Raw genomic sequence first — 109,499 nt, 5'->3', positions numbered from 1 at the left:
TCGCTGGACAACAAGGCCGGCGATGGCTCCAGCAGCCCGAAGCCGTGAGCGGATGCGAACCGGGCCTCAACACGTTGCCTTGATGTCCACCGGCCCTAGTTAATGCGCATGACCAATTCCGGGGGGACTTTGCGACAGAATGCGGATGCCGACGCGCGCCTCGCCGCGATCGTCGATTCGTCTTATGACGCCATCATCGGCAAGGATCTGAACAGCATCATCACCGATTGGAATCACGCGGCCGAGCGCATGTTCGGCTGCAGCGCCGAGGAGGCCATCGGCCAGTCGATCCTGATGCTGATCCCGGAGCACATGCAGGACGAGGAAGTCGAGATCATCGCCCGGATCCGTCGGGGCGAGCGCATCCCGAGCTTCGAGACCACCCGAAGGCGCAAGGACGGATCGCTGATCGCCGTTTCGCTGACCATATCGCCGATCAAGAACAGTGCCGGCGAGACTGTCGGCGCGTCCACGATCGCCCGCGACATCAGCGCCGCCAAGGAAAGCGAGCGCCGCATCCGGCTCTTGATGCGCGAGGTCAACCATCGGGTGAAGAACCAGTTCGCGGTGATCCTGTCGATGGTCAGGGAAACCAGCAAGCGCTCGACCGACTCCGGCGAGTTCGAGCAGATGATCCGTTCGCGCATCATGGCGCTGTCGCGCTCGCACGACCTTCTGGTCACCTCGGAATGGGCCGGTGCCAGCCTGTTCGACCTCGTCCAGGAGCATTTGAAGCCTTTCGGCCATGAGGAGCGCATCTCGCTTTCCGGGCCGCTCCTGACGCTGCAGTCGAATGCTGTGCAGAACCTCGGCATGGCTTTTCACGAGCTCGGCACCAACTCGTCCAAATATGGCGCGCTGGCGGCCGAGGGTGGCCATGTCGAAATCACCTGGAAGGTCGAGACCGGCCCGCAGGCGCAGCGGCGCTTCCATCTGCTCTGGCACGAGACATCCAGCGCGACAGCCGTCGAGGCCGCGCCGAAGGCGGCCGAGCGCAAGGATTTCGGCGACCGCAAGGGTTTTGGCACGGTGGTGCTGCAACGGGTGGCGCCGCAGTCGCTGAGCGGTTCCTCCAGCCTCGAACGTTCGCCCGGCAGCGTGAAATGGGCGCTCGACGCGCCGCTCGAGGCAATCGTCATGCCGCAGCTTGGCGCCGAGGACGCAAGCGATTTCAACGGGTAAAGCGCCTGCACAGCCGACTCCTCCCCTTGCAGGTCCGTAAAAGTGTATTACATCATGTAACAGAGCGTGCCCAATTGCACGCCAATGTAGTTGGTCAGGCTTCATCGATGGAGGTTGTCATGCCAAGCAAACTGATGGAAGAAAGGAAGAGCAAGGACTGGATCACTCTGGTTCTCGCAATCTGCCTGTTCATCTCCCCGTGGGTCATCGGATTCGCCGCGGCAATGGTGCCCGCGTGGAACGCCTGGATTGTCGGCGTCCTGCTCGGCGCTCTGGCTTTGGCGACGCTTTCGATGTTCGCCGAATGGGAGGAATGGGTAAATCTCGTCCTCGGACTTTGGCTGATCGTGTCGCCCTGGCTGCTGCACTTCGCGGCTGACAGGAATGTAATGATCACGCATGTCGTCCTCGGCGTGCTCGTGATCGTGGCGTCGGCCTGGGCCGTCTGGGACGTTCGCCACCCGCACGCGCATGCGTAAGCGGTGAAAGACCGGGAGCTCGCCGCGCAAGCGGCGGGCTCTTTTTGACATCGGGGCATCGGGCTGAACGGCGGTTGCGGCGCCTTCAATTGCTGCAATCGGAAACGTTTTCGTGCATTCTTGGGAATGGCCTCGATGCTCAACCCCGACACACCCGCCAAATGCTGTTCCTATTGCGGCGGCCGCGACCATGATTTCGAGGAATGCCCGAAGCGCAAGGCCGATGCCGAGAAGGAAAAGGTGGCGCGGGGCCCCGAGTCGGCTGCTCGCGGGGAGCCTGGCCTGAACTGATTTCCGAACGCCGGCCGCAGGTCCCTTCGCACCCTTGCCCTGCTCATCCGAGACCTGACTTTTTCTGGGATGGTCGAAGAACGGCGTTGAACCGGTCTATAATCGCCACGGGGGTGCGCGGATGGCGGATGTCGTCTCAATCGGAACGGGTGCGGAGGCTGTCGGGCGGTTGTCGGCGGGACGCTTACAGTTTTTCGCGTTCATGGCGATCGCCGCGTTCATGATCGCCGGACCGGCCGCCGAGCAGGTCTTCGGGGTCCAATCGCCATTGCTGCGCTCCTGGACCATGTTCAGTGCGATCGGGCTCGACGTGATCGACGCTTCCTTCGAAATTCGCCGACCCGATGGCGCGCTTGTCCCGCTCGACCGGTTCGAGATCCTCGGCGCTCCGCGCGACGGCAGGCTGAAGCGGATGGAAAGCCGCGAGGAACTGGCTTCCGTCATCCAGCGGCTCTGTACGGCCGCCGGGCAAGGCGCCGATATCCGTGTCCGCGCGCGGCAGGGCGCGCGTAGCGGCTGGCGGATCATCCGTACCGATACCGAAAATGCCTGCGCCGACTGACTCCATCGCTGACTGGACCGGCTGGCGTCCGATTCAGGCCATGACGGCACGGTTCGCCGACTGGGCGGTCGGTTCGGAAGGCTCGTCGCGTTCGTCCGCGCTGGTCCGCATCGGCCTGGCGATGCTGTTCTGGTCGCGTTGGGCGGGCGAATTGCTGCTCTACAGGGACCAGTCGCCGATCGGCCTGTTCCTGGCGGCCAACTTCTTCGTCGCGACAGTGCTGCTCTTCATCGGCTATCACAGCCGCGCTGCCGCTGTCTGGACGGGCTCGGTCGCGATGGCGATGTACTACTATTTCGGCCACCAGCTCGGTCGCGAGCCCTGGACCCACCATCATATCTATCTGCTTGCCGTCGCCGCGCTGCTGATCGCGCTCACCCCCTGCGGCCGCTCCTATTCGCTGGACCGCTACCTGGCGGTGATGCGCGCCGAGCGCACGGGCCTTCCGCCGCCGGCGGAGCGCGGCAATCTGTGGGGGCTGCGGCTGATCGTGGTGCAGCTCTCGGTGCTCTATTTCTTTACCGCCTTCGACAAATCGAACCACGCCTTTCTCAGCGGCGCGCGGATCGAGCAGATATTCCTCTGGTATTACGCGGGGTCGGACTATCCGGCCGGCCTTGCGTGGCCCGCCACGATCGTATCCGTTGCCGTGGTCGGGCTCGAATATTGCCTGGCCTTTGGCCTGCCGTTTCGTCGCACAAGGCGCTATCTGGTCCTGCCGGGCCTGGCCTTTCACGCCATCATCTATGTGACGCTGCCGGTCTATACGTTCAGCGCCACCGTGGCGTTGCTCTATCTTGCCTATTTCGATGCGAATGCCGTCGACAAGGTCATCGTGCGACTCCAGGGGATCGGATCCGCCGGGACAGAGGGAGTGTCGTGAAGCGCTGTTTGTTGTTTTCGGGCGCCCTCGTCGTCGCGCCGGCAATCGGTTTGGCCATGTTCTGCGGCGCGGCGCGTGCCGGCAGTGCGAAGGACTATTATCCCAAGCGCACATGGGATTCCTTCAACGGTGGTCAGATGAACACCTCGATCCTCGTGTTCCGCGACCTCAACAGGAATGGGATCTATGATCTCGGCGACCGGCCGATGCCGCATGTGGCCGTCGAGCTCGGCAAGCCGAGCGGCGATACCATCATGAGATGGACTAATGTCAGCGGCTTTGCCAATTTCGCGATGTCTGTTCTCCAGCGCAATCTCGAGGTTGTCGATCCCGGGCATTACGCGTTCCGGGTCGTGCCTCCGCCAGGCTGGTCCGTCACCACCGGGAACGCATCGCAGGAAAGCGATTATGTTGCTTCCCCTGGCTCGCCCGGCGACATGATCGCGACGCGCACGACGCATCCGGTCGGGCTTGCGGCGGATCTGACGATCGGCGGCGCGGCCGCCGCCGGCTCGCGCGTTTCCCTCACAGGGCCGGACGGATCCACTGCCGCCGCCAAAGTCGATCCGGATGGGCGGTTCAGCGTAGCCGTGACACCAGGCGAATGGCTGGTCGATTTTTCGACCGACGGCGCGACGCAGCGGCGCAAAATTGTGGTCGGCAAGGCGCCGGTCGTGCTCTCGGCCCTTTCGGGCAAGGGCGGACCAGCGGTGCAGCCGCTGCCCAATCGGCATGTCGTCGGCTTCGACGACCTGCTGACGACGTCGGGCGTGTTCGAAATTCCGTCCGGCTATGGCGGGCTCGACTGGTACAATCTGGTTGCCATGCACCAGCGCTTCACCGACGGCCCTGGCTACATCAACACGACCATGTCGGGGGAATTCATCGCCTACAACAGCTCAGGCCATCCTGGGCAGGTGTCCAGCGACAAGCCGTTCGATTTTACGGGTGCCTATTTCGGCGCCGGCTGGAACGACGCGGAGGGCGAGACGCTTATGATCGAGGCCTGGCGGGGCGATCAGCCTGCATATGAGGATCAGCTTATGCTGTCCGCGAGCGGCCCGGTCTACTTCGCGGCCGACTACATGCGCATCACGCGGCTCGAGATCCGGACACAGCATCACTGGCAGGCCGCGATCGACGATTTTGCCTACCGCACCGGCCCGTAGCGCGGTCCAGAGAGCGATCTGGCGCCGGCATGCCGGCCCCCCGTCGCCGGAGGCTCCGAGGTCGCCTCATGCTTGTCGCAAAACAGCGCGCGGCGGTTCTGGGCTGACAAACAAGAGCTCGAAGCGCGTCATCTGAATCCGCTTCAGCGCGACGCGCTTGAAGGTCAAGCAGCGTCAGCAAGACGATCGCGGGGAGGTTCCGCAGGAACGGGGGCCGCCGTCCGAACGGCCGAAGCTGCTGTTGTGATGGCCGCCGCCGCCATGGCCCCCTGAGTTGCCATTCCCGCCGGAACTGCCATTGCCGCCGGAACCACCATTTCCAGCGGAGCCGCCGTTGCCACCGGCGCCACCGTTTCCGCCGCCATTTCCAGCGGAGCCGCCATTGCCACCGTTGCCACCGGCGCCACCGTTGCCGCCATTTCCAGCGGTGCCACCATTGCCGCCGTTTCCACCAGCGCCACCGTTGCCGCCGGAACCACCGTTTCCGCCGCCATTTCCAGCGGAGCCGCCGTTGCCACCGTTGCCACCAGCGCCACCGTTTCCGCCGGAACCACCGTTTCCGCCGCCGTTTCCAGCGGAGCCGCCGTTGCCGCCGTTGCCACCGGCGCCACCATTTCCGCCGCCGTTTCCAGCGGAGCCGCCATTGCCGCCGTTTCCACCAGCGCCACCGTTTCCGCCGGAACCACCGTTTCCGCCGCCGTTTCCAGCGGAGCCGCCGTTGCCGCCGTTTCCACCGGCGCCACCGTTACCGCCATTGCCGCCTGCGGCCTGTGCCAGAAGAGCGCGCTTGGCCTCCTGCATTTGGGCTACCGGATCCATCGACCGGTCGAATCCGTTTCGCTGCTCCGGCAACACCGACGCCGCGCGAGTTGCCGCGGCCGTCGGCAGCAGTATGGTCGATGCGAGCAGCGCCGCCGCCAGAATACTCTTCAATTGCGGGAAGGAACGGAGCGCGATATCGGCATTCGCCATGAAGGCGAACAACTGTAGGCGTCCTGCCGATAGCCGCCCGGCAGGCTCCGCACCCGTTCTGATCGAGATGATTTCAGCCACCCGCGTACCCCCGTCGCGAGTATAGACCGGTTCGACATCCGGTCTTCGACCATCCCAGAAAAAGTCAGGGCTCGACGCCCCCTGCGCGGCCGGCGTCCACGGCTCATTTGGTGTGCGCGGCTCTCGCCACACGTCCCGCCGCCTCGGCGAACGAGATGTCGCCCTTGATCTCGCGCATCGCCATCGACGTCACCGTGCGGCGCACGCCGGGCAGGCGGCTGAGCTCCTCGCGCAGCATCCGGTCGAGCGCCATCATGTCGACGGTGACGATCTGCAAGAGGTAGTCGGCCTCGCCGGTGGTGGCGTAGCAGCGGCGGATCAGCGGATGTTTTTGCACCGCCGCCTCGAAGGCGTCCGACACTTCGAAATCGATCGACACCTGGATGAAGGCCTCGATGCCGAAGCCGATCCTGGCCGGATCGATGCGGGTCGAATATCCACGGATGATACCGGCCTCTTCCAGCGCCTTCACCCGTTTCCAGCACGGCGTCTTGCTCAAGCCGACGTCCTCGGCCAGCTCGCCGAAGGAAATCCGCGCGTCGCGCTCGAGCGCGGCCACTATTCTGCGGTCGAGAGCGTCCAGCATCGTTCGTTCTCCAATATAGCAATAAAATGCGATAATCGTCCTTCATTTCCTGTTATTTGAATAACAGAAAGGAACAATGTTCAAGCCAAAAGCGCTATGCTTGTCGCAAGGTCGCAAACCATGCCCGCGCGAGGAGATGAGCCATGGACAAGAAGGACTATCACGCCCGCATCGAGACGCCCGAGATGCGCGACTACGGCGTCTACCTGCAGTGCGACAAGCTGCTGACCTGCCAGAAGCCGCTCGCCGATATGGTCAATGCCGACGAATTGCAGTTCCAGATCGTGCATCAGGTCGAGGAACTATGGATGAAGCTCATCGCCTACACGCTGGTCGACGTTCTCGATTATCTGGAAAGAGAGGACACGCACCGCGTCGTCACGCTGATGGGCCGGGTGCACCGGCTGATGCGCATGATGACGGCGCAGCTCGATCTCCTGGAAACCATGTCGCCCAAGGAGTACCAGCAGATCCGGCTGCAGCTCGGCAATGGCAGCGGCCAGGAATCGCCGGGTTTCAAGTTCTTGCTGCGCCTGCCGCCGGATCTTTGGCGGGCCTTCAAGCATGCCTACCTCGACGGCCGCAAGCTGAGCATCGAGGACATCTATGATGCCCGCTACGACCACGGCGATTCCTACGTCGTGGCCGAGGCGCTGATCGAGTTCGACGAGTTGTTCCAGAAATTCCGCGCCAACCACCTCTATCTGATCCACCGTTCGATCGGCCTCGGCGCGAAGTCGCTGAAAGGCAGGCCGGTGGAGATCCTCGAAGGCGGCGCCCGCCAGCGCTTCTTTCCCGAGCTCTGGGACATTCGCTGCGACATGACGGACCGCTGGGGCGCCGAATACGGCACCGTGCGCGAGTCGATCAGCCATCCGCCGCAGGCCCAGGCGGGGTAGGGGGGCAAACCTTCTTCTCCCCTTGTAGGGAGAAGGTGGATCGGCGCGCAGCGCCGAGACGGACAAGGGGTGCTCCAGCGGAGTGAGACGCTGGTTTTCCCTGGAACACCCCTCATCCGGCCGCTGCGCGGCCACCTTCTCCACAAGGGGAGAAGGCAAGGCCCGCCAACAATTTCCCACCCCTTGTCGGAACCATCGCGCCTCGTCCGTCCTTGGAGCACATCAACCGCTTCAACAATCCGGAGGGATAATCGTGGAAACGCAATCGACCTGGCAGACCGTTGCCATTCTCCTCGCGCGCCTGGTCTTCGCCGCCATGTTCGCCATGGGCGTGGCTTTCAAGTTCATGGACATGGGCGCCACCGCCGGCTACATCGCCGCCGCCGGCTTCCCGTTGCCATTGTTTCTGGCCTGGTGCGCTGCGATCCTCGAAACGCTGCTGGTGATCGCCTTCTTGACCGGCGCCTTCCTGACCCCGGCGGCGCTGATCGGCGCGGTGTATGTCGTCTTCCTCGGCTTCGCCTTCCATGGCCCGTCGCATTGGGCCTCCAACCAGGCCGAGTTCGGCGCCTTCATGTCGCATTTCCCGTTTGCCGCCGGGCTGCTCGTCGCCGCGGTGCACGGCCCGGGCAGCGTGCTCGCGCTGCGCCAGGGCTGGCCGGGCCGGGCGTGAGCTTTTTCCTTCTCCCCGTTTTACGGCAGGGCAATCGCATATGATTCTTGCGAAGAAGGACCCCCACCCTAACCCTCCCCACAAGGGGGAGGGAACGCTGCCGCCTGCCTTTATTGACCATATCAGCATTGACGGTATCAGCGTCGAACCTTGGTAATTTGCCGAGATCAGCGTCCGCGAGGTCCCCTCCGCCTTGTGGGGAGGGGTTAGGGGTGGGGGTATTCGTAGGGCGAAAGCCTCGGCCTTCCATATGCGATTGCCCTGCCGTTTTACGGGGAGAAGGGGCGGATGAGGGGCAGCGCGGGAGCCCGCGACCCGGGGCGTAGGCGCGAGCTTGGCGATAGGGAATAGAACGCTTCATTAGAATGGACTAATGCGACCTAAGGGCGCAAGATGCCCCTTTGAGGACCCCATGCCCCATCGCGCGATTTTGGTCGTCGAAGATGTATTTCTGATCCGCATGGATCTTGAATCCAGCTTGGAGGAAGCGGGTTTCAAGGTCGTCAGCGCGCCAAATGCGCAGCTTGCGATCGAGATTTTCGACGCGGGCCCGTCTAAAATCCGGGGGCTGGTTACTGACATTCGACTCGGCCCTGGAAAGCTAGGATGGGAAATCGCCAGATATATGCGCCGCAGCGATCCTGCGATGCCGGTCGTCTATGTCAGTGGGGACGGTGCCGCCAGTTGGGCCGAACAGGGCGTTCCAAACAGTGTCATGATCGCAAAGCCATTTGCCATGACGCAGATCACAATGGCGCTGGCCAACCTTCTTAATCAGCAATCGCCAATTCATCCGGGTAATGTGAGCTAGTCTAGGCTTGAGGGTGCCGGTGCTGCCCCTCGACGCTTCAAAACATCGGAGCGTATCGTAATCCGACAGGCCCACACACCGACGCCACATAGGCCTCGCGCGGCTATTCGGCCGCCCTACGTTGGGCATCGCCTGTGCCGCCCTTACGCCCATCACATCTGGTCGTTATACGGCTCCTTCATCTGCCCGACCATGCGCGCCAGTTTCGAGAAGGACGGGATGTCCGCCTCGGGCTGGCACTGGTTGGCGAGTTCCAACAGCCGGATCGGAAAATTGACGGCGTCGCGGCTCGACGCCGACATGCCGCCCGAGCGCTCCTCGTTGGTTTCGCTGGCCTCGGCCTTGCGCAGCGCGATGTCGATCTCCTCGACGCTCAGCACGCCTTTCTTGACGAGCACATGGTTGATTGCGGCGACGGCCATCAGCAGGCCTTCGAGCTGAAGATTGGCGACGTTCATGGCGTTCCTCCCATTGACCTCGCCTCAAGAACGCATGAGCAGCGTTTCCGATCCGGTCGGGGAAGCCTAGTGCGGCTACGCCTCCATCCACCGCTGGCCATACTCGCTCCACAACTGCCTGACCTCGCTGTTGCCGAGCGGTGGCGTCTGGCGGTCGCCAAAGGCGATTGCCGCGGCGCTGAGGTCGTACTGGCCCTCGGCCTGGGCGATGAAGCGGATCGCCTCGCCGAGCGGCCTCGAATGGAAGATCGGATCGGCCTGGCCTCGGCCAAGGCTGCGAACGCCCGAAATGCTTGCAGGCACATGCCGCATCCGAAAGACGGATGCCATGGCAGGTCTGTCCATGCCGCTCTCCGCGATTCCCCTGCGGAATGATCCCATAAGCTCCGGCTAATGACCAGCCCGGGACAACCGCCCACAGCAACGGGGCAGGACGGCACTACCTTGAAAAGAAAAGGCATGGACTCGAAAAGGGAGGCCGGGCGTAACGGCCCGGCCTTTCCTTCCGCTCGGCCGCCGCAAGGCAGCCTCCGCTTACTATTGTGGAGCACCCGGCTGGTGCGGCCGGGACCGAAATCTTACCGGTGCCAGCGGCGGAACCAATCGGGTTCGGGTTCGGAAGCACGGCTGATCGCCATGCCGGCCAGCACGCCGACCAGGCCGCCGATCAGCATGGCCGTCGAGAAGGTGCCTGGGTTCTGCTGCACGGTTTCCGACACACTGTGCGCCTGGGTGCGCAACTGCCTGGTCGCCCGGGAAGTGCGATCGGACGCGCCGCTGTAGAGATTTGAAGCGCGTTCGGCCGCATTCTGATACCAGCCATGCACCGCTTCGGCTGCCTCCTCGGCCCGTTCGGACAAGGCGCGATTGAGCCGGCTGACCTCACGCTTCAATTCCGCGATCTGCTTCTTCATGGCATCTTCGGATGCCTTGCGTGCGCTGCCGCGCGGCGAGCCGCTGGTACGCGACGGAGCTTTGCTGCGCGCCGCCGCGCTACGAGCGCGGGCCGCGCTGGCTGTCGACTTTCCGGTCCCATTTGCCACATTGTTGGTAGTGCTTTCGTTGTCTGCCATGGGTTTCTCCTTTTTGTCCCTTGAACGGCCGGGACGCTGCATGGTTCCCGCGGCAAATGCCTGAGTGGCCGGGTCGGTTTGAGGCCGGATCACCGGCGTGTTCACAAGACAACGGCCGCGGGAAACCCGCGGCCGTTGCGCGACGATACGATCGGCCAGTTACAACCTACTTGCCGCAATTCTTGTCATTGACGTTCGGCTGCACCGTGCTGGCCGCGGTGTTGTTGGCATCGCCCTGCGCGCCCTGCGGGTTGTTCGGGCAGTTCTTGTCGGCGTTCGAATTCATGTCGCCGCCGGTGATGCTGCCGGTCGTGCCGGTATCCGGCGGCGCCTGGTCAGGTGACGGGGTGGCCGGCGTCTTCGGGTCGACCGTGATGGTCTGGCCGCTACCGCCCGCGCCGTCGTTCAAGTGCGCGGTTTGAGCCATCGCCGCCGTGGCAAGGCCGATGGTCAGGGCGGAAGCTGCAAGAATCCTCGTAAACATGATTCTTCTCCTCTGTTTCGAGACAATGTGTCTGTTGCAGGGTCTGTCGCGTTGCGTGGAACCCATCGCACCACGGTTGGTTCCGACAAAAATTTCGCCCGGCTTTTGGCCGGCGGTTCAATCTATGGCTGTAGCGCGCGGAGCGTCTCGCCGACGTTGCGGCCAGAAAGATAGAGGAATTTTTTCTTATAAGCGATTGCCCCATGAGGGCAGCTATGCTACTATTTTGTCCATGGTGCTGATTTGCGCCACGACCCGCCGCCCGGCGGGTTTTGTTTTTCCGCGCCGTCCATTCTGTCGAAGCGCTGCCGGGGCGCGCGAAGGAGCGCCGCCTCGCCATTCTCCCTGCAACTCCAGGGCAATCGCATATGGAAGGCCGAGGCTTTCGCCCTACGAATACCCCACCCCTAACCCCTCCCCACAAGGGGGAGGGGGACCTCGCGGACGCTGATCTCGGCAAATTACCAAGGTTCGACGCTGATATGGTCAATGCTGATATGGTCAATAAAGGCATGCGGCAGCGTTCCCTCCCCCTTGTGGGGAGGGTTAGGGGGGCCTTCTTCACAAGAATCATATGCGATCGCCTTGCCTGCAACCCCGAGGCCCAGATGCCACGCTACGCCACCATCATCACCGCCGATGACGGCGCCGAGATCGTCAGCGCCATCGGCGAGTTCGAGGGCGCGAGCCTGCCGCGTCGCAATGGCCGCGTCGAGCAAGTCGCGCCGGGCGTGCGCATCGGCATGGTGCGTGGCGGACCGGTCGATACGGTCGCCGGCTTCGGCTTCCCGCGACAGGGCCCCGGTCCGTCGGCGGTCCGCGCCGTCACGGCCAAGCTGCAGGCGATGGTCGCGCCGGCCGCCGTTGCCAAGCCCGCCAAGCCGGCCCGCGCCAGGCCGCGCAGGAAACCGGCGCACAAGGTCCGCAAGGCGAAGGCGGCAAAGGCCGCAGCATCCGATGCGGCGGTCCATGGCTGACGAAAGCAGGACCGTGCGCCGCAAGCCAGTCGGCACGAAGCGGGCAAAGCCGGGGCGCAAATCCGAACCCGTTCGGGCTGCCGGGGCCGCGCACCCGAAGCGCCCGCGAAAAACACTCGTCGACGACTTCGCCGCCGCCCTTCGCGCCGACTTCCGCGTCCATGGCGCCGGCGTCATCGCCGCGGTCAGGGCGGAAAAGCCCGAGCAGTATCTGAAGGTCGTGCTGACGCTGCTGCCGAAGGATTTTTCACGAGATCTCGATGCCGATAGAAACAATCTGGACCGGTTGAGCGATGAGGAGATCCGCAGCCGCATCCGCGGTCTCGAAGCGAGCCTCCGGCCGTTCCTCGATGATCCGGGCTTATCTGGCCCTGCTCGAGGAGATGGACAGGAGACGCCGCTGTAATCAACTGACTGCCTACAGGCCCTACGAACGGCAGACCGAGTTCCACGCCGCAGGTGCGACCAACCGCGAGCGCCTGTTCATGGCCGGCAACCAGCTCGGCAAGACCAGGGCAGGGGGCGCCGAATGGGCCATGCACCTCACCGGCCGCTATCCGGACTGGTGGGCAGGCAAGGTGTTCGATCGACCTGTCCGGCTATGGGCCGCCGGCGTCACCGGCGAAGGCACGCGCGACAATCCGCAGCGCGTGCTGGTCGGCCCGCCGCAACAGCAAAGCGAATGGGGTACCGGCATGATCCCCGCCGACGCCATCGCCGGCACAGTGATGGGCCGCGGCGCGCCGGGTGCGTTGGACAGCGTCGTCGTGCGCTGGGGCGGTGGCGGCGACGTGCAGGCGGGCGAAAGCGTGCTCTCTTTCAAGTCCTACGAAAAGGGCCGCGAGAAATGGCAGGGCGAGACGCTGCACGGCGTCTGGTTTGACGAGGAGCCGCCGCTCGACATTTATTCCGAGGGGCTGACGCGCACCAACGCGACAGAGGGGATAACGATCGTCACTTTCACGCCGTTGCTCGGGATGAGCGATGTGGTGCTCAGGTTTTTGACGGCTGAGGCGGTTGAGAGGATTGGGAAGCCCTGACCTCTGTTCCCATGGCAGGCGCTAGACAGTCAGTTCCCAAGCTAAACGCGGGTTCAATTCTCTACCCACTCCACCTTGCGGCTTAGGTTTGAGCCCGATTTCGCCGACGGTCAAACTGAGGCAATTTTACACCAAGCTCTACAACCTAGGCTGCTAAGCGTTTGGCACTGCCCTTGCTACGCTCACCGAAACGTGTTTCCAGTTGGTCGGGCGGGTATTGTCAGTGCGTGGATGGCGCGTCAATTTTTCCTACTGCCCCAAGCTTTTTAACGGCTTGTCAACGGATTTTTGTTGACATATATGGCAACAGTCGAACAGCTTAGGCGGCAGGGAGTATTGAGGTTAGTGCAAGTTCGCCTGGATCGGCGAGAGTTTCCGAACCGGCTGATATACGCATCACCTCAGTTTTGGGCGTGGCTAATGGGTCCCGTGAAGACGGCCAAGCCGTTCTACGACGATAGCGTCTCGCCTGCGCTGCAGGCGTGGGCTTTGCTCAAGCGTTTCATCGCGGGTCAAGCCTTCGAGCACCCCAGGCTCTTCAAGCGAATGAGCCCACTTGGCGACGACGTTTGGGAACTACGGACGGACGACCTCCGTTTCTTTGGCTGGTTCCCTCATAAGGATTGCTTCATAGCCAACTCAGGCGATCTCTTTGGAAACCTGAAGGCTGATAAAGCTCTGTATGAAAAACATCGTATAGCCGTGATTGAATTTCGGACGCAGATTGATCTCGACGCGCCAAAGTATGCCAAAGGGGCAAAGCACCATGATGTCGTTTCCTGAACATACTGAGGACGACCTGTTTACACTTCATGAGAAAGATGAAGCGGTGGCTGATTTCGTGGCCCTGGTTGGCCATCAGCTTCAGGAAGCCTTTTTGAACCGGAAGGCCAGCGACAAAATCACTATGCAATCTATTGCGGAGGCTTTGGATTTGGATCGTTCTCGCATCCATCGATGCTTGTCAGGATCCAGCAATCTTACCCTTGCTTCGGTTGCTGAACTCATTTGGGCACTTCGCGGCAAGCCGAGGTTTGAAATTGATCTTGATGAAGACGATGGCCACGGGCGCAATTTTGTGAAACCTGCGATTAAGAGTCTGCAACCGGCTGCTCAGACGCAGGTGGGCGGTCGCATATTCCGTCAGTCTGAGCAGAATTGGTCCAACGCGCCGGAGTCGGCGAAGTAATGGCGCCTCGGTTCGACGCCCTCTTTTGCGACGACATCCGTCAGGAGATTACTGGAAAGCACATCCTTATAGGGGTCTATGGGGGCGACATTGTCCCTTCTGTGCCTTTCCCCCACGTTACGCCAGTGTCGATTTGGACAAAGATCGTCGGCCTCCCACTCGGCGAGCACACCTTTCGTTTCAAAATAATTGGCCCCGACGCGCAGCTGGCGGCCGAGATTGTAGATACGTTCCTCGTCGAGCCAAATAATTCTGAATCTGTGGCGCTTGGTTTTGCAGGCATCCCGATAACGTTTCCTAAAAGCGGATCAGTTCGCGCGTTGATATCAATTGATGACCAACCTGAGTTTGAGCTGGCGGCTATTAAGGTCACTGAGCCGCGAGTCCATCCCGATTTTGCTGCCGCCGCCAAGGAAGCAGCCGGCGATCCGCCCGCTTGATCTTCACCCGCGTTATTTGATCGTTGCCGTCGCGCTCTTTGCGGCCCTGGCTGTCAAAACGCGTTCGGCCCCTTATGGTGCGCCTGATTTGCATGCCGTGAGGGATTTCAGGAATGTATGTAGGCCGTTCGTATAGGTTGCTGGACTTCGCGCTCTGGTCGCGGCGCAGCGTCATCTACATGGTCGTGGTGAGCGGGTTGGCGATTGCCGCCTACCGCCTTCCGGCGACCGCGGGGTTCGCTGTGCCATGGTCGGTCGTGCTGGTGCTCGGCACCACGGTGTCGCTCGTCGCCGGCTTCAAGAATTCGCAGGTCTTCACCCGCGCCAACGAGGCGCTGCAGGCCTTTTCGCAGATCACCGCGAGCAGCCGGATGCTGTCCGGCTTCTGCCGGGATTTTGTGGATGCCGCCACCGCCCGGCAGATCATCCACCGCCACCTTGCCTGGCTGACAGCGCTGCGCTTTTCGCTGCGCCGGCCGATGCCGTGGGAATCACTGGCGAAAGCGGTCAACATCGAGTTCCGGCGGCGGCGCTATCACATCCAGGAGGACAAGACGTCGCTTGGCGAGGAACTGCGCGGGCTGCTCGGCGACGAAGCCGAAAGCGCGCTGAAATCGCCCCAGCCGGCGACAGCTCTTCTCGACAGGCAACTGGCCGAGATCAACGGGTTGCTGAAGAACGCCGCCGTTCCGACGCAGGTTTATTCGGAATTGGCGAAGCTGATGCGCGACTTCCACGACCAGCAGGCGCGTTGCGATCGCATCAAGAACAATCCCTATCCGAGGCAATACGCGATCGTCAGCTCGATGTTCATGATCATCTTCTGCACCTTGCTTCCGTTCGGCGTCGTACCGGTCTTTGCCGACATGGCCAAGCTGGGCGGCGTGCTCGGCTGGATCGCGATCTGGCTGACGATCCCGTTCAGCGCGCTGCTGGGTTGGGTCTACATGTCGCTGGACCTGGTTGGCGAAAGCAGCGCCAATCCGTTCGAGGGCAATGCCAACGACGTGCCGATCTCGCAGATCTGCCGCGACATCGAGATCGAGCTGCGCAGTGGGCTTGGCGAGAGCAAACTCCCGGCACCGCTGGCGCCGGTGAACGATATCGCGACGTGAAGCTCTTGCCTTCTCCCCTTGTGGGAGAAGGTGGCCGCGAAGCGGCCGGATGAGGGGTGTTCCAGGGAATGCCAACGTCTCACTCCGCTGGAACACCCCTCATCCGTCTCGGCGCTGAAGCGCCGATCCGCCTTCTCCCACATGGGGAGAAGGGAAAGGTTGCCATGTCCCGCCACGTCACTTTTATGACCATCGACGATGCGGAACACTACTCTCCAGAGCAGCGCGCCGAGATCATCGCCGCCTCTCCGACATCCTCTTTGAATTCGTTGTGAGAAGATTCCGGCAGAGCAGTGAAGAATGATCTCGGCAGGGTTGAGATCGGAAGGGTCAACTGATTATTTCAGAAAATTGATTTGAAGGGGACATTTTTTTAACCTATTGAAGCCAAAAAATCACAACGAAGAAATCATAGCCCTTGAAAATAAAGGCTTATAGGAGGAGATAGGGTGCTGACAAAACGGACATATGTGCAGACACACCCGTGGATAAAATTCGAACTCGATACCCGCAACTACACTCATGAGATGTGGATGATGTTGGGCGAGGCGGCATCAAAAGCCAACCACATAGGCGGCGTTCCTTTAGCGCCCGAAGCTGCAAAAAAACTCTACGACGTCTTCTTAGCCAAAGGCGCGTTGGCGACGACAGCTATTGAAGGGAATACGCTTACGGAAGATCAAGTTGTGAGGCAGGTCCAGGGAACATTGAAGCTCCCGCCGTCTCAGCAATATCTTCAACAGGAAGTGCAAAACATTATAGATGCTTGCAACACCCTTGTCGCAGATCTCCAAAAGAGCGGCCCTGTGCCAATCACCACAGAGTTTTGCTGCCATCTTAACGCAATGGTTCTTAAAGACCTGAAGCTTGATGACGACGCTGGAAAAGCAGGCGAAATTCGTCGTCATTCTGTAGTGGTTGGTAGTGTGTACCGCGGAGCACCCCCGGAGGATTGCAAATTCCTTTTGGACGAGACGTGCCGGAACATTGAAGAGATGCCTTATGGAAAAGAAAATAACGAGTACTTGGCTATATTGGCGGCGCTGTTCGCTCACATATACATGGCGTTGATTCATCCTTTTGGCGATGGAAACGGACGAACCGCGCGCCTGCTCGAGTTCTACATATTGCTTAGTGCGGGATTCCCGATGCCGACGGGCCAGCTGCTTAGCAACCACTACAATAAGACGAGAACTGTATATTATCGCGAATTGGATAAGATTAGCAAGTCAGGCGGTGAAACCAAGTCCTTCGTCCGGTACGCCCTTGAGGGTTTCATAGACGGGCTTAAGGAGCAAATCGGTCATATTCGGAAGGAGCAATTTGCAGTTGCTTGGGTGAATTACGTACATGACCAATTTCAAGGTAGGAAGACAGCAGCTGATCAAAGGAAACGCGAGCTAGTTCTCTCGCTGGGACGAATCAACCGATCGGCTAGGATCAATGAGATCATGGATCTGACGCCAACGCTGGCGAGAGAATATTCCGGAAAGACAGACAAAACTCTCACGCGCGATCTAAACGCATTGATACAAATGGGGTTGGTTGAAAGAAAGCCGGGTCGAAGAGTGAAAGCTTCAACTGGCAAGCTAAGAGCCTTCCTCCCTTGGAAAAATAAGCGTCCACTCGAATCGACCGAGAGCGAGACGTAGGTCGTTCGATCTGTTCAAGGCCGGCGCCACACCAGTCGCGTCGACCGACTCAAAGTCGGCCCACCCAAGGCTAAGCCATTGCATGTGCTTCAAGAGACTTGGAATTCCGCGCTGGTCCCAGCATTCCGTCCGCCATGGCAAAGGCGGCAGGCGCGCGGGATCAGCAGAGGCAGGACGAGACCCTTCGCGAGAGGGCCTGAAGTGGCTTGGGCGCGTCGAAGCGGCCAGCAAGCTCGAAAAGCGCTGGATGGACGACGCCGAGAGGGCGGTGAGGGCTTACACGGGCAAAACTAAGTCGGGCGATCTGACCTACGACTTCAACATCCTGCATTCCAATAGCGGTCATTCGCGGCGGGATCTGCAGAGGCTAGGCAGCAGCCGCCCGAGCCGCTGGAAGAAGCTGGCCACAACTCCTACATATGGAGCAATCCAAAGGAGGTTTGACATGGCTTCTTCCACCCAACGCGCAGTCCTGGCCGGCGGCTGCTTCTGGGGCATGCAGGATCTGATCCGACGCTTGCCCGGCGTGGTTTCAACGCGGGTCGGCTATAGCGGCGGCGATGTCCCAAACGCCACCTACCGCAACCACGGCACCCACGCCGAGGCAATCGAGATCGTCTTTGACCCGGCCATGACCGATTTTCGCACGCTGCTCGAATTCTTCTTCCAGATCCACGATCCGACGACGAAGAATCGCCAGGGCAACGATATCGGCATGAGCTATCGCTCGGCGATTTTCTACACTGACGATGAGCAGAAACAGATCGCCGAGGACACGATCGCCGACGTCGACGCGTCCGGCCTGTGGCCCGGCAAGGTCGTCACCGAGCTCGCTCCGGCCGGCCCGTTCTGGCAGGCGGAGCCCGAGCACCAGGATTACCTCGAGCGCTATCCCAACGGCTACACCTGCCATTTCGCGCGGCCGGGGTGGAAGCTGCCGGTCCGCCAGAAGGCCGCTGCGTCGTAGACCGGCGGCGGGCTATTGGACATAGCCGCTATCACTTGAGATCCAGCCCGCCATGCCGGAAGGCATGGCGGGTTTTTTGCGTTCCTGGAGGCTTTCCCGGTGGTCAGATCGGTCATCGCCTCACGGAAACGAAGAAGCTGCTCTATCTATTTGTTTCTGGCGCGATTCCGGACGGAAAACCGCGACGCGCTTTTCCCGGAATTACTCTAGGGACCTCAGCCCTTGGCGCGGCGGCCTTCGTGCTCGTGGCTGCCGATCCAGTGCGCGCGGACACGGTCGCTGGCTTCGAGATAGGCCATGTCGATAAGATATGTCAGGAGCTTCTCGCCATCGGCTTCCGCCTTCTGGCGAAGCTCCCGCAGGATCCCCTGCGCAAACTGCAGGTTTTCCATTTTGCTAGGCTGGTCCATGGGTGCCCCAAATGTCTGCGCGGTAAGTTTGGCTCACTATGCTTGTTTGAAGATTGTGGCCCCACTCGCGGTGAAGCTGTACTCGGTTGCACTGACGCCCGATCAACGAACCTGTTGGACATCGCGCGGAAATGTCGATATTTTACGCGCCCAATCGGATAGTGACCATGCACGAAGACGAGGGCAGCACTTCTGACAAATTTCAAGCCATGCTTGACGTGATTGCCAGGAGCGAGCCCTCGATCGCGAGCGGGCAGGCCGATTTCGACCGGTTGAGGGTCGATGCCGCCAAGGCCGCCGGTGTGCTGATTGAGTTTTATGGCGATGCGGCCCTGGAGCGGGCCAAGCTCATCGAGCGCCGGTCGCCCCAGTCGCATTTTGCGCGCTTGGTCACGGCTGAAGTCGACAGGCGCGGCAAGCGGCGGCCTGGAGATTAATCCGGAAACGATCGGTTTCAGGACGATCTTCGCCTCCCCAGTCTTCCGCCAAGCCGCTGCTCGACCTCTTCCTCGATGTTGTCCAGGAGATAGGACAGCATGTCGTGTCCGATCGATTGCGCTATGTCCTTGGCCTGCCCGACGTGGCTGTGGATTTCGCGCAGCGACTGTTCCTCGCAGGCGGCATCCTCCGTCAGGTCGACGAACCAGCCGGGATAGAGCGCCGCCTCGCCCACATCGTCGACGTAACACTGGCCGACGGCCAGCATCTTGCGCAGCCCCATCTTTTCCGAGCGGACCTTGTAGATCTCCCTGAAGCCGGACCTGCGCTCTATAGCATTGCGGATAGCCAATCGAACCCTTGGACGATCGTCGTGGTCGATGCTTTGCATCCATCGTTCCAGCGGTGCGCCGTGCGAGAATTCGTCGAGTGTCAGACCGAAATAGTCTGAAAGGTTGGCGTCGCCATAGACACGGTCACGCTTGATGTCCCAGGTCCAGAACCCGTCGATCGGCGGATACCGCATATGCATGTTTCGGCCGTGTTCAGGCGCCGGCGTCATGAAAACGCCCCGTTCGGTTTCAAGATTCGGCAAAAACTATGTAGCAAAAATCGAAAGAAACAAAGGTAGCCTTTGTACAAGGCCTAAAGTCATAAGGCTCGCTGCTTGTCGCAATTTGGGGCGTCATATTCGATATAACCAGAAAGAAAACGGTTTAAAAAAATTCTTGAGCCGAAATAATTTTCACTTTGGTATTGCAACTGCAGCTTGATATTTCACGTGATAAGCACAGGGAATGACGGGAGGAATAATCCCGGAGGTTGTATTGACGCAAGGAGCGTGGCTGAAAACTCTTATATTTTGAAAGGTGGATAAAGCTCTATGCGTACTGTCATCTGAAACCGTGTCAGCCGACGACCTCATGTTTTGCCGCATTGCAAATGTTAGCGGCGGCCGATTGGCCGGCAAACCGACCGGTGGTTGAAAAATCCGAAACTTCGAGGAAAGTCCGCGCGGATCATTCGACATCCAGCTATTTCCCGGACGTGCCGGGAAGCTTCGCTCGACTGAAGGTTATTGTCGTTGCGACTTAAGTCCGGCAAGAATCTCGACCCAGGCCGATTCTTGCTGCGGCTCCTCGCCGGCAGCCGAATCATCGGCTATCCGATCGTGCTCAAACTGCTGTGCTTCGGGCAGGGCCTGCAACCAGGACTCGCGGCGCCCGATCCAGAGCTCGTAGCGCGGCACCAGCCCTTCGGTTGGCGCAACGTCCAGGCTGCCGATCGTGACCTCTGCCTCGTCCTCGCCGATGAACGGAACACGACTTCCACAGGTGGGGCAAAAACTGCGAGTGCCATAGCTGTTGGTGATGCCGGTGGTTTCGAACGCTCGAAGCGGCCACACCGCATAGGCATGAAAGGTCGATCCGCTTGTCTTGCGGCAGTCCTTGCAGTGGCAAAGGCCGACCCGCAGCGGCTCGCCGGCCACCTGGAACCGGACGCCGCCACACAGGCAACTGCCGCTGCGCGTGATCTCGTTGGACATGGCCGTTCCTCCTGCAGTCCGATCCGGCGCGGCCATGCCGCTGCCCGTTACAATTCGCCCCGGGTCGGAACGGTTCCGCGCCAGGCGTGCCTGGCGTTGTTCAATCCGGGAAATTGAAGGGCGGCTCCTCGCATCGATAGAGGCGGCATTCGCCATCGCGGGCAGGAACCGAGATCGATACAGGCACTTCGGGCCAGTCGCATTCATTGCCAAACTGGCGCACGAAACGGTCATAGGTGTTGGGTCCGGTTGTAAGCACCGCGGCGTGATGGCTTTGGATGAGCGCCCGCGCCTGGGCGCAGGTCATGACGCGCGTATCCTGCCGGGCGTGGGCAGTGCTCGCAGCGCAAGCAATCATGCCGGTAATGAGTGTGATCGACAGGGTTGTCATGAGACACCAGGCTTCGGAGTTTCCGGCGTCGAATATGGAGCGCGGCTAGAACACCGCAAGATATTTCAGCAACGAGATGATCCCGATGATGATGACGATGATCTGCGCGATCTGTCGCGCGCGGGCGTCGAGCGGCAGGCGTTGCACGAGGTAGAGCACCAGGATCACCACCAGGAAGGTGATCAGGATACCGATAAGAACGGATGCGCCCATATGCTGCCTCCTTGCCAAGGATTGCCCGGATGGGCAGGCTCCAACGTTGCCGGCTGGGAAATGGTTCCACGCCGGCCGAGCCCCACTGATCGTGCCTCTGAAACAGAAGCCGGCTGCCGACGCCGGGCGGAACATGCGCGCGGCTTGTGAGTTCATCTCCTCAATAACAAAGCGCGGGATCGCACCGTCAGGAAGAGGAAGAAACCATGGGCCTCGGCACAATTCTCATCATCATTCTTATTCTTGCCCTGCTTGGCGGCTTCAGCGGCTTTGGCGGCGGACCTTTCTACGGCACCGGCTATTATGGCGGCGGCGGCCTCGGGCTTGTCCTGGTCATCGTGATCATCCTGGTGCTGATCGGTCGCATCTGACAGCCCCCAGGCTAGAGCAATTCCAGGAGAAGTGCATAGCGGTTTTCCGCCCGGAACTGCGCAAAAACAAAGACTTAGAGCGGCTTGATGATTCCGTGAAACACCGAGCCTCTCGAGCGGACCACGGGGTGTCGCCAGCGCGTCCCGCAGTTTCGCCGCCGGTTGCTCCCGGCTTCTCGAATCCCGCTAGCTGCCGCGCCCGCTGCATTCGAGGCAGACGATGCTGTGTCCGGGGCAAGTCAGCCGATGCGTGCCTCCCGGGCAGCAATGGCCGTTCGAGCTCAGCCAGCGCGCGCAAACGAAAACTTTTTTGGCCCCGTGACAGCGGGAGCATTCCTGCGGACGCATCAATTCCTCCCGTGATGGGATGCGATGTTCCGCTTCAACGACCGTGTTCATCCGTTTAGTCCCCAACGCCTGGATAGCCGGTCACATACGTTATTCACTATTCTTTACATTAGGGTTTATGAATGTGAAAGCGGCGAAAGCGGCATACGGCTTTCACGCGCTTGCGCGCTTTCCCTTTGCGCTGGCCTTGCTAAATGTGATGCCGCCGTCGTCGGCAGATTCTGCCGGGCAAGGCAGGCAACGGGAAGCTTCTTGCAATGACATGGACCGCCGCGGGCGCGCTTTTCATCCTCGTGCTCACCTATGCCGGCGTCGCCCTCGGCCGCATTCCGGGCCTGCGCCTCGATCGCGCCGGCATCGCGCTTTTGGGCGGCGCCGCCATGATCGCCATCGGCGCGATCGGCATCGAGGATGCCTACAAAGCCATCAATTTCGACACCATCACGCTGCTGCTCGGCATGATGATCGTGGTCGCGCATCTGAAGGTTTCGGGCGCGTTTCGCGCGCTCGGCGGCTTCGCCATCGAGCATGCCCATGCGCCCTTCATGCTTTTGGTCATGGTGACGCTGTTGACCGGCGTGCTCTCGGCCTTCCTGGTCAATGACGCGATCTGCCTGGTTATGGCGCCGATCGTCGTCCATGTCACCCGCGTCATCAACCGCAACCCGGTACCTTACCTCATCGCCACCTGCACCGCCTCGAACTGCGGCAGCGTCGCCACCATCACCGGCAACCCCCAGAACATGGTGATCGGCGCGCTGTCCGGCATTTCCTATCCGGCCTTCACGCTGGCGCTCGCGCCGGTGGCGCTGTTCGGCCTGCTCTGCGTCATCGTCGTCGTGCGCATCGTCTACCGCGCCGAATTCTCCCGCGCCGCCGAACTCAGCCCGGAAGTCTATCGCGGCCGCATGCTGCCCGGACAGGTGCTGAAGGCCACCATCGTCTGCGTGCTGCTGGCGCTGGCCTTCTTCGCCGGCGTTCCCGTCGCCAAGGCGGCGCTGATCGCCGGCGCTTTCCTGCTGGTCACCCGGGCAATCAAGCCGCGGCGCATCTACCGCGAGATCGACGGGCCGCTGCTCTTCATGTTCGCCGGCCTGTTCGTGGTGGTGGCGGGTGCCGAGCGCACGCTGCTCACGCCCGACATGATCGCCTGGGCGAAGACCGTCGGCCTCGGCGATGTCTGGCGGCTCTCCGGCTTCACCGCCGTGCTTTCCAACATCATGAGCAATGTACCGGCAGTGCTGGCGCTTCGCCCCTTTATTCCCGGCTTGGAAAACCCGGAGCGCGCCTGGCTGGTCGTGGCGATGAGCTCGACGCTTGCCGGCAATTTCACGCTGCTCGGCTCCGTCGCCAATCTGATCGTCGCCGAGCAGGCAAAGGCGGCCGGCAAGGAGCTGTCCTTCTCCGCTTTCTTCAAGGTCGGCCTGCCGCTGACGCTGGTGACGCTTCTCGCCGGCACAGCCTGGCTGGCTTTCACTTCCTGATCGTCGACTTTTCGCCCGCGATAAAAATCTGTCGCGCTCCGTCATCGAATCGATTGCGCAAACGTTTCGATGACTCTATGGTTTGGCCAAATCCGACGAAGAGCGGACGGGAAACGCGAGATAGGGAGGAGCGCTTGCGGGCACTCCGTGAGAGTCGTCATGCCGACAATGGCTGAGGTCGCGCGCCGCGCCGGCGTCTCGGTTTCGACCGTTTCGCATGTCGTCAACCGTACCCGTTTCGTCTCGCCCGAGAAGGCGCAGCTCATCAACGACGCCATCGCGGCCATGGGCTACCAGCCCAACGAATTGGCGCGCTCGCTCAAAGTCGCCACGACCAACAGCGTCGGGCTCGCCATCTCCGCGATTTCCAACCCCTACTTCACCGACATCATCTGCGCCGTCGAAGCCGAGTGCGCACGGCTCGGGCTGATGGTGTTTTTGTCCGACACCCAGGAAGACCCGGATCGCGAATTGCAGGTTGTGCGCGCCTTCCATCAGCGGCGCGTCGACGGCGTCATCCTGGCGCCGTCGGGCACGCCGCAGCGGGCGATCGAGTATCTCGCCGGCAAACAAGTCCCGTGTGTGCTGATAGACCGCTTCGCCGACGACCGCTTCGACCAGATCGGCGTCGAGAACGAGACGGCAATGCGCGCGCTGATCGACCATGTCGCTTCCTTTGGTCACAGACGCATCGGCTACCTTGCCGGCCAGCCAGGACTCGCCACAACGCGCGAGCGCATCGAGGCCTTTCGCGCCTCGCTCGCCGCCAATGGACTTGAATGCCTGCCGCACTATGTCTCGCCGGAGAATGTCGACACGGCGGGCGCCACGGCATCGACGCATGCGATCCTTTCGCTGCCCGCGCCGCCCACCGCACTTGTCACCGGCAACAACATGACGACGATCGGGGCAGTCCGCGCCATCCGCGAAAAGGGTCTTTCGATCCCGAGCGACCTATCGCTGGTCGGCTTCGACGATTTCGAATGGGCCGACTGCTTCGAGCCGCGTCTGACGTTGGTCGGGCAGCCCTGCACCGAGATCGGGCGCCAGGCCGCCGCGCTGCTCAGCGCCCGCATCGCTTCCAGCGATGCGGCACCCCAGGCCGTACGGCTGCGGGCGACGCTGCGGGCGCGTGAATCCTGCGCGAAGCCGGCCCACACGAGGCAGACATGAGCGCGCCGCTGCTTTCCGTAACCGGCGCGGTCAAACGCTTCGGCGGCGTGCAAGCGCTGCGCCACGTCGATTTCGACCTCAAGGCGGGCGAGATCCACGCGCTGCTCGGTGAGAACGGTGCCGGCAAGTCGACGCTGATGAACCTGCTGTCGGGCGTGTACACGCCGGACGAGGGCGAAATCCGGGTCGACGGCAAACAGGTGGTCTTCAACAACCCGCGCGAGGCCCAAGCCGCCGGCATAGCCACCATCTTCCAGGAACTCGACCTTGTGCCTTCGCTCGACGTCGCGGCGAACCTCTTCCTCGGCCGCGAGTTGATGCGGCCGGGCGGCATGCTCGACGTGCCGGCGATGCGCCGCGAGGCGAAGAAGCGACTGGAAGCGATCGAGCTCGCCATCGATCCGGCGCGGCTCGTGGCCGACCTCTCGATCGGCCAGCGCCAGGTGGTGGCGATCGTCAAGGCGCTGTCTTATGCCTCGCGCGTGCTGATCATGGATGAGCCGACCGCGGCGCTCACCGTCGGCGAGGTCGAGCGCCTGTTCGACATCATGCGCAAGCTGGCCGCGACCGGCGTCGGCATTGTCTACATCTCGCATCGGCTGGAGGAAGTGCCTGACATCGCCGATCGCGTGACGGTGATGCGCGACGGCCGCGTCGCCGGCATTAGCGATCCGCACGCGCCGCAGGCCGAGTTGGTGCGTCTGCTGGTCGGGCGGCCGCTGGACGAGCTTTATCCCGGTCGCGCGAAGAGCGCCGGCAAGACGCTGCTCAGCCTCAAGGACGCCAGCTTCACGCTTGCGCGCGAAAGCGCCGGCTGGCAGCCGCCGAGCGGCATCTCGCTCGAGGTGAGGGAAGGCGAGATCGTAGGCCTCGCCGGCATCATGGGGGCAGGGCGCACAGAGCTGCTTTCCGCGCTCTACGGCACCGGCCTTGCCGGCCGCTGGCAGGGCGAGGTGGCGGTCGACGGCCGGCCGGTGAAACTCGAATCCATCATCGCCGCCCGCAAGGCAGGCATTGCCTTCGTCACCGACGACCGGCGCGGCAGCGGCCTGATGCTCCGGATGGCGGTTGGCCTCAATCTGGTCATGTCGGTCATCCGCCGCATCTCGCCGGCAGGCCTGATGTCGCCACGCCGCCAGGCGGAGGCCGTGAGGCAATCCTTCAGCCAGTTCGACATCCGCCCGAAGAACCCGGATATCGCGGTCGGCGCGCTTTCCGGCGGCAACCAGCAGAAGGTGGTGCTGGCCAAGGAGATCCTCGGCAATCCACGCCTGCTCCTGCTCGACGAGCCAACGCGCGGCGTCGATGTCGGGGCCAAGGGCGAGATCTACGCCAGGCTGCGGGCGCTCGCGGCGCAGGGGCTGGGCATATTGGTCGCCTCCAGCGAGATGCCGGAGCTGATCGGTCTCTGCGACCGGATCGTGGTGCTGCGCCAGGGGCGCAATGTGGCGGAATTCAATGGCGGCGTCGACGAGCACACCGTGCTTGCCGCGGCAAATGGCAGGGAGGCCTGATGTCGGAGCAGAAGATTTCGGTGGCGGCCAACCCGGCGGCCTCAAGCCCGGCGCCAGCTGCGGCGCAAAAGCATCGCGTCGACCCGCTGGCCATCATCGTGCGCTTCCAGAGCCTGATCGGCCTGGTGCTGGTGGCGATCGGCGGCGTCATCTTTTCGCCGCGGCGCCATGGCGAGATCCTGTTCCTCAATCCCGACAACATCGCCAACATCGTGCGGGCCGTATCGGAGACCGGCATCATCGCCATTGGCATGACCTTCGTCATCATCACCGCCGGCATCGATCTCTCGGTCGGCGCAGTGCTCGGTCTCTCCGCCGTGGTCACCGCCACCATGATGATCTCCGGTGGCTTCGGGCTGATCCCGACCATTTTGGCGGTGCTCGCCATGGGCGTCGTCTTCGGCATCGTCCAGGGCGCGATCTCCACCCGCTTCCGGCTGGAGCCGTTCATCGTGACCCTGGCCGGCCTGCAGGCGGCGCGAGGTCTGGCGCTGATCGTCTCCGGCAACCAGTACATCAACATCTCCTATGGCGACGGGCCGGGCCTGGCGCCGCCTGTCTTCGCGGTGCTGGGCGAGCGCCTGTTCGACAACACCGTGCCGGTGGCGACTATTGTCTTCATCATTTTCGCCGCGATCGCCACGCTGGTGCTCAACACCACCCGCTTCGGCCGCTACGTCTATGCCGTCGGCGGCAACGAGCGCGCCGCGCGCATTTCCGGCGTCCCGGTGTCGATGGTGAAGATTTCGGTCTACGCCATCACCGGTTTTGCTTCGGCGCTTGCCGGCATCGTCCATGCCGGTCAGTTCAACTTCGGCAGCGCCAATGACGGCATGGGCTATGAGCTCACCGCGATCGCCGCCGTGGTCATCGGCGGCACCAGCCTGTTCGGCGGCGCGGGTTCCATGGTCGGCACCGTCGCCGGCACGATCATGCTCGGCGCCTTGGCCAACATCCTTCAGCTCAACAACATCACCCCCGCCACGCAGCTGCTCGCGACCGCCGCGATCATCGTGCTGGCGGCAGTGCTTCAATCCCTCGTTCGCCGCCGCGAAGGATTGGGTCGATAGGAGGCCGGCGGCAGCATAGCTGAGACTGCAACCAAAGGTCCGGCACCCCGGCCGGACGAGGAGGAGAGTGAGTATGAGAACCACGTTGAGAGGACCGCGCGCCCTTCGGGCCGCGTTGCTGGCGGGCGCCGGCCTGTGCATCGCAGGGAGTGCTCAGGCAGCCGACCCGCTGGTGAAGGCATGCGCCAAGGACGGCCAGTTCGTCATCGGCTTTTCGCAGGCAAACAACGCAGAACCCTATCGCCAGCACGTCAATGACGAACTGACGGCGGCGGCCAAGGAAGCGCCGGGCTTCACCCTGCAGATCGCCGACGGCGCCGGCAACGTCAACACGCAGACCTCGCAGGTCGACAACTTCATTACCCAGAAGGTCGATATCCTGTTGATCTCGCCCTTCGAGGCAGCGCCCCTGACGCCTGCCGTGAAGCGCGCCATGGATGCCGGCATTCCGGTGATCGAGCTCGACCGCAAGACCGTCGGCGACCCCGGCAAGGACTACACCGCCTTCATCGGCGGCGATAATTTCAAGATCGCCGAGGAAGCTGGCAAGTACACGGCGTCGAAGCTGCTGCCAGACGGCGGCGAAGCGGCGGTGCTGGAAGGCCTGCCGAGCTCGACGCCAGCGGTGGAGCGCTTGAACGGCTTCAAGGAAGGTGTGAAGGGGAATGCCAAGATCCAGATCGTCGCCGAACAGGCGGCCGACTGGGTTCCGGATAAAGCCCAGACCGCCTTTGCCGCCATGCTGCAGGCGCACCCCGACATCAAGGTGCTCTATGCCTCGAACGACATGATGGCGGCGGGCGCGCTGCTGGCCGCCAAGGGCGCCGGCAAGGACGTCAAGATCATCGGCACCGACGGCCTGCCTGGCCCGGCCGGCGGTATCGAGGCGGTGGCCAAGGGCGACTGGGCGGCGACCTTCACCTATCCGACCGGCGCCAAGGAAGCGATCGAGATGTCGAAGAAGATCCTGCTCGACTGCGCGACGTCGGTGGAACCGACTGTGACGGTGGACACCACCGCGATCACGGCGGAGAACGCCAAGTCGATGATGGGGAAGTAGGCGGCGCCTTAACTTCGGAGATTGAGATGGCAAGGCCCCGGGGAGGGGCCTTGCTCGTTTTGGTGAAGACCCACTGGACGTGGTCGGCAGTGAAGAAGAGCGATTTCCGGCATTGGCGTCGAAAGGCAGCCGCGGTTGAGAGGTTCTGCTGGTTGATTTTCCGGAGGTCAGGCTGATTGCGGCTGGACCGGTGACGCTGGAGCTGTAGCGAGCAGCGCCAGGAAGCAGGCAAACAAAAGCCTCAGCCAGTTGAGCAGGAGGCTGAAGTTGTAGCCGACGGCGGCGAGCACGGCGTTGTTGGCGTCGCCGTCAGAGAAGGCCAGGAAGTTGCGGCCCATGCGGTGGTCCTGCTTGAGGTGGCCGATGACCGGTTCGACGGCGGCCCGGCGTCGCAGCGCCCGCTTGATGGCCTTTGTGAGGCCGCGTTTGTAGCCGGCGACATGGACCTTGAACATCTTGTCCTTCGGCGCGTTGTGGCCTCGATAGCCGGCATCGGCGACGATCCTGCCGAGATTGGCGCCGATCGCGGTCTCGATGGCGGGAATGACGGTGGCCAGGGTGTGGCCGTCGTAAGGGTTGCCGGGCAGCGCCTTGACATGGGCGACGAACTGGCCGCCGCGGCTGCGCTCGAGCGTGGTGGCGACCGAGACCTTGACGCCGAACTCATAGGGCTTGTGGGCCTTGCCCTTGCCGATGCATTCCACCTCGGGAGCGTGCAGGGAATAGACCTTCTTGCCGCGCTCGCGCTGCCGCTGGTCCCTGACGCGCCGGGCAAGCGACAGCGGCAGGGCGAAGACCTGGGCCAGTTCGGGCTGCCCGGTGAGCTTGCGGGTGATGTCGCGGATCACCGCCCCCAGCATGGTGCGCAGCCGCTTGAGCGCCCGGTTGGCGCGCTTGAACTGCTTGGCATGGGCATAACGCTGATGCTTGATCAGCGCGAACTTGCCGACCCGCGCATAGGACTGGCGCAGGCCGATGCCGTGTTTTTTGGCCAGCTTCACCAGCCGCTCGCGGGCCCGATGCATCAGCTTGGCGTCGGTCGGGAAAGTGATGGCCTTCTCCTGCACCGTGGTGTCGACGATCACCGCGCGGAAGTCGGCCGGTTTGGCCGCGCCCAACCGCGTCGCTGCCGCAAGGCTCTCCTGGAGCAGCGCCATCAGCCGCTCCTCACCCATGCGCAGACGCCAGCGCGTCAGCGAGCTGCGGTCGAAGGGCAGGCGATGCTGGAAGAACTCCTCGCCGCATAACAGCTGGGTAATAGGGGTTCTCGAGGCAGCGCTCGCACAGCACTTCGTCGGACAGGTTGTGCATCGACTTGAGGATGGCCAGGCCCGCCATCAGCCGGGTCGGCAGCGGCGGCCGGCCGGGATCGTCGTCATAGACCGCGCCTAGCCGTTGTTCGAGGAAACGCCAGTCGATCGACCGGGCCAGTTTCACCAGCGCATGATCCATATTGAGGATCTGGTCGAGCCGGGATCGCAACAGGTCGGCCTGTCCGCTTTCGCGTCGTTCCTTCGGCCGCATCGCTCGCTCCATCGCTGCTTCACAAGAACAGTCGAATCACGCGTACAGACACGCTTTCAATTTGCCGGAAATCGCCGCTCAAAGCCACGATTTTCGGCAAAATCAAACGCAAAGTTGGAGCAGAATCCTAAATCGAATCAAAGCCTTCCGAGTTCTTCACGGACGACGACGTGGAGTCCCAACAGCTAGGTATTGTTTTTACGCAATTCCGGATGAGGGCTACGGCGATGTCGCCGAGCCTAACCGTTAAGCACTTTTCCGCGAATTGCTCCGGGCACCCGCGTTCGCCATCCGTGCCCGCACCAGCGTTGCGGCGGCATGGCCGGCAGCGGCGACGTAGTCTGGATTGTGATGGATCAGCATGCTGGAAAAGGCACCGTCCATCAAAAGCACGATCTCGCGCGCCAGCATCTTCGCCTCGTCGACATCGTGGTCTGAAAGCGCGCCAGCCAGCCATCTTTCGAACTTGGTCTTGTGGCGCGCTCCAGCCTTCACCGCCGGATGTCCGGGCATCGCGGCGAGTTCGGCCGCTGTGCGCAGGAAGCCGCAGCCCTTCCATCCGGGATGTCGGGCCGCCCGCGCCAGGTTGGTGAAGATCGCCTCGACCTTTTTGTCCGCGCCGCCGCCCGCCGCGTTGAACCATCCGGCCATCTGCTCGAGGTTAGGCTGGTCGCGGCCGTCGAGATAGGCCGCGATCAGATCGTCCTTGCTCTTGAAATGGTAGTAGAGCGTGCGCTTGGTGAGCCCCGCTTTCTCGGCCACGGCGTCGACGCTGACGCGGCTGATGCCTTCGGCATAAAAGAGCTCAGTCGCCGCCTCGACGAGGCGTTTTCGCGTGGGATTGGGCTTTTCGCTCATCATACAAGTATACCGCCTAGTGAATATACAAGCAATCGGAGCCTGCTCCTTATCCCGCCGAAGCGCGCATGGCCCCACGGCCGATCTGCGCGAAGGGCTCCATGCCTGGATCAAGCGGCGCCGGCCGGCCTACAACGGCTCATCGGCAGCACCGGCCGCTGAAGACGCGGCTGTAACGGACGGAGCGATGAACCTCGCGAAGGCAAGAGCCAGATCGCTCGCGTCTTCCAAGCTGCAGCCTATGCCGCCGATTTCAGGTTCGTCCCGTCTGTTGGCCGCACGCGCGCGGTCGCGGCCAGCATGTCGGTCTGGGTGATCAGCCCGAGGATATGCCGGCCGTTATCGACGATCACCACGGCATGGCTGCGCCCGTCTGTCAGCGCCGGCAGCAGGCTCATCGCCGGCGTGTCGGGCGAGGCCGTGCCGGCTTTCGACATCACCCCTTTCACAGTGTCGGTCACAGTGTCGGTCGCTCTTGTCAGCTCGCGCAGACCGACCGCGCCGGTCAGCCGACCGTCCGCGTCGACCACCGGCAAAGTGCGGATATTGTGGTCGATCAGTTGTTTGCGCGCTTCGTCTGCGGAGGCCGCTTCGGTCACCGAGACCACATCGCGGGACATGATGTCTCGGCAAAGCAGCGTGCGCTGCGAGCGCACCATCGCCTGCAACTCGACCTGGCGCAGCAGGCGCTCCAGATCGTCACGATCGATGTCGAAGGTCTCGTCGAGCGCGGAGAGCGCCGCATCGACATCCTCGGGCCGGAAGCCGACGCGCTCGGCCGGCGGCCGGTCCGCCGTGCCGTGGCCACCGGCTGCAGGCACGTGCACATGAGGATAGTTGCGCCGCGACAGCTTGTGGAAAAGCAAGCCGAGTGCAACCAGGATGATCGAGTTCAGCGCCACCGGCACGAAGGGAAACAGGAAGCCGGCAGCGGTTACGGCCGGCCCGCCGAGCACGCCGGTGAGCGCCGCGGCGCCGCCCGGCGGATGCAGCGATCGCGTGAACGACATGGCGCCGATCGCCAGCGCTACCGCAAGGCCGGAGGCGATTACCGGATCGTGCACGAAGTGCGCCACCGTCACGCCGACAAGCGCCGAGATCGAATTGCCGCCGATGATCGACCAAGGCTGCGCCAGCGGGCTCGAGGGTACCGCGAAGAGCAGCACCGCGGAAGCGCCCATCGGCGCCACCAGCATCGCCACATCCGCACCTTTGCCCATTGCCAGCCCGCTGATCACACCGGTCAGCGCGATGCCGATCACGGCGCCGATGCAGGCAAGCAGCCGTTCGCGAAGCGTCGCGCCGGCAAGGATCGGAACGAAAAGGCGAAACGCCATGGCAGGCCCTGGATCGAAGGGGTGAAATTTGTGCTGCTCGCAATGCCGCCGAAGCCACGGATTTGGAAGCCAAACCAATCCGCATATTCGCGACTGGAGGGAATATTATTGCGCAGCGGGCCGTGTGCGTCGTGCCGCCAGCGGCCTCGGCTTTCTCAATCGCGTCAAGATGTTATGGCCGTTTGCGGAATCGGGCCGGCAACTCACGGATAAGCGAGGCGCGGGCGCGCCTCGCTTTCCCGATAGCGGATTAAGGCGTCACCTCGACATGGCCCTTCATGTTGGGGTGGAAGCGGCAGAAATAGTCGACCGCTCCCGCCGCTTTCAGCGTGACCTTGCCCTTCGACTTTGCCGGGATCGTCACGTCCCAGCCGCCTTTCACCGTCGCGGTGTGGGCAATCACATCCTTGTTCGTCCATTCGATCGTGTCGCCGACCTTGGCCTGAAGGCTTGCCGGCGAAAAGACCAGCTTGTCGATCGTCACCTCGACCGTCGCCGCGAGTGCCGGCGACGTGATGAGCGCCGGCACCAGTGCCAGCGCAAGAAGCAGCGGCCTCATTTCAGCATGCCGGCGACATGTTCGGCGTGCTGCTCATGCCCCTGGAAGATCTTCAGGCCCGTCTCCAGCAGGCTCTTCAGCTCGGCATTGCTGGCCGACGGGATGAGCAGGGTTTCGAGCGCGTCGTCGACCTGCTTGTGATAGGCCACTTCGTTCTCGATATAGGCCTTGTCGAAGTCAGCCCCCTTGAGCTTCGCCAGCTTGGCGCGCTCCTCCTTGGCGGCCTTGGCCAGCGCCTTGCTGGTGTCGTTGTCCTTGGGCGTGACTTTCAGCTTCTTCACCAGGTCGAGCGCCTGCTTGTTCACCGCAGCATGGTCGCGCTCCATGTCCTTGGCGAAGGCGACGATCTCCTTGTTTTTCGATTTCTTGATCGCTTGCTTGGCAGCCTCGATGTCGAGCGTGCCGGCCGTATAGGCGATGTGGGCGATCTGGGGGTCGGTGGGCTTTTCGGCGGCTTGCGCCAGCGGCGCGGTGCTCATGAAGAAAAGGGCGGCGAGGGCGGCGGTTGGTCGCATGAACATGGCATCTCCTTCGCCCGGCCCATTGGCCTCGGGCTTCATCTGAGGTTGACGCCGATTGGATGCCGCAAGCGGCGAAATGTTCCCGGGAAAAGTTAGCCCTCGAAACCCAGACGCTTCATCACCGCCTGGGTCAGCCGCTCGCAGCGCCGGCCGGCGAAGGGGAAGGCGTCGAGCAGCACCGGGCCGATCTCGTCGTCGAGCGCCTTTCGCACCAGCGTCCGCGCCCGGTGCAGTCTCGTCTTCACGGTTTCAGGCCGTATGCTCAGAAGGCTGGCGGTTTCCTCGATGCTCAGCCCCTCGATCACCCGGGCGACGAAAACCGTGCGATAGACATCGGGAAGGCTGTCGGTCGCCCGTTCGACAAGCCCCAGAATCTGCCGCTGCGCCATCGTCCGCTCCGGATCGTCGCTCGGGTTTAGGGGAAACCGGATGATCTGCGCCTCCGGATTTTCGGGCATCGCCACGATGCGCTTGCGCTTGCGCAGCCGGCCGAGCGCCTCGTTGATGACGATGCGCGATAGCCAGGTGGAAAGCGACGCCTCGCCGCGAAAGACGCCGAGATTGGCGAAGGCGCGCATATAGGCCTCCTGCACGATGTCCTCGGCCTCGGCGTCGTTGCGCACCACGCCGCGCGCGATGCGGTAGAGCCGTTGGTTGTGCGTCTTGATGATGGCGCGGAACGCATCCGGATCGCGCGCAACTGCCCGGCGCACCAGCGCCATGTCGCCGGCCTCGGCCGCACCGGTCCCGGCGGCTTCAATAGCGGGCTTTCTCATCTCGCTCCGATCTCCCGGCAGCTGTTACATCCGCGATTGGATGCGCCTGCCGAAAAAAGGTTCCCGGTTGCATGACCATGCTACCGCTTCAGCCGATGCCTGTCTGCCGCTGCACGCGGCCGTCTGCCGATCGGCCTGTCACCCGGCCGCCGCCGCGGCGAGCCCGCGCAGAATGTCGGCCTTGAGATCCTCGACATCCTCCAGCCCGATCTGCAGGCGGATCAACGGGCCGGCATACGAACCTTTGGCAAAGGTGCGGTCGCCGAGGAAAACCGGAACGGCGAGGCTCTCATAGCCACCCCAGGAATAGCCGAGGCCGAAGATCTTGAGCGCGTCGAGGAAGGCATGCTGCACTTTCTGCCCGCCGCCGTTGAGCACGATCGAGAAGATGCCGGTCGAGCCGCAGAAATCGCGTGTCCAGAGCGCATGGTCGGGATGGCTTTCCAGCGCCGGATGCAGCACCTGCGCGACGCCCGGCTGCGCCTCCAGCCAGCGCGCGATATCGAGCGCGCTCTTGCGGTGATGCTCGAGCCGCACCCCCATCGTGCGCAGGCCGCGCAGCACCTGGTAGATGTCGTCGGGTCCCGAACAGCAGCCCAGCGTGCAGAACCCCTCGTAGAGCTGCTTCCAATAGGTCTCGTTGGCCGACACCGTGCCGAGCAGCACGTCCGAATGGCCGGCCGGATATTTCGTCGCCGCATGGATCGAGATGTCGACACCATGGTCGAGCGGCTTGAAATAGAGCGGCGTCGCCCAGGTATTGTCCATCATCACGATGGCGCCTGCGGCATGCGCCGCCTTGGCGATCGCCGGGATGTCCTGCACCTCATAGGTGTTCGATCCCGGCGATTCGGTGAACACCACCTTGGTGTTGGGCTTGATCAGCGAAGCGATGCCGGCGCCGATGCGCGGCTCGTAATATTCGACCTCGACGCCGAGCCGCTTCAGCATCGTATCTGCGAAGTGGCGCGTTGGGTGGTAGACGCTGTCGACGATCAAGAGGTGATCGCCAGCGGCAAGGAAGGTCAGGAGCGGCACCGTCACCGCCGCCAGCCCCGAAGGCACGGCGATGGTGCCGGCCGAACCTTCGAGCGCATCGACGGCAAGCGTCAGCGCATCCATGGTCGGCGTGCCGCGCGTGCCATAGGTGTATTTCTGCGTGCGTGCGGCCATCGAAGCGGCGTCCGGGTAGAGCACGGTCGAGGCGTGCACGACCGGTGGATTGACGAAGCCGAAATAGTCGTGCGGGTTGTTGCCGGCATGGGCAAGCCGCGTGTTGATGCCCATCTCGATGCCGTCTTTAGCCATGGTTCGTCGCCTGTCGAATGATGTCAGGGGACCAGCCATAAAGCGGCGGCCAAGGCCGCGCAACCATACCGGGCCCGCCAAAAGCCGGTCTTCCGCTAGGCCAATCCAACGGCGCGCGCGCCCAATAAAGCACCGCAATTGCCGAAGCGGATTTTACCGCCGGGCCATGGATTCGCGACGACGCAACTTGACTGATTTGTTCGCATGGTCTGCCGGTTTCACATGCTCTTGTCCGCAATTCAGGCATTTGCGGCAAGTGCTTGTCAAACCTGTCGCAAAACGGTCATTTCCCTTGACCTCACAGGAATAATCGCCTTCGATGCGTTTCGTGAATGGGAGGCAGCGCATCGGCAATCGATGCGGGTCCGGGAGCGGGCCTTGAAGTGGGAGCTGCATTCACAAACGAAAAAAGATCAAGCGTCGCCTGGCAGTAGGGGCGCCTGTAACAGAAAAGGGTCTGTGGGTCATGAAACACATTGCATTCGGCATTCTTGGCGCCGCCGCGCTCGGGTTCATGGCGTCCGCCGCTTCGGCCGGCACGCTCGATACCGTGAAGCAGAAGGGCTTTATCCAGTGCGGCGTCTCGACCGGCCTCGCCGGCTTCTCGGCGCCGGACGACAAGGGTGACTGGAAAGGCATCGACGCGGACTTCTGTCGCGCCGTTGCGGCCGCCGTCTTCGGTGACGGCTCCAAGGTCAAGTTCACGCCGCTCAGCGCCAAGGAGCGTTTCACCGCCCTGCAGTCGGGCGAGATCGACATCCTGTCGCGCAACACCACCTGGACCAGCAACCGCGACAGCGCGCTCGGCCTCGATTTTGTCGGCATCACCTACTATGACGGCCAGGGTTTCATGATCAACGCCAAGAAGCTGCCTGGCGTGAACTCGGCGCTGCAGCTTTCGGGCGCCGCTGTCTGCGTACAGAGCGGCACCACGACCGAGCTCAACCTCGCCGACTACTTCAAGAAGAACAAGATGGAATACAACCCCGTCGTGTTCGAAAACCTGAACGAGGTCAACGCCGCTTACGACGCCGGCCGTTGCGACGCTTACACCACCGACCAGTCCGGCCTTTACGGCATCCGACTGACGCTCTCCTCGCCGGCCGACCATGTCGTGCTGCCGGAGATCATCTCCAAGGAGCCGCTCGGCCCGGCCGTGCGCCAGGGCGACGACCAGTGGGCGCATATCGCGCGGTGGACATATTTTGCGCTGCTCAACGCCGAGGAAGCCGGCATCACGCAGGCCAATGTCGATGAGATGAAGACGTCGACCGACCCGAACATCCAGCGCCTGCTCGGCACTGAACCCGATGGCAAGTATGGCGCCGATCTCGGCCTCTCCAACGACTGGGTCGTCAACATCGTCAAGGCTGTCGGCAATTACGGTGAAATGTTCGAGCGCAATGTCGGCTCGGGCAGCCCGCTCAAGATCGCGCGCGGCATCAACGCGCTGTGGACCAAGGGCGGCCTGCAATACGGTCCGCCGATCCGCTGATTGAAACGTGATCCGGGGGGCAGCTCTCTGCCTCCCGGTTTCTCTTTCCAGGGGACGGTCCATGGCTTCGCAGGAAATCCTTCGTGAGGGGTCGAGCCGCGGCTCCTTCATCAATGACCCGAGAATACGCAGCCTGTTCTTTCAGACGCTGGTTGTGATCCTCCTCTTCGGCTCGATCTGGTGGATCGTCAACAACGTCATAGAAAACCTCCAGCGCCTGCACATCGCTTCGGGCTTCCAATTCCTCAAGAACCGGGCCGGCTTCGATATCTCCACCACGCCGATTGCCTACACGTCGGATTCGACCTATGGCCGTGCTCTCATCATCGGCCTGCTCAACACGATCATCGTTGCCATCGCCGGTATCGTCACCGCCACGATCATTGGGTTCGTCATCGGTATCGGTCGTCTGTCGCAGAACTGGCTGATCCGCAAGATCTGCACGGTCTACGTCGAGGTCTTCCGCAACATCCCGCCGTTGCTGGTCATCTTCTTCTGGTATTCGGGCGTCCTCGCGGTGCTGCCGTCGCCGCGCGAAAGCTATCATCTGCCCTTCGGATCCTACCTTAACCAGCGCGGCTTCTATTTCCCGCGCGCGGTATGGGGGGATGGTTCCTGGCTGGTCGGCGTCGCCTTCGTGCTCGCGCTGGCAATGGCCTGGTTCGTCGCCCACAGGGCGCGCCAGCGGCAGGAGACGACCGGCCAGCGGTTTCCGGTCTTCTTGACATCGGTCGCGCTGATCGTCGGTCTGCCGCTGCTCGCCTTCCTGCTCGGTGGAATGCCGGTCACTTTCGACTTCCCGAAACAGTCGACCTTCAACCTGACCGGCGGCTTCCAGGTCAAGCCGGAATTCCTGTCGCTCTATCTGGCTTTGTCCTTTTATACGGCGGCCTTCATCGCTGAGATCGTGCGTGCCGGCATCAGGGGCGTCAGCAAGGGGCAGACCGAAGCGGCCGGCGCGCTTGGCCTTCGCTCCGGCCCGATCCTGCGGCTTGTCGTGGTGCCGCAGGCGATGCGCATCGTCATTCCGCCGCTCACCAGCCAGTATTTGAACCTCACCAAGAACTCATCGCTGGCCATCGCCATCGGCTATCCCGACCTCACCGCTACCGCCGGCACGGTGCTGAATCAGACAGGACAGGCGGTGGAGGGCGTGTTCATCATGATGATCGCCTACCTGGTGCTGAGCCTCGTCACTTCCGCCGTCATGAACGTCGTCAACGCCAGAATGGCGCTGGTGGAGAGGTAGGGCCATGCAGGAGCACGACATGTCCTGGGTGCGGACCGAGATGACGCTGGCGCAGCCGGCGCCGGCCAGCGAGCGCGGCGCCTATGCCTGGGTGCGCAAGAACCTGATCGGTTCGGTAGGCGACGCCATCCTTACAATCCTCGGCATCGCCATTGTGCTCTGGATCCTGCCGCAGGTCATCAACTGGGCCTTCATCAATGCCCAGTGGATCGGGCCAGACCGCACCGTGTGTGCCACCGTCTCACAAGGCGGCATCCAGCCGGATGGCTGGACCGGCGCCTGCTGGGCCTTCGTCAACGCCAAGTTCGGCCAGTTCATGTTCGGCACTTATCCGGTCGAGGAGCGCTGGCGGCCGATCCTGGTCGCCATCCTGTTCGTGGCGCTGCTGGTGCCGATGCTCATCCCGCGCGTGCCGCGCAAAGGGCTGAACGCCATCCTGCTCTTTGCGGCGCTGCCGATCGTCGCCTTCTTCCTGCTGGTCGGCGGTGTGTTCGGCCTGCCGCATGTCGAGACCCCGCGCTGGGGTGGGCTCCTCGTCACGCTTAGCCTCTCCTTCGTCGGCATCGCCGTATCATTGCCGCTCGGCGTGGTCCTGGCGCTCGGCAGGCGTTCGAAGATGCCGATCATCAAAATGCTAAGCATTGTTTTCATCGAGACGGTGCGCGGCATTCCGCTGATCGTCGTGCTGTTCTTCGCCAGCGTCATGTTGCCGCTGTTCCTGCCCGAAGGCGTCAGTTTCGACAAATACCTGCGGGCATTGATCGGTGTGTCGCTGTTTGCCGCCGCCTACATGGCCGAGGTGATCCGCGGCGGCCTGCAGGCGATCCCGAAGGGCCAATATGAGGGCGCCGACTCGCTCGGCCTCGGCTACTGGCAGAAGATGGGCCTGATCGTGCTGCCGCAGGCGCTGAAGCTGGTCATTCCCGGAATCGTCAACACCTTCATCGGCATGTTCAAGGACACCAGCCTGGTGCTCATCATCTCGATGTTCGATCTGCTCGGCGTGGTCAAGCAGAACTTCTCCGACGCCAACTGGGCGACGCCGCAGACGGCGAAGTCCGGCCTGATCTTCGCCGCTTTCGTCTTCTGGCTGTTCTGCTTCGGCATGTCGCGCTATTCAATGTACACGGAACGCCGGCTCGACACCGGCCACAAACGCTAATGCATGTCGCCCAAAAGTGTGTAGCGGCTTTGGGGTAACGACATGCATCGGATCCAACGATAAAGAAGTAAGGGGAACCTGCCATGGCCACCGAAAACGCCGTCAGCGCGGAAGAGATCAAGGTCAACGCCGCCAAGATGCACATCTCCACCACTGATGTCGCCATCGACATCGTCGGCATGCACAAATGGTATGGCGAGTTCCACGTATTGAAGGACATCAACCTCAAGGTGATGCGCGGCGAGCGTATCGTCATTTGCGGTCCTTCCGGCTCGGGCAAGTCGACCATGATCCGCTGCATCAACCGCCTGGAGGAGCACCAGAAGGGCAAGATCATCGTCGACGGCAAGGAACTCACCAACGATCTGAAGAAGATCGACGAGGTGCGCCGCGAGGTCGGCATGGTGTTCCAGCACTTCAACCTGTTTCCGCACCTGACCATCCTGGAGAACTGCACGCTGGCGCCGATCTGGGTGCGCAAGATGCCGAGGAAGCAGGCCGAGGAAATCGCCATGCACTTCCTTACGCGCGTCAAGATCCCGGAGCAGGCCAACAAGTACCCAGGCCAGCTCTCCGGCGGTCAGCAGCAGCGCGTGGCGATCGCGCGCTCGCTGTGCATGAACCCGCGCATCATGCTGTTCGACGAGCCGACCTCGGCGCTCGATCCGGAAATGATCAAGGAAGTGCTGGAGACGATGGTGGGGCTGGCCGAAGAGGGCATGACCATGCTGTGCGTCACTCACGAAATGGGTTTTGCCCGTAAGGTCGCCAACCGGGTGATCTTCATGGATCAGGGCCAGATCGTCGAGCAGAACACACCGGCCGAGTTCTTCGACCATCCGCGCCATGAGCGCACGAAGCTGTTCCTGTCGCAGATCCTGCACTGAGCGGGCGCGACCTCGCTTTTTTTGAGAAGCCCGGCCGTGACGGCTGGGCTTTTTTGCGTTTGGACGATCGGGTAAGGATCGATCCCGTTCAGAAGCGACGGAACCGCCGCGCCCGATGAGAAAATTCCTGCGTTTCTTGGCCTTGCTGGTTATCGCGGTGGCGCTGGCCGCCGTGTTCGGCACGCTGGTGCCGCGTCCGCTCTGGCCTGCCGCCGCAGGAGGCCAGGGCACGCGGCATATCCTCCTGCTGAAGAACCCGATCCACACCGACATCGCGGTTCCCCTCGATGACGGCGTGCGCCGGCGCTTCGCATTCCTTGCCGATGCCGGTCTGCCGACCGATGCGCCGGAGGCGCGCTACATCGTCTTCGGCTGGGGCGGCCGCGCCTTCTATCTGGAGACGCCGACCTGGTCTGAGCTCAAAGCGGTGCCGGTGCTGAAGGCGCTGACGCTGGACGCCTCGGTAATGCATGTCGATGTCGCGGGCGCGATCAAGGAACCGCATCCGGATGTCGCAGGTTTCGATATCGACGAGGCGCATCTTGCGGCACTGCTCGATTACATCGCGGCGAGTTTCCGGCAGGGACCTAACGGGTCGATGGTCATCGACAATGCCGGCTATTCCAGCTTCGACCGCTTTTACGAGGCCAACGGCCACTTCAACGCGCTTATCGGCTGCAACACCTGGACGGCGGCAGCGCTAAGGACGGCGGGCCTGCGCACCGGCTGGTGGAACCCGTTGCCGGTATCGCTGGGGTGGTCGCTGAGGCTGTATGATTAGCCTGCCTTACGGTCCTGCTTCGTCACATATTCGCGCAACGCCTTGTTGATCGCGCTTTGATAACCGCGACCTTCCGGCGTGTGCTCTTTGAACCAGGCAACGACATCGGAATCGAGACGCAGGGTCAGCTGTTGCTTGATCGGTTTGAAATACGGATTTCGGACAGCCCTTTGCCAGAACTCTTCCGTCAATTCTGGAATGTCGCTGGTATCGATATCGTCTTCCGATCGTGCTTTCAGCGCCGCGATTTCGGCCTTCTGGGCTTCCGTCAGCGGCGGCGGATTTGTCGGATTGAATTTATATCGAACGGTTTTGCTCATAACGTCTTCTTTCCGCTTTCGTAGCCCGCCGCGCCGAAATGATCCGGACTACTTCTATCCCGTCTTCTTCTCGGTCTCCTACCGCCTCCCCACCTTCCGCTCCTCCCAGCCATAAAGCCAGTCCAGGTCCGCCGCGAGCTTTTCCGCCGGCCGAGCCGCCAGCACCAGGTTGCGGGCGATCGCCACCGGTCCCCAGGCGTGCCATGCCAGCCGATTGAGCGCGCCGCGCTTCAGCACCTTTTCGACGCGCGGCCGTCTGAGATTTTCCCACATGGCGAGGATCTGCCGCGGATCGCCGGGGGAATCCGCGACGAGGTTGGCAAGCATCGAGGCATCCTCGATCCCCATCGCCGCACCCTGCGCCGCGAATGGGGTCATCGCATGCGCGGCGTCGCCGATCAGCGCGATCCCCTCCGGCATCGTCCAGCGGCGTTGCTCGACCGTGTGGATGGGGAAAGCCGTCCATGGGCCGGCGAGCGCCACCAGCCTCGCCAGCGTTGCCGCCGTGCCGCGCATGGCGCTTGAAAGGATGGCGGGGTCGGCATGGCCGGACCAGCTTTCGGCGATGCGCTCGCCCCTGGTGAAGGCTGCAAGGTTGAAGGCGCTGCCCTTGCTCACCGGATAGGCGACCATATGGAAGCCGGCATGCAGGAAGGTGGTGACGCAGTCGATGGCGGCGATTTGCGCAAAGGCCTGGCCGGCGGCGCTTTGCGCCGGGATCGTCGCGCGCCAGGCGAGCTCGCCGGAGAACCGGCTTGCCGCAAACCCGACCGTCCGGGCAAGCTCGCTGCGAACCGAGGACCACACGCCGTCGGCCCCGATCAGCAGGCCGCCTGCGACCTTCGTGGCTTTGCCGTTGGTCTCGACCGTCGCGGTTACGCTTTGCGGCTCGACGGCGATGGCGCTCACCCGCGCGCCGGTGACAAGCTCGATGTCCGGCCGTTCCGCCGCCGCGGCCACCAGCGCCGCCTGCAGGTCGCCGCGATGCGCCACCAGATAGGGTGCCCCCCAGCGGCTTTCACCAGCTAACCCAAGCGGCACGCGCGCGAGCTCGCGCAGGCTTCTCGCGTCCTTCAACGCCACCGCTTCCGGCCGGATCGCGTTGGGCAGCAGGTGGTCCAGAACGCCGAGCCGGCGCAGGATGCGGGTCGCGTTGGGGGAAAGCTGGATGCCGGCGCCGGCCGCTTCGAGCTGCTTTGCCTGCTCGAACAGTCTTACCGGCAAGCCGCGCGCCGAAAAGGCAAGTGCTGCCGTCAGCCCGGCGATGCCAGCCCCGGCGATGACGACTTGCCGGGACCGTGTTTCAGCCATGATCTAGCAGTCATTCATGATCTGCGGGCTCAGGCGGCCTGGTCGACATAGAGGCAGCCGGCCGGCTGCGTTTCCGTCGCCTTCAGCGACGGCGAGTAGCGATAGAGCGTCGAGCAATAAGGGCAGACCTTTTCATTGTCGTCGCCCATGTCGAGGAACACATGCGGATGGTCGAAAGGCGGGTTGGCGCCGGTGCACATGAATTCCTTGACGCCGATCTCGATGACCGGATGGCCCGCGTCGTTCTGGAAATGGGGAATGCTACCGCCTGCCATCGTCGTCTCCAATTGGGTTCGGCCAGTGGGTGTGACCGGTCTGCATCTGGATCATAACAGGCCAGTTTGCAAGATCGATGAAATCAAACTGTCGCAAAAGGCTGGCAGAGGATAAGTTGAGCCGGTTAAGCGCATGAGGCTGGGCACGGAGCGATTCCGTGACGGATCATGCGTCACAAAAACATGTTAGAGCGTCGCCGAACGGCAATATGCGACGCTCCCTAGGGACGATTGCGGGCAAAAGCGGGAAACCATGAACGAACTGAAGCCGGTACAGAGCGAATTCATCACCGTCGAGGCGGCGAGCCCCGACGGCGGCAATCCCGACCGTTTCGTCAACCGCGAATTCTCCTGGCTGCAATTCAACCGCCGGGTGCTGGAGGAATCGCTCAACGAGCATCATCCGCTGCTCGAACGCGTCCGCTTCCTGTCGATCTCGGCGGCCAATCTCGATGAATTCTTCATGGTCCGCGTCGCCGGCCTTGCCGGCCAGGTGCGCGAGGGCATCGCGCTGAAGAGCCCGGACGGCCGCACGCCCGAGCAGCAGCTCGAGCAGCTGCTGCGCGAGGTCGAGCGTCTGCAGGAAGACCAGCAGAAGAGCCTCTCGACCCTGATGGCGCTGCTCAACAGGGAAGGCATCGAAAGCATCACCCGCGACGCGCTCACCAAGGATGAGAAGACCTGGCTGGAAGAGCATTTCCAGGAACAGGTTTTCCCGGTGCTGACCCCGCTGTCGATCGACCCGGCGCATCCGTTCCCGTTCATCCCCAATCTCGGCTTTTCGATCGCGCTGCAATTGCGCCATCGCAAAAATGGCGAGGAGATGAGCGCGCTGCTGCGTCTGCCGGTGGCGCTGCGCCGCTTCATCCGGCTGCCCGACCGCAAGAACCATGTCCGCTTCATCCCGCTGGAGGAAGCGGTCGGCATCTACATCGGCAAGCTTTTCCCCGGCTACGAGGTCAAGGGCTCGGGCACGTTCCGCATCATCCGCGATAGCGATATCGAGGTGGAGGAAGAGTCGGAAGATCTCGTTCGCCTGTTCGAGACGGCGCTGAAGCGGCGCCGCCGCGGCTCGGTGATCCGTATCGAATTCGACACGCTGATGCCGGCCCAACTGCGCGACTTCGTTGCCGGCGAGCTCGGTGTCTCGTCGAGCCGCATCAGCGTCTTGACCGGACCGCTGGCGCTCAACCAGATCTCCGAGATCGTCGCCATTCCGCGCGACGACCTCAAATTCACGCCTTACAATCCGCGTTTCCCCGAGCGCATCCGCGAGCATGGCGGCGACTGCCTGGCGGCGATCCGCGAGAAGGATATCGTCGTCCACCACCCTTACGAATCCTTCGACGTGGTGGTGCAGTTCCTGCGCCAGGCGGCGGCCGATTCCGAAGTGGTGGCGATCAAGCAGACGCTCTACCGCACCTCGAACGACAGCCCGATCGTGCGCGCGCTGATCGACGCCGCCGAGGCCGGCAAGTCGGTGACCGCGCTGGTCGAGCTCAAGGCGCGCTTCGACGAGGAGGCCAACATCCGCTGGGCGCGCGACCTCGAGCGCGCCGGCGTGCAGGTCGTGTTCGGCTTCCTGGAGCTGAAGACCCACGCCAAGATGTCGCTGGTGGTGCGCCGCGAGGACGGCAAACTGCGCAACTACGTGCATCTCGGCACCGGCAACTACCACCCGGTCACCGCGCGCATCTACACCGACCTGTCCTTCTTCACCACCGACCCGACGATCGCGCGCGATGTCGCGCAGCTCTTCAATTTCATCACCGGCTATGCCGAGCCGGCCGAGGAGATGCGCCTTGCCGTATCGCCGTTCACGCTGCGCAAGCGCATCCTGAAGCACATCGCAGAAGAGATCGTCCACGCCCGCGAGGGCCGGCCGGCGCGCATCTGGATGAAGATGAACGCGCTGGTCGATCCGATCATCATCGACGCGCTCTACGACGCTAGCCGCGCCGGCGTCGAAATCGACCTCGTGGTGCGCGGTATCTGCTGCCTCAGACCGCAGGTGCCGGGCCTTTCCGAGAACGTCCGGGTGAAGTCGATCGTCGGCCGTTTCCTCGAGCACAGCCGCATCTTCTGCTTCGGCAACGGCCATGGCCTGCCGTCCGACGAGGCTGTCGTCTACCTCTCGTCCGCCGACATGATGCCGCGCAATCTCGACCGCCGCGTCGAGACGCTGGTGCCGATCACCAATCCAACTGTGCATGAACAGGTGCTTGGCCAGATCATGCTGGGCAACATCATGGACAACCAGCAAAGTTTCGACGTATTGGCTGACGGCACCTCCCGGCGCGTTGTGCTGGAAGAGGGCGAAGAGCCGTTCAACGCGCAGGAATATTTCATGACCAATCCGAGCCTCTCCGGACGGGGCGACGCGCTGAAGTCGCATGCGCCCAAGCGCATTGCCCAGTTCAAGCGCCGCAAGAAGAACGGCGCCGCGTGATTTCAGTTTCCCAGGGCCGGCTTCAGGACCGGCGGCCGCTGTCGATCATCGACATCGGATCGAACTCGATCCGTCTTGTCGTCTATGAAGGGCTGGCGCGCTCGCCGACACTTCTGTTCAATGAGAAGATGCTGGCCGGCCTCGGCCGCGGCATCGTTTCGACGGGCAGGCTCGACCCCGAAGCGGTGACGCGATCGATGGAGGAATTCCGCCGCTTCCGCGCGCTGTCGGATCAGGCGGGCGCAGAGCACATGTATGTGCTGGCCACCGCCGCCGCGCGCGAGGCGGGCAATGGCCCTGACTTCATCCACCGCGCCGAGGACGTGCTGAAGACCGAGATCCGCGTGCTCACCGGCCGCCAGGAAGCCTATTATTCGGCGCTCGGCGTCATTTCCGGCTTCCATCCGGCCAACGGCATCGCCGGCGACCTTGGCGGCGGCAGCCTGGAGCTCATCGACACCAATGGCGAGTCGATCGGCGACGGCATCACGCTGCCGCTCGGCGGCCTGCGCCTGCAGGACATGGCCAAGAACTCGCTGGTCCAGGCGCAGAAGATCGCGCGCCAGGAGCTGGGGCGGGCAAAGCTCTTGAAGGGCGGACAGGGCAGGACCTTCTACGCCGTTGGCGGCACCTGGCGAAATCTCGCCAGGCTGCATATGGAAATGAACAACTATCCGCTCGGCGTGATGCATCACTACGAGATATCGGCAGACAGCGCGCAAAACTTCCTGAAGCAGGTCGCGCGCAGCGAGGTCGAGAAGGTGAGGGGCATCGAGGGCGTGTCCAAGAACCGCCGCTCGCTGCTGCCCTACGGCGCCGTCGTGCTGCAGGAGATCATGTCGGCGATGCAGCCGTCGAAGATCGTGGTCTCGGCGCAGGGCGTGCGCGAAGGCTTCCTCTATTCGTTGCTCGACGCGGAGGAGCAGAAGTCCGACCCGCTGATCTCGGCCGCCGAAGAGCTGGCGCTGCTGCGCTCGCGCTCGGTGCATCACGCGCATGACCTTGTCGAATGGACCGGGAAGGCCTTCCAGGCCTTCGGCATCGACGAGACGGAAGACGAGGCGCGCTACCGCCACGCCGCGTGCCTGCTCGCCGATATCGGCTGGCGCGCGCATCCGGAATATCGCGGCAGGCAGTCGCTCAACATCATCGCGCATGCCTCCTTCATCGGCGTCGACCATCCGGGCCGGGCCTATCTGGCTTTAGCCAGCGCCTACCGCCATGACGGCATCTTCAACGACGGCATCGCGCCCGAGATCAAGGCGCTGGCGCCGCCGCGCCTGCTGGAACGCGCCCGCACGCTGGCGGCGATGATGCGCGTGGTCTATCTGCTCACCGCGGCAATGCCGGGCGTAATGCCCAGGCTGAAATGGGAAAGTCGTGGCAATGGCGCGCTGGCGCTGGTGCTGCCGGCCTCGCTTTCCGATCTCTATGGCGAGCGCCCGGCCGGGCGGCTGGCGCAACTGGCCCGCATCACCAACCGCCGCCTTGTGCTGGCGGTCGAAGGCGGGCCGAGTGTATCGGTGAAGTGAGCATCGGCGACAGCTAAAGCTGGTGAGCCAATAAGAGCGACGACTGGAATGGAGACGTCCATGAAGTTCAGTCAAATGCTGCTGGTTGCGCTTTCGGCTTTGTGTTTCCTCGGCATCAGGTCAGCCAAGGCACAAACACTTTTCACGCTGTCTGTCGTGTCCAAGGGGACATTCAAATTCGATCAGGCCTATCCGTTAGGTCCTCTCGGAAAACTGCCGTTCAACTTCCATGGTGTCCGGCCGCCGAATCCTCGAAAGGGAGAGGCGATAAATTACTTCGTCTTCAAGCCGAGCGAGGACGTGATCAGATCAATGAAATCGATGTCCAAGGACAGCCTGTTTTCAACGATTGAGCCGTGCTCCGGGGGCGTCGACAAAACCCTGTCTGAACGAGCCCAGATGATCGGCGGCGAGCTTCGGCCCATTCTCGGGCGGACCGATCTATTGCCCTATCTCAAAAGAAAAGACCTTATCGAGTCAGATGGTTACATCTACGTCCCGATAGGTGCCAATCTTCGCAATTACGTCAGAAACGGCACCGAGTTTGGCTATGAATGGGTGCCCGATGCGGTGCGAAAGAAGCAGCTCTGTCTTCACATCGGTGTTGGACGGATGGGGTGGTATGGCTTTGCCTCGCAGCCCATAAATGTGAGCCGCCTGGCCAACTTTGTCTTCGCCGACTGACGATACAACTAAACCTCCACGCTGCGCCCGTCCACCGACCAGACGCCCGCGCCGGCCATGGCGAGCGCCAGGAAGCCGCCGGCAATGGCGATGTCCTTCATCAGCATCTGCTGGTGCAGGAAGGCAAGCGTGGCATCGCCGGCGCCCTGGCCGTAATGGCCGATGAAACCGGCGGCCACGCTGAAGGCGGCAAGCAGCAGCGCCACGATCCGAGTCTGCAAGCCGATAAGGATCAGCAATCCCGCGATCAGCTCGAACAGGCCCGTGCCCCATGCGGCAAGGACCGGCAACGGCAACCCGAGACCGGCGAAATAACTGGTCGTGCCGGCGATATTGGTGAGCGCCTGGAAGCCGGAGGGCACGAACAGCGCGGCAAGCAGGAGCCGCGAGATGAGAAGCAGTGCGTTGCGGAACATGGCCACCTCCCTTGCCGTCAGCCGACGCAGTTTACGCCTGTAATCGGAAAACGAAAAAGCGGCACGGAAAATTCCGCGCCGCTTGATCAGGCTTGGGAGGGAAGGCTCAGCCGCGCTTGGCGTCGATCGAATAGGCGCCGGCGCCGGAGGAGGCGAGCAGGATGAAGCCGCCGGTGATGGCGAGGTTCTTGAGGAACTGGATCATCTGCATCTGGTCGGCCCAGCCGGTGTGGGCGACCAGCCCGGTGGCGATCGTGAAGATGGCGAGCACCCAGGCGGCGATCCGGGTCTGGAAGCCGACGAGGACGGCAAGGCCGCCAAGCAGCTCGATCAGGCCGACGACGACGGCGGTGACCGTCGGCAGCGGCAGGCCGAGGCCGCCGAAGTAGCCGGCAGTGCCGGAAATGGCGGTGAGCTTGCCGAAGCCGGAAAGCAGGAAAATGACGGCAAGCAGGACGCGGCCGAGCAGGATCGTGGTGGAACTGTTGGACTGGGCGCCGGTGCCGGCGACGGAAGAGTTGATGGACATGGCGGTTCTCCGAGCGGGTTGAATGTCCAGTCAGATAGACGACGACGACTGTTCACCAAAGCCGTCTATGCGGCGACACATTGTTCACAGAATTTGTGTTTCTGATATCCGCTGGCGCACGCGAAAATCATGTCGGAAGATAGGTTTCGAGACGGAAATTGTGCTGCCGCAAAATCCCTGTCGCTTCGTCATCCACGGGCGAAGCAAGGAGCGAAGCGACGCGGCGCAGACCCGAGGATCCGACGCCGCTTCGCGGCTGCTTCGCCCTGGGATGACGAAGTTGCGGGGCTGCCGCCGCCTGACCCTCGTGCCGAGCGCTTACCCTGGATGCGTCATATCTTCCGGCCGCACCAGCCGGTCGTAATCGGCTTCGCTGACCAGCCCGGTGGCCAAGGCTTCCTCGCGCAAGGTCGTGCCGTTCTTATGCGCGGTCTTGGCGATCTTGGCCGCGCTGTCGTAGCCGATGGTCGGGGCCAGCGCGGTCACCAGCATCAGCGAGCGCTCGAGCGCCGCCTTGATGTTGTCTTCCCGCGCCTCGATGCCGACAACGCAATTGTCGGTGAAGGACACGGAAGCGTCCGCGAGCAGCTGCACCGACTGCAGGAAATTGTAGGCCATCAGCGGGTTGTAGACATTGAGCTCGAAATGGCCCTGGCTGCCGGCGAAGGTGAGTGCCGCATTGTTGCCGAACACCTGCACGCAGACCTGCGTCAGCGCCTCGCACTGGGTCGGGTTGACCTTGCCTGGCATGATCGAGGAGCCTGGCTCGTTTTCCGGCAGCGACAGCTCGCCGAGGCCCGAGCGCGGGCCGGAGCCGAGCAGGCGGATGTCGTTGGCGATCTTGAAAAGTGCCGCCGCCGCCGCGTTGATCGCGCCATGCGAGAACACCATGGAATCATGCGCCGCCAGCGCCTCGAATTTGTTCGGCGCGGTGACGAAGGAAATGCCGGTGATCGAGGCGATCCGGTCCGCCACCTTTTCGGCAAAGCCGACAGGCGCGTTGAGGCCGGTGCCGACTGCGGTGCCGCCCTGCGCCAACTCTTGCAGGCCGGGCAGCGTCTGCTCGATGCGCTTGATCGATGAGGCCACCTGCGCGGCATAGCCGGAAAATTCCTGGCCGAGCGTCAGAGGTGTGGCGTCCTGCGTGTGCGTGCGGCCGATCTTGATGATGTGGTTGAAGGCGCGCGCCTTGGCGTCGAGCGCCTTGTGCAGATGGTGCAGCGCCGGGATCAAATGGTGCGCGACCCGCTCGGCGCAGGCGATATGCATGGCCGTCGGATAGGTGTCGTTCGAAGACTGACTCATATTGACGTGGTCGTTGGGATGCACCGGCTTCTTCGAGCCCATCACGCCGCCGAGCATCTCGATCGCCCGGTTGGAGATCACCTCGTTGGCGTTCATGTTGGACTGCGTGCCCGAGCCCGTCTGCCAGACGACCAGCGGAAAATGCTCGTCGAGCTTGCCGTCGATGACTTCCTGCGCGGCTTCGACGATCGCCTTGCCGATGGCCGGATCAAGCCGCTTCATCTCCATGTTGACCTCGGCCGCCGCGCGCTTGACGACGCCCAGGGCGCGGACGATCGAAGCCGGCTGCTTTTCCCAGCCTATTTTGAAATTGCCCAGAGAGCGCTGCGCCTGCGCACCCCAATAGCGGTCGGCAGCGACCTCGATTGGACCGAACGTATCGGTTTCGGTTCTGGTTTTTTCAGCGCTCACGGGAAATCTCCGGTCTGTCGATTTGGGCAAGGGCGTATCGCGTTGCACAAAGGGCATCAAGCGGAGAATGCGGGTGATGATGATGCAAATCGGTTCAAGGGTGGCTGATCTCCCCCTTGTGGGAGATTAGCTTCCCATCGGCGGTCCGACGAGATCGATGCCGTTCTCCGCGCACAGTCTTGTCAGTGTCTCAATCATCTCCGGCGTCGGCGCCGCCATCGGCGGCAGGTCCGGCCGTTCGGCGGGACGGCTTGCCTTGCGCACCATCGTCTCGAAATCCGAACCGCGCGTGACGGTGAGCGTGTGCGCGCCTTCGGGAGACTCGACCCGGTATGTATGCGGCAGGCCCTTCGGTGCGATGATCGTCTCACCGGCACCGGCGACCCGCTCGCGGCCGTCGACGACGAAACGCATGCGTCCTTCCAGGATGTGGAACACCTCGTCTTCGTTATGGTGCAGGTGCAGGGGCGGGGAGTCGCCATAAGGTACACGATGCTCGATGACGCAGATGCCATCCTCGCCATCGGCCGAGGAGACCTGAATGGTGACGAGCGTGTTGTTGAACCAAAGGAGTTCCTTGCCTGCGACAGTCGTGTTGATCATTGTCATCACTGCTCTCCCTTCGTTGGGCGCCGACGAAGCGGCTTCGCTGGCGACCTAATCAAGGACGAGTGGGCAATGGAAATCGAATGATCGTATGGGGCGGATTGATGCGATGAATTTGAATGCGCTCGATCTCAATCTGGTGAGAGTGCTCGACGCGCTGCTGCGCGAGAAAAGCGTGACGCGCGCCGGCGAGCAGATCGGCCTCAGCCAGCCTGCGGTCAGCGCCGCGCTCAACCGCCTGCGCCACGTGCTCAACGACCAGCTCTTCGTGCGGCGCGGCAACGACATGGTGCCGACGCGGCGCGCCGAAAGCCTGGTGGAGCCGGTGCGTGCGGCGCTGCGTGAGATCGAACGCGCTTTTCAGCCGGCAACCGACTTCGATCCGGCAAGGCTGCAACGAACCTTCACCTTCATGGGCGCCGATTTCTTTTCCATGCTGCTGATGCCGCCCTTTGCCGCGCGCATCGCCGCGGTTGCGCCCGGTGTATCGTTCCGCTTCCTCGACAGCGCCATCGGCGATGTCTCGAAACTGTTGCAGGAGGATCAGATCGACGTGGCGCTGGAGCGCCCGCTGGAGGTCGCGGAGTGGATTTCCAGCGTGGCGCTGTTCGGCTCACCCTTCGCCATCATCGCGTCAAAGGACAATGCCGCGCTCGGCCAGGCGGGCATAGCCGAGGGCGAGCAGGTGCCGCTCGAGCTCTTTTGCACGCTGCCGCACGCATTGCGCTCCATCGACGGGTCGATGTCGGGCTTCACCGATGATGCACTCAGCAGGATGGGCCGGACCCGCCGCGTCACGCTCGCCCTGCCGCACTTTCAGGCCGTGGCGCTGGCCGTGGCGAGCGGACCGTACTTGGCCGCCGTTCCAACGCAATTCGCGGTTGAGGCAGCAAAATCCTTGCCGATCGGCATCTATCGGGCGCCGATCTCCATTCCTTCGCCGGCGGTGCGGATGTATTGGCACGCCCGCCGCGACGACGAGCCACCGCATCGCTGGATCCGCGAGCAGATCCTCGATGAGGTCGGAAAGCTCGGGTTCAAGGACTGGGACGATCCCGCGAGAGTTCAACCTCACCCGGCGGTATTGCCCCATCCACCGCGAAGATGCCGCCGCTGGTCCAGGCTGCCTCGTCGCTGGCGAGATGGACCGCCATACCGGCAACATCCGAGGGACGACCGATGCTGCCGAGCGGGTGGCTGCGCTCGACACAGGCCTTGAGTTCCGCTTGCGCTTCGGCCGGCAGGTTGACGATCGATTTGCGCCGGATGGCGGTGCCGATGATGCCGGGCGCGATCGCGTTGACGCGGATGCTCATCGTCTTCCAGGGCTGGGCACCGCATCCGGTGAACACGATGTACGACTTCAAATACCTGCCTGGCGGCGACAAGTTCTTCGGCCCGAATTTCGTCGCCAAGGCGATAGCCAGCATGTTGCCGGCCGGATGACTACCTCAGCAGCGACCGGGCCGTAGGCGTCAGGCGCAACGTTTCGAGCGGCTTTGTGGAATCGACTTGCAGAGCTTCGCGAACCGCCCGCCATGCCGGTGAAGCGGCGAGGGCGGCCCGATAGCCGGCGTGAGCATCGTCATCGTCGAACCCCGTCACGATGATGAAGACGTTATCGGCGGCGCGCACGGGCAAACGCGGAAACGTGTTTTCGGAATGCTCGCTGATGAAGGCGCCGAGCAGCCGGGCGCCATTTGCCGCAAGCTGCGGAACTGCCTCTGCCTGGAAGCGCTCTGCGAAGCCGGCCTCAGTGCCTGGCCGCAAATGATGAATCGAAATCTCAACAAAACCGGGCAAGCGGCTCCCATCGCTCATGCTTTCGGCCCCGGCGGCTGTCGACCGTTGCAATCCCGACAGGTCGAACCCCGCACCCGCCCAGGCAGGCTTCAGAAGCAGCACGTCGTCGGAATCGATCATCGTCGCATTGGCGGCATCGCGATGCGCGGCCCAGACCGGGCCGCCATAGAACGCACTCAGCGCGTCCTTTCTCGTCCTCATGTCTTCGAAGCCGCGCAGCCAGACGAACATGTCGGGGCGGTCGAGATCGCGGAACTGGCCGATGACGGTCATGCCTGTCGCTTCCTGCGTCTCGACGAACTCCCGATCGAACAGCGCAATCAGCGTTTCGCGCTGACCGGGCTTCAGCGTGTATTGCCGCAGTTCCACGACGGGCGAGGCAAGGCGAGAGGTTTGATTCATGCTCGGAATCTCAAAACAGGGTGATTGTCCTGTTTATAAACAGACCGGTTGTCCTGTTTTGTCAATCTGATATCGTCATCTTCCCTTCCCCTTGTCGGAGAAGGTGGATTGGCGCGTAGCGCCAAGACGGATGAGGGGCGCTGGACGGAGTGCTGTCCTCGCCAAGCTGGAGCACCCCGCATCCGCCTTCACTTCGTTCAGGCACCTTCTCCCCACAAGGGGAGAAGGAGGAGATGGCGATGCGCAAAAAACGCACCAACGACCCGGAAGGCATGCGCCGTCGCGTGCTCGACGTAGCGGAAGCTACCTTCCAGGCGCGCGGTTATCATGCCTCCAGTCTCGGCGATCTCATGGCGGCTGCCGGCGTCACCGGCGGGGCGCTGCATCACCATTTTCCGACCAAGAAAGCGCTGGCGCTGGCGGTGATCGAGGAACGGGTGGCGGGCGCGGTTCACAAGACCTGGATCGAACCGGTGCTGGCAGCGTCCTCGGCCCGCGAAGGCGTGCGCGGCGTCTTCGAGGCGGTGGCAACCGAGCTTGAAGAACAGGGCTATGTGCGCGGCTGCCCGCTCAACAACCTCGCGCATGAACTGTCGCTGGCCGACGACGAGTTCCGGATGGCGTTAGCCAAAATCTTCGCCGGCTGGCGGCAGGCGATCGCCGACAAGATGCGGGCCGACCTACAGAGCGGTGGGGAGGGCGGCGCCGATCCCGACCGCTTCGCCGCGCTGACCGTCGCCGCCTACTCAGGCGCCATGTCGATAGCCAAGACGTCGCAGGATGCAGGGGTTTTGAGGGAGTGCTTGAGGGGGCTGGAGAGCGTCCAGCCATCGTCGAGCGGACCGACAGCAAGGCGACGCCGCAGGGTGTTGCCACGTCAGCCAATCCGATAATGCCGGCAGGACTGAGAGGGGCGCTGTCCCGCCGGCGTCTCCGCGTCTTGGCTCAGACCAACCTCACTCCTGCAGCGGCTTGATCGTCTCGAAACCCACTTCGCTCTGCGCGCTGGTGCCTTCGTCGTACCGCCGCGCCAGCACCGCTTGCAGGTCGGGCGAATAGAGCGCGGTGAAGCTGTCGATGACAGTGCCGGAATCGCCGGTGATCGTTTCGCCGACCACGAGCACATTGTATTTGCAGTCGCCGAGCTTGTAGCTGTCCTTGCCCTTGACGGCGAGAGCGAGCGATTCGGTACCCTTCGGCGTCTTTTTCGAAGACAGCCGCACGAATTCGGTCTTGCTTTTGGCGCCTGCCTTCAGCGGGAACAGCTTCTTGATGTCGCCGAGCGGGATCATCGACAGCCGCCCGGTGTCGCTGTCGCGGAACACCTCGATCAGCCCGGCATAGAGATACTGCGTCTGCGGCGAGTCCGACTGGTACTTGTTGGCGACCGCGACCATACCGCCGGGCGCCGGCCGGAACTCGCTGCGGATGCCGGCCTTTTCGAGCACGAAGCCGGCCTTGGCGGATTTGGCATCGACGCAGTCCGCGGCCTGCGCTGCGCCGGCGAAGGCGAGCATGGCGAGCGCCATGCCGGTCGTCAGGATTTTCATGCCTTCCTCCCCTGGATGCATTCTGGAAGGAATGACAGACCCCCGCCGCGCTGTCGACCCAAGTGCTTTTCATCCCTTGCCATGAAAAGTCTCAGCAGCGCTGGCCGGGCATTGAACTGGACGACGCGGTTCGAGGATGTTTAATCGAGTGACGATGAATCGCTCTTCGCCAGCAAACATTTCGCGCCGCATCTTCATCGCCCGGATAGGAGGCCTCGCCGCCTCCTGCGCCCTTCCTCGCGAGGCCTTCGGCCAGACCGGCCGGCGCATCCAGCCGATCGATGCCACGTTCCTCTTCATCGCCGATATCCATGCCTGCCGCATGGCGAGCGGCCTCAGCCCCAATTGTCTGCAGGAAGGCAAGACCGATGCAGCACTTCTGCGCAACGTCGCGGCCCTGAATGCCATTGCCGACAAGCGGTGGCCGGCCGAGATCAATGGCGTTTCCACCGGCCTGCATTCGGCCGGCACCCGTGTTGGCACGCCGCTCGGCCTCGTCACCGGCGGCGACATCACCGACGATGGCGGTGGCCAGGTCACCGAGCCCAGCGAAGGCACGCAGCTTCTGCAATTCTCCCAGCGCTATCAGGAAGGCGTCGGGCCGGGCCGGGTCCACATTCCCGTCTATGTCGGGCTCGGCAATCACGATCTCGACCAGAACGGCTCGCCGCCGTATGTCGACTGGTATCGCCGCGAATTGCGCGACTATGTCGAGGTCAACCATCGCCCCGGCGTGTTCTTCAAGCCGCCGGTGCCGGCGACCGAATACGACGTCGACACAGACTGCTACTCCTGGGACTGGGGCGGCCTGCATCTAATCCAGACGCACCGCTTCGCCGGCGATACCGGCCATGGCGTGCCGAGCAGCCTTCCCTGGCTGAAGCAGGATCTCGCCACCTATGCTGGCGACGGCCGTCCAGTGATCCTGTTCCAGCATTATGGTTGGGACACATTTTCGACCGAGCGCTGGGATCCGGTGAAACGCACCTATGACGACGATGGCACCGGCCGCCCGCATTGGTGGAGCGAGGCCGACCGCCAGGCGCTGCTGCAGGCGATCAAGGGTTACAACGTCATTGCCGTCTTCCACGGTCACCAGCACGAGGTGCCGATGATCTACCGGCGCGACGGGCTCGATCTGGTCAAACCGAAGGCGGCCTATATGGGCGGCTTCGCGCTGGCCAGGGTCACGGCCGACAACCTGGATGTGGTGCTGGGCGAAGCGGCCGGGGACCATGGCGAGATCATCTTTACCAACGCCTTCGCCAAACAGTTCCAGACATGAAAAGGCCGCCTCGCGGCGGCCTCCTTCCCTGTAGCCCTGTCGTCAAGGCAAAACGGCTCAGGAACTAAACACTTAGAACGTCTTTTTGACCTTATCCTTCACGTCGCCATAGGCCTTCTGCACCTTGCCGGCGATCTTGTCGGCAGCGCCTTCGACCTGCGTGCGCCGGTTGCCGGTGGCCTTGCCGGCCGCTTGCTTGACCGAACCCTTCACCTGCTTGGCAATACCGGCGACCTGATCCCTGTTCACCATATCCGCATCTCCTGGTCTGGAATGGGAGCATGATACGAACGCCGCATCGGCACGACAACGAACGGACAAAGTTTGCGTTCCGTGATCGCTGAGGCCGTCAGCGGCGATGCAGCATCTGGAGGTTTCCCTTCGAGGAGAGTTTTTGTGCGCCGGCGCACGCCTGAAATCGCCGCCAAGCCGCCGATGCCGTCGTCCTCGGCGAGAGGCGGCCGGCGATCAGGGCGAAGTCGTCTTCACCAGCGCTGTTCGCGATGGCGTTTGAGATATGACCGCCAGGCGTGCTGCTCACATCGCCTTTTTGAGCATGGCTTTCATGTCGCCGCAGGCCTTCTGCACCTGACCTGCAGACTTGTCCGCCATGCCCCTGATTTGCATCAGACGATTTCCGGTGGCTTTGCCTATGCTTTGCCGGATTGAACCTTTGATCTGCTTGGCCAAGCCCGCTATTTGATCCATGTTCACCATCTCCGCATCTCCCGGAGATACAATTCGCTAGAGAAAACGAGCCGGTGTGCTTCGCGGTTCCGTTGCGTGTAACCGGCAGGGCAGGGGCAAATGTGGCGGCGGCCCGCATAGCCTCGTCGAAACTCTGGCTGGCTCGCAATGCGATCGTTAAGGTGACACGTAAATCGGGGGAACGGTCTTGGCGAAATTCACGCTTTACATCGGCAACAAATGCTTTTCGTCCTGGTCGCTCAGGCCCTGGGTGGCGATGCGCCATCTGGAGATCCCTTTCGAGGAGAGCTTCGTGCGCCTGCGCACGCCGGAGACCGCCGCCAATCTCGCCAAGGTTTCGCCGACCGGCCTGGTGCCGGTGTTGAATCACGAGCCGTTGGAGGGAGGGGGCAGGATCGTCTGGGAAACCCTGGCCATCCTTGAATATCTGGCCGACCTCTGTCCTGAGAAAAAGCTGTGGCCGCAAGACCTCGGCGCCCGCGCGCTGGCGCGCTCGGTGGCGGCCGAAATGCATTCCGGCTTCCGCGAGGTCCGTTACGGCTGGCCGATGAACCTGCGCCGGCCGAAATCGCACAAGCCGCTCGATGCCGAGGGCGAGGCACAGCGCGCGAGGATCGAAGCGATCTGGCGCCAGTGCCGCGAGCAATATGGTGACGGCGGCCCGTTCCTGTTCGGCCATTTCACCGCGGCCGATGCCATGTATGCGCCGGTGGTCACGCGCTTCGACACTTATGGCGGCGAGCTTGCGCCCGTCACCCGCGCCTATGTCGATGCGGTATTGGCGACGCCCGCAATGCGGCACTGGTATGCGGAAGCCGCCAGGGAGCCCTGGCCTGAGCCTGGGCCGGACGAGCAGGATTAGAGGCCAAGGCGGCCTTGCTTCCCGAATTTGCGTCAACTGCTCCGATGGCGGGGCTTCAAGGCTTGGCGGCGAGGCCTATGTGTTGGAGTGGGCCGGGCTCCTGGAGATTTCACCATGACATCTGCCAATTCCTCTCTCGGCGGCAAGGTCGCCCTTGTCACCGGCGCTTCTTCCGGCATCGGCGAAGCGACCGCCGCGGCGCTTGCTGCGGCCGGCATGAAGGTGGCGGTCGCCGCTCGGCGCGTCGATCGCCTCGAAGCGCTGGTTGGCCGTATTGAAAAGGCAGGTGGCGCTGCGCTCGCCATTGAAGCCGACATTGCCAAGGCCGGCGACATCGTCGCGATGGTCGACAAGGTCGTATCCGAATGGGGCCGGCTCGACGTCCTCGTCAACAATGCCGGCATCATGCTGCTTGCCACCGCCGCCGAAGCCGACCTCGACGACTGGCGGCAAATGATCGAGCTCAACCTGATCGGCCTGATGGCGACCACCAAGGCGGCGCTGCCGCATCTCAAGGCTTCAAAGGGCCATATCGTCAATGTTTCATCGGTGGCCGGCCGCGTCGCCAACCCGGGCGCGACGGGTTACGCGGCCACCAAGTTCGGCGTGGTGGCTTTTTCGGAATCGCTGCGCCGGGAGGTCTATGCCGACAAGGTGCGCGTCACCGTCATCGAGCCCGGTCTCGTGCGCACCGAGCTCAGCGACCACATCACCAACGCGGAATTCAAGGCCGGGCTCGAACATCGCCTCGCCACGATGGAGGCGCTCACGGCGGAGGATATTGCGAACGCCATATTCTATGCCGTCAGCCAGCCGCCGCGCGTCAACGTCAATGAGATTCTTATCCGTCCGACCGATCAGGAACGCTGAATAACCTGCCGGTATTGCGCACGATCATGTAGGCAATACACGCAAGAACGCCCCTCGCGCGTTTTATGGCACGGGAGGCGCTCTTTTTGTCAACCTTTCCGAGATTGCTCCCTGAACTGCTGACCATACCCGAATGCACGGATGCCAGAATGGTTCCCACCCGTTCGCAATTTGTTTGAAACCGGGCACTCTGGAATTCAGCCTTGCCGGTGGCACGGATGTGCGGGCGCCAATAGATCGCGAGACGAGGGGCAGGCAGTTGCCCGAGCTTTTTCGTTTCCGGTCAGCGAATTATGCGCCGCAGGCCGATTGGGATATGCTAAGCACCTCGCGCCAGCAAATTGAATACTCTGGAACAGGTGAAATATTTTGTCCCTCACTTCGAAGACACAAGCCGACTTGAAGCCACAAGGCGGTCAGGCTGAATCGCTGTTCAGCAGGGCCCGGACGCAGTCGATGTCGCTTGACCGCATCACCTCCGAACAGGACGCGGTCAACCAGGCCCGTGAGGCCAAGACCGCGCGGCTTCGCGAACTGCGCCTGGAAAAGGAAGCCGAAGAGAAGGCTGCCGCCGCTGTTGCGCCCAAGCGTACGGGCAAACGCTGATGGCCACCAAGCGCGTGCCGCCTACGCCGATCGCCGCCGACGCGACCATCGCCGATATGGTCGAAACCCTGGACAAGCCGGTTGAATATGTCCGGCGCGTGCTGGAAAAGCTGGAACGCTGCAAACGCGCCCATGGCGATGCCCAGGTGCGGGTCGGCGTACGAGGTCGGGCCGAAGCGCCGAATTATCTGATCGAATATGTGCGGGAAGATGCCAAGACCCGCGAGAGGACGACGCATCAGGATGCCGCCTACAGCGGCAGCACGCATCGTGAATTGGCGCCGCACCACATCGAGGCAGCCGCGAACTGGTCGCCCGAGGAGATGAACATCACGGCGGTTTCGGCGCTCATCGGCCGCCTGCGCAATCCGCGGGCGCCGTCATCGCGGGTTTCCAACGAGGACTGAAATGGCCATCAAGTTTTCCACCAAGGACCAGCCGCCGGCTGCGGCCGCCACTGCCAAGCCGGCCAAGTCGGCGGCCGAGCCGAAAGCCGACAAACCGCTTGCGGTCGATTTGTTCGAGCAGCCGGCGCAAAAGCCGCCGCGCAAGACCGGGAAGAAATAGGGGATTGCCGCACGAGGCCGATCACAGCCGCTTACCCCGGCCGTCCGGCACGGTGGATCCCGGCTGGCCGGCAGACGATGGCGCGGCCGTGTTCGACTGCCAGAGCTGCGGCGCCTGCTGTTCCTATTCGGCCGACTGGCCGCGCTTCTCGACCGAGGATGACGAACAGCTCGACCGCATCCCGGCCGAGCTGGTTGCGGCCGATCAGTCCGGCATGCGCTGCGAAGGCGGCCGATGTTCGGCGCTCAGCGGCGAGGTCGGAAAACATACGGCCTGCGGCATCTATGATCTCCGCCCCGACGTCTGCCGCGCCTGCATGCCCGGCGGCGACGACTGCCTGATGGCAAGGGCGGCGCATGGGCTGGCGCTCGCCAATCTCCACCCGCTTGCCTCACCCCACTCCTCCCGATAGCTTCCCTGCAGGCAGGGCCGCGGAGGAAACCTATGAGCATCGAATTTCTGTTGACGTCGCTGATTATCGTGGCTTCGCCCGGTACCGGCGTTCTCTACACGCTGAGCGCCGGCCTCTCGCGCGGCGCGCGCGCCGCGATCGTCGCCGCCTTCGCCTGCACGCTGGGCATCATCCCGCATATGGCGGCCGCCATCACCGGCCTTGCCGCGGTGCTGCACACAAGTGCCGTCGCCTTCGAGACGCTGAAATATCTGGGCGTCGCCTATCTGCTCTACATGGCCTGGAACACGCTGAAGGAGAAGGGCGGGTTGAGCATCGACGAGAATGCCGCGCCGCGCTCGACCGCCAGGACCATCACCTCCGGCGTTCTGATCAACATCCTTAATCCAAAACTGTCGATCTTCTTCTTTGCCTTCCTGCCGCAATTCGTCAGCACCACCGAGCCGCATGCCTTCGCCAGGATGCTGGAGCTTTCCGGCGTCTTCATGCTGATGACCTTCGTCGTCTTCGCGATTTATGGCGTGTTCGCGGCTTCGGTGCGCAGCCATATCGTGTCGCGGCCAATGGTGCTGACCTGGATGCGCCGCACCTTCGCCGGCGCCTTCGTCATGCTCGGCGCCAAGCTGGCGCTGGCGGATCGGTAGGCCCTTGGGCGCCAGCTCGTTGCATACCCCATCGCCTCGACGGTCGGCCGTCCGCGACCCGCATCAGACAGACCCGGACACCGAAACTGTCCCGATTTGAGACTGGCTCTGGCGGCGGCCCTGTCGTCTCGCCGGGGCTCTTGAGGATGGAGCCCGAGAGATCCAGAAATCCGAATAAGGAAGGTGGTCGCAAATGACGCTTGAATGCATCAATCCCCAGGATCTACCCAAGCCTGATACGTACAGCCAAGTCGTTGTCGCGAAGGGTACCAGGCTGATATTTATCGCCGGCCAGGAGTCTGAAGACCTGGACGGCAAGCTCGTCGGCGAAGGCGATTTCACGGCTCAAACGCGCCAGGTGTTTGCCAATCTCGGTCAGGCTATTGCCGCCGCAGGTGCCCGTCCCAACGACGTAGCCAAGATTATGATCTACGTCGTCGATTATCGGCGCGATGACCACTATCCGATCATCGACGCCGCCAGGGTGGCGCTGTTCGGAGATCACAAACCCGCCAACGTCGTCTTGGGCGTCGGGTGCCTATCGCCTGGATATCTGATCGAGGTCGATGCGGTTGCGGTGGTCGATACCTAGCCTTTCACATAGCCCATCGCTTCGACGATCCGCCCACCAGCGACGCGCATCAGGTTGACGCCGCGCAGCGAACTGCCGTCGGCCATCCAGAAGCGCCAGCGGATTGTGGCGCGGTCGCCGGCGACGAAAGTCTCTTCGAGGTCGAAGCGCGTGCCGGGTCCGGTGGCAATCGCCGACCACAATTCGACGCAGGCGGCTTTGCCGAGGCGGCGCGCGCCATCGGGCGCCGGCACGGTGTTCTCGATCAGGCAATCCTCCGCCACCAGTTCGTCCAATGCGGATGGGTCGTGACGCTGGAAGACGTCGTTGTAGCGCCGCATGATCTCGGCGGTTTCGGCGGAGCGTTTGGCCGTGGCGATGTCGATGATGCGTTCCTGGGTCATTGGATTTTCTCCTTCCGTTTCATTGATCTACAAGGCTCGCCTTGAGCGTGATGGTGGCGACGCCGGCCAGCGCCCGAGAGACGAGGCAGGCCGCCTTGGCCCTATGCGCCAGCCGCTCGAAATCCCCGGCCGATGTGCCGGCGGCGCTGGCCTCCGTTTCGAGCTCGATGCGGGTGATTGTCGGCCCGGCCGTGGTCGCGCCGAGATGCACCTTGGCGATTGTATGGATGCTGCTGGCCGTATGGCCTTCGCCGCCGAGTATGGCGGTGAGCGCCATCGAGAAGCAGCCTGCATGCGCGGCCGCGATCAGTTCTTCCGGATTGGTGCCCGGGCCGTTCTCGAAGCGGGACGGGAAAGAATAGGCGCCTTCGAATACGCCGCTGCCCAGCCGCAGCCGGCCGGCTCCTTCCTTGAGCGTGCCTTGCCAATGGGCTGAGGCTTCGCGGATTGTCATTGCTGATCTCCTCTCTGGTTTTCGAAAATACGGCAGTTACGCGCCGTCGATGACGACCTTGCCGAAGACGTCGCCTTGCTGGAAATACCGGTAAGCCTCGCGCGCCTCAGCGAACGGGAAGGCCTTGTCGATGACCGGCTTCAGCCGATGCGCGGCAACAGCGGCAAGCATTGCCTCCAGCCCGTTGCGACTGCCGACGAAGAGGCGGCCGATGGTGACGAGGCTGCGCTGGTAGACGGCGCCCGGGATCTCGACCGACTTGCCGTTGTGGTCCTGCACGGTAAGCAGCACGATGCGGCCGTAGAGGGTGCTGGCGATCAGCGACTGCGGAAAAGTCGCCGGACCGCCGGTTTCGAAGACCAGGTCGATCCCGCCTGTCGCTTCGCGCAGCTTCAAGCCCCATTCCGGCGTCTCGGCGGCGGCAATGACGAGGTCGGCGCCGAGCGCGCGCAGCCTGTCGGCCTTCTCCACCCTGGAGGTGACGGCGGCGGCGCGGCAGCCCATGAGCTTGGCGAACTGCAATGCGAATAGCGCAACCCCGCCTGAGCCGATAACCAGAACCCATTGTCCAGGCTTTGGAATCTCGGCGCCCAACAGCGCGCTCCAGGCGGTCAGCCCCGCGCAGGTGAAGGTGGCGGCCTCCTGCCAGGAGAGATGGTCGGGCAGCCGTACGGCCCATTGCTCGTCGAGCAGCGCATATTCGCTCAACATGCCATCCAGCGTGCAGCCGAGCTGGTCGACGACGCCCGGATGCATGCGGCCATCGACCCATCGTGCGAAATAGCTGCCGGTGACCCGCTCGCCGACGGCAAAGCGGGTCACGCCTTCACCGACGGCGACGACTTCGCCGGCGCCGTCGCTCAGCGGCACGATGCCGGTACGCGGCGTCAGCGGATAGGCGCCGTTGAGAATCATGGTGTCGCGACGGTTGAGCGAGGTGGCGCGTATCTGGATCAGAATCTGACCTGGGCCGGGCTGCGGCACCGCTTCTTCCCGCATCGCCAGGGCGTTGATGCCGTTGCCCTGTTCGTCCAGCCGGTAGCACAGCATTGTCATCTCCGAAATATGTAGACCGATTTACATATTATGTAGACCGATTGTCATATTAAGGGCAAGTCCTATAATGCGCATTCCTGACAGAGGTTGACACTGTGAGAGGTTGAGGTGGCGACAGACACACGCACCCGCATGATTGAGGCGACGGCGCTGCTCATCAGGCAGCGCGGCTACCATGGCACGTCGCTCAACGATATTTTGGCCGCCAGCGGCGCGCCGCGCGGCTCGCTCTATTTCCATTTCCCCGGCGGCAAGGACCAGCTGGTCATCGAGGTGACGCGCGCCAGCGTCGCTGACGTGACCGAGAGGTTGGGTGCTGCGCTGGCGACGGAGAGCGATCCGGCTGTTGCCGTCCACCACATCTACCAGTCGGTGGCGCGCATGCTGGAGGAGAACGAGTTCTCGCTCGGCTGCCCGGTCGCGCCGGTCGTGCTCGATGCTCCGAACGATGTGCCGGACTTGGTCGAAATCTGCCGGTCCGCCTTCGAGCAGTGGATTGGACTGCTGCGCCAGGCATTCATGGGGGCGGGCGTCCCCGAGCGGCGCGCACAGGCGCTGGCGCTGCTGGTCGAATCTTCGCTGGAAGGCCTGATGGTGATCGCCCGCGCCACCCGTGACCGTTCGCCGGTCAACGCCGTGGCCGATGAAGTCGCTGCGTTGGTCGAGCAAGCGGTGCTTGCCGGCAAGATCGCGCAGCAAGCGGAGACTGCTGCCTAGATCAGTCTACAATTTCTTTGCGAGCTGCTGAAGCAAGGAAGGCCGAACGCGTCTGTCCGCGCTCGCGGGCAGCGGCATCGATGGCTTCGAGCAGGCCAAGGTCGAAGGACACGTTGATCCGCGTCGTCGAGCCGCGATCTCGGATCAGCGGGATGACCGTCGTCATGGCGCCGTTGCGATCCCCAGTGAATTCAGGATCGTCCATGATGGCGTCAAAGTCGCGAGGCGACGGAACCTGATCGCCGTCGGCCTCCAGCATGCGGACATGGCCTGACAACGCCTCGACGGCGTTGCGCACCGCTTCGTCGATCGTTACTCCGGCCGAGATGCAGCCGGGCATATCGGGGAAGCTCACGCCGTAGATGCTGTCAGGGTCTTTGTGGATGAAGGCGATGTAGCGCAATCTTCTCACTTTTGGTTCAGAAGGCCCGCCTGCTTCAACAAAGCGCGCACGGTTCCTGTCGGCATGTCCTTACGCGGATGCGGAATTGTAACCTTGCCCGGTCTTGTCGGATGCTTGAAATGGTGGTGAGAACCGGTGACGCCAATTCTGAACCAGCCATTAGCCTCCAACAACTTGATTAGGGCGCGGCTATCGCGTTCCACAGCTGCATTCTCCGTGTAAGATAATACACACTCGTTTCATCTTCAAGCCATAGTAAACTTGAAATGACCCAAGCTAAAAGGGCGACCCCGAGGGCCGCCCTTTCCGTAGCTGAATGCAGATGGAATCCCTGGATTAGAAATCCGTGCCGCCACTCAAGCCCGCTTGCGGGCTTGAGCATTGTTGGTTGATGGACGTGCTTATGGATTTCCTTAGAAATCCATGCCGCCACTCAAGCCCGCTTGCGGGCTTGAGCATTGTTGGTTGATGGGCGTGCTTATGGATTTCCTTAGAAATCCATGCCGCCCATGCCGCCCATGCCGCCGCCGCCCATGCCGCCAGGCATGCCGCCGCCGGCCGACTCCTTCTTGGGAGCCTCCGCGATCATGGCTTCGGTGGTGACGAGCAGGCCGGCGACCGAGGCCGCGTCCTGGAGAGCCGTGCGCACGACCTTGACCGGGTCGACGATGCCCATGACGATCATGTCACCATACTCGCCGGTCTGGGCGTTGTAGCCGAAGGTCGCGCCCTTGTTCTCGAGGATCTTGCCGGCAACGATCGAAGCTTCCGCACCGGCATTGGCCGCGATCTGGCGGGCCGGAGCCTGCAGCGCGCGGCGCACGATGTTGATGCCGGCGGTCTGGTCGGAGTTGGCGCCGGTCGCCTTGATGTTCAGCGAAGCGCGCAGAAGCGCGACGCCGCCGCCGGGAACGATGCCTTCTTCGACGGCCGCGCGGGTCGCGTTGAGCGCGTCATCGACGCGGTCCTTCTTTTCCTTGACCTCGACCTCGGTCGCGCCGCCGACGCGGATCACCGCGACGCCGCCGGCGAGCTTGGCCAGACGCTCCTGCAGCTTCTCCTTGTCGTAGTCCGAGGTGGTCTCCTCGATCTGCTGCTTGATCTGAGCGACGCGGCCCTGGATCTCGGCCTTCTTGCCGGCGCCGTCGACGATGGTGGTGTTCTCCTTGGAGATCGACACCTTCTTGGCCCGGCCGAGCATGTTGAGGCCGACATTCTCAAGCTTGATGCCGAGGTCTTCGGAGATGACCTGACCACCGGTGAGGATGGCGATGTCTTCCAGCATGGCCTTGCGGCGGTCACCGAAGCCCGGCGCCTTGACGGCGGCGATCTTCAGGCCACCGCGCAGCTTGTTGACGACCAGCGTGGCCAGAGCCTCGCCTTCGACGTCTTCCGAGATGATGAGCAGCGGCTTCGAGGTCTGCACGACGGCTTCGAGCACCGGCAGCATGGCCTGCAGGTTGGAGAGCTTCTTCTCGTGCAGCAGGATGTAGGCGTCTTCCAGATCGGCCACCATCTTGTCGGCGTTGGTGACGAAGTAGGGCGAGAGGTAGCCGCGGTCGAACTGCATGCCTTCGACGACTTCGAGTTCGGTCTCGGCCGTCTTGGCTTCCTCGACGGTGATGACGCCTTCATTGCCGACCTTCTGCATCGCTTCCGCGATCATCGAGCCGACCGAGGCATCGCCATTGCCGGCGATGGTGCCGACCTGGGCAACCTCTTCCGAGGTCTTGATCTTCTTGGCGTTCTTGATCAGCGTGGCGACGACATCGCCGACGGCCAGATCGATGCCGCGCTTCAGGTCCATCGGGTTCATGCCGGCGGCAACCGCCTTGTGGCCTTCCTGGACGATCGACTGCGCCAGAACGGTCGCGGTCGTGGTGCCGTCGCCGGCGATGTCGTTGGTCTTCGAAGCGACTTCGCGGACCATCTGCGCGCCCATGTTCTCGAACTTGTCCTCAAGCTCGATTTCCTTGGCGACGGTGACGCCGTCCTTGGTGATGCGCGGGGCGCCGAACGACTTGTCGATGACGACGTTGCGGCCCTTGGGGCCGAGCGTGACCTTCACCGCGTCGGCGAGGATGTTGACGCCGCGCAGCATGCGCTCACGGGCGTCGCGGGAGAATTTTACGTCTTTGGCAGCCATGTTTTAGCTCCTGGCAGGGACTCGAACCGAGCCCGAAAATTCAGTTGATGGAGAAAGGCCGATGATCAGCCGATGATGCCCATGATGTCGGATTCCTTCATGATCAGAAGGTCTTCGCCATTGAGCTTGACTTCGGTGCCCGACCACTTGCCGAACAGGATGCGGTCGCCGGCCTTGACGTCCAGGGGGACGAGCTTGCCAGCTTCGTCGCGGGCGCCGGAGCCGACCGCGATGATCTCGCCTTCCTGCGGCTTTTCCTTTGCCGTATCCGGGATGATGATCCCGCCGGCGGTCTTGGATTCGGATTCGACCCGGCGAACGACCACGCGGTCATGAAGCGGGCGGAACTTGGACTTTGCCATGTTTTCTTCCTCGAATGAGAACGGTGAGAACTGTTCCTCCATCCGGCGATGCCGGACATGGTTAGCACTCACCAATGGCGAGTGCTAACGTGGCGCTGAGATAGGCCGGTGACTTGCGAGAGTCAAGGCGCGCGAGGACGGGTAAACGCGGGAAATTTTTTGTCGCCGTCATGCATTGCTGAAAAGCGCGGGTTGCCACTGACCGTCAATGTGGAAACGCCGTGTTCGCCGGCAAAACAGCGGCGAAACACGGCGCCGTGTAATAGGCAAGCGGATCGGATGTTCCAGGCCGCGCCGCTCAGATATTCATGCCGCCGGAGACCTCGATGCGCTGGGCATTGACCCAGCGATTGTCGTCCGACAGCAGCGAGGCGACCATCGGGCCGATGTCTTCGGCGACACCGGCGCGGCCGAGCGCGGTGACGCCGGCAACCATGCGGTTGATCTCGGCGTCGTCGCGCACATGGCCGCCGTTGAAGTCGGTGGCAATGGCCCCGGGTGCCACGGTGTTGGCAGTGATGCCGCGCGCTCCAAGTTCCTTGGCGAGGTAGCGCGTGAACACCTCGATGCCGCCCTTCATCATCGCATAGGCCGACGATCCAGGCGCGGCGAAGCGGGCGAGCCCGCTCGAAATGTTGATGATGCGGCCGCCGTCGTTGATCAGCGGCAGCAGCGCCTGGGTGAGGAAGAACACACCCTTCAGATGGACGTTCATAAGCGCGTCGAATTCCTGCTCGCTCGTCTCGGCGATCATCTTGCGCAGGCCGGTGCCGGCGTTGTTGACGAGATAGTCGAGGCGGTCGCGCTGCCAGGTCTCCCGGAGCGTCTTCTTCAATGCCGCGACGAAGGCCGGGAAGGTGGCGACGGCGCCGGTATCGAGTTCCAGCGCTGCGGCGCGGCCGCCGGCCGCCTCGATCTCGGCGATTGCCGTCTTCGCCTCATCGGCTCGCGAGCGATAGGTGACGATGACGTCGACACCCCGACGGGCGAGGTGGAGCGCGGTGTTGCGGCCGAGGCCGCGGCTGCCGCCGGTGACGAGGGCGATGGGGCGGGTGGTCATGGCGAAATCTCCTTCTTGGTGGATGAGATGCATATACTCGCCTGATCGGCCGATATAATCGGGCGTGGATTGCCATCACTATTCAGTCTGTGCGAACAATCAGCCATGGATCGATTTGACGGCATGCGGCTCTTCACCCGCGTCGTGGAACGGCGCAGCTTCACTGCGGCCGCCGCCGATCTCGGCCTGCCGCGCTCCAGCGCCACCGCCGCGATCAAGCAGCTGGAGGAGCGGCTCGGCGTGCAACTGCTTCGCCGCACGACGCGCCACGTCACGACGACGCTCGACGGCGAGGCCTATTACCAGCGCTGCATCGGCATCCTCGCCGACATCGAGGACGCCGAGGGCGGTTTTGGCGCGCATGAAGTGCGCGGGCGGCTGAGCATCGACATCAACGGCAACCTGGCTCGCACCTTCGTCATCCCGGAACTGCCGGCGCTACTCGCCCACTACCCCGGGCTCAGCGTGCATATTGGCGAGGGCGACCGCTTCGTCGATCTGGTGCGCGAGGGCGTCGATTGCGTGGTGCGTGCCGGCACGCTCCCCGACAGCGACATGATCGCGCGCCGCATCGGCATGGCGCGCGAGGCGACGATGGCCAGTTCGGATTATATCAAGCGCCATGGCCTGCCGCGCTCGCCGGACGAGCTTGCCGGGCACTTGATGATCGGCTTCGTCTCGTCGCGCACCCGCCAGGTGATGCCGCTGGAATTCACGGTCGACGGCAAGATCCGCGAGATCGTCCTGCCGTCTCGCGTCACCGTTTCCAATTCCGACACCGCCGCCACGCTGGTGCGCCAGGGTTTCGGCCTCTACCAGGCGCCGCGCCGCCGCTTCGCCGCAGACATCGATGCCGGCCGGCTGGTCGAGGTGCTGCCCGACAACCCACCGACGCCGACGCCGATCTCGGTGCTCTATCCGCCCAGCCGCCAGCTGTCGCCGAGGGTGAGGGTGTTTGTGGATTGGCTGGTGGAGATTCTAGGGCCGAAGCTGGATCCCTGATCGCTCAGAAAAACAGCCGCAACTGCGTGTGGATGATCGAGCGGTAGTCCTCGATCGTACGGCGGCTCTCCGCCTCGTCCTGTGTCAGCGCCAGTCGCACGACGCCGCCGGCAAGCTGGAAGATCAGAAAGACGACACGCCCGAACGCCTCGCGCCGCTCAGGCTCGATCAACGGGCCGACATGATCGCAGAACATCTTGGCCTGCTGCCTCGTCTCGGCGATGTCGAGATGCTGCAGCGCCTTGTCGGCCTGGATAGCGTTCTGCAGGTCCTGGATGGCCGGGTCCGCCGCGACGCGGGCATGGTAGTCGTCGAGCAGGCGATCGGCCGCCGCGGTCACGTCGCCCAGCCCGCGTATCTCGGCGATGATCGCGCCGAAGCGTGCGCGGCTTTCCTCGGAAAACCGCTCGTAGAGCATCGCCAGGATCGCCGACTTGCTCGGGAAGTAGTGATAGACGGTGGCGATCGGCCCGCCGGCCAGCGCGCCGACTTCCTTCATCGTCACCGCGTCGATGCCCTTTTCGCCGATCAGCCGCATAGTCGTCGAAAGGATCGCATCGATGCGCTCGCGGCTGCGCTCCTGCTTGGGCCTTCGCCGCGGTTCCGTCGCCGTTCGCCTTATCTGCGTCATGCGCCAAATCTCGTGAGAGCTGCGTATTCGCGGTTGACAAGAAACATGATCAAGTATCAGTTTCGTGAAATGCTGACAACTTGTCAATTTTTCGGTCGAGCTGCAAGGGAGGGGCACCCCTCGTGACTGTCATCGATGCCGCGCAAGCGGAAAATGGCGATTGGCTTGTCGGCAATCCGACCGGCCTGCAACTGGCCTCGGCACTGTGGATCGGCTCGGTCGGCCTGCTCATCCTCGGCCTGCAGCCGGTGCTGCTCGGTGCGCTCTACACGGAGGGTCATGTCACCGGCGACGAACTGGCGCTGGTCGCCACCGCCGAGATGATCGCGATCGCCATCGGATCGGCGATCGTGGCGATGCTGCTGCCCGCCAGGAACATGCGCTGGAAGAGCGCGGTGCTGCTCGTCCTGCTTGCGCTCGCCAATTTCTGGACCGCTTATGCCGGTACCGCCAACGCGCTGATCGCCGCGCGTGCACTGGCCGGCCTGGCGGAGGGCGGGCTTGTCGCCGTCGCGACCGAATTGATCGCCCGCTCACGCCGGGCCGAGCGCATCGGCGGCTATTTCGTCACGCTGCAGACCTTGGCGCAATGCGCGCTGGCGCTCATCCTCGCACTCTATGCGGTGCCTGCCGCGGGTTCGGCCGGCGGCTTCATTGCGCTCGGCTTCGTCTGCCTGCTTTCGCTGGCCGTCGCCTGGACCGTGCCGGACGACTATGCCGACCTGCCGAAGGAAGAGCATTTTGCCAATGTGGCGACCGTGCCGGCGATCGCCGCGCTGCTGTCGATCTTCTGCTATTTCATGTTCTTCGGCGCCGTCTGGGCTTTTCTCGAGCCCATCGGCGCGCAGTTCGGCATCGATGGCCGCACCGTCGGCCTGATGGTTTCGGCAAGCCTGGCCGCGCAGGTGATCGGCGCCATGACCGCGACCGTCTTCGAGGCGCGCATCGACTATCGTTTTGCCATCACCGTCATCGGCATCATCGCGGCGATCAGCTCGGTACTGCTTGCGTCCGGCCCGGGGCTTTCGCTGTTCTGGGCGGTCGTGCTGGCGATGGGCTTCATCCTGCTCTTCATCGTGCCCTATCAGATCCGCATGGCAATCACTGCCGACGAGACGCGAACAGCGGTACTCCTGGTGCCGGCCGCCCAACTCTTCGGCCTCGCCATCGGCCCGATCGCCGCCTCGCTTCTGATCGACGGCGCGAACTTCCGGCCGGTGCCAGAATTTGCCGCCGCGACCGCCTTGGCCAGCGTGCTTTTGCTCGGCGTCTTCGTCCTGGTCGCGCGGCGGCGCGGTCAGGCCTGAGCGGCAGGATCAGGATGGCGAACGCCTGGAGCAACTGGTCGGGCTTCGTCACGGCTTCGCCGAAAGTGATCGCGACACCGGCCGATGCCGGCGAACTGGCCGAGCTGGTGCATTCGGCGCCCGGTCCGTTGCGAGTCGCCGGCGCTGGCCATTCCTTCACGCCGCTGGTGCAATCCGACGGCACCATCGTCTCGATGGAGAAGATCGCAGGGCTCGTCTCGCACGATGCCGAGAACAGCGGGGCGCGGGTGCGGGCAGGCACGCGGCTCGGCGACCTGATGCGCATCCTGCAGAACATCGGCCAGGGACTGCCGAACATGGGCGACATCGACCGCCAGGCGATCGGCGGCGCGCTGGGCACGGCAACGCACGGCTCCGGTCCGACGCTCGGCGCCTATCATACGCAGCTGGAGGCGGTGCAGTTCGTCGACGGACAAGGCAAGCTGCGCGAGTTCAGCCGGGCGAGCGGCCAGGACATGATCCACGCCACGGGTGTCGCGCTCGGCGCCTTCGGCATACTGACCGAAGTGGCGATGAACAACGTCGCGACCTACCGGCTGCGCCGCCGCAAATGGGTGCTGCCGATCGCCGACATGCTCCAGAACTTCGAGACGATGATGGCCGCGCATCGCTCGGCCGAGTTCTACTACATCCCGTTTTCCGGCTACGCCCAGTTCATTGCCAGCGACTTCAGCGACGCAGCACCCACGCCGCGGCCGACCGAGGATGACGAGGAGGGGCTGGCGACGCTGCGCAAGCTGCGCACCGTTTTGCGCTGGTTGCCGTCGCTGCGCCGCGCGCTGATCAGGGGTGCGGTGAAGAAGGTGCCCTCCGAGGATTATGTTCAGGACTGGCTCAACGTCTACGCCAGCGACCGTCGCACCAAATTCAACGAGATGGAGTACCACCTGCCTTACGAGGAAGGTCCGAAGGTATTGGCCGAGATCATCGCGCTGACGGAAAGGCACTTTCCGGAAGTCTATTTCCCGATCGAGGTGCGTTCGGTGGCGCCCGACGAATTCTGGCTTTCGCCCTTCTACAAAAGGCTGACCTGCTCGATCGCCATCCATCACGACGCGGCAAGCGACCCGCTGCCCTTCATGCGTGCCGCCGAACCGATTTTCCGCAAGTATGGCGGCAGGCCGCATTGGGGCAAGATGCACAGCCTGAAGGCGGCGGATTTCAAGAAACTCTATCCGCGCTGGGATGACGCGATGGCGGTGCGGCGCGAAATCGACCCCGAAAACCGTTTCGTGTCGCTCTATATGGCCGGCCTGTTCGGCATCCAACAATGAGCGCCTATTTCGCGGCTCTGTCCGATGCGCTGAAAGCCGTCGACATTTTCCGGCCCTGCCTTGTGCTCGACCGCGACCGGCTGGACGGCAACATCGCGCTGGTGAAGCAGAGGCTGGCGCCGGGTCTCGCCGTGCGCTTGGTCGACAAGTCGCTGCCTTGCATGCCGCTGCTTTCGCATATCGCCAGGGCGCTTGGCACCAACCGCTTCATGACGTTCCATCCGCCGGTGACGCAGGCCGTGCTCGATGCCTTTCCCGAGGGCGACCTTCTCTATGGCAAGCCGATGCCCGTCGGTGCCGCCAAGGCAGCACTGACCAGGGGCGGCGCCGGCTGGTGGTCACGCGTCTGCTGGCTGATCGATACACCTGCGCGGCTGGCCGAATATGGCGCTTTGGCCGCCGCGCTCGACACCGAACTGCGTGTCGCCTTCGAAGTCGATGTCGGCCTGCATCGCGGCGGCTTTCATGATCCCGCCGAGATCAAGACGCTGACGATACCGGCGCGCCTGCGCTGCGAAGGCATCATGGCCTATGAGGCGCATGTGCCGGAGATACCAGGCTTGTTCGGCGGCGCGGCCAAGGCGTTGAAGCAGGCCTCGGCCAAGGCTGCGGACTTCGTAGCTGCCCTCGACCCGGACCAGCGCCGCATCCTCAACATCGGTGGCTCGAAGACAGCCTTGCTGCATGGTGGCGGCGTCGCCAACGAAGTGTCGATCGGCTCGGCCTTCATGCTGCCCAGCGACTTCGACACGCCCGGCCTCGGCGGCTTCCAGCCGGCGGCGTTCATCGCGACGCCGATCCTCAAGGCGCTCGATCCCGCGCTGCCCGGTCCGCCGGTGGTTTCCCGCACGCTGCAGGCGCTCGGCCTCTTCCCGCGCAAGGGGTGCTATCTCTATGGCGGCAAGTGGATGGCCGAGCCGGTGTTTCCCGAGGGGATGAGTCCGAACGGGCTGATCGGGCTCTCATCCAACCAGCAGTTCATGGCTCTGCCGGCGAGCGCGGAGGTGAAGCCCGGCGACTACGCCTTCCTGCGGCCGACACAGAGCGAGGCCGTGCTGCAGCATTTCGGGGCAATTGCGGTGTTTGCCGGCGGGCGGATCGTGGAGTTCTGGCCTGCGCTGCCGATGGGGTGAGGTTGTCGTATCGGCGCTCGCCATTGGCGCCTGCATCCGCGACGTCGTCATTCTAGGGCGGAGCGACGCGAAGCGGAGTGCAGACCCTAGAATCCATGCCGTTCCGCCTACCGTAGAACGAATACGGTTCAGAAGTAGGTATCTTATGCCGGCGTTTCGGTGCCACGGTCCGCACCGTTGCGGCGCTCATAAGTCCCGGCATGGATTCTAGGGTCTGCGCGCGTCGCTTCGCTCCTTGCTCCGCCCTAGAGTGACGAAGTTGTGAGGCGCCTCGTCGCAACCAGTTTATTGACTCAGTCAACTAAATGATTGATCCTGTCCAGGACAGGAGGAATTCCCATGACGGTCCACGACCACCCCGGCAAGGAACGCATCGACGCGGTGCGCGCCTTCAACCGCTTCTACACCCGCCAGATCGGCGTGCTCGACGAAGGCTGGCTGAAAAGCACCTTTTCGCTGACCGAGGCGCGGGTGCTTTATGAGCTTGCCCATCGCGACGGGCTCGTCGCGAGCGACCTGGTGCGCGACCTTGGTCTCGATCCCGGCTATGTCAGCCGCCTGCTCAAAAAATTCGAGGAGCGCGGCCTGGTCGAGCGCGAAGCCACCGAGGCGGACGCGCGCCGCGCCTCGATCGCGCTGACGCCGGCGGGCAGGGAAGCCTTCGCGCCGCTCAACCAGGATTCGCACGACCAGGTGCGCGCGCTGCTCGGTCGCCTGGCGCCCGTCGATCAGGAGCGGCTGGTCAAGGCCATGCGCATCGTTCAGGACCTGCTCGGCGACAGGCCCGGACCCAAGGTGCCCTACATCCTGCGGCCGCTGCAGGTTGGCGACATCGGCTGGGTCACGCGCCGCCAGGGCATGCTCTACGCCCAGGACTATGGTTGGGATGAAACCTACGAGGCGCTGGTTGCCGAAATCCTCGGCGAGTTCGTCAAGAATTTCGTCCCGCAATCGGAGCGCGGCTGGATCGCCGAACGCGAGGGCGAGGTGGTCGGCTCGGTCTTCGTCGTACGCAAGTCGCCCAAGGTGGCCAAGCTCAGGCTCCTCTATGTCGAGCCCTCGGCACGGGGCCTGGGCATCGGCCGGCGGCTGGTCGACGAATGCATCGCCTTCGCGCGTGCCAAGGGTTACAGGACGCTGACGCTCTGGACCAACGACATACTGGGCTCGGCCCGCCGCATCTACCAGGAGGCAGGCTTCAAGCTGGTCGACGAAGAGCGCCACCATTCTTTCGGCAAGGATCTGGTTGGCCAGACCTGGAATCTGGAGCTTTAAGGCCTTCCCCTTCTTCAAAGCTTCACCGATCGCTAACCATGAATGCATCGCATAGCTGACATGTAAGTTTGCCGGCTTATGGCGCAAAGCATCCACTTGAATAGTAAGCACGCTTATTATATGTACCGCTCATGGTTTCAGATGGTGTCGACAGGTTGGGATTTTTGATCCACGACGTGCAGCGCTTGATGCGCAAGCGCTTCGAGGTGCGCGCCAGTGGATTGGGTCTTTCCTCGGCACAATGGCGGCTGCTCGTCCGCGTGGCCAAGGAGGCCGGCGTCGCGCAGGCGCGGCTTGCCGAACTCCTCGAAATCGAGCCGATCAGCGTTTCGCGCCTGGTCGACCGGATGGAGGAGGGCGGCTGGATCGAACGCCGCCAGGACGCGACCGACCGGCGCGTGCGCATGATCTTCCCGACGGAGAAGGCAAACGCGGCCTATGCCGACGTCAAGAGCCTGGCCGGCGAGGTCTATGAGGAATCGCTGACTGGCGTCTCCGCGGAAGAACGCCGCGTCCTGATCCGGGTGCTCGACACCATTGTGCAGAACCTGACGGATGGCGAGACGTCGTCCCTGGAAAAGATCAAGAATACGGAAGGCGCAGCAGCATGAACGCGGCAGCCAAGATAGAAGACGACAACGTCACCAAGCTGAATGCGCCGGCGCAGCCGGTTGCCGAAGCGCCGGCGCAGCCGGCGGCCGCTCCGGTCGCCGTGGCGCCCGAGCCGCGGCCGGCGCCGGTCGCGCCGAAGAAGAAGCGCCGCATCGGCCGCATGCTTTTGATGGTGGCCTTGCCGTTGGCGCTGCTTGCCGGCGGCTCGTATATCTGGGTGACCGGCGGCCGCTACCAGGAAACCGAGAACGCCAATCTGCAGCAGGCCAGGATTTCCGTCGCCTCCGACACGGCCGGCCGTATTGTCCAGGTCGGCATCGCCGATAACCAACTGGTCAAGCAGGGCGACCTTCTCTTCGTCATCGATCCCGAGCCTTACAGAATTGCGCTGGCCCAGGCCGACGCCGCGGTCGCCGCCGCGCGCCTCAATGTCGAGCAGCTTCGCGCCGCTTACAGCCAGGCGATGGCGCAGGAAAGGTCCGCCAGCAGCGAGGTCGACTATGCGCAGTCGCAATATGGCCGCGCCGCTGATCTCGCGCAGAAGGGCATCAACGCCAAGTCGTCGCTCGATCAGGCCCGCAACGACCTCGACAAGGCCAAGCAGCAGCTTGCGGTCGCTCAGCAGGGCATCGTCAGCGCCAAGGCTGCGCTCGGCGGCAACCCCGACATCGAGGCGGACAGGCATCCGACCGTGATGTCGGCTTTGGCCGCGCGCGACAAGGCCGCCTACGATCTGGCGCAGACCACGGTGAAGGCGCCGGCTGACGGCATCATCTACCAGGCCGCCTCCTTCAAGGTCGGCCAGTATGTTTCCGTCGGCACGCCGCTGTTCGCGCTGGTCGAGTCCGGCGACACCTGGATCGACGCCAATTTCAAGGAGACCCAGCTCACCAACATGAAGCCGGGCCAGAAGGCCGAGATCGTCGTCGACACCTATCCGGGCCGCACCTTCGAGGCGACCGTCAAGGCGATCGGCGCCGGCACGGGCGCGGAGTTCTCGCTGCTGCCCGCGCAAAACGCCACCGGCAACTGGGTCAAGGTCACGCAGCGCATTCCGGTGCGCCTGGAACTGACCGATCCCGACGCCAAAATGGCGCTGCGCACCGGCATGAGCGCAACGGTCACCGTCGACACCGGCGTGGCGCGCGGCCTGCCGTCGATCTTCGGCCACGCCACGGCGGGGGAGCACGCGCAGTAACGACAGCGAGGTCCGCCGGGATCCGGCGGGCAAAGCAGGGATTGGTCCGATGGGAAGAGTGGCAAGGATCGGCAAGGCAAGCCCACTGGCGGCTTGCTCGAAAGCTGGGGCCTTGGCGCGGACCCGTCGGTCCTCAGGTTTCCGGGCGGCAGGCATCCGCTCCAACAGAGACTTTCGGTCGATGTAACCCCCACATCGATAGTCGCGTCCCACCGCGATGAAGGTCTCTCAACGGAAGGCTTTGCCGCCCGGAAACCTAGAGTCGGATGATTTCAGGTCTGTTCGACCTGAAATCTGAATCCGCCTCTAAATCAAAGAGATAGAGCATGATGTCGTCCGAAGACCGCTTCACACTTTTCGGCATCATGCTCTAGTGTACACGGTTTTGTTACCTGCTGGAAGTTCAGCATCATGAGCACGCCCGAACCCTTCAAGGAAGTGCCGCATCGCGGGCTGATCACGGTCGCGCTGATGCTGGCGACGATCATGCAGGCGCTCGACACCACGATCGCCAATGTCGCGCTGCCGACCATGACCGGCGACCTCGGCGCGTCGCCCGACAACATCAACTGGGTGCTGACCTCCTATATCGTGGCTGCGGCTATCATGACGCCGGTCACCGGCTGGCTCGCCGACCGGCTCGGCCGCAAGGAGCTGTTCCTGGCCGCCGTCGTCGGCTTCACCATCTTCTCCATGCTATGCGGCCTTGCCTGGAGCCTTGAGACGATGGTGCTCTTCCGCCTGCTGCAGGGCGTCTTCGGCGCGGCCATCGTGCCGCTGTCGCAGACTTTCCTGCTCGATATCAACCCCAAGGAACGCCATGGCCAGGCGATGGCCATCTGGGGCGCCGGCATCATGCTCGGGCCGATCCTTGGGCCGACGCTCGGCGGCTGGCTCACCGAGAACTTCAACTGGCGCTGGGTGTTCTTCATCAACCTGCCGGTCGGCATCCTCGCCTTCCTCGGCATGGCCGCCTATCTGCCCGTCATCGCCAAGCGCGTGCGCGGCTTCGACTTCTTCGGCTTCGCCATGCTCTCGCTCGGCGTCGGCGCGCTGCAGCTTCTGCTCGATCGTGGCGGCGAGGTCGACTGGTTCAACTCGGCCGAGATCTGGATCGAGTTCGCTCTCTCGCTCACCGGCTTCTGGGTGTTCATCATCCACACGGTGACGGCCGAGCATCCCTTCATCGATCCGAAGATTTTCCTCGACCGCAATTTCGTGACCGGCCTGGGCTTCATCTTCGTCATGGGCGTGCTGATCCTGGCCTCGATGTCGCTCCTGCCGCCGATGCTGGCCAACATCTTCGGCTATCCGACGGTCACCATCGGCGTCGTGCTGGGGCCGCGCGGCATCGGCACGATGATCTCGATGCTGGTCGTCGGCCGCATCATGCACAAGATCGATGCACGCATCCTGGTCGCCTTCGGCTTCCTGCTCACCGCGCAGTCGCTCTACACCATGGCAAGCTTCACGCCGCAGATGGACAATTGGCTGATCATCTCCTCGGGCGTCGTCCAGGGCCTCGGCATGGGCATGGTGTTCGTGCCGCTGTCGACGGTCGCCTTCGCCACGCTCGACGCGCGCTACCGCACCGACGCCACCTCGCTGTTCAGCCTGGTGCGTAATCTCGGCTCGTCGATCGGCGTCTCGGTGGTTGCGGCGCTGATGGTGCGCAACACGCAGATCAACCACACCGAGCTTTCGGCCTTCATCAACCCGTACAACCCCAACCTTTGGGCCGCCTCGCCGGCGGCCGCTGGCGGAGACCCCGCGGCACTTTCGCAGGTCGACCGTGCGGTGAATGCCCAGGCGATGATGATCTCCTACATCAACGACTTCAAAATCCTGATGGTGATGACGCTGGTCGCGATTCCGTTCGTGATCCTGCTGCGCAAGCCGAAGGCCGCGCCGGCAGGTGGGGCGCCGGCGGCGCATATGGATTGAAGCGGCCCGCCCTGTCCGGGGCAGGTCATCGTAAAAGTCATGTTCAGCGGCCGAGCACCAGCGCCCAGTAGCGCAAGGCAGGATCGGCGCCGTCGCGCACATAGGCCAGGCCGAAGCGGCTGAAGTCCGGGTCGAGCATGTTGCGGCGGTGGCCATCTGAATGCATCCAGATGTCGAACAGCTTCTCAAGGTCGAAGCGCCCCTCGGCGATGTTCTCGGCCGCGGCGCCGTGCACCCCATTGTCCATCATGCGCGAGGCGAAATCCTTGCCCCAGCCGGTGGTGTGGCTCATGCGCTCCCGCGACGCCATATAGCCGGCCTGCTGCAGCGCTGCCTGTTCGAGCTGCGCGTCGGGTGTCAGCGCCGGCAGGCCAGCGGACGTGCGGATTGTGCTCAACGTGGCTGTGGCGGAGGACGACACGCCGGCGCCTTCGCCGGTCGGCACCGTGACGGTGCCGCAGGCTGCGATGCCGGCAAGCGCTGCAAGGCCGGCGGCCTTGAGCAGTGTGCGGCGGTTCAGATCGGGGAGGGCTGTGATCGAGATGCTCATCCGGCCTCTGATACCGGCGATCGTGGCTTTTGCCGGGCGGGCGATGAAAATCGCGTGACGCGCGACATTCCCCGGAAGATCGGCTATGATCACGGCGTTCTTGAAATGGCAGCCATGGGCGGCCATCCAGGCGGTGACCGCCCCGCTTTGATTTTGGAGCATGATTCCTTCCGAGACCGTTCGGTTTCGGGGTCATGCGCTGACAAACGGAGGACGGCTATGGCCGGTTTTCATGTCATGACGGACGCGCACGGGATGCATGCGCAGCCCACGGTGCGCCACATCACCACGTCGGATCTTTGGGATGCGTTGCGCCTCGGCGCCGAGGATTTCTGGGCCAAGCCTTCGCACTATGTGTTCCTGTGCCTGATCTATCCGATCGTCGGCGTGATCCTGACGCGATGGAGCTCGGGCTCGAACGCCATCCAGCTCGTCTATCCGCTGATGTCGGGCTTCGCGCTCATCGGTCCGTTCGCTGCCATCGGCCTCTATGAGATCAGCCGCCGGCGCGAGCTCGGCATGAGCAGCCGCTGGCACCACGCGCTGGACGTGCGTCATTCACCGGCGCTGCCCTCGATCGCGGTCATCGGCATCCTGCTCTTCGCGCTGTTCCTGCTGTGGCTGTTCACCGCGCAGTCGCTTTACACCAGCCTGTTCGGCGCCGAGCCGCCCGCCTCGGTCGGCGCTTTTGTGCGCGACGTGCTGACGACCGGCAAGGGCTGGACGCTGATCCTCGTCGGCAACGCCGTCGGCTTCGTTTTCGCCGTTGTCGTTTTGGCCACCACGGTCGTCGCCTTCCCGCTGCTGCTCGACCGCGATGTCGGGGCCGTCTCGGCGATCGAAACCTCGGCCCGCGCGGTGATGGCCAATCCGCTGACGATGGCGCTGTGGGGCCTGACGGTCGCGGTATTGCTGGTGGCCGGCTCCATCCCGCTGTTTGCCGGGCTTGCCGTCGTCATGCCCGTCCTCGGCCACGCGACCTGGCACCTCTATCGCAAGGTGGTCGAGCCGGAGCAGATCCGGCCCGTCCGCCGGCCGATGTAGGAAAAAACAGCCGCACGCGGTTGCCGGTTATCTTTGCGCTTCGGTTGCCATCCTCAACGCCAGCGCCGTCAGCACCGTGCCCATCATCCAGCGCTGGACGACCAGCCAGAATGGCCGTCCGGCAAGGAAATTCGCGATCGAGCCCGCCGTCACCGCGATGACGGCGTTGACGGTGAGGCTGATCGAAATCTGGGTCACGCCGAGCACCAGAAGCTGTGACAAAACTTGGCCCTTGGCCGGATTGATGAACTGCGGCAGCAGCGACAGATAGAGCACCGCGACCTTCGGGTTGAGCAGGTTGGTCATCAGGCCCATGACGAAAAGCTTGCGTGGTCTGTCCCTGGGCAGCTCGCGGACCTGGAAGGGCGAGCGCCCGCCGGGTTTGAGCGCCTGCCAGGCGAGCCACAACAGATAGATCGCGCCGGCGAAGCGCAGCGCATCATAGGCGTAAGGCACGGCGAAGATGAGCGCGGTGATGCCGAAGGCTGCCGACACCACATAGAACAGGAAGCCCAGCGCCACGCCGCCGAGCGAAATCAGCCCGGCCTTCGGCCCCTGAGACAGCGAGCGCGATATCAGGTAGATCATGTTCGGACCTGGTGTGAGCACCATGCCGAGGCAGATCAGCGCAAAGGTCAGGTGGTTGGCGGCGTCGGGCACGGCCTGATCTCCAGCGCCTGCGGCACGGACGGTTCGATGCCGGCGAGCATCGGGCTTGTGCCTTGTGCCGCGAGCGGGCACAAGGGCTTGCGGGCGCCGGCTGTTGCGCCAGGGCGGGCAAATGCCCGCAGGTGGTGGGTAGTCTCGGCCTGCTTCCTTGGCCACGTCCATATGGACGTCGCTGCGCTGCGCAGCTCCAAACGGAGGATGTCTCCAGGCCTTGGTAGCCTTCTACTCACCGACGACCGAGGCCGCCGGACGAGGCGAGACTATAGGATCGGCATGACGAAGGACGATCTTCCAGGCGTTTTCCTCCCGCCGAAATATAGTCGTGGTTCGAAGTGCTATCGGCACCAGTTTGTCACTGCCGCCGACCTTGGATCGGACCCGCTCGATCTCAATGATGTAACCCAAATCCGTCGTTGCGTACTCGGAGATGCGCTCAAAGCCGATAACCTCGCCGTCCCGGTAGTTGGTAGCGGCACGGTCCATCGTTTCGGCGGCGTTCCTCCATCCTTTGGCCGGCGGGCCGAATGGATTGGCGATGACGACGTCATCCCGTTGTGAATAGAGACTTTTCAAAGGCTCGGGGTCGCCCTTGACGAAGGCATCAATGGCTAAATGATCCTGCTCGATGAGTTTCGCGAGGTCGGCCAGCATCTCAGCATCCTCAGATGATAGGGAAAGAGGATACTATCTGAAGACCAGCCCCTAGTCCTGCCTTTTCACTTCTTGGTACGCCAGCATCCGTCTATGGCTTACCCAACCACCCGCAGGTTCGACAATTCGTTCGCAATTTCCTTGAAATTGTCCGACAGCGTCGCGCCAGTCGCGTTCCAGAACAGCTTGGCCGGTTTGCTGGGGTCGGTCGGGTCCTTGCGGAAGCGGGAATCGGAAGAGCAGGCCTTCAGCGCAGCCATCGCCTTCTGGTCGCTTGAACTGGTCGACGACATGTCGAGCGCCACCGTCATCACCATGATGTTGCCAGCCTTGGCGTTGTCGCACAGCTTCGCCATCTGCTCGTTCATCGCGGCGGTGTAGTTGCTCGACGAATAGTTGAACTGGCCGATGGCGCTCGACGTGCCGCCGAACAGGCGGGTGACCGAGGTGCCGTTATAACCGACGCCGGTGTAGCCGTAGGCGGCATAGGTCGACTTGTTGCCGGCCGGGTCGGAACTGACCGTCGAATAGGTGTTCTCGCCGTCGGTCAGCACGATGACGACCTTGTCGTTGCCACGCTCGGTTTCCGGCCGCCCCTCGGTGAACGGCGGGGCGCTCGACACGGTGCGCCAGCCCCAGGCCATACCTTCGGGCACGTTGGTGTTGCCGTTGGGCTGCATCAGGTCGATCGCCGCCTTGATGGCCGCAAGCCCATCCGTCTGCGTGACGTCGGTGAGCGGCGTGATCGGCGTGGTCGTGCAGCTGTAATTCGGGCCGGCGCCCTTCGACAGCACCGGCGCATCGATCGGCCGGGGCATGAAATACTTGGCCATGTTGGACTGCCTGGTCTTGCCGGTCGTGCTCGACGGATCGTCGTTCCACCAACTGTTGGCGGCGCCGTAGGTGATCGGGTTCGGCTCGTTGGGATCCTGCGTCACTTTCCAGTGGTTGCCAGGTTCGTCCGGCGCGAACATCGGCACGAACATGGTTGCCGGGTCGCCGACGCCAACGCCCGTATTGTTGGGGCCACCGGAGGCCGGCGTGTCGTCGATATTGTAAGGGTAGGGCCGGACCTCCAAGCAGCCCTGCCAACTGGCGAACGGCCCGTAGGTGTCGTTATAATCGTATTCCGTATGGCTGTGCGAACATGTGTGGTTCGAGCGATATGTGTCGCAGACAGTGCGCGCGCTGCCGACGACACGTTCGTGGCTGGTGACGACCTTCATATCCCGATAGAGCTCGAAGCGGGTCAGTATCTGGTCTTCCTCCGCGCCCCAGCCGGTGCCCTTTTTGTACCAGATGCCGTTGATCTTCTGGGCATATTTGTCGGGGGCGTTCAGCGTCGACCAGTCGAAATTCTCATTGGCGATCGGCGACAACCCGTAGGTGTCGATCCAGGAGGCGTTGTCGTTGTCCGGCCCGACATTGACCGAGGCCGCGAACGGCACGAGGCTGAACTGGACCGGCTTGTCGATCTGCTTGATCTGCGCTGCCTGCTGCGCCAGCGTGTCGACAAGCTGCTTGGCGGCCTGCTTGAGCAGGTCGATGCGCTTCTGTCCCGAGCCGGTGCCGGGCGTTGTCATGGAGCCCGAATTGTCGAGCACCATCGCCACTTCCAGCGTGTTCTTCAGCCGCACCTGGGAATCCATGTCGAGGTTGATCGATTTGTTCGCATCGATTGTGGATGCGCCGACGAGCAGCGAGGAGGACGGATAGAAGTAAGGGTGGTAGTTCAGCGTCGCGCTCATGGTGAGCAGGCCGCCACCGGCCTGGCTGGTGGGCAGCGTGACGTCGAGCGATATGTTGGCGGGGTCGATGTTGTTGAGATTGGCGTTGAAGAAGTCGACCGCGTAGGCTCTGATCTGATCGTCCGTCGCACCTTCGGCAAGCCGCCGCGCCGCGGCGAAATTGGCGGCGTCGAGCGCATTCAGCACCATCTGCTTCTGGCGGTTGAGCTCGCTGAAATCGACGGCCATCGCCACGGCTCCCATCAGCGGCACCATGGCGATTGCGGTCAAGAGGGCGTAGTTGCCGCGGCGGTCACGGCAGAATTGATGCCAGAATTTGCGCATTGTTCTTGAAGCGGCCCCCCGCCGGTGGATTCTCTGTCGGGCCACACTTCCACAAAACGCTGAAGGACCGGTTTGGTAAACCGGTCGATTGCGCGACAGCGATTTCACCGACCGCTAACCAAACCATTGCCCGCGGCATGCCGCCCGACGAAAAACGCCCGCCTTGCGGCGGGCGTCGTCGATCGTTTGTCGTGCCGCTCAGCTGACGATGCGCAGGTTCGACAGCTCGTTGCCGATCGCCTTGAAGTCGTCCGACAGTGTCGCGCCGGTCGAGTTCCAGAATAGTTTCTTAGGCTTGCTGGGGTCGGTTGGGTCCTTGGCGTAGCGCGAGTCCGACGAGCAGGTCTTCAAGGCTGCCATCTGCGCCGCCTCGGCCGTATTGGTGGAGTCGAGGTCGAGCGCGATGGTCATGACGATGACGTTGGCGGCCTTCGCGTTGTTGCACAGCGTGGCCAAATGCTCGCTCATGGCCTTGGTGTAATTGGCGTTCGAATAATCGGTCTTGCTGACGTTGGTGCTGGTGCCAAGGAATGGCCGGCCATAGGTGTAGGTGCTTCCGAACGGCTTGGTCTGGCTGCTCGAGCCGTTGCCGTAGGCAAGATATCCCAGGGCGGAATAGATGGCCTTATTGCCGGCAAGGTCGTTGCCTCCCTGGTTCCAGTTCGAGCCAGAATAGCTTTGCGCTGTCACCGACGTTGGCGTGTAATAGGTATTGGCGCCGTCGGTGAGCACGATCAGCACCTTGTCGTTGCCTTTTTCGGTCTCCGCTCGGCCGTCGGTGAAGGGCGCGGTACTGGAAAGCGTGCGCCAGCCCCAGGCCATGCCTTCCGGAACATTGGTGGCGCCGACATCGACCATGGCATCGATCGCGTTTTTGACCGTGGTGGCGCCGGCCGTGGTGGAGACGTCGGTCAGTGGCGTGATCGCGGTCGTGCTGCAGCTGGCGTTCGGGCCGGCATTGCTCCCATAGGCGGAGGTGACCTTGGTGCCGTAGTTGAAATATTTCGGCATGAATTTCTGGCGCGTCGGGTTGTCGGTGCTCGTCGTGACGTCGAGATGCCAGTTGTTGTTTGCCGGCCGGGAGCTGCTATCGGTATTGTCGGTTTCGTCAGGCGCGAACATCGGCACAAACAAGGTGGCCGGCGTCGCGCCCGAGGCGGCCGTATCCTGGATGTTGTATGGATAGGGACGCGATTCGACGCAGCCGCTCCAGGTTGCGATCGGGGCGTAGGTTATGTTGGACGTGCAAACGTTGTTCCGGTCTTTGGTGCACGCCGAAATTCGCTGCATCCATTTGTAGAGCGAGAAACGCGTCAGCGGCTTGTCCTTCTGGGAAGCGTCCCAGTCTGTGCCGCGCGCATACCAGATGCTGCCGACCTTTTCGACGTATCTCTGCGGCCAGGGCGAGTTCGCCTGGGTCATCGTCGTCCAGTCGAAATTCTCGTGCTGGATGGGCGAGATGCCGTCCTGGTCCATCCACGTCGCCGACGAATTGGCGGGGCCGACATTGACCGAGGCGGCGAAGGGAACCAGGCTGAATTGTACGGGCTTGGAAACTTGCTTCATCAGCTGCGCCTGGCCGGCAAGCTGGTCGACAAGCTGCTTGGCGGCGCTCTTCAGAAGATCGAACCGCACCTGGCTCGAGCCATGGCCGAGTTCGGCCATCGAGCCCGAATTATCGAGCACCAGCGACACTTCCAACGTGTTCTTGAGGCGGATTTCAGATCTGGCCGAGAAATTGACGTTCGTCTGGCCCGGGGTTCCGCCAAGCAGCATGACTGCCGCCGGCAGGAAGTAGGGCCGGTACGTCAGGGCGGCCTCGAGAACCAGCGTGCCGCCGCCCGCATTGTTGTTCGGCAAGGTGACCGCGAGCGTGGTGTTTGCCGGAAGAACGTGCCTGAGATTGGCCTCGAAGAATGTTTTGGCATAGGCCTTGGCATCGGTATCGCTGGCGCCGGCGACGATCTGCTGCGCCGTTGCGATGCCGGCGGCATCCAGCGCGTTCAGCGTCTCCTGCCGCTCGCGCACCAGCTCGGTATAGTCGACCGCCAACGCCACGCCGCCCATCAGGGGTACCATCGTGATGGCCGTCATCAAGGCATAGTTGCCCCGTCTGTTGCGTAGGAATTTGCGGATCAATGCCCTTAGCCCCCGCCAGGATCCTGTAGGTTCTAGCCTACCATGACCATGAATCGTTAAATTTTAGACCTCTCGAAAGCAGCAAGATCGCGCGGTCCTTTGACGAGGCATTAACCCTATGCGGCGCGAGAAGCCGTCGACGGCCGATGCCGGAAAGCTGGTGACAGGACGAAGCGCTTCGGTTATGCGGAGCCGACTGCGGCGCGCCTTGGCTTTGCATCAAGGCAAGGACTAAAAGCGCGTCGCTGGAATCCGTTTCAACGCTTTGTGCTTTAAGATAAAAATCAGGGACACGGCATGGCGGATTCGCCTGACATCATCGCTTCGCTCGACGATCTGGCGGGACGCTACGCCGCCATCCTGTGCGACGTGTGGGGCGTCGTGCACAATGGCGAATGGCACTTTCCGGCCGCCGCCGCCGCACTTGCAAGGGCGCGCGCGGCCAACGTGCCTGTCGTGCTGATCACCAACGCGCCGCGCCGCAGCGCCGACGTCGTCGCCCAGATGAAGCTCATCGGCGTTCCCGCCGATGGGTACGACCGGGTCGTTACCTCCGGCGACGTGACCCGCGACCTGATCGCCGACGGTCCGAGGCAGATCTTCCATATCGGCCCCGACCGCGATTTCACGCTCTATGACGGGCTCGACGTCGATCTCGTCGAGGAATTCGAGGCCTCCGGCATTGTCTGCACGGGGCTCTATGACGATGAGGTGGAAAAGCCCGCCGACTATGCCGAGCTGCTGCAGCGGCTGCGTGCCCGCAACCTGCCGTTCATTTGCGCCAATCCGGATATCCTGGTGGAGCGCGGCGAGCGCACCATCTGGTGTGCCGGCGCGCTCGCGCGAGATTACGCACAGCTGGGAGGCCGCACGCTGATTGCCGGCAAGCCTTTCGCGCCGATCTACGATGTCGCCATGAAGGAGGTCGCGGGCCTGCTCGGCCGTGCCGTCGAGCGCAGCGAAGTTCTCGCCATCGGCGACGGCATGATGACCGATGTCAAGGGCGCGGCCGACAACGGCTTTGACGTGCTCTACGTCTGGGGCGGCATCCACGCGCGGGAGCATGGCGACGATCCTGAAAGGCTGGCTGGCTTCCTCGAAAAGCACGGCTACCGGCCGGTCGCCGTCATTCCGCGTCTGCAATAGGTTGATGATCTGGCCATGACGGGCGCCTCGACATGACGCAAGCCTTCGAACGTCTTTCCGCGGTCGCGCCGCTGCCCGCGCATCTGCGCGGCGGCGTCGTGGCGATCGGCAATTTCGACGGCGTCCATCGCGGCCACCAGTCCGTGCTGGAGCGCGCGCTGACCGAAGCCCGCCGCAACGATGTACCCGCCTTGGTGCTCACCTTCGAGCCGCATCCGCGCAAGGTGTTCCGGCCACAGGTTCCGCTCTTCGTGCTGACGCCGCCGCCGATGAAGGCGCGGCTGCTGGCCGGACTTGGCTTTGCCGCTTTGGTCGAACAGCCGTTCACGCGCGATTTTGCCTCGCTCTCGGCCGAGGCTTTCGTGACCGATGTGCTGGAAAAGACCCTCGGCATCCGCCACGCCGTCACCGGTTTCGACTTTCATTTCGGCAAGGACCGCCAGGGCGGCCCGGCCTTTCTGATGGCGGCGGGAGAACGCCATGGGTTCGGTGTGACGCTGGTCGACGCCTTCCGCGATGAAGGCGCCGAGGTGATCTCGTCAAGCCGCATCCGGGAACTGCTGGCCGACGGCCAGGTGGAGGAGGCCGCCGGCCTGCTCGGCTATCGCTTCACCGTCGAGGCGGAAGTGATCGGCGGCCAGCGGCTTGGCCGCACGCTCGGCTTCCCGACCGCCAATATGCGGCTTTCGCCGGAAGCAGCCTTGAAGGAAGGCATTTACGCCGTCCGCTTCCGTCGCGCCGACGGCACGCTCCATGACGGCGTCGCCAGCTTCGGCCGCCGCCCGACGGTCGATGACAATGGCGCGCCGCTGCTCGAAACCTTCCTGTTCGACTTCTCCGGCGAACTCTATGGCGAGACCTGCGAGGTGTCGTTCTTCGGCTTCCTGCGCCCGGAGATCAAATTCGACGGCCTCGACGCGCTGGTTGCGCAGATGAAAAAGGACGAGGCCGAGGCGCGGGCGCTGCTGGCGGGCGTGGGCCCGCTGTCGCAACTGGACGCCGCGATAGCGTTCTAGATCGTCTTTTTCAACGCCAGCCCGATGGCGATGAGGCTCCAGCCCTGGAAGACAAGGTCGATGGCCAGAAACATGCCGAGCACCCACAGGCTGTTGACCGGCCAGCGCATGGCGATGATCAGGCCGAGCAGAATTGAGATGATGCCGGCCGTAAGCAGCCAGCCCCAGCCTTGCTCCGGCCGGTGATTGAAGGCGACCCAGGCTCTCAGCAACCCAGAGGCGACCAGCGCGATCGCGAGCAGCAGCGTCAGCACCGCCGACGCAAGCAATGGGTTGTCGAAGGCGAAGAAGCCGGCGACCGCATAGAGCAGGCCGCTCGCGAGCCAGTAGAAGAACCGTCCCCAGGTCTTGACGCCAAAGGCATGGATGATCTCGATGGCGCCGGCCATCAGCATCAGCCAGCCGACCACATAGACCGAGGCCACGGTGGCGATGAACAGATTGCCGAAGGCGATGCCGCCGAAGATCAGCAGCAGCACGCCGAGCGCCACGAACCATCCCCATTTGTCCCGCGTTTGGCCGATTGCGTCTTTCAGGGCGTCACCTTGCAAGGTCATGATGTCTCTCCCTCGGATATCGCCGCGCCACTTGCGGTTGAAGGAGGGTAATCCCGGGGATATCTTACGTCCAGCGAGCAGGGCGGCAGTGCGAAGCGCGGGGCCGCTGTCGTTAGCTGGCGGGTCGATCGGCCGGCTTCGGACGGTTGAAAAATATCGGAGGGCATTCGGCAAACCTTCAGCCTCGCCGAGGCTGGACTTCGTCGGTGAACGGCGCAAGCGCCGCCTCCAGCGTCTCCCGGCCAGCCTGCTCCCAGCTTCGCGCCACGAATTCGCCGGCCTTCGCCTCATACGAAGCGCGGGCCTCGGGCGAGGTGATCCACCGCCGCATGGCGTTTTCCCATCCTTCGACGTCGAGCGGATCAAGGCAGAGTCCCAGCGGACCGACCACTTCGGCGATGGCTCCGCCCGTCGAGGCGATCAGCGCCTTTCCGTAAGCCAGTGCCTCGACGGGCGGCAGCCCATATCCTTCATAGAGCGACGGGTACACGCAGAACGCACTGTTCCGGTAGAGGAGGGACAATGTCCCGTCGTCGACGTTGTCGAGATGAATGAGGCTTTCGCCATGGTCGGGATGGCTGTGAAGCTTCGCCAGCACGTCGTCGACCATCCAGCCCCTGCGTCCGACGAAAACCAGCTTCATGCCGCTATGCGCGACCGTTCCGTCCAGGACGAGGCGCCGCCAGACATCCATCAGCAGCGAATGGTTCTTGCGTGGTTCGATGGTGGAGACGAACAGGATATAGCGACCCGCCTCAAGTCCGTCCGGCAGATGGCCGTCCGCCTTCGATTTGCGGGCACTGTCGCAGCCGAGGGAGACCTGTTTCAGCTCCGGCAGGTGGATGCCGAGCCTGGCGGCATACTCCCCGACATCGGCGGTGACACGCTTTGAAGTCAAGATGAAGCGGTCCGCCAGCCTGATCGCCAGATTCACATAGTCCGTGAATCTCCTGACGTCATGCGGCTTGTACCATTCGGGAAACTGGATCGGAATGATGTCGTTGAGCAGCACGATCAGCTTTGCGCCGGCCGAGCGGCACTCGCGCGAGATGACCTCGATATCGGTGTGCGCCCAGTCATTGTTCATCAAAAGCAGATGGTCGCCGGGCGCCAGGCTGTATTTGTTGCCGGCGACCGTGCGGAGCGGGACGATCCGGACGCGCCAGCCGTCGTCGCGAGCGATCAGCCGCCGCTCGGTTCCCTTCATCAGCCGGTTTTCGATCCGCTCGAGGAAGTGAAGAAAATTACTGCCAGGATTGTGCCGGCCGAACGCGCCGATTTCCGTTATCAGGATCCGGCGCGGTCTTATGATCGCCATGAGCAACTGCCGTGCCCAGTTCGGCCAGCGGTCGTAAAACCGCATCTTGATGCGGGCAGGGTCCGGATAAAAACTCATGTCGCACGAAATGTCGCCGGCGATGATTTCCGCCGCCGTTCGCGCCGAAACCTGTCTGAGGATCCGGTCGATGGGGTCGAACACCGTGAACGCCACCTCGCAGGCCTCGAGCGCGGCCGCCACAGCGCCGTAGTGCCGCTGCACGCGGACCAGGCCCACCGGAGGACCGAGCCAACGCGCCATGCTCGATAGATCGACGACAAGTCGCATCAGTTGGGCCGCATCAGTTGGGTCGCATTTTTGCAGGGCGCGCGATCGTCCTGAGCCAGGCCAGTCGAAGTCCGAACGCGAGCGTTCTGAAAGAAGGAGCACCGGCAACCGCGAGCAGCAGCAGCTTGCAGGTGATGGCCAAGGGTATGCCTGGGGTTCGCAGCAGCAACTCGATGTCGCGTCTTTCCAGGCTGGAGATGTTGACTCCGGTGGCGGCGCGCCATGCCAGAAAGGCTTCGATGGCTTCTGCGGGTTGGTCGCCTGCGTCGAACGGCTCGGCGCGGGAGCGACGCAACAGCGCCGACTGTCTGGCCAGCGCCGCGGCCGCTTTCTGCTGATCTTTCTTCACGCGCGACACCTGCCCGGGGTGGGAGCGCAATTTCACGAGCCGCCCATCCATGTTGGCCAGTTTTCCTGTCTCGGAAAGCCGCAGCCACAGGTCGTAGTCCTCGGCATAGGTGAATGCGCGACGGAAGCCCCCCGCGCGCTGGACGGCCTCGGTCCGGAACATCACCGTCGGGTGAAGCATGGGATTGTATCCGGCAAGCGCATCCCGCAACTGCCCGTTGCCGATGGGAACGTCCATCGGCCTCAACGGTTTTCCGTCCCGGTCTATTTGCAATCCCGCCGTACCGAGCAGCTGCAGGTCGGGATCGGCGGCGAAACACGCTACCTGCAGGCGCAGCCTGTCGGGCAGCGAGACATCGTCGCAATCCATGCGCGCCACAAGTGGGGCCCGCGCGAGCGAAATCCCCAGGTTGAGCGCATCGACGATCCCCTGGCCGCGATTGACGACAAGTTTGACGCGGCTGTCGCGGTCGCCGATCGACCTCGCGATCGCGGCGCTGTCGTCGGACGATCCGTCGTCGATGACGATGACTTCGATATCCGCCAGATCCTGGTCCAGGATGCTTTGCAAGGCTTCGCCGAGATACGGTGCGCCGTCTCTCACCGGAATGATCACACTTACTGTCGGCAACTGAACTCCCTTGCGATAGTCGGGGCGTGATCGACCGTTAGATTGTCGAATGGCATGGCGGCGGCGTCCGCCCGGTCCCAAAGTTCCATCATCGTGAGAACTGCAAATCTCTTTGCCGCGCCGACGCAGGCGAGACCGACAGCATCCAAGTCTCTTGATAACGGGCTATATACAGCATATTCGTCTTTTCAACACGACCAACATTTAAGCGCCCCGCTTTGTTTGTTTGAGTGGAGAAGTCTGGGGCGCACCCGGGGTCTCTCTGCGTCGATCTGGCTTGGGGAGGCGGCGCTCCGGAACATGCGATGAAAATCTGCTGCGCAATCTCTGCCCTCTTTATGAACGGAGGGCTGCAAAGAGATTGTCTCAATATCAGCGACCGACTGGTCGGGCGCGGCCATTCCGTCACAATCCTGACGACACGCCAGGTAGGTCACGTCGAAAGTTCGGCGACGATAAGGGTCCAGCCGGCACGCGTCATCTCCAATCCGGGCACCGAATATGCGCTGGGAAAGACGCTTCTGATCGCCAGGCGGGACTTCGACTGCGTGGTCGGTTTCAACAAGATGGCGGGCCTGGATATCTATTATGCCGGCGACCCGCCTTATTTTGCCTCGAAGCTTGGATGGTGGCGGCCGTTTTCGCCCCGCTTCATCCGCCAGCAAAAACTCGAATCGATGATTTTTGCCCCTGGCAACGCCGTGCAGATCATCGCGCTCAGCGAACACCAGGCAGCGCTTTACCGCGATTTCTGGCGAACGGAAGAATCCCGCATTCATGTCGTCGGACCGACGCTCGATCCGAAACGCCGCAGGCCGGAGTTGCTGGCCTGCGACCGCAATGAAATCCGCGACCGCTTCGGGCTTCCCCGCGATGCCGTCATTGCCTTGAGCATCGCCAACAGAATGAAGGTGAAGGGCCTCGACCGGGCGGTAAATGCCCTTCAGCCGTTCGCGAACATCCATTGGCTGGTGGCCGGCCTTCGAAAAAACAGCGAGGAGGAAACCAGGCTTCGCGGTCTGATTGCCAGATCCGGTATGTCGCAACGGGCCACCCTGCTGGGTATCCAGGAGGACATCCCGGCCATTGTGGTCGCGAGCGATTTCATGCTGCACCCGGCTCGCCTGGAAAATACCGGCACGGTGATCCTCGAGGCTCTTGCAAACGGCCTGCCCGTCATTGCATCGGACGCCTGCGGATATGCAAAATATGTCGAGGCCAGCCGGGCGGGACTGGTCGTCGCCAATCGCGACGATCCCGAAATCTGGCGGCAGGCAATCCTGAAAGCCGGCAACCCGGCGATCCGGGCCCAATGGCAAAAGGCGGCCTTGGCCTATGGCTCGTCGACGCCGCTGACCGGGGGACTGGAAGCAGCTTGCGATCTGATAGAGACGTCGCGCCGCAACAGGCGTGTTGGCTAGTTTTTCGTATAGTCAGGCCCAAACCGTGTCGGCAGGCCGTCGGCGAATTTCAACCAAGGGAGCTTCTCCTCAAAAGCGACATGCAGCGTGGGTGAAAATTTTTCCGGCTCCTCCATCGCTGCGGCAAAAAAATGCATGACGCCGGACATGTTCGTCGAGCGGAAGGACAGCGGCGAGCCACAGTGATCGCAAAATGTTCTTTCCACACCGGAGAAGAGTTGAATACTTTCGGGGGCTTGCCCAACCATCGCCAGTGGCCGTCCAAGACGCCAATATAGGTGGTCATCGGCGCGGAACATTGCCGCCGACAACTTTCACAATGACAGACCACGCATGCTTGTGCCGGGCCATCGACTTCAAAAGCAATAGCGCCACATAAGCAATGACCGCGCATGCAAATTCTCCTTGAGTCGACTGACCTGACCAATAATTTGTACCGGGCGCAGTGAGAGAGTCGCCATGAGATACGCCGAGCTGGCGCTCAATTGCGACATTCGGAGCTGGCGATTGTGCTCGCATGCGCAAGGAGAGTTCGCCCGTCGGTTCCGATGTTACCGATTTTAAGTCAAATTTTACCGAACGCACGGCATGGCTTGAGCGCCGGCAGGTGGTGTTGCCGGCGCGTTTCGCGTAAGGGGTGACGATGCGTATTGTCGGGAAGATTCCGCTGGCCGTCGCCTTGGGCCTGCTCACCGCGCCTGTCGCTCAGGCGGGCGAGGGCAGCTGGATATCCGGCGACTGGTATCTGACGCTCGGCGCCACCGGCCTGGTTGCCCCGAATTTCGAGGGCGGCAAAAAATATATGCTCAGCGCCCAGCCGATCATCTCGCTCGGCAAGGTCGGCCCCGAGGCGCGTTTCACCTCGCGCAACGACAACATCTCGCTGGCGCTGATCGATGACGGCTCCGTTCGCGCCGGCTTGACCGGCAAGTTGGTTTTCTCGCGCGAAAGCAAGGACGAATTGAAAGGCCTCGATCCGGTGCGCTGGGGCGGCGAGGTCGGCGGCTTCTTCGAATTCTATCCGCTGGATTGGGTGAGGGCCCGGGCGGAACTGCGGCACGGCATCCGCGCCCATAACGGCTTCGTCGCCGACATTGCGGCTGACGCCTTCTACGACATCACGCCGACCGTACGCATCTCCGGCGGTCCGCGCGTGTCCTTCGCCTCGTCCGACTATTTCGACGCCTATTACGGCGTCAACGCCAAGGAAGCGGCGGCTTCCGGCCTGAGCGAATACCATCCGGGCGGTGGGCTGAGATCGACCGGCCTCGGCGGTGCCATCACCTGGAAGGTGACCGAGCCGATGACGGCAAGCGTCTTCACCGAGTATTCGCGCCTGATGGGGCCGGCTGCCGGTTCCAGCCTGGTCAAGGAGCGGGGCGACCGTGACCAGTGGACCTTCGGTCTGTCGACCACCTACCGCTTCAATTTCACGATGTAGGCCGTGAAAGCGGCTTCATGCCTTGAAATCCGTGCTTTATTCCTGCCGCGCCATCCGCTAAAAGCCACGCCATGACGAGCTTTTCGCGCCTTTTCGCGATCGCGATACGAATTACGGGCCCGGTGTTCCGGGCGGCCTGAGCGCCGCTGGAGCCGCCGGGAGTTTTCGCGCGCGCCCCTCGCGCTTTTTTCATGAACATCGACGCATATCGCCCAAAACAGGGCTCCGGCTTTGGAAAACGATATGCGTGAAGGCAAAGACTTCAACGCCCGGGCTTTTCGCCGCCGGGCACCTGAGATGGCAGATCAATGACCGATACCGTTGAAACGATCGACTATTCCAAAACGCTTTATTTGCCGCAGACGGATTTCCCGATGCGCGCCGGCCTGCCCGAGAAGGAGCCCGGCCTGGTCAAGCGCTGGCAGGACATGGACCTCTACAGGAAGCTGCGCGAGGAGGCCGCCGGCCGCGAGAAATTCGTGCTGCATGACGGCCCGCCCTACGCCAACGGCAACATCCATATCGGCCATGCGCTGAACAAGATCCTCAAGGACGTCATCAACCGCTCCTTCCAGATGCGCGGCTATGACGCCAATTACGTGCCGGGCTGGGACTGCCATGGTCTGCCGATCGAATGGAAGATCGAGGAGCAGTACCGCGCCAAGGGCAAGAACAAGGACGAGGTGCCGGTCAACGAGTTCCGCAGGGAATGCCGTGACTTCGCCGCCCACTGGATCAAGGTTCAGGGCGGCGAGTTCCAGCGCCTCGGCGTCATCGGCGATTTCGACAACCCCTATACGACCATGGCTTACCACGCCGAGTCGCGCATCGCCGGCGAATTGCTGAAATTCGCCATGTCCGGCCAGCTCTATCGCGGCTCGAAGCCGGTGATGTGGAGTGTGGTCGAGCGCACCGCGCTGGCCGAGGCCGAGGTCGAATACCAGGATTATGAGAGCGACACGATCTGGGTGAAGTTTCCGGTCGCAAGCCTCGCGCAGCCGGTTGCCGACGCCGCGCCGGCGCTGGATGGGACCGCGCTCGATCTGGTCGAGGCGCATGTCGTCATCTGGACGACCACGCCCTGGACCATCCCCGGCAACCGCGCCGTCAGCTATTCGCCGCGCGTCGCCTATGGCCTCTATGAAGTGACGGCGGCCGAGAACGCCTTCGGCCCGCAGCCCGGCGAGAAGCTGATCTTTGCCGACGCGCTCGCGCAAGAGAGCGCGGCCAAGGCGAAAGTCACCTTGAACCGGCTCCACAGCGTCTCGGCCGAACAGCTTGCCAGCCTTACGCTTTCGCATCCCTTCAAGGGGCTCGGCGGTGGTTATGAATACCCCGTGCCGACGATCGCCGGCGAGCATGTCACCGACGATGCCGGTACCGGCTTCGTCCACACGGCGCCGAGCCACGGCCGCGAGGACTTCGACGCCTGGATGGACGCGGCCTCGGAACTGCGCGAGCGCGGCGTCGACACCGCGATCCCGTTTCCGGTCGACGATGCCGGCTTCTTCACCAGGGACGCGCCGGGCTTCGGCCCGGACCGCGAGGGTGGGCCGGCGCGCGTCATCGACGACAACGGCAAGAAGGGCAACGCCAATCAGGCGGTGATCGAGGAATTGATCAAGCGCAACGCGCTGTTCGCGCGCGGCCGGCTGAAGCACAGCTACCCGCATTCCTGGCGCTCGAAGAAGCCGATCATCTTCCGCAACACGCCGCAATGGTTCGTCTATATGGACAAGGACCTCGGCGACGGCACGACGCTGCGCAGCCGCGCGCTGAAGGCGATCGACGACACCCGTTTCGTGCCGGCGGCCGGCCAGAACCGCATCCGCGCCATGATCGAGGAGCGTCCCGACTGGGTGCTGTCGCGCCAACGCGCCTGGGGCGTGCCGATCGCCGTCTTCGCCGACGAGGACGGCAATGTGCTGAAGGACGAGGCCGTCAACCAGCGCATCATGGAGGCCTTCGAGAAGGAGGGCGCCGACGCCTGGTTCGCCGAGGGCGCCAGGGAGCGCTTCCTCGGCAATCACGATGCTTCGAAATGGCACCAGGTGATGGACATCCTTGACGTCTGGTTCGATTCCGGCTCGACGCACGTCTTCACGCTTGAAGACCGCCCGGACCTCAAATGGCCGGCCGACGTCTATCTCGAGGGCTCCGACCAGCATCGCGGCTGGTTCCATTCCTCGCTGCTCGAAAGCTGCGGCACCAGGGGCAGGGCGCCCTACGAGGCGGTCATCACCCATGGCTTCACCATGGATGAGGAAGGCCGCAAGATGTCGAAGTCGCTCGGCAACACCGTGGTGCCGCAGGACGTCATCAAGCAGTCCGGCGCCGATATCCTGCGGCTCTGGGTGGTGACGACCGATTATTGGGAGGACCAGCGGCTCGGCAAGAACGTGCTGCAGACCAATATCGACGCCTATCGCAAGCTCCGGAACACCATCCGCTGGATGCTGGGCACGCTCGCCCATGACGACGGCAAGGATGTGCCGGTTGAGACGATGCCGGAACTCGAGCGGCTGATGCTGCACCGGCTGTCCGAGCTCGACGATCTGGTGCGCCAGGGCTACGACGCGTTCGAGTTCAAGCGCGTCACGCGCGCGCTGCTCGACTTCATGGTCGTCGAGCTTTCGGCCTTCTATTTCGACATCCGCAAGGACGCGCTTTACTGCGACGGCCCGTCGAGCCTGCGCCGCAGGGCGGCCGTGCAAGTGGTGCGCCACCTCTTCGACTGCTTGGTGAAGTGGCTGGCGCCGATGCTGCCCTTCACCACCGAGGAAGCTTGGCTCGACCGCCATCCGGAATCAGTTTCGGTCCATCTCGACCAGTTCCCGGCGATCCCGCAGAACTGGCGCAACGAGGCGCTGGCCGAAAAATGGCGCAAGGTGAGGCAGGTGCGCCGCGTCGTCACCGGCGCGCTGGAGATCGCGCGCGCCGAGAAGCTGATCGGCTCTTCGCTGGAAGCCGTGCCGGTGGTCACCATCGACGACGCGTCGCTGGAAGCGGCGATCGCCGATGTCGACATGGCCGAGATGGCGATCACCAGCGACCTCGTCATCAAGCATGGCAGGGCGCCGGAAGGCGCCTTCACGCTCGACGACGTCAAGGGCGTGGCGGTGGTTGTGGAAAAGGCCGAGGATCGTGGGCTCGTCAAATGCGCGCGTTCCTGGCGCTACACCGCCGATGTCGGGCAGACCCCGGAATTCCCGGATGTCTCGGCCCGGGACGCGGCCGTGCTGCACGAGCTGAAGGCGCTCGGGCGGCTCTAGGTGCATGTCGCCCAAAAGTGTGCAGCGGTTTCGGGCTAACGACATGCACCAACCAAATAAGTGCATGTCGCCCGAAAGTGTGCAGCGGTTTTGGGTTAACGACATGCACCGGTCAAATAAGCGCATTGTCGCCCGAAAGGTGTGCAGCGGTTTCGGGTTAACGACATGCACCGGTCAAATAAGTGCATAAATGCCGCGGCGGGCGGTGCGAATCCGCCCGTGCGTTGCCCTTAATAAGTGGTTGAGGTAAACACGCGACACTCCGGCAGACAAATTGTCGCCGGATTTCCATCGCAAATGCGGGGAAGAAGGGGACCGTGCCCTTGGCCGGTGGCTACCGAAAGGCTGTTAGAGTGGGACTTTTTGGCATGACCGACAGAACGTTTGCGCGCGCCGCGCTGCTGGCGCCGCTTGTGGCATCGGCCATTGCTCTGTCCGGCTGTATGGGTTCGCCTACCTACGGAACCGACAAGACCGCCGGCGCCCAACTCTTCGACGACGTTAGCGGTGCCGCCTCGATCATGCCGAAGCGCCGCGATCCGATCGACTACAAGCCGCGCCCCGATCTGGTGAAGCCTGGCCCCGGGCAGAAGGAAAACCTGCCGCCGCCGCAACAGAGCATCGAGACGGCGAGCACTGAATGGCCCGAATCGCCCGAGGCGCGCCGCGCCCGCATCCGCGCCGACGCCACCGCGCACCAGAACGATCCGAACTACCAGCCGGAAGCGGTCGAGGACGTGCAGACCGATCCGGCAGCAGTGAAGAAGGCAATGGCGGAGTCGGGCTCCTCACATCCTCCGCGCTGGTCGCCGGATGATTCCAACGCTACCCGCAAAACTGAGATCCAGCGCCGGCTCGCCGAACAGAAGCAGGGCGATCCGACCGTGCGCAGATATCTGAGCGAGCCGCCGCTTGCCTATCGCCAGGCCTCCGCCGCCGCACCGCAGAACGAACTCGGCGAGGACGAGTTCAAGAAGGAGCGCCGCCTCAAGGCGCAGGCGGAAGGCAAGAAGGGCGGCTGGTTCGACTGGCTTGGCCTCTGAAGCCGGCTCGGCCGCCACGGGCTACAAATCTCTTCTCTCGCGAAAAAAACCCTTGAGGATGAGAGCGGCTTCGCTCTCGCCGATCCCCGGATAGATGTCGGGCGTGTGGTGACAGGTGGGCGAAGCGAAGAAGCGCACACCGTTGACCACTGCGCCGCCTTTCTCGTCGGCGGCACCGAAATAGAGCCGCCGCAGCCTGGCGAAGGAGATCGCGCCGGCGCACATGGCGCAGGGCTCCAGCGTCACATAGAGGTCGTGGCCGGTCAGCCGCTCGCTGGCGAGCTTCCGGCAGGCTTCGCGGATCGCCAGCATCTCGGCATGCGCGGTCGGGTCCGCGAGTTCACGCGTGCGGTTGCCGGCTTTCGCGACCACTGTGTTGCCATTGGCGATCACAGCGCCGACCGGCACTTCGCCACGGTTCGCCGCTGTCTCGGCCTCTTCAAGCGCCAAGGCCATGAAATCAGGCCGCTTCACGCGGTTTCCATTCCGATTACTCCTCGCCACCCGGCAGTGATCCTGTTATCTAGCGCGAGACCATGAAAACCGGAATCGGTTTTTGCCGCGCCGCTGGATGCGCAAAATCAAGATGACACTGCCTGCGTTGGGCGTCCGAAAGGGCGCGCGGCGCTGTAGCAGATGAAGACGAGCAAAGTAATGGACGACGACAAGAAATCTTCACGCGGGCCGCGCAAAGGCGGCTCGAAGCCGACGGGCCAGCGTGGCCGCGACGGCAAGCCGGGCTTCGGTGCCAAGAGACCGTTCGTGAAGCGCGATCGGCCGAAGGTCGCGGAAGGCGAACGCCCCGCGCGCGATGTCGACGGCAAGGGCCGCGACTTCAAACGCAGTTACAAGCCACGCGAAGCAGGCGAGAGTGCCGAGCGCGGCGAGCGCCCGTTCCGCAAGGGACCGCGCCCGGAAGGCAAGCCGTTCGAGAAGCGCGAGGGACAGCGCAAATCCTTTGGCGCGCGCGGTGATCGTCCTGGAGCGGCCGAGGGCGAGCGTCGCGAGTTCAAGCGTAGCTACAAGCCGCGTGAAACTGGAGATGGCGCCGAAGGCCGCGAACAGCCGTTCCGCAAGGGTCCGCCGCGCGACGGCAAGCCTTTCGAGAAGCGCGAGGGTAGCAAGCCCTATACGCCACGCGGTGACAGGCCGGCGGCGGCCGAAGGCGAGCGCCGTTTCGATCGTCCCAAGCGTGATTTCAATGATCGCCCCGGACGCGACTTTGCCGACCGGCCGAAGCGTGAAGGCGGCGCCGAATTTGCCGAGCGCCCGAAGCGTGATTTCAGCGATCGTCCGCCGCGCGACCGCGCCGCAAGTAAGCCGGAGGGTGGCTTCATGCCACGTCCGCGTCCTTCGGAAGTAGCGCCGGAGACCGGCGAGCGCATCGCCAAGCGGCTGGCGCGCGCCGGCATCGCATCGCGCCGTGACGCCGAGGAACTGATCGCGGCCGGCCGCGTCAAGGTCAACGGCAAGGTGCTCGCCTCGCCTGCTTTCAACGTCGACGCCAACGATGTCATCCATTTGGACGGCACCGAGATCCCGCCGATCGAGCGCACGCGTTTGTTCCTGTTCCACAAGCCGGCGGGCCTCGTCACCACCAACCGCGACCCGGAAGGCCGCAAGACCGTCTTCGACGTGCTGCCGTCCGACCTGCCGCGGCTGATGACGATCGGCCGGCTCGACATCAACACCGAAGGCCTGCTTCTGCTGACCAATGACGGCGGGCTGTCGCGGGTGCTCGAACTGCCGGCCACCGGCTGGCTCAGGCGCTACCGCGCGCGCGTCCACGGCAAGGTCGAGGAGAGCGCGCTTGCCGGCCTGCGCGACGGCATTGCCGTCGACGGCGCCTTCTACGGTTCCATCGAGGCATCGCTCGACCGCGAGCAGGGCACCAACGCCTGGCTGACGCTGGGCTTGCGCGAAGGCAAGAACCGCGAGGTGAAGAACATCCTCGGCGCGCTCGGCCTCGAGGTGACGCGGCTGATCCGCATCTCCTACGGGCCGTTCCAGCTCGAGGATCTGCCCGAGGGCCATGTGCTGGAGATCAAGGGCCGCGTGCTGCGCGAGCAACTCGGCGAGCGGCTGATCGAGGAAGCCGGCGCCAATTTCGATGCCGAGATCCAAAAACCTTTCTCCAACAAGCCGGTGCGCGGCAGCGCGTCGCGTCGCGAAGAAGAGGCCGACAGGCCGAAATTCACGCGCGACGGTGACCGCCGGCCGATCGGCGAAGGCGGGTTGATCAAGGCCCGCAAGCGTCGCGAAGGCAGCCGTGACGAGGCGCTGAGCAAGCTCTCGACGAAGCCAGAAAGGACATTTGGCGAGCGCGGCGGGAAGTTCGACAGCGGCGGTTTCGGCGACAAGCCGCGTGGCGGGTTTGGCGACAAGCCGCGTTTTGGCGGCAAGAAATCCGAGCGCGAGCAGCGGCCGATCGAGCCGCCGGGCCAGCGCAAGGCCAATGTCTGGATGGCTCCGGGCGCCCGGCCGATCGGCAAGGGCAGGGCGGAAGCCGACGCCGCCAAGGCCGCCGAGGCGAAGGCGCGCAAGGCAGCCTACAAGCCGGGCGGCAAGGGCAAGCCGGGCGCAAAGCCGTTCGGCAAGCCCCGCGGCGAGCGCCTCGAAGGCGATGGCGGCAACAGGCCGCGTGGTCCGAAGAGGGGCGGCGATGCGGATCGTCGGCGGTGAGTTCCGCGGGCGTCCGCTGGCGACGCCAAAAAGCAATGCCATCCGTCCGACCACCGACCGCACCCGCGAGGCGGTGTTCAATGTCTTGGCGCATCGCTACGCCGAAAAGCTCGAAGGCGGCCGTGTACTCGACCTTTTTGCCGGCACGGGCGCGCTGGGACTGGAAGCGTTGTCGCGCGGCGCCTCTTACTGCGTCTTCATCGAGGAATCGACGGAGGGCCGCGGCCTGATCCGCGAGAATGTCGAGGCCTACGGGCTCACCGGCCGCACCAAGATCTTCCGTCGCGACGCCACCCATCTCGGCGAAGCCGGCACGATCTCGGCCTTTGATCTCATCTTCGCCGATCCGCCCTATGGCAAAGGGCTGGGCGAGCGCGCGCTGCGCTCGGCCAAGGCCGGCGGCTGGCTTATGCCTGGCGCGCTCTGCGTCGTCGAGGAGGCGGCCTCGGCGCCGTTCGAGCCGGGCGCCGGTTTTTCGGTAATGGATGAGCGCAATTACGGCGAAACGGTTATCCGGTTTATCGAGGTTGGGTGAGCCGGGCGCTCCCTCTTCTGCCGCAAGGGAAGAAGGAAAAGACGCAACCGCCTCGAAAATGCCGAACAATTCACTTTGCCTCGCCAGCGAACCTTGCCTATCGTCGCGCAACCGGAAACCGGAGAACTTGATGACACCAACGCGGATTGGGCTGCGCGCGGCGCTTCTTGTCGGCACGCTGGCGCTCGCGGCGGCGGCCCCGGCCCGCGCGGCCGACGACGGCGAGGTCAAGGATTTCCTGCTCGACAACGGCATGGAAGTGGTCGTCATTCCGGATCATCGCGCGCCGATCGTCACCCACATGGTCTGGTACAAGATCGGCAGCGCCGACGAGCCGCCAGGCAAATCCGGCATCGCGCATTTCTTCGAGCATCTGATGTTCAAGGCCACGACCAACCACGTCGCCGGCGAATTCGACAGCGCCGTATCCGAAATCGGCGGCTCCAACAACGCCTTCACCTCCTACGACTACACCGCCTTCCACGAGACGGTGCCGCCTTCGGCGCTTGAGGAGATGATGGGTTTCGAGGCCGATCGCATGCGCAACCTCATCCTGACCGACGATGTCATCAAGACCGAGCGCGACGTCATCCTGGAGGAGCGCCGCTCGCGCATCGACAGCAACCCGCAGGCGGTGCTGGATGAGGAGGTCGATGCCACGCTCTGGCAGAACCAGCCCTACCGCATTCCGGTGATCGGCTGGATGCAGGAAATGGAGCAGCTCAACCGTCCGGACGCCAAAGCCTTCTACGATAATTACTACCGGCCGAACAATGCGGTGCTGGTGGTGGCGGGCGACGTGGATACGGATGCCGTCAAAGCGATGGCCGAGCGCACCTACGGCAAGGTCGCGCGCGGCCCTGACCTGCGGCCGCGCATTCGTCCGGTCGAACCGGAGCAGAACACCAGGCGCACGGTGAGCCTCGCCGACGCGCGCGTCTCGGTGCCGAGCTTTTCGACGCAATGGGTTGTGCCGTCCTATCATACGGCGAAGCCCGGCGAAGCCGAGGCGCTCGACCTGCTGGCCGAGATCCTCGGCGGCGGCAACCGCAGCCGGCTTTATCAGGAGCTCGTCGTCAAGCAGGGGATCGCTTCCGAGGCGGCCGCCTACTTCCAGGGCACCATGCTCGATGCTACCAACTTTACCGTTTATGGCACCCCGCGCGGCGACGCCAAGCTTGCCGATTTAGAGGCAGCTGTCGATGCCGAGATCGCCCGCATCGTCAAGGACGGCGTGAGCGACGATGAGCTGGAGCGGGCCAAGACCCGCTATGTGCGCTCCATGATCTTCGCCCGCGACAAGCAGGCCGATATGGCCAACATGTATGGCTCGACACTTGCCACCGGCGGCAATGTCAAGGATGTCGAGGAATGGCCGGACCGCATCCGCAAGGTTACCGCCGACGAGGTCAAGGCGGTTGCCGTCCGCTACCTAGTGCTCGATCGCTCGACCACCGGCTATCTCTTGCCGCAGCAGCAGGCGGGGAATTGATGATGAGCATGGTTCTTGGCCGCATGAGCGCTTCTCCGTCCTCGGCAGGCGAGGAAGGCAAACTCTACCGCGCCGTTGCCACCCTTTGCTTCGCCCTGTTCTTCCTGCTTTTGCCGGTGCTTGCCGCGCGCGCCGAGATGAACATCCAGGAGGTGAAGTCGAAGAAGGGCATCACCGCCTGGCTGGTGGAGGATCATTCGATCCCGCTGGTTGCCATTCGCTTCGTCTTCGATGGCGGCAGCGCGCAGGATCCGGCCGGGAAGGGCGGCCTGGTCAATTTGATGACCGGCCTGTTCGACGAAGGCGCCTGCGACCTTGACAGCGACGCCTTCCAGCAGAAGCTCGACGATGCCGGCGCCGAGATGAGCTTCCAGGCCGCGCGCGATGGCACCTATGGCTCGATGCGCATGCTGTCGCAGGAGAGGAACGAGGCTTTCGACCTGCTCAAGCTTGCCGTCAACCAGCCGCGTTTCGACCAGGCGCCGATCGACCGTATCCGCGCCCAGGTGCTCTCCGGCATCCTCGCCAATGAGCGCGATCCGAACACGGTCGCTCAACAGCGCTGGCTGCGCGCCATTTATGGCGAACATCCTTATTCGCGCTCCGACCAGGGAACGAAGGACAGCCTAACCACCATTACCGCTGACGACATCAAGGCCTTCCACAGGGCCAATTTCGCCCGCAGCGGCCTGCATGTGGCGGTGGTCGGCGACATCGACGCCGCGACGCTCGGCAACAAACTGGACGACGTGTTCGGCGACTTGCCTGAAAAGCAGACGCTGGCTCCGGTGGCGGATGTGACGCCCAAGCTCGGGCAACAGCTTGAGGTGAATTACGATCTGCCGCAGACCTCGCTGCAGCTAGCTTGGCCGGGCGTGAAACGCACCGATCCGGATTTCTTTGCCGCGGTCTTGATGAACGAGATACTCGGCGGCTCGACCTTCACCTCCCGGCTCTTCGCCGAGGTGCGCGAGAAACGCGGCCTTGCCTATGGCGTCAGTTCAGATCTCGTCGACAACGAGCACTCCCACTCGCTGCTGGTGACGACGGCGACCCGTTCCGACCGCGCCGCCGAAACGCTTTCCATCGTGCGCCAGGTGGTGAAGGATATGGCTGAGAACGGCCCCACCGAGAAGGAGCTCGCGGCGATCAAGAAATACATGATCGGCGCCTACGCCATCAACAATCTGGATTCCTCCAGCTCCATTGCCTCGACGCTGGTCGAGCTGCAGATCGACGATCTCGGCATCGACTATATGAAGCGGCGCGCGGCTCTCATCAACGCGGTGACGCTCGCCGACGTCAAGGCCGTGGCGAAGAAGCTTCTGACGGTCGATCCCGCCGTGATGGTCATCGGCCCGCCGCTGGTGCAGATCGCGGGAAGCGGCAAGGGATGAGCCCGACCTTCGGGGTCGCCTTCGGCGGCGGCGGCGCGCGCGGGCTCGCGCATATCCACATCATCGAGGCTCTCGACGAACTCGGCATCAAGCCGGTGGCGATCGCCGGCTCGTCGATCGGCGCCATCATGGGCGCGGGCATGGCCGCCGGTATGACCGGGCCGCAGATCCACGACTACGCCCGTTCGATCCTCGGCAGCCGCGCCGAGGTGGCGGCGCGCATGTGGCGGTCGCGGCCGGGCACGATCGCCGAAGCCATGCAGGGCGGCATACGCGTCGGCCAGTTCAACATCGAGCGCATCCTGAAGGCTTTCCTGCCTGAGGATATCCCCGCCACCTTCGAAGAGCTGAAGATTCCGCTCAAGGTAACGGCGACCGACTATTTCGGCCACAAGCTCGCGGTGTTCACCGAGGGTGAATTGCATTCGGCGCTTGCCGCCTCCGCCGCCATTCCTGCCGTGTTCCGCCCGGTGATGCGCAATGACTGCCTGCTGATCGACGGTGGCATCTACAATCCCGTCCCTTTCGATCTCCTCGAAAAGGACGCCGACATCATCATCGCAATCGACGTGGTCGGTGCGCCGAGCGATGCCGAGCGCAAGCATCCGACCACGGTCGACCTGATGTATGGCGCCTCGCAGTTGATGATGCAGTCGATCATCGCCAACAAACTGCAACAGTCCGGACCTGACATCCTGATACGCCCAAAAGTCTCGAAATACCGTGTGCTCGACTTCCTCAAGATCGAGGCCCTGATGGCCGAGACCGTCGGGATCAAGGACGAGCTCAAGCGCGCTGTCGAGAAGGCGGTGGCCAAGCATGACGGCGGGCGAGGGAAGAAGGCGGTCTGAGAACCTCGCCCAGACTGCATCCCTTCGGCCGTATGCGCTGGCGACCGAGGTCTGACGCCTGAAGTCTGATGGCGCAACGCATAGGTCTCTCATAAGGCTGGACCTAAGAATAACGCAAAGTATTCTTTATACCCGGCTGGCCGCGCTCTTGCCTAGATTTGCGGGCCTGTCATTAATTCTTCATAGATTTGCCCGTTGACGCACGCTCCGGTAGAGTTAATAATATACTAATATAAGGTAGCGCAAATAATCTCCCGACCGGCAACAACGAGTTACGGCGCTACTGCGGGTGGGAATTTTGCAGGGCGGCTTCTGTAGCCGTCGTGGCCGTCAACCATTGAGCCACTGCCAGTCTGTGAACAGCCTTGGGGCTGGCCGTTCACGGGCCGGGTTGTTCGGTTGCTCGTGGTCGCATGGCAGTCTGATCTTATTCTCCCGCGAAGTTGGGCGCCGAACGTTTTTCGGCATGGCGCAGTTGGCCGCTTTGCGCGGGCCAATACGCCCATGGCGACGGCAGACGCGTTCGGGGATGCGAGGGGCGAGTCGTGGCTGTGGGGTTCGGTAACACGTCACTCCGGTTGATGGGCACAACCGTTGGCTCGGCGCAGGCGAAGGTGAGGCTTTTCGGCCTGGCCCTCGTCGCATGCGTGGCTATGTTTTTTCTGTTCGGCTCCAACCGGCATGCATCGATGGGCTCGATGCTCGTCGCGGCCGCGATGGCGGGTTTCGGTGGCCTGGCCATGTTCCGCGCCCGCGGCGGCGTTGCGCAAGACTCGGTGCAAAGTGCAGTCGGCGACGCACGCCCTCGCACCGCCACACGCGGCAAGCCGTCGGCGAGACCCGCAAGGCGGCGGCCGGCCGGCTCCGCTCGCTCGGAGCTCGCCGCGGCACTTGCCGGCTGCCGGTCGGCCTTCCTTGCGGTCGGGCTGTTCAGCGGCATGCTCAATGTGCTGATGCTGGCCGGCTCGCTCTACATGCTCGAGGTCTATGATCGCGTGCTGCCAAGCCGCAGCCTGCCGACACTCGTCGGCATTTCGATATTGCTCATCATTCTCTATTGCGGGCAGGGTTTTCTCGATTTCGTGCGGGCGCGGATTCTGGTGCGGATCGGCGGCGGCCTCGACGAGGCGCTTGGTCACCGCGTCTATACGTCGATGCTGAGATTGCCGCTGCGGGCCGGGCGCGAGGGCGACAGCCTGCAGCCGATGCGCGATCTCGACAGCGTGCGCGGCTTCCTGTCCGGCATAGGTCCGACGGCGCTTTTCGACCTGCCATGGATGCCGCTCTACCTGATCATCATCTTCATGTTCCACTGGGTGCTTGGCGTGACGGCGCTGTTCGGGGCGATCGTGCTGGTCGTGCTGACGATGCTTGCCGAACGGCTGACGCGAAAACCGGTATCGGCCGCCACCTTGAGCGGGAACCGGCGCGGTGGGCTTATCACTGCCGGCACTCGCAATGCTGAAGTGGTCGCCGCCATGGGCATGGCTGGCGGGCTGGCGTCGCGCTGGCAAGATGCCAACCTCGAATTCATTGCCGACCAGCGCAAGGTCAGCGACGTTGCCGGCAGCTTCGGCGCGGTATCGAAAGTACTGCGCATGCTGCTGCAGTCCTCCATGCTCGGCATCGGCGCCTGGCTGGTGATCGAACAGCAGGCGACGGCGGGCGTCATCATTGCCGCGTCCATCCTCAGCGGCCGCGCGCTGGCGCCGGTCGATCTCGCGATCGCCAACTGGAAAGGCTTCGTGAGCGCGCGTCAGGGCTGGCAACGGCTGACCAGAGTGCTCGCGGCCATGCCCGCCGAGGCCGAACCCATGCTGCTGCCGGCGCCAAGCGCCAATGTCGTGATGTACAACGCCGCCATCGCGGCTCCGGGTACGCAACGGTTGCTGGTCCACGATGCCAGCTTCGCCGTGGAGGCCGGCCACGGGCTCGGCATCATCGGCCCGAGCGGCTCGGGAAAGTCAACCCTGGTGCGGGCTCTCGTCGGGGCCTGGCAGCCTGTAGTCGGCCGCGTCAAGCTCGACGGCGCCGATCTCGACCAGTGGTCGTCGCAAGAGCGCGGGCGCCATATCGGCTACCTGCCGCAGGACGTGGAGCTGTTTGCCGGCACCGTTGCCGAAAACATCGCCCGCTTCGAGCCGGACGCCGACTCGGCCGCGATCATCACCGCGGCCAAGGCGGCTGGCGCGCACGAGCTGATCGTGGGTTTCCGCCAGGGTTACGAGACCGAGATCGGCGAGCATGGCGAGGCCCTTTCGGCCGGCCAGCGCCAGCGCATTGCCTTGGCCCGCGCGCTCTATCGCGATCCGTTCCTCGTAGTGCTCGACGAGCCGAATTCCAACCTCGACATGGACGGCGAGCAGGCATTGATCCGGGCCATGCTTGGCGTTCGCGAGCGCGGCGGCGTGATTATCATCGTCGCCCATCGCCCGAACGTGCTGACGGCCGTCGATTTCGTCCTGGCGATGAACCAGGGACGCGTCCATGACTTCGGACCGAAGGACGAGGTTTTCGCCAAGATGTTCCCGGCGTTGCGGTCGGTCCCGGCAGCCAATCCACCTCTGAGGGTGGCCGCGGAAAGCACCCCGCAGGCCGCCGCCACCGGAACTGAGGGAGGACATTAGCATGGCTGCGTTGGGCGCCTCCCATGCATCGATCCGCTTCTACACACGGCTTGGGCTCGGAGCCGTGCTGCTGCTTGGCGGAGGCGTCGGTGGCTGGGCCTCGGTCACCCAGATTGCCGGTGCGGTTATCGCCCCCGGCACGCTCGTCGTCGATTCCCACGTCAAGAACGTGCAGCATGCGACCGGCGGGATCGTCGCGGAGATCGATGCGCGCGACGGCGATCGCGTAAAAGCCGGCGACCTTTTGCTGCGCCTGGACCGCACCGTGCCGGCCGCCAATCTTGCGGTGGTGAGCAAGGCGCTCGACCAGCTCACGGCGCGCAAGGCGCGGCTGGATGCCGAGCGCCAGGGGAGCGATTCCATCTTCTTTCCAGGCGAGCTTTTGGACCGCGTCGCCGATCCTGACGTTGCCGAGGCGGTGACCGGCGAAAAGCAGCACTTTGAGACCCGGCGCACATCCCGCGCCGGCCAGAAGAGCCAGCTCGGGGAGCGCATAGCCCAGCTCGAGAAGGAGATCGCCGGCAACACCGCGCAGGCGGATGCCAAGAGCAAGGAGATCGAACTTGAGCAAAGGGAGCTCGCTTCGGTGCGCACGCTCTGGGCCAAGAAGCTCATCTCCATCGATCGCCTGACTGCGGCCGAGCGCGAGGCCACGCGCCTTGACGGCGAACGTGGCCAGCTCGTTGCCGTGCAGGCGCAGGCACAAGGGAGGATCGCCGAGATCAAGCTGCAGATCATCCAGATCGACCTTGACCTCAGTACCGAAGTGAACAAGGACCTGCGCGACATCGACGGCAGGGTGGGCGAGCTTCTGGAGCGCAAGGTCGCCGCCGAGGACCAGTTGAAGCGGGTTGACATCCGCGCCCCGCAGGACGGCATCGTTCAGCAGTCGATCGCCTACACGATCGGTGGCGTGGTCACGCCCGGCCAAACGATCATGCAGGTCGTGCCGGACAATGACAGCCTTGCCGTGGAAGCCAGGATCGCGCCCAGCGATATCGACAAGTTATGGGTCGGCCAGTCGGCGTCGCTGCGCTTTTCGGCATTCAACACACGCACGACGCCGCAGATCGATGGCGTGGTCGAGAGAACCTCGCCCGACATCACCACCGATCAGCGCACCGGCGTCAGCTACTACACCGTTCGCATCAAGACGACCGCCACCGAGGTCGCGCGCCTCGGCGAGGTCAAGCTGGTGCCTGGCATGCCGGTGGAATCCTTCATCAAGACCGAAGACCGTTCGGTGATGTCCTACCTGGTGAAGCCATTGCAGGACCAGATCACCCGAGCCTTTAGACAGTAAGTCCGCCTCCGGCGGGAAATTGAAAATAGAAACGATGATCAGTAACCGCATCAAATATTAAGGGGAATGTCATGGCCTCTAGTGATATTACGGACAATCTGACGACCGATCCGCTCGCGATAACCGACACCACCGCGACTGGAAGCACCGATCCCGTGCTACCGCTTGCAATCTCGCTCGACCAGGCGGATGCGGATTACGCGCCCGGCGAGACGGTGGGGATCACGACCACCAATGTCTCGGATGGCGGCACGTTCACCTTCCAGGTCGCCCACCTCAGCGCCGGCGCGGACGGCGTCCTCGGCACCGCGGACGATGTGCTCGCCTACGATCTCACCGGCACAGGCACGCCCTGGACCGTCACCGACGGCGGCGCCGGGGATCTGGACGGCGTTGTCAACGGCTCGATCCAGACGTCGTGGTACGTGAACGGCGACGCGGCAAACCAGGCATTCATGCTGACGGCCACTGACGATTTAGGCAACACGGCCACAACAACGTTCACGGATGCGCCGAAGACGCCGCCGACGACCTTTGCCTATGCCGACACCCATATCGACATAACCGCCGACAACACGATTTCAAGTGGGCCAGGTGGCGCTGTGTTCTCAAGCCGCGACACGGCGATTTTTCACAATCTGGTAACCGGTTCTTCCGGCACCGGCAATTGGTCGGTGTTCTCGCAGATTCAGAGCCAGGGTTCCTCCAGTCCGGAGCAAGGCTATAACAGCCCCGATGGCGTCTTGGATGAGAAGACCTCATCACAACACAACTCCGTCATTCTCCTGAACGGCCTGATCAAGGTCGATGCTGATGGTACGATTGACCCCAACGGAGCATACTACGCTTTCCGTCTGGATATGCACCAGACCGGGGCGAACCCGTTCCTGTCGCTTGACTCGCTGAAGATCTACCAATCGACCAATGGTGGTCTTACGAATGGTGACTTCACTTCGGGCCCGGACAATGTCGGTCCGCCCCCTGCCTTTGACTTCACTGCCTCTGGTACTCACGTAGCCTACGATATGAATGCCGGCGGGACCAATCACTCGGTCCTGATGGACGCCGAGTATGACAGCGGCAGCGGCGGCGGCGGCGACGTGATTGTTCTGGTGCCGACTGCCAATTTCAATCCTGCGAACGGCAACTTCCTGTATTTCTATTCCGCCATGGGATTCCAGGGTGGTGGTTGGCAGGACACTGGCACCTTCGAGGAATGGAGCGCGCTGAGCAATCCGGCGCCCTTCTCGGTCTCCGGCACCAAGTACGAGGACCTGACCGGCAACGGCAAGACGGCGGACGATATCGGCTGGACGCATGGTCCGGTGACGATCTTCATCGACGAGGACAACAGCGGCACATTGACCGCGGGCGACCTTTCGACGACGACCGATGCCAGCGGCAACTGGTCGATCGGCGGCCTGACGCTGG

General features: G+C 63.2%; 116 protein-coding genes and 3 pseudogenes (1 of these 119 running past the window's edge). 70 read left to right on the top strand and 49 right to left on the bottom strand.

Annotated elements, in window-relative coordinates:
- The 7 genes from RFM68_RS17670 to RFM68_RS17640 all read left to right on the top strand — a co-directional run.
- Positions 1-48, top strand: partial view of a hypothetical protein gene (locus tag RFM68_RS17670; RefSeq protein WP_320234381.1) — the 3' end only. The gene continues 198 nt to the left of window position 1, outside the view; only the last 48 of its 246 coding nucleotides appear in the window; its start codon lies off the left edge, out of view; its stop codon occupies positions 46-48.
- A 60-nt stretch (positions 49-108) separates the two neighbouring features.
- Complete coding sequence (locus RFM68_RS17665) at positions 109-1,182, top strand: sensor histidine kinase (RefSeq protein ID WP_430694875.1); 1,074 nt, start codon at positions 109-111, stop codon at positions 1,180-1,182.
- A gap of 119 nt (positions 1,183-1,301) precedes the next feature.
- Positions 1,302-1,661 (top strand): SPW repeat protein, encoded by a 360-nt coding sequence (locus tag RFM68_RS17660; protein WP_320234275.1) that lies wholly within the window; start codon positions 1,302-1,304, stop codon positions 1,659-1,661.
- Between the two features lie 135 nt (positions 1,662-1,796).
- Positions 1,797-1,952, top strand: a complete 156-nt coding sequence (locus tag RFM68_RS17655; RefSeq protein ID WP_320234274.1) for a hypothetical protein — start codon at positions 1,797-1,799, stop codon at positions 1,950-1,952.
- A 121-nt stretch (positions 1,953-2,073) separates the two neighbouring features.
- Entirely contained in the window at positions 2,074-2,514 is a 441-nt protein-coding gene (locus RFM68_RS17650) for a hypothetical protein (RefSeq protein ID WP_320234273.1), read from the top strand.
- 40 nt (positions 2,515-2,554) lie between these two features.
- A complete protein-coding gene (locus RFM68_RS17645; protein WP_320234272.1) occupies positions 2,555-3,397 on the top strand; it encodes an HTTM domain-containing protein in 843 nt (280 codons plus the stop codon).
- Positions 3,394-4,566: a hypothetical protein gene (locus RFM68_RS17640; protein WP_320234271.1), complete on the top strand. Its 1,173-nt coding sequence runs from the start codon at positions 3,394-3,396 to the stop codon at positions 4,564-4,566. The genes RFM68_RS17645 and RFM68_RS17640 overlap by 4 nt, the downstream gene beginning before the upstream one ends.
- Positions 4,567-4,730: 164 nt before the next feature.
- On the opposite strand, the gene RFM68_RS17635 is transcribed toward RFM68_RS17640, so the two are convergent.
- Both RFM68_RS17635 and RFM68_RS17630 read right to left on the bottom strand, forming a co-directional pair.
- Positions 4,731-5,321 carry a hypothetical protein gene (locus RFM68_RS17635; RefSeq protein WP_320234270.1) on the bottom strand — a complete coding sequence of 197 codons (591 nt, stop codon included), beginning with the start codon at positions 5,319-5,321 and terminating at the stop codon, positions 4,731-4,733.
- Between the two features lie 401 nt (positions 5,322-5,722).
- Positions 5,723-6,205 carry an Lrp/AsnC family transcriptional regulator gene (locus tag RFM68_RS17630; RefSeq protein ID WP_320234269.1) on the bottom strand — a complete coding sequence of 161 codons (483 nt, stop codon included), beginning with the start codon at positions 6,203-6,205 and terminating at the stop codon, positions 5,723-5,725.
- Positions 6,206-6,348: 143 nt separating this feature from the next.
- Here RFM68_RS17630 and RFM68_RS17625 point away from each other — a divergent pair, with 143 nt between their 5' ends.
- From RFM68_RS17625 to RFM68_RS17615, 3 genes are all read left to right on the top strand, one after another.
- Complete coding sequence (locus RFM68_RS17625) at positions 6,349-7,104, top strand: tryptophan 2,3-dioxygenase family protein (RefSeq protein WP_320234268.1); 756 nt, start codon at positions 6,349-6,351, stop codon at positions 7,102-7,104.
- A gap of 250 nt (positions 7,105-7,354) precedes the next feature.
- The gene (locus RFM68_RS17620; RefSeq protein ID WP_320234380.1) at positions 7,355-7,777 is read left to right on the top strand and encodes a DoxX family protein; all 423 of its coding nucleotides are present in this window, start codon (positions 7,355-7,357) and stop codon (positions 7,775-7,777) included.
- Between the two features lie 412 nt (positions 7,778-8,189).
- On the top strand, positions 8,190-8,588 hold the full coding sequence (locus RFM68_RS17615) for a response regulator (RefSeq protein ID WP_320234267.1): 399 nt from the start codon (positions 8,190-8,192) through the stop codon (positions 8,586-8,588).
- A 152-nt stretch (positions 8,589-8,740) separates the two neighbouring features.
- Here the strand turns inward: RFM68_RS17615 and RFM68_RS17610 are convergent, their stop codons facing one another.
- The 4 genes from RFM68_RS17610 to RFM68_RS17595 form a co-directional block, all read right to left on the bottom strand.
- Positions 8,741-9,046, bottom strand: coding sequence for a hypothetical protein (locus RFM68_RS17610; RefSeq protein ID WP_320216197.1), 306 nt, complete (start codon positions 9,044-9,046; stop codon positions 8,741-8,743).
- 75 nt (positions 9,047-9,121) lie between these two features.
- Positions 9,122-9,391, bottom strand: a complete 270-nt coding sequence (locus tag RFM68_RS17605; protein ID WP_320234266.1) for a hypothetical protein — start codon at positions 9,389-9,391, stop codon at positions 9,122-9,124.
- A gap of 233 nt (positions 9,392-9,624) precedes the next feature.
- Positions 9,625-10,119: a hypothetical protein gene (locus tag RFM68_RS17600; RefSeq protein WP_320234265.1), complete on the bottom strand. Its 495-nt coding sequence runs from the start codon at positions 10,117-10,119 to the stop codon at positions 9,625-9,627.
- 166 nt (positions 10,120-10,285) lie between these two features.
- On the bottom strand, positions 10,286-10,603 hold the full coding sequence (locus tag RFM68_RS17595) for a hypothetical protein (protein ID WP_320234264.1): 318 nt from the start codon (positions 10,601-10,603) through the stop codon (positions 10,286-10,288).
- 608 nt (positions 10,604-11,211) lie between these two features.
- Here RFM68_RS17595 and RFM68_RS17590 point away from each other — a divergent pair.
- The 9 genes from RFM68_RS17590 (at position 11,212) to msrA (ending at position 17,983) form a co-directional block, all read left to right on the top strand.
- Positions 11,212-11,580, top strand: coding sequence for a hypothetical protein (locus tag RFM68_RS17590; protein WP_320234263.1), 369 nt, complete (start codon positions 11,212-11,214; stop codon positions 11,578-11,580).
- Positions 11,573-11,986 (top strand): hypothetical protein, encoded by a 414-nt coding sequence (locus RFM68_RS17585; protein WP_320234262.1) that lies wholly within the window; start codon positions 11,573-11,575, stop codon positions 11,984-11,986. The genes RFM68_RS17590 and RFM68_RS17585 overlap by 8 nt, the downstream gene beginning before the upstream one ends.
- Complete coding sequence (locus RFM68_RS17580; protein ID WP_320234261.1) at positions 11,931-12,620, top strand: terminase large subunit domain-containing protein; 690 nt, start codon at positions 11,931-11,933, stop codon at positions 12,618-12,620. The genes RFM68_RS17585 and RFM68_RS17580 overlap by 56 nt, the downstream gene beginning before the upstream one ends.
- Positions 12,621-13,049: 429 nt before the next feature.
- Positions 13,050-13,403 carry a hypothetical protein gene (locus RFM68_RS17575; protein WP_320234260.1) on the top strand — a complete coding sequence of 118 codons (354 nt, stop codon included), beginning with the start codon at positions 13,050-13,052 and terminating at the stop codon, positions 13,401-13,403.
- On the top strand, positions 13,387-13,809 hold the full coding sequence (locus RFM68_RS17570) for a hypothetical protein (RefSeq protein ID WP_320234259.1): 423 nt from the start codon (positions 13,387-13,389) through the stop codon (positions 13,807-13,809). The genes RFM68_RS17575 and RFM68_RS17570 overlap by 17 nt, the downstream gene beginning before the upstream one ends.
- Positions 13,809-14,249, top strand: coding sequence for a DUF6941 family protein (locus tag RFM68_RS17565; protein WP_320234258.1), 441 nt, complete (start codon positions 13,809-13,811; stop codon positions 14,247-14,249). The genes RFM68_RS17570 and RFM68_RS17565 overlap by 1 nt, the downstream gene beginning before the upstream one ends.
- A gap of 113 nt (positions 14,250-14,362) precedes the next feature.
- Positions 14,363-15,364 carry a bestrophin family protein gene (locus tag RFM68_RS17560; protein WP_320234257.1) on the top strand — a complete coding sequence of 334 codons (1,002 nt, stop codon included), beginning with the start codon at positions 14,363-14,365 and terminating at the stop codon, positions 15,362-15,364.
- Positions 15,365-15,813: 449 nt separating this feature from the next.
- A complete protein-coding gene (locus RFM68_RS17555) occupies positions 15,814-17,016 on the top strand; it encodes a Fic family protein (RefSeq protein WP_320234256.1) in 1,203 nt (400 codons plus the stop codon).
- Positions 17,017-17,461: 445 nt separating this feature from the next.
- The gene (msrA, locus tag RFM68_RS17550; protein WP_320234379.1) at positions 17,462-17,983 is read left to right on the top strand and encodes a peptide-methionine (S)-S-oxide reductase MsrA; all 522 of its coding nucleotides are present in this window, start codon (positions 17,462-17,464) and stop codon (positions 17,981-17,983) included.
- A 215-nt stretch (positions 17,984-18,198) separates the two neighbouring features.
- Here msrA and RFM68_RS17545 read toward each other — a convergent pair whose 3' ends face one another.
- A complete protein-coding gene (locus RFM68_RS17545; protein WP_320234255.1) occupies positions 18,199-18,375 on the bottom strand; it encodes a hypothetical protein in 177 nt (58 codons plus the stop codon).
- A 185-nt stretch (positions 18,376-18,560) separates the two neighbouring features.
- Between RFM68_RS17545 and RFM68_RS17540 the strand changes: the two genes are divergently transcribed.
- The gene (locus tag RFM68_RS17540; protein WP_320234254.1) at positions 18,561-18,830 is read left to right on the top strand and encodes a hypothetical protein; all 270 of its coding nucleotides are present in this window, start codon (positions 18,561-18,563) and stop codon (positions 18,828-18,830) included.
- A gap of 17 nt (positions 18,831-18,847) precedes the next feature.
- On the opposite strand, the gene RFM68_RS17535 is transcribed toward RFM68_RS17540, so the two are convergent.
- From RFM68_RS17535 to RFM68_RS17520, 4 genes are all read right to left on the bottom strand, one after another.
- Entirely contained in the window at positions 18,848-19,393 is a 546-nt protein-coding gene (locus tag RFM68_RS17535; protein WP_320234253.1) for a PAS domain-containing protein, read from the bottom strand.
- A gap of 513 nt (positions 19,394-19,906) precedes the next feature.
- Complete coding sequence (locus RFM68_RS17530) at positions 19,907-20,377, bottom strand: GFA family protein (protein WP_320234252.1); 471 nt, start codon at positions 20,375-20,377, stop codon at positions 19,907-19,909.
- Between the two features lie 100 nt (positions 20,378-20,477).
- A complete protein-coding gene (locus RFM68_RS17525) occupies positions 20,478-20,768 on the bottom strand; it encodes a hypothetical protein (RefSeq protein WP_320234251.1) in 291 nt (96 codons plus the stop codon).
- A gap of 45 nt (positions 20,769-20,813) precedes the next feature.
- On the bottom strand, positions 20,814-20,981 hold the full coding sequence (locus RFM68_RS17520; RefSeq protein WP_095819989.1) for a Thivi_2564 family membrane protein: 168 nt from the start codon (positions 20,979-20,981) through the stop codon (positions 20,814-20,816).
- 206 nt (positions 20,982-21,187) lie between these two features.
- Here RFM68_RS17520 and RFM68_RS17515 point away from each other — a divergent pair, with 206 nt between their 5' ends.
- From RFM68_RS17515 to RFM68_RS17490, 6 genes are all read left to right on the top strand, one after another.
- Positions 21,188-21,352, top strand: coding sequence for a DUF3309 family protein (locus RFM68_RS17515; RefSeq protein ID WP_320234250.1), 165 nt, complete (start codon positions 21,188-21,190; stop codon positions 21,350-21,352).
- Between the two features lie 605 nt (positions 21,353-21,957).
- Positions 21,958-23,184: an anion transporter gene (locus RFM68_RS17510; protein WP_320234249.1), complete on the top strand. Its 1,227-nt coding sequence runs from the start codon at positions 21,958-21,960 to the stop codon at positions 23,182-23,184.
- A gap of 159 nt (positions 23,185-23,343) precedes the next feature.
- Positions 23,344-24,357, top strand: coding sequence for a LacI family DNA-binding transcriptional regulator (locus RFM68_RS17505; protein ID WP_320234248.1), 1,014 nt, complete (start codon positions 23,344-23,346; stop codon positions 24,355-24,357).
- Positions 24,354-25,871 (top strand): sugar ABC transporter ATP-binding protein, encoded by a 1,518-nt coding sequence (locus tag RFM68_RS17500; protein ID WP_320234247.1) that lies wholly within the window; start codon positions 24,354-24,356, stop codon positions 25,869-25,871. The genes RFM68_RS17505 and RFM68_RS17500 overlap by 4 nt, the downstream gene beginning before the upstream one ends.
- Positions 25,871-26,941, top strand: a complete 1,071-nt coding sequence (locus tag RFM68_RS17495) for an ABC transporter permease (protein ID WP_320234246.1) — start codon at positions 25,871-25,873, stop codon at positions 26,939-26,941. The genes RFM68_RS17500 and RFM68_RS17495 overlap by 1 nt, the downstream gene beginning before the upstream one ends.
- A gap of 73 nt (positions 26,942-27,014) precedes the next feature.
- Complete coding sequence (locus RFM68_RS17490; protein WP_320234245.1) at positions 27,015-28,001, top strand: substrate-binding domain-containing protein; 987 nt, start codon at positions 27,015-27,017, stop codon at positions 27,999-28,001.
- A 167-nt stretch (positions 28,002-28,168) separates the two neighbouring features.
- Here the strand turns inward: RFM68_RS17490 and RFM68_RS17485 are convergent.
- From RFM68_RS17485 to RFM68_RS17455, 7 genes and pseudogenes are all read right to left on the bottom strand, one after another.
- Positions 28,169-29,525: pseudogene (locus tag RFM68_RS17485) on the bottom strand (IS5 family transposase).
- A 246-nt stretch (positions 29,526-29,771) separates the two neighbouring features.
- The gene (locus tag RFM68_RS17480) at positions 29,772-30,383 is read right to left on the bottom strand and encodes a TetR/AcrR family transcriptional regulator (protein ID WP_320234378.1); all 612 of its coding nucleotides are present in this window, start codon (positions 30,381-30,383) and stop codon (positions 29,772-29,774) included.
- Positions 30,384-30,622: 239 nt separating this feature from the next.
- Positions 30,623-31,720, bottom strand: coding sequence for an HPP family protein (locus RFM68_RS17475; RefSeq protein ID WP_320234244.1), 1,098 nt, complete (start codon positions 31,718-31,720; stop codon positions 30,623-30,625).
- 250 nt (positions 31,721-31,970) lie between these two features.
- Positions 31,971-32,279 carry a cupredoxin domain-containing protein gene (locus RFM68_RS17470; RefSeq protein ID WP_320234243.1) on the bottom strand — a complete coding sequence of 103 codons (309 nt, stop codon included), beginning with the start codon at positions 32,277-32,279 and terminating at the stop codon, positions 31,971-31,973.
- Positions 32,276-32,800, bottom strand: a complete 525-nt coding sequence (locus RFM68_RS17465) for a DUF4142 domain-containing protein (protein WP_320234242.1) — start codon at positions 32,798-32,800, stop codon at positions 32,276-32,278. The genes RFM68_RS17470 and RFM68_RS17465 overlap by 4 nt, the downstream gene beginning before the upstream one ends.
- Before the next feature lie 92 nt (positions 32,801-32,892).
- Positions 32,893-33,576 carry an RNA polymerase sigma factor gene (locus RFM68_RS17460; protein ID WP_320234241.1) on the bottom strand — a complete coding sequence of 228 codons (684 nt, stop codon included), beginning with the start codon at positions 33,574-33,576 and terminating at the stop codon, positions 32,893-32,895.
- 138 nt (positions 33,577-33,714) lie between these two features.
- Positions 33,715-34,884 carry a cystathionine beta-lyase gene (locus tag RFM68_RS17455; RefSeq protein WP_320234240.1) on the bottom strand — a complete coding sequence of 390 codons (1,170 nt, stop codon included), beginning with the start codon at positions 34,882-34,884 and terminating at the stop codon, positions 33,715-33,717.
- 466 nt (positions 34,885-35,350) lie between these two features.
- Between RFM68_RS17455 and RFM68_RS17450 the strand changes: the two genes are divergently transcribed.
- The 5 genes from RFM68_RS17450 to RFM68_RS17430 all read left to right on the top strand — a co-directional run bounded on the left by RFM68_RS17450 (position 35,351) and on the right by RFM68_RS17430 (position 40,458).
- The gene (locus RFM68_RS17450) at positions 35,351-36,379 is read left to right on the top strand and encodes an amino acid ABC transporter substrate-binding protein (protein ID WP_320234239.1); all 1,029 of its coding nucleotides are present in this window, start codon (positions 35,351-35,353) and stop codon (positions 36,377-36,379) included.
- Between the two features lie 61 nt (positions 36,380-36,440).
- The gene (locus RFM68_RS17445; protein WP_320234238.1) at positions 36,441-37,628 is read left to right on the top strand and encodes an amino acid ABC transporter permease; all 1,188 of its coding nucleotides are present in this window, start codon (positions 36,441-36,443) and stop codon (positions 37,626-37,628) included.
- A gap of 4 nt (positions 37,629-37,632) precedes the next feature.
- Entirely contained in the window at positions 37,633-38,790 is a 1,158-nt protein-coding gene (locus RFM68_RS17440; protein ID WP_320234237.1) for an amino acid ABC transporter permease, read from the top strand.
- A 137-nt stretch (positions 38,791-38,927) separates the two neighbouring features.
- The gene (locus tag RFM68_RS17435; protein WP_430694880.1) at positions 38,928-39,677 is read left to right on the top strand and encodes an amino acid ABC transporter ATP-binding protein; all 750 of its coding nucleotides are present in this window, start codon (positions 38,928-38,930) and stop codon (positions 39,675-39,677) included.
- Positions 39,678-39,792: 115 nt separating this feature from the next.
- Entirely contained in the window at positions 39,793-40,458 is a 666-nt protein-coding gene (locus RFM68_RS17430; protein ID WP_320234235.1) for a TIGR02117 family protein, read from the top strand.
- On the opposite strand, the gene RFM68_RS17425 is transcribed toward RFM68_RS17430, so the two are convergent.
- The 3 genes from RFM68_RS17425 to RFM68_RS17415 form a co-directional block, all read right to left on the bottom strand.
- Positions 40,455-40,778, bottom strand: coding sequence for a BrnA antitoxin family protein (locus tag RFM68_RS17425; RefSeq protein WP_320234234.1), 324 nt, complete (start codon positions 40,776-40,778; stop codon positions 40,455-40,457). The genes RFM68_RS17430 and RFM68_RS17425 overlap by 4 nt on opposite strands.
- Before the next feature lie 78 nt (positions 40,779-40,856).
- The gene (locus RFM68_RS17420; RefSeq protein WP_320234233.1) at positions 40,857-42,089 is read right to left on the bottom strand and encodes an FAD-dependent monooxygenase; all 1,233 of its coding nucleotides are present in this window, start codon (positions 42,087-42,089) and stop codon (positions 40,857-40,859) included.
- 29 nt (positions 42,090-42,118) lie between these two features.
- Complete coding sequence (locus RFM68_RS17415; protein ID WP_027169907.1) at positions 42,119-42,364, bottom strand: zinc-finger domain-containing protein; 246 nt, start codon at positions 42,362-42,364, stop codon at positions 42,119-42,121.
- 253 nt (positions 42,365-42,617) lie between these two features.
- Here RFM68_RS17415 and RFM68_RS17410 point away from each other — a divergent pair, with 253 nt between their 5' ends.
- The 3 genes from RFM68_RS17410 to RFM68_RS17400 are packed head-to-tail and all read left to right on the top strand — an operon-like array spanning position 42,618 to position 47,029.
- Positions 42,618-44,813, top strand: a complete 2,196-nt coding sequence (locus tag RFM68_RS17410) for an RNA degradosome polyphosphate kinase (RefSeq protein WP_320234232.1) — start codon at positions 42,618-42,620, stop codon at positions 44,811-44,813.
- Positions 44,810-46,345: an exopolyphosphatase gene (gene ppx, locus RFM68_RS17405; RefSeq protein WP_320234231.1), complete on the top strand. Its 1,536-nt coding sequence runs from the start codon at positions 44,810-44,812 to the stop codon at positions 46,343-46,345. Before RFM68_RS17410 ends, ppx begins: the two co-directional genes overlap by 4 nt.
- A gap of 60 nt (positions 46,346-46,405) precedes the next feature.
- Positions 46,406-47,029 carry a hypothetical protein gene (locus RFM68_RS17400; protein ID WP_320234230.1) on the top strand — a complete coding sequence of 208 codons (624 nt, stop codon included), beginning with the start codon at positions 46,406-46,408 and terminating at the stop codon, positions 47,027-47,029.
- Between the two features lie 8 nt (positions 47,030-47,037).
- On the opposite strand, the gene RFM68_RS17395 is transcribed toward RFM68_RS17400, so the two are convergent.
- The 4 genes from RFM68_RS17395 to RFM68_RS17380 all read right to left on the bottom strand — a co-directional run bounded on the left by RFM68_RS17395 (position 47,038) and on the right by RFM68_RS17380 (position 50,299).
- Positions 47,038-47,445, bottom strand: a complete 408-nt coding sequence (locus RFM68_RS17395) for a DoxX family protein (RefSeq protein ID WP_320234229.1) — start codon at positions 47,443-47,445, stop codon at positions 47,038-47,040.
- A 106-nt stretch (positions 47,446-47,551) separates the two neighbouring features.
- Positions 47,552-47,974: a DoxX family protein gene (locus RFM68_RS17390; RefSeq protein ID WP_320234228.1), complete on the bottom strand. Its 423-nt coding sequence runs from the start codon at positions 47,972-47,974 to the stop codon at positions 47,552-47,554.
- A 318-nt stretch (positions 47,975-48,292) separates the two neighbouring features.
- Positions 48,293-49,690, bottom strand: a complete 1,398-nt coding sequence (gene fumC, locus RFM68_RS17385; protein WP_320234227.1) for a class II fumarate hydratase — start codon at positions 49,688-49,690, stop codon at positions 48,293-48,295.
- Positions 49,691-49,816: 126 nt separating this feature from the next.
- On the bottom strand, positions 49,817-50,299 hold the full coding sequence (locus RFM68_RS17380; protein ID WP_320234226.1) for a cupin domain-containing protein: 483 nt from the start codon (positions 50,297-50,299) through the stop codon (positions 49,817-49,819).
- A gap of 106 nt (positions 50,300-50,405) precedes the next feature.
- On the opposite strand from RFM68_RS17380, the gene RFM68_RS17375 reads away from it, so the two are divergent.
- Positions 50,406-51,515, top strand: a complete 1,110-nt coding sequence (locus RFM68_RS17375) for a LysR family transcriptional regulator (RefSeq protein WP_320234225.1) — start codon at positions 50,406-50,408, stop codon at positions 51,513-51,515.
- Here RFM68_RS17375 and RFM68_RS17370 read toward each other — a convergent pair.
- Positions 51,445-51,612: pseudogene (locus tag RFM68_RS17370) on the bottom strand (SDR family oxidoreductase); the annotation flags it as partial. The gene RFM68_RS17375 and the pseudogene RFM68_RS17370 sit on opposite strands and share 71 nt — an antisense overlap.
- Here RFM68_RS17370 and RFM68_RS33635 point away from each other — a divergent pair.
- Positions 51,542-51,742, top strand: a complete 201-nt coding sequence (locus tag RFM68_RS33635; protein WP_430694883.1) for a hypothetical protein — start codon at positions 51,542-51,544, stop codon at positions 51,740-51,742. The pseudogene RFM68_RS17370 and the gene RFM68_RS33635 sit on opposite strands and share 71 nt — an antisense overlap.
- Here RFM68_RS33635 and RFM68_RS17360 read toward each other — a convergent pair whose 3' ends face one another.
- Positions 51,743-52,501, bottom strand: coding sequence for an NIPSNAP family protein (locus tag RFM68_RS17360; protein WP_320234224.1), 759 nt, complete (start codon positions 52,499-52,501; stop codon positions 51,743-51,745).
- A gap of 239 nt (positions 52,502-52,740) precedes the next feature.
- Here RFM68_RS17360 and RFM68_RS17355 point away from each other — a divergent pair, with 239 nt between their 5' ends.
- On the top strand, positions 52,741-53,394 hold the full coding sequence (locus RFM68_RS17355) for a TetR/AcrR family transcriptional regulator (RefSeq protein WP_320234223.1): 654 nt from the start codon (positions 52,741-52,743) through the stop codon (positions 53,392-53,394).
- Positions 53,395-53,457: 63 nt separating this feature from the next.
- Here RFM68_RS17355 and RFM68_RS17350 read toward each other — a convergent pair whose 3' ends face one another.
- Entirely contained in the window at positions 53,458-54,051 is a 594-nt protein-coding gene (locus RFM68_RS17350) for a hypothetical protein (RefSeq protein WP_320234222.1), read from the bottom strand.
- A 154-nt stretch (positions 54,052-54,205) separates the two neighbouring features.
- Between RFM68_RS17350 and RFM68_RS17345 the strand changes: the two genes are divergently transcribed.
- On the top strand, positions 54,206-55,336 hold the full coding sequence (locus tag RFM68_RS17345; protein WP_320234221.1) for a metallophosphoesterase: 1,131 nt from the start codon (positions 54,206-54,208) through the stop codon (positions 55,334-55,336).
- Positions 55,337-55,408: 72 nt separating this feature from the next.
- Here RFM68_RS17345 and RFM68_RS17340 read toward each other — a convergent pair whose 3' ends face one another.
- Together RFM68_RS17340 and RFM68_RS17335 are read right to left on the bottom strand one after the other, a co-directional pair.
- Positions 55,409-55,588, bottom strand: a complete 180-nt coding sequence (locus tag RFM68_RS17340; protein WP_320234220.1) for a CsbD family protein — start codon at positions 55,586-55,588, stop codon at positions 55,409-55,411.
- Between the two features lie 285 nt (positions 55,589-55,873).
- Positions 55,874-56,053, bottom strand: coding sequence for a CsbD family protein (locus RFM68_RS17335; RefSeq protein WP_320234219.1), 180 nt, complete (start codon positions 56,051-56,053; stop codon positions 55,874-55,876).
- A 178-nt stretch (positions 56,054-56,231) separates the two neighbouring features.
- Between RFM68_RS17335 and RFM68_RS17330 the strand changes: the two genes are divergently transcribed.
- The 8 genes from RFM68_RS17330 (at position 56,232) to RFM68_RS17295 (ending at position 60,597) form a co-directional block, all read left to right on the top strand.
- Positions 56,232-56,906 (top strand): glutathione S-transferase family protein, encoded by a 675-nt coding sequence (locus tag RFM68_RS17330; RefSeq protein WP_320234218.1) that lies wholly within the window; start codon positions 56,232-56,234, stop codon positions 56,904-56,906.
- A gap of 114 nt (positions 56,907-57,020) precedes the next feature.
- Positions 57,021-57,776, top strand: coding sequence for an SDR family NAD(P)-dependent oxidoreductase (locus RFM68_RS17325; protein ID WP_320234217.1), 756 nt, complete (start codon positions 57,021-57,023; stop codon positions 57,774-57,776).
- A 369-nt stretch (positions 57,777-58,145) separates the two neighbouring features.
- On the top strand, positions 58,146-58,382 hold the full coding sequence (locus RFM68_RS17320; RefSeq protein ID WP_430694874.1) for a hypothetical protein: 237 nt from the start codon (positions 58,146-58,148) through the stop codon (positions 58,380-58,382).
- A complete protein-coding gene (locus RFM68_RS17315; RefSeq protein WP_320234215.1) occupies positions 58,382-58,789 on the top strand; it encodes a hypothetical protein in 408 nt (135 codons plus the stop codon). The genes RFM68_RS17320 and RFM68_RS17315 overlap by 1 nt, the downstream gene beginning before the upstream one ends.
- Position 58,790: 1 nt before the next feature.
- Positions 58,791-58,949: a hypothetical protein gene (locus tag RFM68_RS17310; RefSeq protein WP_320234214.1), complete on the top strand. Its 159-nt coding sequence runs from the start codon at positions 58,791-58,793 to the stop codon at positions 58,947-58,949.
- Between the two features lie 52 nt (positions 58,950-59,001).
- Positions 59,002-59,361, top strand: a complete 360-nt coding sequence (locus RFM68_RS17305) for a YkgJ family cysteine cluster protein (protein WP_320234377.1) — start codon at positions 59,002-59,004, stop codon at positions 59,359-59,361.
- 32 nt (positions 59,362-59,393) lie between these two features.
- The gene (locus RFM68_RS17300; protein ID WP_320234213.1) at positions 59,394-60,005 is read left to right on the top strand and encodes a LysE family translocator; all 612 of its coding nucleotides are present in this window, start codon (positions 59,394-59,396) and stop codon (positions 60,003-60,005) included.
- 193 nt (positions 60,006-60,198) lie between these two features.
- The gene (locus RFM68_RS17295; protein WP_320234212.1) at positions 60,199-60,597 is read left to right on the top strand and encodes a RidA family protein; all 399 of its coding nucleotides are present in this window, start codon (positions 60,199-60,201) and stop codon (positions 60,595-60,597) included.
- Here RFM68_RS17295 and RFM68_RS17290 read toward each other — a convergent pair.
- Genes RFM68_RS17290 through RFM68_RS17280 form a run of 3 tightly spaced genes read right to left on the bottom strand, consistent with a single transcriptional unit; the run spans position 60,594 to position 62,484 of the window.
- Entirely contained in the window at positions 60,594-60,980 is a 387-nt protein-coding gene (locus RFM68_RS17290; RefSeq protein ID WP_320234211.1) for a nuclear transport factor 2 family protein, read from the bottom strand. The two genes, RFM68_RS17295 and RFM68_RS17290, sit on opposite strands and share 4 nt — an antisense overlap.
- 19 nt (positions 60,981-60,999) lie before the next feature.
- Positions 61,000-61,434, bottom strand: a complete 435-nt coding sequence (locus RFM68_RS17285; RefSeq protein WP_320234210.1) for an OsmC family protein — start codon at positions 61,432-61,434, stop codon at positions 61,000-61,002.
- 36 nt (positions 61,435-61,470) lie between these two features.
- Positions 61,471-62,484, bottom strand: a complete 1,014-nt coding sequence (locus tag RFM68_RS17280; protein ID WP_320234209.1) for a zinc-dependent alcohol dehydrogenase family protein — start codon at positions 62,482-62,484, stop codon at positions 61,471-61,473.
- 114 nt (positions 62,485-62,598) lie between these two features.
- Here RFM68_RS17280 and RFM68_RS17275 point away from each other — a divergent pair, with 114 nt between their 5' ends.
- Positions 62,599-63,207, top strand: coding sequence for a TetR/AcrR family transcriptional regulator (locus RFM68_RS17275; RefSeq protein WP_320234208.1), 609 nt, complete (start codon positions 62,599-62,601; stop codon positions 63,205-63,207).
- Position 63,208: 1 nt separating this feature from the next.
- Here the strand turns inward: RFM68_RS17275 and RFM68_RS17270 are convergent, their stop codons facing one another.
- From RFM68_RS17270 to RFM68_RS17250, 5 genes are all read right to left on the bottom strand, one after another.
- On the bottom strand, positions 63,209-63,619 hold the full coding sequence (locus tag RFM68_RS17270) for a type II toxin-antitoxin system HicB family antitoxin (RefSeq protein ID WP_320234207.1): 411 nt from the start codon (positions 63,617-63,619) through the stop codon (positions 63,209-63,211).
- Complete coding sequence (locus RFM68_RS17265; protein ID WP_320234205.1) at positions 63,616-63,813, bottom strand: type II toxin-antitoxin system HicA family toxin; 198 nt, start codon at positions 63,811-63,813, stop codon at positions 63,616-63,618. The genes RFM68_RS17270 and RFM68_RS17265 overlap by 4 nt, the downstream gene beginning before the upstream one ends.
- A gap of 287 nt (positions 63,814-64,100) precedes the next feature.
- On the bottom strand, positions 64,101-65,756 hold the full coding sequence (groL, locus tag RFM68_RS17260) for a chaperonin GroEL (protein WP_320234204.1): 1,656 nt from the start codon (positions 65,754-65,756) through the stop codon (positions 64,101-64,103).
- 65 nt (positions 65,757-65,821) lie between these two features.
- A complete protein-coding gene (groES, locus tag RFM68_RS17255) occupies positions 65,822-66,118 on the bottom strand; it encodes a co-chaperone GroES (protein WP_006203049.1) in 297 nt (98 codons plus the stop codon).
- 298 nt (positions 66,119-66,416) lie between these two features.
- Positions 66,417-67,178, bottom strand: coding sequence for an SDR family NAD(P)-dependent oxidoreductase (locus tag RFM68_RS17250; RefSeq protein ID WP_320234201.1), 762 nt, complete (start codon positions 67,176-67,178; stop codon positions 66,417-66,419).
- Positions 67,179-67,283: 105 nt separating this feature from the next.
- On the opposite strand from RFM68_RS17250, the gene RFM68_RS17245 reads away from it, so the two are divergent.
- On the top strand, positions 67,284-68,180 hold the full coding sequence (locus RFM68_RS17245; RefSeq protein ID WP_320234199.1) for a LysR family transcriptional regulator: 897 nt from the start codon (positions 67,284-67,286) through the stop codon (positions 68,178-68,180).
- A gap of 4 nt (positions 68,181-68,184) precedes the next feature.
- On the opposite strand, the gene RFM68_RS17240 is transcribed toward RFM68_RS17245, so the two are convergent.
- Complete coding sequence (locus RFM68_RS17240; RefSeq protein WP_320234198.1) at positions 68,185-68,811, bottom strand: TetR/AcrR family transcriptional regulator; 627 nt, start codon at positions 68,809-68,811, stop codon at positions 68,185-68,187.
- A 122-nt stretch (positions 68,812-68,933) separates the two neighbouring features.
- Here RFM68_RS17240 and RFM68_RS17235 point away from each other — a divergent pair, with 122 nt between their 5' ends.
- The 7 genes from RFM68_RS17235 (at position 68,934) to RFM68_RS17205 (ending at position 77,575) form a co-directional block, all read left to right on the top strand.
- On the top strand, positions 68,934-70,118 hold the full coding sequence (locus RFM68_RS17235; protein WP_320234197.1) for an MFS transporter: 1,185 nt from the start codon (positions 68,934-68,936) through the stop codon (positions 70,116-70,118).
- A gap of 14 nt (positions 70,119-70,132) precedes the next feature.
- Positions 70,133-71,413, top strand: a complete 1,281-nt coding sequence (locus RFM68_RS17230; RefSeq protein WP_320234196.1) for a D-arabinono-1,4-lactone oxidase — start codon at positions 70,133-70,135, stop codon at positions 71,411-71,413.
- A complete protein-coding gene (locus RFM68_RS17225) occupies positions 71,410-72,546 on the top strand; it encodes an alanine racemase (protein ID WP_320234195.1) in 1,137 nt (378 codons plus the stop codon). Before RFM68_RS17230 ends, RFM68_RS17225 begins: the two co-directional genes overlap by 4 nt.
- Before the next feature lie 339 nt (positions 72,547-72,885).
- The gene (locus tag RFM68_RS17220; RefSeq protein ID WP_320234193.1) at positions 72,886-73,821 is read left to right on the top strand and encodes a bifunctional helix-turn-helix transcriptional regulator/GNAT family N-acetyltransferase; all 936 of its coding nucleotides are present in this window, start codon (positions 72,886-72,888) and stop codon (positions 73,819-73,821) included.
- 131 nt (positions 73,822-73,952) lie between these two features.
- Positions 73,953-74,432 (top strand): MarR family winged helix-turn-helix transcriptional regulator, encoded by a 480-nt coding sequence (locus RFM68_RS17215; RefSeq protein ID WP_320234192.1) that lies wholly within the window; start codon positions 73,953-73,955, stop codon positions 74,430-74,432.
- Positions 74,429-75,631 carry an HlyD family secretion protein gene (locus RFM68_RS17210; RefSeq protein ID WP_320234191.1) on the top strand — a complete coding sequence of 401 codons (1,203 nt, stop codon included), beginning with the start codon at positions 74,429-74,431 and terminating at the stop codon, positions 75,629-75,631. Before RFM68_RS17215 ends, RFM68_RS17210 begins: the two co-directional genes overlap by 4 nt.
- A gap of 411 nt (positions 75,632-76,042) precedes the next feature.
- Positions 76,043-77,575 carry a DHA2 family efflux MFS transporter permease subunit gene (locus RFM68_RS17205; RefSeq protein WP_320234190.1) on the top strand — a complete coding sequence of 511 codons (1,533 nt, stop codon included), beginning with the start codon at positions 76,043-76,045 and terminating at the stop codon, positions 77,573-77,575.
- A 43-nt stretch (positions 77,576-77,618) separates the two neighbouring features.
- On the opposite strand, the gene RFM68_RS17200 is transcribed toward RFM68_RS17205, so the two are convergent.
- On the bottom strand, positions 77,619-78,125 hold the full coding sequence (locus RFM68_RS17200) for a CAP domain-containing protein (protein WP_320234376.1): 507 nt from the start codon (positions 78,123-78,125) through the stop codon (positions 77,619-77,621).
- Positions 78,126-78,344: 219 nt separating this feature from the next.
- On the opposite strand from RFM68_RS17200, the gene RFM68_RS17195 reads away from it, so the two are divergent.
- Complete coding sequence (locus RFM68_RS17195) at positions 78,345-79,169, top strand: DUF2189 domain-containing protein (RefSeq protein ID WP_320234189.1); 825 nt, start codon at positions 78,345-78,347, stop codon at positions 79,167-79,169.
- A 27-nt stretch (positions 79,170-79,196) separates the two neighbouring features.
- On the opposite strand, the gene RFM68_RS17190 is transcribed toward RFM68_RS17195, so the two are convergent.
- From RFM68_RS17190 to RFM68_RS17175, 4 genes are all read right to left on the bottom strand, one after another.
- Entirely contained in the window at positions 79,197-79,829 is a 633-nt protein-coding gene (locus tag RFM68_RS17190) for a LysE family translocator (protein ID WP_320234187.1), read from the bottom strand.
- A gap of 231 nt (positions 79,830-80,060) precedes the next feature.
- Complete coding sequence (locus tag RFM68_RS17185) at positions 80,061-80,489, bottom strand: YybH family protein (RefSeq protein WP_320234186.1); 429 nt, start codon at positions 80,487-80,489, stop codon at positions 80,061-80,063.
- Between the two features lie 98 nt (positions 80,490-80,587).
- Positions 80,588-82,561 carry a TadE/TadG family type IV pilus assembly protein gene (locus tag RFM68_RS17180; protein ID WP_320234185.1) on the bottom strand — a complete coding sequence of 658 codons (1,974 nt, stop codon included), beginning with the start codon at positions 82,559-82,561 and terminating at the stop codon, positions 80,588-80,590.
- Positions 82,562-82,759: 198 nt separating this feature from the next.
- Positions 82,760-84,655: a pilus assembly protein TadG-related protein gene (locus RFM68_RS17175; RefSeq protein ID WP_430694873.1), complete on the bottom strand. Its 1,896-nt coding sequence runs from the start codon at positions 84,653-84,655 to the stop codon at positions 82,760-82,762.
- 342 nt (positions 84,656-84,997) lie between these two features.
- Here RFM68_RS17175 and RFM68_RS17170 point away from each other — a divergent pair, with 342 nt between their 5' ends.
- Together RFM68_RS17170 and RFM68_RS17165 are read left to right on the top strand one after the other, a co-directional pair.
- Positions 84,998-85,846 carry a TIGR01459 family HAD-type hydrolase gene (locus RFM68_RS17170; RefSeq protein ID WP_320234182.1) on the top strand — a complete coding sequence of 283 codons (849 nt, stop codon included), beginning with the start codon at positions 84,998-85,000 and terminating at the stop codon, positions 85,844-85,846.
- 32 nt (positions 85,847-85,878) lie between these two features.
- Positions 85,879-86,862, top strand: a complete 984-nt coding sequence (locus RFM68_RS17165) for a bifunctional riboflavin kinase/FAD synthetase (RefSeq protein ID WP_320234180.1) — start codon at positions 85,879-85,881, stop codon at positions 86,860-86,862.
- On the opposite strand, the gene RFM68_RS17160 is transcribed toward RFM68_RS17165, so the two are convergent.
- The 3 genes from RFM68_RS17160 to RFM68_RS17150 all read right to left on the bottom strand — a co-directional run bounded on the left by RFM68_RS17160 (position 86,859) and on the right by RFM68_RS17150 (position 90,004).
- Positions 86,859-87,419, bottom strand: a complete 561-nt coding sequence (locus RFM68_RS17160) for an HdeD family acid-resistance protein (RefSeq protein WP_320234178.1) — start codon at positions 87,417-87,419, stop codon at positions 86,859-86,861. The genes RFM68_RS17165 and RFM68_RS17160 overlap by 4 nt on opposite strands.
- Positions 87,420-87,597: 178 nt before the next feature.
- A complete protein-coding gene (locus RFM68_RS17155; RefSeq protein WP_320234176.1) occupies positions 87,598-89,025 on the bottom strand; it encodes a glycosyltransferase family 4 protein in 1,428 nt (475 codons plus the stop codon).
- A 13-nt stretch (positions 89,026-89,038) separates the two neighbouring features.
- A complete protein-coding gene (locus RFM68_RS17150; RefSeq protein WP_320234175.1) occupies positions 89,039-90,004 on the bottom strand; it encodes a glycosyltransferase in 966 nt (321 codons plus the stop codon).
- 230 nt (positions 90,005-90,234) lie between these two features.
- Here RFM68_RS17150 and RFM68_RS17145 point away from each other — a divergent pair, with 230 nt between their 5' ends.
- Complete coding sequence (locus tag RFM68_RS17145) at positions 90,235-91,425, top strand: glycosyltransferase family 4 protein (protein WP_320234174.1); 1,191 nt, start codon at positions 90,235-90,237, stop codon at positions 91,423-91,425.
- Here the strand turns inward: RFM68_RS17145 and RFM68_RS17140 are convergent.
- A pseudogene (locus RFM68_RS17140) lies at positions 91,422-91,819 on the bottom strand (GFA family protein). The gene RFM68_RS17145 and the pseudogene RFM68_RS17140 sit on opposite strands and share 4 nt — an antisense overlap.
- Before the next feature lie 249 nt (positions 91,820-92,068).
- On the opposite strand from RFM68_RS17140, the gene RFM68_RS17135 reads away from it, so the two are divergent.
- From RFM68_RS17135 to RFM68_RS17125, 3 genes are all read left to right on the top strand, one after another.
- Positions 92,069-92,866 (top strand): MipA/OmpV family protein, encoded by a 798-nt coding sequence (locus RFM68_RS17135; RefSeq protein WP_320234171.1) that lies wholly within the window; start codon positions 92,069-92,071, stop codon positions 92,864-92,866.
- A gap of 308 nt (positions 92,867-93,174) precedes the next feature.
- On the top strand, positions 93,175-96,138 hold the full coding sequence (gene ileS, locus RFM68_RS17130) for an isoleucine--tRNA ligase (protein WP_320234170.1): 2,964 nt from the start codon (positions 93,175-93,177) through the stop codon (positions 96,136-96,138).
- Positions 96,139-96,506: 368 nt separating this feature from the next.
- The gene (locus RFM68_RS17125) at positions 96,507-97,181 is read left to right on the top strand and encodes a hypothetical protein (RefSeq protein ID WP_320234169.1); all 675 of its coding nucleotides are present in this window, start codon (positions 96,507-96,509) and stop codon (positions 97,179-97,181) included.
- 21 nt (positions 97,182-97,202) lie between these two features.
- Here RFM68_RS17125 and RFM68_RS17120 read toward each other — a convergent pair whose 3' ends face one another.
- Complete coding sequence (locus RFM68_RS17120; protein WP_320234168.1) at positions 97,203-97,655, bottom strand: nucleoside deaminase; 453 nt, start codon at positions 97,653-97,655, stop codon at positions 97,203-97,205.
- A 180-nt stretch (positions 97,656-97,835) separates the two neighbouring features.
- Between RFM68_RS17120 and RFM68_RS17115 the strand changes: the two genes are divergently transcribed.
- The 8 genes from RFM68_RS17115 to RFM68_RS17080 form a co-directional block, all read left to right on the top strand.
- Complete coding sequence (locus tag RFM68_RS17115; protein ID WP_320234375.1) at positions 97,836-99,863, top strand: pseudouridine synthase; 2,028 nt, start codon at positions 97,836-97,838, stop codon at positions 99,861-99,863.
- Positions 99,844-100,398 carry a 16S rRNA (guanine(966)-N(2))-methyltransferase RsmD gene (rsmD, locus tag RFM68_RS17110; RefSeq protein WP_320234167.1) on the top strand — a complete coding sequence of 185 codons (555 nt, stop codon included), beginning with the start codon at positions 99,844-99,846 and terminating at the stop codon, positions 100,396-100,398. Before RFM68_RS17115 ends, rsmD begins: the two co-directional genes overlap by 20 nt.
- 130 nt (positions 100,399-100,528) lie before the next feature.
- Positions 100,529-101,890 (top strand): M16 family metallopeptidase, encoded by a 1,362-nt coding sequence (locus RFM68_RS17105; protein WP_320234165.1) that lies wholly within the window; start codon positions 100,529-100,531, stop codon positions 101,888-101,890.
- A 2-nt stretch (positions 101,891-101,892) separates the two neighbouring features.
- A complete protein-coding gene (locus tag RFM68_RS17100) occupies positions 101,893-103,287 on the top strand; it encodes a M16 family metallopeptidase (protein WP_430694872.1) in 1,395 nt (464 codons plus the stop codon).
- Positions 103,284-104,138, top strand: coding sequence for a patatin-like phospholipase family protein (locus tag RFM68_RS17095; RefSeq protein WP_320234164.1), 855 nt, complete (start codon positions 103,284-103,286; stop codon positions 104,136-104,138). Before RFM68_RS17100 ends, RFM68_RS17095 begins: the two co-directional genes overlap by 4 nt.
- Before the next feature lie 581 nt (positions 104,139-104,719).
- The gene (locus tag RFM68_RS17090) at positions 104,720-106,765 is read left to right on the top strand and encodes a type I secretion system permease/ATPase (RefSeq protein ID WP_320234162.1); all 2,046 of its coding nucleotides are present in this window, start codon (positions 104,720-104,722) and stop codon (positions 106,763-106,765) included.
- A gap of 1 nt (position 106,766) precedes the next feature.
- The gene (locus RFM68_RS17085; RefSeq protein ID WP_320234161.1) at positions 106,767-108,068 is read left to right on the top strand and encodes an HlyD family type I secretion periplasmic adaptor subunit; all 1,302 of its coding nucleotides are present in this window, start codon (positions 106,767-106,769) and stop codon (positions 108,066-108,068) included.
- Between the two features lie 71 nt (positions 108,069-108,139).
- Positions 108,140-109,499: hypothetical protein (locus RFM68_RS17080; RefSeq protein WP_320234160.1), on the top strand; the 1,360-nt coding region annotated here is incomplete at its 3' end.

It is taken from the genome of Mesorhizobium montanum (genome assembly GCF_033977145.1).
Taxonomy (GTDB): Bacteria; Pseudomonadota; Alphaproteobacteria; order Rhizobiales; family Rhizobiaceae; genus Mesorhizobium; species Mesorhizobium montanum.
The sequence above is the reverse complement of the archived record's forward strand: the minus strand, read 5'-3'. Positions and strand labels throughout refer to the sequence as shown.

What these genes read in the sequence shown, in the direction of transcription:
- RFM68_RS17665 (WP_430694875.1), top strand. Translation starts at nt 109, where the DNA reads ATGACCAATTCCGGGGGGACTTTGCGACAGAATGCGGATGCCGACGCG.
- RFM68_RS17660 (WP_320234275.1), top strand. Translation starts at nt 1,302, where the DNA reads ATGCCAAGCAAACTGATGGAAGAAAGGAAGAGCAAGGACTGGATCACT.
- RFM68_RS17655 (WP_320234274.1), top strand. Translation starts at nt 1,797, where the DNA reads ATGCTCAACCCCGACACACCCGCCAAATGCTGTTCCTATTGCGGCGGC.
- RFM68_RS17650 (WP_320234273.1), top strand. Translation starts at nt 2,074, where the DNA reads ATGGCGGATGTCGTCTCAATCGGAACGGGTGCGGAGGCTGTCGGGCGG.
- RFM68_RS17645 (WP_320234272.1), top strand. Translation starts at nt 2,555, where the DNA reads ATGACGGCACGGTTCGCCGACTGGGCGGTCGGTTCGGAAGGCTCGTCG.
- RFM68_RS17635 (WP_320234270.1), bottom strand. Translation starts at nt 5,321, where the DNA reads ATGGCGGTAACGGTGGCGCCGGTGGAAACGGCGGCAACGGCGGCTCCG.
- RFM68_RS17630 (WP_320234269.1), bottom strand. Translation starts at nt 6,205, where the DNA reads ATGCTGGACGCTCTCGACCGCAGAATAGTGGCCGCGCTCGAGCGCGAC.
- RFM68_RS17625 (WP_320234268.1), top strand. Translation starts at nt 6,349, where the DNA reads ATGGACAAGAAGGACTATCACGCCCGCATCGAGACGCCCGAGATGCGC.
- RFM68_RS17615 (WP_320234267.1), top strand. Translation starts at nt 8,190, where the DNA reads ATGCCCCATCGCGCGATTTTGGTCGTCGAAGATGTATTTCTGATCCGC.
- RFM68_RS17610 (WP_320216197.1), bottom strand. Translation starts at nt 9,046, where the DNA reads ATGAACGTCGCCAATCTTCAGCTCGAAGGCCTGCTGATGGCCGTCGCC.
- RFM68_RS17605 (WP_320234266.1), bottom strand. Translation starts at nt 9,391, where the DNA reads ATGGACAGACCTGCCATGGCATCCGTCTTTCGGATGCGGCATGTGCCT.
- RFM68_RS17600 (WP_320234265.1), bottom strand. Translation starts at nt 10,119, where the DNA reads ATGGCAGACAACGAAAGCACTACCAACAATGTGGCAAATGGGACCGGA.
- RFM68_RS17595 (WP_320234264.1), bottom strand. Translation starts at nt 10,603, where the DNA reads ATGTTTACGAGGATTCTTGCAGCTTCCGCCCTGACCATCGGCCTTGCC.
- RFM68_RS17590 (WP_320234263.1), top strand. Translation starts at nt 11,212, where the DNA reads ATGCCACGCTACGCCACCATCATCACCGCCGATGACGGCGCCGAGATC.
- RFM68_RS17585 (WP_320234262.1), top strand. Translation starts at nt 11,573, where the DNA reads ATGGCTGACGAAAGCAGGACCGTGCGCCGCAAGCCAGTCGGCACGAAG.
- RFM68_RS17580 (WP_320234261.1), top strand. Translation starts at nt 11,931, where the DNA reads ATGATCCGGGCTTATCTGGCCCTGCTCGAGGAGATGGACAGGAGACGC.
- RFM68_RS17570 (WP_320234259.1), top strand. Translation starts at nt 13,387, where the DNA reads ATGATGTCGTTTCCTGAACATACTGAGGACGACCTGTTTACACTTCAT.
- RFM68_RS17565 (WP_320234258.1), top strand. Translation starts at nt 13,809, where the DNA reads ATGGCGCCTCGGTTCGACGCCCTCTTTTGCGACGACATCCGTCAGGAG.
- RFM68_RS17560 (WP_320234257.1), top strand. Translation starts at nt 14,363, where the DNA reads ATGTATGTAGGCCGTTCGTATAGGTTGCTGGACTTCGCGCTCTGGTCG.
- msrA (WP_320234379.1), top strand. Translation starts at nt 17,462, where the DNA reads ATGGCTTCTTCCACCCAACGCGCAGTCCTGGCCGGCGGCTGCTTCTGG.
- RFM68_RS17545 (WP_320234255.1), bottom strand. Translation starts at nt 18,375, where the DNA reads ATGGAAAACCTGCAGTTTGCGCAGGGGATCCTGCGGGAGCTTCGCCAG.
- RFM68_RS17540 (WP_320234254.1), top strand. Translation starts at nt 18,561, where the DNA reads ATGCACGAAGACGAGGGCAGCACTTCTGACAAATTTCAAGCCATGCTT.
- RFM68_RS17535 (WP_320234253.1), bottom strand. Translation starts at nt 19,393, where the DNA reads ATGACGCCGGCGCCTGAACACGGCCGAAACATGCATATGCGGTATCCG.
- RFM68_RS17530 (WP_320234252.1), bottom strand. Translation starts at nt 20,377, where the DNA reads ATGTCCAACGAGATCACGCGCAGCGGCAGTTGCCTGTGTGGCGGCGTC.
- RFM68_RS17525 (WP_320234251.1), bottom strand. Translation starts at nt 20,768, where the DNA reads ATGACAACCCTGTCGATCACACTCATTACCGGCATGATTGCTTGCGCT.
- RFM68_RS17520 (WP_095819989.1), bottom strand. Translation starts at nt 20,981, where the DNA reads ATGGGCGCATCCGTTCTTATCGGTATCCTGATCACCTTCCTGGTGGTG.
- RFM68_RS17515 (WP_320234250.1), top strand. Translation starts at nt 21,188, where the DNA reads ATGGGCCTCGGCACAATTCTCATCATCATTCTTATTCTTGCCCTGCTT.
- RFM68_RS17510 (WP_320234249.1), top strand. Translation starts at nt 21,958, where the DNA reads ATGACATGGACCGCCGCGGGCGCGCTTTTCATCCTCGTGCTCACCTAT.
- RFM68_RS17505 (WP_320234248.1), top strand. Translation starts at nt 23,344, where the DNA reads ATGCCGACAATGGCTGAGGTCGCGCGCCGCGCCGGCGTCTCGGTTTCG.
- RFM68_RS17500 (WP_320234247.1), top strand. Translation starts at nt 24,354, where the DNA reads ATGAGCGCGCCGCTGCTTTCCGTAACCGGCGCGGTCAAACGCTTCGGC.
- RFM68_RS17495 (WP_320234246.1), top strand. Translation starts at nt 25,871, where the DNA reads ATGTCGGAGCAGAAGATTTCGGTGGCGGCCAACCCGGCGGCCTCAAGC.
- RFM68_RS17490 (WP_320234245.1), top strand. Translation starts at nt 27,015, where the DNA reads ATGAGAACCACGTTGAGAGGACCGCGCGCCCTTCGGGCCGCGTTGCTG.
- RFM68_RS17480 (WP_320234378.1), bottom strand. Translation starts at nt 30,383, where the DNA reads ATGAGCGAAAAGCCCAATCCCACGCGAAAACGCCTCGTCGAGGCGGCG.
- RFM68_RS17475 (WP_320234244.1), bottom strand. Translation starts at nt 31,720, where the DNA reads ATGGCGTTTCGCCTTTTCGTTCCGATCCTTGCCGGCGCGACGCTTCGC.
- RFM68_RS17470 (WP_320234243.1), bottom strand. Translation starts at nt 32,279, where the DNA reads ATGAGGCCGCTGCTTCTTGCGCTGGCACTGGTGCCGGCGCTCATCACG.
- RFM68_RS17465 (WP_320234242.1), bottom strand. Translation starts at nt 32,800, where the DNA reads ATGTTCATGCGACCAACCGCCGCCCTCGCCGCCCTTTTCTTCATGAGC.
- RFM68_RS17460 (WP_320234241.1), bottom strand. Translation starts at nt 33,576, where the DNA reads ATGAGAAAGCCCGCTATTGAAGCCGCCGGGACCGGTGCGGCCGAGGCC.
- RFM68_RS17455 (WP_320234240.1), bottom strand. Translation starts at nt 34,884, where the DNA reads ATGGCTAAAGACGGCATCGAGATGGGCATCAACACGCGGCTTGCCCAT.
- RFM68_RS17450 (WP_320234239.1), top strand. Translation starts at nt 35,351, where the DNA reads ATGAAACACATTGCATTCGGCATTCTTGGCGCCGCCGCGCTCGGGTTC.
- RFM68_RS17445 (WP_320234238.1), top strand. Translation starts at nt 36,441, where the DNA reads ATGGCTTCGCAGGAAATCCTTCGTGAGGGGTCGAGCCGCGGCTCCTTC.
- RFM68_RS17440 (WP_320234237.1), top strand. Translation starts at nt 37,633, where the DNA reads ATGCAGGAGCACGACATGTCCTGGGTGCGGACCGAGATGACGCTGGCG.
- RFM68_RS17435 (WP_430694880.1), top strand. Translation starts at nt 38,928, where the DNA reads ATGCACATCTCCACCACTGATGTCGCCATCGACATCGTCGGCATGCAC.
- RFM68_RS17430 (WP_320234235.1), top strand. Translation starts at nt 39,793, where the DNA reads ATGAGAAAATTCCTGCGTTTCTTGGCCTTGCTGGTTATCGCGGTGGCG.
- RFM68_RS17425 (WP_320234234.1), bottom strand. Translation starts at nt 40,778, where the DNA reads ATGAGCAAAACCGTTCGATATAAATTCAATCCGACAAATCCGCCGCCG.
- RFM68_RS17420 (WP_320234233.1), bottom strand. Translation starts at nt 42,089, where the DNA reads ATGGCTGAAACACGGTCCCGGCAAGTCGTCATCGCCGGGGCTGGCATC.
- RFM68_RS17415 (WP_027169907.1), bottom strand. Translation starts at nt 42,364, where the DNA reads ATGGCAGGCGGTAGCATTCCCCATTTCCAGAACGACGCGGGCCATCCG.
- RFM68_RS17410 (WP_320234232.1), top strand. Translation starts at nt 42,618, where the DNA reads ATGAACGAACTGAAGCCGGTACAGAGCGAATTCATCACCGTCGAGGCG.
- RFM68_RS17400 (WP_320234230.1), top strand. Translation starts at nt 46,406, where the DNA reads ATGAAGTTCAGTCAAATGCTGCTGGTTGCGCTTTCGGCTTTGTGTTTC.
- RFM68_RS17395 (WP_320234229.1), bottom strand. Translation starts at nt 47,445, where the DNA reads ATGTTCCGCAACGCACTGCTTCTCATCTCGCGGCTCCTGCTTGCCGCG.
- RFM68_RS17390 (WP_320234228.1), bottom strand. Translation starts at nt 47,974, where the DNA reads ATGTCCATCAACTCTTCCGTCGCCGGCACCGGCGCCCAGTCCAACAGT.
- RFM68_RS17380 (WP_320234226.1), bottom strand. Translation starts at nt 50,299, where the DNA reads ATGACAATGATCAACACGACTGTCGCAGGCAAGGAACTCCTTTGGTTC.
- RFM68_RS17375 (WP_320234225.1), top strand. Translation starts at nt 50,406, where the DNA reads ATGAATTTGAATGCGCTCGATCTCAATCTGGTGAGAGTGCTCGACGCG.
- RFM68_RS17360 (WP_320234224.1), bottom strand. Translation starts at nt 52,501, where the DNA reads ATGAATCAAACCTCTCGCCTTGCCTCGCCCGTCGTGGAACTGCGGCAA.
- RFM68_RS17355 (WP_320234223.1), top strand. Translation starts at nt 52,741, where the DNA reads ATGCGCAAAAAACGCACCAACGACCCGGAAGGCATGCGCCGTCGCGTG.
- RFM68_RS17350 (WP_320234222.1), bottom strand. Translation starts at nt 54,051, where the DNA reads ATGAAAATCCTGACGACCGGCATGGCGCTCGCCATGCTCGCCTTCGCC.
- RFM68_RS17345 (WP_320234221.1), top strand. Translation starts at nt 54,206, where the DNA reads ATGAATCGCTCTTCGCCAGCAAACATTTCGCGCCGCATCTTCATCGCC.
- RFM68_RS17340 (WP_320234220.1), bottom strand. Translation starts at nt 55,588, where the DNA reads ATGGTGAACAGGGATCAGGTCGCCGGTATTGCCAAGCAGGTGAAGGGT.
- RFM68_RS17335 (WP_320234219.1), bottom strand. Translation starts at nt 56,053, where the DNA reads ATGGTGAACATGGATCAAATAGCGGGCTTGGCCAAGCAGATCAAAGGT.
- RFM68_RS17325 (WP_320234217.1), top strand. Translation starts at nt 57,021, where the DNA reads ATGACATCTGCCAATTCCTCTCTCGGCGGCAAGGTCGCCCTTGTCACC.
- RFM68_RS17315 (WP_320234215.1), top strand. Translation starts at nt 58,382, where the DNA reads ATGGCCACCAAGCGCGTGCCGCCTACGCCGATCGCCGCCGACGCGACC.
- RFM68_RS17310 (WP_320234214.1), top strand. Translation starts at nt 58,791, where the DNA reads ATGGCCATCAAGTTTTCCACCAAGGACCAGCCGCCGGCTGCGGCCGCC.
- RFM68_RS17300 (WP_320234213.1), top strand. Translation starts at nt 59,394, where the DNA reads ATGAGCATCGAATTTCTGTTGACGTCGCTGATTATCGTGGCTTCGCCC.
- RFM68_RS17295 (WP_320234212.1), top strand. Translation starts at nt 60,199, where the DNA reads ATGACGCTTGAATGCATCAATCCCCAGGATCTACCCAAGCCTGATACG.
- RFM68_RS17290 (WP_320234211.1), bottom strand. Translation starts at nt 60,980, where the DNA reads ATGACCCAGGAACGCATCATCGACATCGCCACGGCCAAACGCTCCGCC.
- RFM68_RS17285 (WP_320234210.1), bottom strand. Translation starts at nt 61,434, where the DNA reads ATGACAATCCGCGAAGCCTCAGCCCATTGGCAAGGCACGCTCAAGGAA.
- RFM68_RS17280 (WP_320234209.1), bottom strand. Translation starts at nt 62,484, where the DNA reads ATGCTGTGCTACCGGCTGGACGAACAGGGCAACGGCATCAACGCCCTG.
- groL (WP_320234204.1), bottom strand. Translation starts at nt 65,756, where the DNA reads ATGGCTGCCAAAGACGTAAAATTCTCCCGCGACGCCCGTGAGCGCATG.
- groES (WP_006203049.1), bottom strand. Translation starts at nt 66,118, where the DNA reads ATGGCAAAGTCCAAGTTCCGCCCGCTTCATGACCGCGTGGTCGTTCGC.
- RFM68_RS17250 (WP_320234201.1), bottom strand. Translation starts at nt 67,178, where the DNA reads ATGACCACCCGCCCCATCGCCCTCGTCACCGGCGGCAGCCGCGGCCTC.
- RFM68_RS17245 (WP_320234199.1), top strand. Translation starts at nt 67,284, where the DNA reads ATGGATCGATTTGACGGCATGCGGCTCTTCACCCGCGTCGTGGAACGG.
- RFM68_RS17240 (WP_320234198.1), bottom strand. Translation starts at nt 68,811, where the DNA reads ATGACGCAGATAAGGCGAACGGCGACGGAACCGCGGCGAAGGCCCAAG.
- RFM68_RS17230 (WP_320234196.1), top strand. Translation starts at nt 70,133, where the DNA reads ATGGCGAACGCCTGGAGCAACTGGTCGGGCTTCGTCACGGCTTCGCCG.
- RFM68_RS17225 (WP_320234195.1), top strand. Translation starts at nt 71,410, where the DNA reads ATGAGCGCCTATTTCGCGGCTCTGTCCGATGCGCTGAAAGCCGTCGAC.
- RFM68_RS17220 (WP_320234193.1), top strand. Translation starts at nt 72,886, where the DNA reads ATGACGGTCCACGACCACCCCGGCAAGGAACGCATCGACGCGGTGCGC.
- RFM68_RS17215 (WP_320234192.1), top strand. Translation starts at nt 73,953, where the DNA reads ATGGTTTCAGATGGTGTCGACAGGTTGGGATTTTTGATCCACGACGTG.
- RFM68_RS17210 (WP_320234191.1), top strand. Translation starts at nt 74,429, where the DNA reads ATGAACGCGGCAGCCAAGATAGAAGACGACAACGTCACCAAGCTGAAT.
- RFM68_RS17205 (WP_320234190.1), top strand. Translation starts at nt 76,043, where the DNA reads ATGAGCACGCCCGAACCCTTCAAGGAAGTGCCGCATCGCGGGCTGATC.
- RFM68_RS17200 (WP_320234376.1), bottom strand. Translation starts at nt 78,125, where the DNA reads ATGAGCATCTCGATCACAGCCCTCCCCGATCTGAACCGCCGCACACTG.
- RFM68_RS17195 (WP_320234189.1), top strand. Translation starts at nt 78,345, where the DNA reads ATGGCCGGTTTTCATGTCATGACGGACGCGCACGGGATGCATGCGCAG.
- RFM68_RS17185 (WP_320234186.1), bottom strand. Translation starts at nt 80,489, where the DNA reads ATGCTGGCCGACCTCGCGAAACTCATCGAGCAGGATCATTTAGCCATT.
- RFM68_RS17180 (WP_320234185.1), bottom strand. Translation starts at nt 82,561, where the DNA reads ATGCGCAAATTCTGGCATCAATTCTGCCGTGACCGCCGCGGCAACTAC.
- RFM68_RS17175 (WP_430694873.1), bottom strand. Translation starts at nt 84,655, where the DNA reads ATGACGGCCATCACGATGGTACCCCTGATGGGCGGCGTGGCGTTGGCG.
- RFM68_RS17170 (WP_320234182.1), top strand. Translation starts at nt 84,998, where the DNA reads ATGGCGGATTCGCCTGACATCATCGCTTCGCTCGACGATCTGGCGGGA.
- RFM68_RS17165 (WP_320234180.1), top strand. Translation starts at nt 85,879, where the DNA reads ATGACGCAAGCCTTCGAACGTCTTTCCGCGGTCGCGCCGCTGCCCGCG.
- RFM68_RS17160 (WP_320234178.1), bottom strand. Translation starts at nt 87,419, where the DNA reads ATGACCTTGCAAGGTGACGCCCTGAAAGACGCAATCGGCCAAACGCGG.
- RFM68_RS17155 (WP_320234176.1), bottom strand. Translation starts at nt 89,025, where the DNA reads ATGCGACTTGTCGTCGATCTATCGAGCATGGCGCGTTGGCTCGGTCCT.
- RFM68_RS17135 (WP_320234171.1), top strand. Translation starts at nt 92,069, where the DNA reads ATGCGTATTGTCGGGAAGATTCCGCTGGCCGTCGCCTTGGGCCTGCTC.
- ileS (WP_320234170.1), top strand. Translation starts at nt 93,175, where the DNA reads ATGACCGATACCGTTGAAACGATCGACTATTCCAAAACGCTTTATTTG.
- RFM68_RS17125 (WP_320234169.1), top strand. Translation starts at nt 96,507, where the DNA reads ATGACCGACAGAACGTTTGCGCGCGCCGCGCTGCTGGCGCCGCTTGTG.
- RFM68_RS17115 (WP_320234375.1), top strand. Translation starts at nt 97,836, where the DNA reads ATGGACGACGACAAGAAATCTTCACGCGGGCCGCGCAAAGGCGGCTCG.
- rsmD (WP_320234167.1), top strand. Translation starts at nt 99,844, where the DNA reads ATGCGGATCGTCGGCGGTGAGTTCCGCGGGCGTCCGCTGGCGACGCCA.
- RFM68_RS17105 (WP_320234165.1), top strand. Translation starts at nt 100,529, where the DNA reads ATGACACCAACGCGGATTGGGCTGCGCGCGGCGCTTCTTGTCGGCACG.
- RFM68_RS17100 (WP_430694872.1), top strand. Translation starts at nt 101,893, where the DNA reads ATGAGCATGGTTCTTGGCCGCATGAGCGCTTCTCCGTCCTCGGCAGGC.
- RFM68_RS17095 (WP_320234164.1), top strand. Translation starts at nt 103,284, where the DNA reads ATGAGCCCGACCTTCGGGGTCGCCTTCGGCGGCGGCGGCGCGCGCGGG.
- RFM68_RS17090 (WP_320234162.1), top strand. Translation starts at nt 104,720, where the DNA reads ATGGGCACAACCGTTGGCTCGGCGCAGGCGAAGGTGAGGCTTTTCGGC.
- RFM68_RS17085 (WP_320234161.1), top strand. Translation starts at nt 106,767, where the DNA reads ATGGCTGCGTTGGGCGCCTCCCATGCATCGATCCGCTTCTACACACGG.